This is a genomic window from Burkholderia sp. MSMB1072, assembly GCF_001524725.1.
GTDB lineage: Bacteria > Pseudomonadota > Gammaproteobacteria > Burkholderiales > Burkholderiaceae > Burkholderia.
This window is the reverse complement of the sequence record NZ_LOYC01000004.1, coordinates 56,461-167,311: the sequence shown is the minus strand read 5'-3', so window position 1 is coordinate 167,311 and position 110,851 is coordinate 56,461. Positions and strand designations below refer to the sequence as shown.

The 110,851-nt window shown below is 61.9% G+C and carries 136 protein-coding genes and 2 pseudogenes (1 of these 138 cut by a window edge); 117 read left to right on the top strand and 21 right to left on the bottom strand.

The window, feature by feature from the left end:
- The 3 genes from WS89_RS31520 to WS89_RS01240 all read right to left on the bottom strand — a co-directional run.
- On the bottom strand, positions 1-98 hold a 98-nt coding region (locus WS89_RS31520; RefSeq protein WP_156440494.1), incomplete at its 3' end, for a hypothetical protein.
- A 24-nt stretch (positions 99-122) separates the two neighbouring features.
- On the bottom strand, positions 123-971 hold the full coding sequence (locus WS89_RS01245) for a F0F1 ATP synthase subunit gamma (RefSeq protein WP_059789237.1): 849 nt from the start codon (positions 969-971) through the stop codon (positions 123-125).
- A gap of 690 nt (positions 972-1,661) precedes the next feature.
- Positions 1,662-2,036 (bottom strand): Rap1a/Tai family immunity protein, encoded by a 375-nt coding sequence (locus WS89_RS01240; protein WP_059789236.1) that lies wholly within the window; start codon positions 2,034-2,036, stop codon positions 1,662-1,664.
- A gap of 72 nt (positions 2,037-2,108) precedes the next feature.
- Between WS89_RS01240 and WS89_RS33535 the strand changes: the two genes are divergently transcribed.
- The 5 genes from WS89_RS33535 (at position 2,109) to WS89_RS01225 (ending at position 5,016) form a co-directional block, all read left to right on the top strand.
- On the top strand, positions 2,109-2,291 hold the full coding sequence (locus tag WS89_RS33535) for a hypothetical protein (protein WP_156440493.1): 183 nt from the start codon (positions 2,109-2,111) through the stop codon (positions 2,289-2,291).
- A gap of 13 nt (positions 2,292-2,304) precedes the next feature.
- Positions 2,305-2,484, top strand: a complete 180-nt coding sequence (locus WS89_RS01235; protein WP_059789235.1) for a hypothetical protein — start codon at positions 2,305-2,307, stop codon at positions 2,482-2,484.
- A gap of 354 nt (positions 2,485-2,838) precedes the next feature.
- Positions 2,839-3,207, top strand: coding sequence for a hypothetical protein (locus WS89_RS01230; protein ID WP_156440492.1), 369 nt, complete (start codon positions 2,839-2,841; stop codon positions 3,205-3,207).
- Between the two features lie 428 nt (positions 3,208-3,635).
- Complete coding sequence (locus tag WS89_RS33530) at positions 3,636-3,809, top strand: hypothetical protein (RefSeq protein WP_155753740.1); 174 nt, start codon at positions 3,636-3,638, stop codon at positions 3,807-3,809.
- A gap of 538 nt (positions 3,810-4,347) precedes the next feature.
- Positions 4,348-5,016, top strand: a complete 669-nt coding sequence (locus tag WS89_RS01225) for a hypothetical protein (protein WP_059789233.1) — start codon at positions 4,348-4,350, stop codon at positions 5,014-5,016.
- A 444-nt stretch (positions 5,017-5,460) separates the two neighbouring features.
- Here the strand turns inward: WS89_RS01225 and WS89_RS01220 are convergent, their stop codons facing one another.
- The 5 genes from WS89_RS01220 to WS89_RS01200 form a co-directional block, all read right to left on the bottom strand.
- Positions 5,461-5,901 carry a hypothetical protein gene (locus WS89_RS01220; protein WP_059789232.1) on the bottom strand — a complete coding sequence of 147 codons (441 nt, stop codon included), beginning with the start codon at positions 5,899-5,901 and terminating at the stop codon, positions 5,461-5,463.
- Positions 5,898-6,233, bottom strand: a complete 336-nt coding sequence (locus WS89_RS01215; protein WP_156440491.1) for a hypothetical protein — start codon at positions 6,231-6,233, stop codon at positions 5,898-5,900. Before WS89_RS01215 ends, WS89_RS01220 begins: the two co-directional genes overlap by 4 nt.
- A 15-nt stretch (positions 6,234-6,248) precedes the next feature.
- Positions 6,249-6,719, bottom strand: a complete 471-nt coding sequence (locus tag WS89_RS01210) for a hypothetical protein (protein WP_156440490.1) — start codon at positions 6,717-6,719, stop codon at positions 6,249-6,251.
- 107 nt (positions 6,720-6,826) lie between these two features.
- Positions 6,827-7,009 carry a hypothetical protein gene (locus tag WS89_RS01205; RefSeq protein WP_059789229.1) on the bottom strand — a complete coding sequence of 61 codons (183 nt, stop codon included), beginning with the start codon at positions 7,007-7,009 and terminating at the stop codon, positions 6,827-6,829.
- The gene (locus tag WS89_RS01200; RefSeq protein ID WP_218921288.1) at positions 7,009-8,754 is read right to left on the bottom strand and encodes a DEAD/DEAH box helicase; all 1,746 of its coding nucleotides are present in this window, start codon (positions 8,752-8,754) and stop codon (positions 7,009-7,011) included. The genes WS89_RS01205 and WS89_RS01200 overlap by 1 nt, the downstream gene beginning before the upstream one ends.
- A gap of 39 nt (positions 8,755-8,793) precedes the next feature.
- On the opposite strand from WS89_RS01200, the gene WS89_RS01195 reads away from it, so the two are divergent.
- The 50 genes from WS89_RS01195 to WS89_RS33520 all read left to right on the top strand — a co-directional run bounded on the left by WS89_RS01195 (position 8,794) and on the right by WS89_RS33520 (position 52,757).
- A complete protein-coding gene (locus tag WS89_RS01195; protein WP_059789227.1) occupies positions 8,794-9,447 on the top strand; it encodes a ParB/RepB/Spo0J family partition protein in 654 nt (217 codons plus the stop codon).
- The gene (locus WS89_RS01190) at positions 9,444-9,923 is read left to right on the top strand and encodes a DUF2829 domain-containing protein (RefSeq protein WP_059789226.1); all 480 of its coding nucleotides are present in this window, start codon (positions 9,444-9,446) and stop codon (positions 9,921-9,923) included. Before WS89_RS01195 ends, WS89_RS01190 begins: the two co-directional genes overlap by 4 nt.
- Positions 9,920-10,123, top strand: coding sequence for a hypothetical protein (locus WS89_RS01185; RefSeq protein ID WP_059789225.1), 204 nt, complete (start codon positions 9,920-9,922; stop codon positions 10,121-10,123). The genes WS89_RS01190 and WS89_RS01185 overlap by 4 nt, the downstream gene beginning before the upstream one ends.
- A complete protein-coding gene (locus WS89_RS01180; protein WP_059789224.1) occupies positions 10,120-10,776 on the top strand; it encodes a ParB/Srx family N-terminal domain-containing protein in 657 nt (218 codons plus the stop codon). Before WS89_RS01185 ends, WS89_RS01180 begins: the two co-directional genes overlap by 4 nt.
- 16 nt (positions 10,777-10,792) lie before the next feature.
- Complete coding sequence (locus tag WS89_RS01175; protein ID WP_082741744.1) at positions 10,793-11,509, top strand: ATP-binding cassette domain-containing protein; 717 nt, start codon at positions 10,793-10,795, stop codon at positions 11,507-11,509.
- Complete coding sequence (locus WS89_RS01170; RefSeq protein WP_179949829.1) at positions 11,509-11,838, top strand: thioredoxin family protein; 330 nt, start codon at positions 11,509-11,511, stop codon at positions 11,836-11,838. Before WS89_RS01175 ends, WS89_RS01170 begins: the two co-directional genes overlap by 1 nt.
- On the top strand, positions 11,835-12,815 hold the full coding sequence (locus tag WS89_RS01165) for a hypothetical protein (RefSeq protein ID WP_059789222.1): 981 nt from the start codon (positions 11,835-11,837) through the stop codon (positions 12,813-12,815). Before WS89_RS01170 ends, WS89_RS01165 begins: the two co-directional genes overlap by 4 nt.
- 229 nt (positions 12,816-13,044) lie before the next feature.
- Entirely contained in the window at positions 13,045-13,464 is a 420-nt protein-coding gene (locus tag WS89_RS01160) for a hypothetical protein (RefSeq protein WP_156440489.1), read from the top strand.
- A 544-nt stretch (positions 13,465-14,008) separates the two neighbouring features.
- Positions 14,009-14,647, top strand: a complete 639-nt coding sequence (locus tag WS89_RS01155) for a hypothetical protein (protein ID WP_059789220.1) — start codon at positions 14,009-14,011, stop codon at positions 14,645-14,647.
- Complete coding sequence (locus WS89_RS01150; RefSeq protein WP_218921287.1) at positions 14,634-15,929, top strand: phage terminase large subunit family protein; 1,296 nt, start codon at positions 14,634-14,636, stop codon at positions 15,927-15,929. The genes WS89_RS01155 and WS89_RS01150 overlap by 14 nt, the downstream gene beginning before the upstream one ends.
- Positions 15,930-15,984: 55 nt before the next feature.
- The gene (locus tag WS89_RS01145) at positions 15,985-17,541 is read left to right on the top strand and encodes a hypothetical protein (RefSeq protein WP_059789219.1); all 1,557 of its coding nucleotides are present in this window, start codon (positions 15,985-15,987) and stop codon (positions 17,539-17,541) included.
- A gap of 100 nt (positions 17,542-17,641) precedes the next feature.
- Complete coding sequence (locus tag WS89_RS01140; RefSeq protein WP_059789218.1) at positions 17,642-18,529, top strand: DUF6651 domain-containing protein; 888 nt, start codon at positions 17,642-17,644, stop codon at positions 18,527-18,529.
- Between the two features lie 86 nt (positions 18,530-18,615).
- Entirely contained in the window at positions 18,616-19,518 is a 903-nt protein-coding gene (locus WS89_RS01135) for a major capsid protein (protein WP_059789217.1), read from the top strand.
- A 98-nt stretch (positions 19,519-19,616) separates the two neighbouring features.
- Positions 19,617-20,126, top strand: coding sequence for a hypothetical protein (locus WS89_RS01130; protein ID WP_059789216.1), 510 nt, complete (start codon positions 19,617-19,619; stop codon positions 20,124-20,126).
- 3 nt (positions 20,127-20,129) lie between these two features.
- Complete coding sequence (locus WS89_RS01125; protein WP_059789215.1) at positions 20,130-20,915, top strand: hypothetical protein; 786 nt, start codon at positions 20,130-20,132, stop codon at positions 20,913-20,915.
- Positions 20,912-21,676, top strand: coding sequence for a hypothetical protein (locus WS89_RS01120; protein WP_059789214.1), 765 nt, complete (start codon positions 20,912-20,914; stop codon positions 21,674-21,676). Before WS89_RS01125 ends, WS89_RS01120 begins: the two co-directional genes overlap by 4 nt.
- Positions 21,651-22,004, top strand: coding sequence for a hypothetical protein (locus WS89_RS01115; protein ID WP_059789213.1), 354 nt, complete (start codon positions 21,651-21,653; stop codon positions 22,002-22,004). Before WS89_RS01120 ends, WS89_RS01115 begins: the two co-directional genes overlap by 26 nt.
- Positions 21,995-22,456: an HK97 gp10 family phage protein gene (locus WS89_RS01110; protein ID WP_059789212.1), complete on the top strand. Its 462-nt coding sequence runs from the start codon at positions 21,995-21,997 to the stop codon at positions 22,454-22,456. The genes WS89_RS01115 and WS89_RS01110 overlap by 10 nt, the downstream gene beginning before the upstream one ends.
- Positions 22,453-22,836, top strand: a complete 384-nt coding sequence (locus WS89_RS01105; RefSeq protein ID WP_059789211.1) for a phage tail terminator protein — start codon at positions 22,453-22,455, stop codon at positions 22,834-22,836. Before WS89_RS01110 ends, WS89_RS01105 begins: the two co-directional genes overlap by 4 nt.
- A gap of 53 nt (positions 22,837-22,889) precedes the next feature.
- Complete coding sequence (locus WS89_RS34395) at positions 22,890-23,735, top strand: hypothetical protein (protein ID WP_218921286.1); 846 nt, start codon at positions 22,890-22,892, stop codon at positions 23,733-23,735.
- Between the two features lie 81 nt (positions 23,736-23,816).
- Entirely contained in the window at positions 23,817-24,197 is a 381-nt protein-coding gene (locus tag WS89_RS01095; protein WP_059608975.1) for a hypothetical protein, read from the top strand.
- A 74-nt stretch (positions 24,198-24,271) separates the two neighbouring features.
- A complete protein-coding gene (locus WS89_RS01090; RefSeq protein WP_156440488.1) occupies positions 24,272-24,538 on the top strand; it encodes a hypothetical protein in 267 nt (88 codons plus the stop codon).
- Positions 24,539-24,545: 7 nt separating this feature from the next.
- A complete protein-coding gene (locus tag WS89_RS01085; RefSeq protein ID WP_082741743.1) occupies positions 24,546-28,952 on the top strand; it encodes a tape measure protein in 4,407 nt (1,468 codons plus the stop codon).
- Positions 28,949-29,314: a hypothetical protein gene (locus WS89_RS01080; RefSeq protein WP_059789208.1), complete on the top strand. Its 366-nt coding sequence runs from the start codon at positions 28,949-28,951 to the stop codon at positions 29,312-29,314. Before WS89_RS01085 ends, WS89_RS01080 begins: the two co-directional genes overlap by 4 nt.
- Positions 29,314-29,949, top strand: a complete 636-nt coding sequence (locus WS89_RS01075; protein ID WP_059789207.1) for a hypothetical protein — start codon at positions 29,314-29,316, stop codon at positions 29,947-29,949. The genes WS89_RS01080 and WS89_RS01075 overlap by 1 nt, the downstream gene beginning before the upstream one ends.
- Positions 29,950-29,961: 12 nt before the next feature.
- Positions 29,962-30,348, top strand: a complete 387-nt coding sequence (locus tag WS89_RS01070; RefSeq protein ID WP_059789206.1) for a C40 family peptidase — start codon at positions 29,962-29,964, stop codon at positions 30,346-30,348.
- Positions 30,338-36,370, top strand: a complete 6,033-nt coding sequence (locus WS89_RS01065) for an interleukin-like EMT inducer domain-containing protein (RefSeq protein WP_059789205.1) — start codon at positions 30,338-30,340, stop codon at positions 36,368-36,370. The genes WS89_RS01070 and WS89_RS01065 overlap by 11 nt, the downstream gene beginning before the upstream one ends.
- Positions 36,371-36,379: 9 nt before the next feature.
- Positions 36,380-36,739 carry a hypothetical protein gene (locus WS89_RS01060; protein ID WP_059789204.1) on the top strand — a complete coding sequence of 120 codons (360 nt, stop codon included), beginning with the start codon at positions 36,380-36,382 and terminating at the stop codon, positions 36,737-36,739.
- Positions 36,736-36,924, top strand: coding sequence for a hypothetical protein (locus WS89_RS01055; RefSeq protein WP_059789203.1), 189 nt, complete (start codon positions 36,736-36,738; stop codon positions 36,922-36,924). Before WS89_RS01060 ends, WS89_RS01055 begins: the two co-directional genes overlap by 4 nt.
- An 82-nt stretch (positions 36,925-37,006) precedes the next feature.
- The gene (locus WS89_RS33525) at positions 37,007-41,524 is read left to right on the top strand and encodes a beta strand repeat-containing protein (protein ID WP_156440487.1); all 4,518 of its coding nucleotides are present in this window, start codon (positions 37,007-37,009) and stop codon (positions 41,522-41,524) included.
- Between the two features lie 11 nt (positions 41,525-41,535).
- Complete coding sequence (locus WS89_RS34390) at positions 41,536-41,937, top strand: XkdW family protein (protein WP_218921285.1); 402 nt, start codon at positions 41,536-41,538, stop codon at positions 41,935-41,937.
- Positions 41,938-41,979: 42 nt separating this feature from the next.
- Entirely contained in the window at positions 41,980-42,312 is a 333-nt protein-coding gene (locus WS89_RS01030; RefSeq protein ID WP_059789199.1) for a hypothetical protein, read from the top strand.
- Between the two features lie 114 nt (positions 42,313-42,426).
- Complete coding sequence (locus WS89_RS01025; RefSeq protein WP_059789198.1) at positions 42,427-42,795, top strand: hypothetical protein; 369 nt, start codon at positions 42,427-42,429, stop codon at positions 42,793-42,795.
- A gap of 10 nt (positions 42,796-42,805) precedes the next feature.
- Entirely contained in the window at positions 42,806-43,348 is a 543-nt protein-coding gene (locus WS89_RS01020) for a lysozyme (RefSeq protein ID WP_059789197.1), read from the top strand.
- Positions 43,345-43,614, top strand: a complete 270-nt coding sequence (locus WS89_RS01015; protein WP_059608990.1) for a hypothetical protein — start codon at positions 43,345-43,347, stop codon at positions 43,612-43,614. The genes WS89_RS01020 and WS89_RS01015 overlap by 4 nt, the downstream gene beginning before the upstream one ends.
- Complete coding sequence (locus tag WS89_RS01010) at positions 43,614-44,198, top strand: hypothetical protein (RefSeq protein ID WP_156440486.1); 585 nt, start codon at positions 43,614-43,616, stop codon at positions 44,196-44,198. The genes WS89_RS01015 and WS89_RS01010 overlap by 1 nt, the downstream gene beginning before the upstream one ends.
- 154 nt (positions 44,199-44,352) lie before the next feature.
- Entirely contained in the window at positions 44,353-45,039 is a 687-nt protein-coding gene (locus WS89_RS01005; RefSeq protein WP_156440485.1) for a hypothetical protein, read from the top strand.
- A 65-nt stretch (positions 45,040-45,104) separates the two neighbouring features.
- The gene (locus WS89_RS01000) at positions 45,105-45,488 is read left to right on the top strand and encodes an RNA chaperone Hfq (RefSeq protein ID WP_081068192.1); all 384 of its coding nucleotides are present in this window, start codon (positions 45,105-45,107) and stop codon (positions 45,486-45,488) included.
- Positions 45,488-46,885, top strand: coding sequence for a DnaB-like helicase C-terminal domain-containing protein (locus WS89_RS00995; RefSeq protein WP_156440484.1), 1,398 nt, complete (start codon positions 45,488-45,490; stop codon positions 46,883-46,885). The genes WS89_RS01000 and WS89_RS00995 overlap by 1 nt, the downstream gene beginning before the upstream one ends.
- Positions 46,886-46,894: 9 nt before the next feature.
- Positions 46,895-47,998 (top strand): DNA primase, encoded by a 1,104-nt coding sequence (locus WS89_RS00990; protein WP_156440483.1) that lies wholly within the window; start codon positions 46,895-46,897, stop codon positions 47,996-47,998.
- 41 nt (positions 47,999-48,039) lie between these two features.
- Positions 48,040-48,513: a hypothetical protein gene (locus tag WS89_RS00985; RefSeq protein ID WP_059789192.1), complete on the top strand. Its 474-nt coding sequence runs from the start codon at positions 48,040-48,042 to the stop codon at positions 48,511-48,513.
- Positions 48,514-48,522: 9 nt separating this feature from the next.
- Positions 48,523-49,176, top strand: a complete 654-nt coding sequence (locus WS89_RS00980) for a hypothetical protein (RefSeq protein ID WP_059789191.1) — start codon at positions 48,523-48,525, stop codon at positions 49,174-49,176.
- Complete coding sequence (locus tag WS89_RS00975) at positions 49,173-49,475, top strand: hypothetical protein (protein ID WP_059789190.1); 303 nt, start codon at positions 49,173-49,175, stop codon at positions 49,473-49,475. Before WS89_RS00980 ends, WS89_RS00975 begins: the two co-directional genes overlap by 4 nt.
- Positions 49,476-49,602: 127 nt before the next feature.
- Positions 49,603-50,883: an ATP-dependent DNA ligase gene (locus WS89_RS00970; RefSeq protein WP_218921284.1), complete on the top strand. Its 1,281-nt coding sequence runs from the start codon at positions 49,603-49,605 to the stop codon at positions 50,881-50,883.
- Positions 50,880-51,086 carry a hypothetical protein gene (locus WS89_RS00965; protein WP_059789188.1) on the top strand — a complete coding sequence of 69 codons (207 nt, stop codon included), beginning with the start codon at positions 50,880-50,882 and terminating at the stop codon, positions 51,084-51,086. Before WS89_RS00970 ends, WS89_RS00965 begins: the two co-directional genes overlap by 4 nt.
- 9 nt (positions 51,087-51,095) lie before the next feature.
- Positions 51,096-51,302 (top strand): hypothetical protein, encoded by a 207-nt coding sequence (locus WS89_RS00960; protein WP_059789187.1) that lies wholly within the window; start codon positions 51,096-51,098, stop codon positions 51,300-51,302.
- A complete protein-coding gene (locus WS89_RS00955) occupies positions 51,299-51,640 on the top strand; it encodes a hypothetical protein (protein WP_059789186.1) in 342 nt (113 codons plus the stop codon). The genes WS89_RS00960 and WS89_RS00955 overlap by 4 nt, the downstream gene beginning before the upstream one ends.
- A gap of 107 nt (positions 51,641-51,747) precedes the next feature.
- The gene (locus tag WS89_RS00950) at positions 51,748-52,143 is read left to right on the top strand and encodes a hypothetical protein (protein WP_059789185.1); all 396 of its coding nucleotides are present in this window, start codon (positions 51,748-51,750) and stop codon (positions 52,141-52,143) included.
- Positions 52,140-52,598: a hypothetical protein gene (locus WS89_RS00945; protein ID WP_059789184.1), complete on the top strand. Its 459-nt coding sequence runs from the start codon at positions 52,140-52,142 to the stop codon at positions 52,596-52,598. The genes WS89_RS00950 and WS89_RS00945 overlap by 4 nt, the downstream gene beginning before the upstream one ends.
- A 9-nt stretch (positions 52,599-52,607) precedes the next feature.
- Positions 52,608-52,757 (top strand): hypothetical protein, encoded by a 150-nt coding sequence (locus WS89_RS33520; RefSeq protein WP_156440482.1) that lies wholly within the window; start codon positions 52,608-52,610, stop codon positions 52,755-52,757.
- Positions 52,758-52,887: 130 nt separating this feature from the next.
- On the opposite strand, the gene WS89_RS00940 is transcribed toward WS89_RS33520, so the two are convergent.
- Positions 52,888-53,382, bottom strand: coding sequence for a hypothetical protein (locus tag WS89_RS00940; protein ID WP_059789183.1), 495 nt, complete (start codon positions 53,380-53,382; stop codon positions 52,888-52,890).
- Positions 53,383-53,637: 255 nt separating this feature from the next.
- On the opposite strand from WS89_RS00940, the gene WS89_RS00935 reads away from it, so the two are divergent.
- The 53 genes and pseudogenes from WS89_RS00935 (at position 53,638) to WS89_RS00695 (ending at position 91,727) form a co-directional block, all read left to right on the top strand.
- Positions 53,638-53,865, top strand: a complete 228-nt coding sequence (locus WS89_RS00935) for a hypothetical protein (RefSeq protein ID WP_059789182.1) — start codon at positions 53,638-53,640, stop codon at positions 53,863-53,865.
- A 190-nt stretch (positions 53,866-54,055) separates the two neighbouring features.
- Positions 54,056-56,170, top strand: coding sequence for a cobaltochelatase CobT-related protein (locus WS89_RS00930; protein ID WP_373558375.1), 2,115 nt, complete (start codon positions 54,056-54,058; stop codon positions 56,168-56,170).
- A gap of 115 nt (positions 56,171-56,285) precedes the next feature.
- Positions 56,286-57,476 carry an AAA family ATPase gene (locus WS89_RS00925; protein WP_059609008.1) on the top strand — a complete coding sequence of 397 codons (1,191 nt, stop codon included), beginning with the start codon at positions 56,286-56,288 and terminating at the stop codon, positions 57,474-57,476.
- Positions 57,477-57,485: 9 nt separating this feature from the next.
- Entirely contained in the window at positions 57,486-58,142 is a 657-nt protein-coding gene (locus WS89_RS00920) for a sigma factor (RefSeq protein ID WP_059789180.1), read from the top strand.
- A 110-nt stretch (positions 58,143-58,252) separates the two neighbouring features.
- A complete protein-coding gene (locus WS89_RS00915) occupies positions 58,253-58,765 on the top strand; it encodes a hypothetical protein (protein ID WP_155753751.1) in 513 nt (170 codons plus the stop codon).
- 15 nt (positions 58,766-58,780) lie between these two features.
- Positions 58,781-62,140: a DNA polymerase III subunit alpha gene (gene dnaE / locus WS89_RS00910; RefSeq protein WP_082741739.1), complete on the top strand. Its 3,360-nt coding sequence runs from the start codon at positions 58,781-58,783 to the stop codon at positions 62,138-62,140.
- A 14-nt stretch (positions 62,141-62,154) separates the two neighbouring features.
- Entirely contained in the window at positions 62,155-62,796 is a 642-nt protein-coding gene (locus WS89_RS00905) for a hypothetical protein (protein WP_156440481.1), read from the top strand.
- Between the two features lie 144 nt (positions 62,797-62,940).
- Positions 62,941-64,065, top strand: coding sequence for a hypothetical protein (locus WS89_RS00900; protein ID WP_059789178.1), 1,125 nt, complete (start codon positions 62,941-62,943; stop codon positions 64,063-64,065).
- Between the two features lie 65 nt (positions 64,066-64,130).
- Complete coding sequence (locus WS89_RS00895) at positions 64,131-65,177, top strand: hypothetical protein (protein ID WP_059789177.1); 1,047 nt, start codon at positions 64,131-64,133, stop codon at positions 65,175-65,177.
- A 13-nt stretch (positions 65,178-65,190) separates the two neighbouring features.
- Positions 65,191-65,430 carry a hypothetical protein gene (locus tag WS89_RS33515; protein ID WP_179949828.1) on the top strand — a complete coding sequence of 80 codons (240 nt, stop codon included), beginning with the start codon at positions 65,191-65,193 and terminating at the stop codon, positions 65,428-65,430.
- Positions 65,431-65,433: 3 nt separating this feature from the next.
- Positions 65,434-66,501 (top strand): hypothetical protein, encoded by a 1,068-nt coding sequence (locus WS89_RS00885; RefSeq protein ID WP_082741738.1) that lies wholly within the window; start codon positions 65,434-65,436, stop codon positions 66,499-66,501.
- A gap of 56 nt (positions 66,502-66,557) precedes the next feature.
- The gene (locus WS89_RS00880) at positions 66,558-66,947 is read left to right on the top strand and encodes a hypothetical protein (RefSeq protein WP_059789174.1); all 390 of its coding nucleotides are present in this window, start codon (positions 66,558-66,560) and stop codon (positions 66,945-66,947) included.
- Positions 66,916-67,212, top strand: a complete 297-nt coding sequence (locus WS89_RS00875) for a hypothetical protein (RefSeq protein ID WP_059789173.1) — start codon at positions 66,916-66,918, stop codon at positions 67,210-67,212. The genes WS89_RS00880 and WS89_RS00875 overlap by 32 nt, the downstream gene beginning before the upstream one ends.
- Positions 67,202-67,648 (top strand): hypothetical protein, encoded by a 447-nt coding sequence (locus WS89_RS00870; protein WP_059789172.1) that lies wholly within the window; start codon positions 67,202-67,204, stop codon positions 67,646-67,648. The genes WS89_RS00875 and WS89_RS00870 overlap by 11 nt, the downstream gene beginning before the upstream one ends.
- A 61-nt stretch (positions 67,649-67,709) precedes the next feature.
- On the top strand, positions 67,710-68,117 hold the full coding sequence (locus WS89_RS00865; RefSeq protein WP_082741746.1) for a cell wall hydrolase: 408 nt from the start codon (positions 67,710-67,712) through the stop codon (positions 68,115-68,117).
- Positions 68,118-68,181: 64 nt separating this feature from the next.
- Positions 68,182-68,730 carry a hypothetical protein gene (locus WS89_RS00860; protein ID WP_156440479.1) on the top strand — a complete coding sequence of 183 codons (549 nt, stop codon included), beginning with the start codon at positions 68,182-68,184 and terminating at the stop codon, positions 68,728-68,730.
- 70 nt (positions 68,731-68,800) lie between these two features.
- Positions 68,801-69,886: a metallophosphoesterase gene (locus WS89_RS00855; RefSeq protein WP_082741737.1), complete on the top strand. Its 1,086-nt coding sequence runs from the start codon at positions 68,801-68,803 to the stop codon at positions 69,884-69,886.
- Positions 69,887-70,081, top strand: a complete 195-nt coding sequence (locus tag WS89_RS33510) for a hypothetical protein (RefSeq protein WP_156440478.1) — start codon at positions 69,887-69,889, stop codon at positions 70,079-70,081.
- A complete protein-coding gene (locus WS89_RS00850) occupies positions 70,081-72,045 on the top strand; it encodes an AAA family ATPase (RefSeq protein ID WP_059789168.1) in 1,965 nt (654 codons plus the stop codon). The genes WS89_RS33510 and WS89_RS00850 overlap by 1 nt, the downstream gene beginning before the upstream one ends.
- A gap of 140 nt (positions 72,046-72,185) precedes the next feature.
- Positions 72,186-72,614: a hypothetical protein gene (locus tag WS89_RS00845; RefSeq protein WP_156440477.1), complete on the top strand. Its 429-nt coding sequence runs from the start codon at positions 72,186-72,188 to the stop codon at positions 72,612-72,614.
- 20 nt (positions 72,615-72,634) lie between these two features.
- On the top strand, positions 72,635-73,216 hold the full coding sequence (locus WS89_RS00840) for a hypothetical protein (protein ID WP_059789166.1): 582 nt from the start codon (positions 72,635-72,637) through the stop codon (positions 73,214-73,216).
- Between the two features lie 121 nt (positions 73,217-73,337).
- The gene (locus WS89_RS00835) at positions 73,338-75,599 is read left to right on the top strand and encodes a ribonucleoside-diphosphate reductase subunit alpha (RefSeq protein ID WP_059789165.1); all 2,262 of its coding nucleotides are present in this window, start codon (positions 73,338-73,340) and stop codon (positions 75,597-75,599) included.
- 36 nt (positions 75,600-75,635) lie between these two features.
- Complete coding sequence (locus WS89_RS00830; protein ID WP_059789164.1) at positions 75,636-75,845, top strand: hypothetical protein; 210 nt, start codon at positions 75,636-75,638, stop codon at positions 75,843-75,845.
- A 14-nt stretch (positions 75,846-75,859) separates the two neighbouring features.
- On the top strand, positions 75,860-76,852 hold the full coding sequence (locus tag WS89_RS00825; RefSeq protein ID WP_059789163.1) for a ribonucleotide-diphosphate reductase subunit beta: 993 nt from the start codon (positions 75,860-75,862) through the stop codon (positions 76,850-76,852).
- 235 nt (positions 76,853-77,087) lie between these two features.
- Positions 77,088-77,273, top strand: a complete 186-nt coding sequence (locus WS89_RS00820; protein WP_059789162.1) for a hypothetical protein — start codon at positions 77,088-77,090, stop codon at positions 77,271-77,273.
- Between the two features lie 9 nt (positions 77,274-77,282).
- Positions 77,283-78,236, top strand: coding sequence for an FAD-dependent thymidylate synthase (locus tag WS89_RS00815; protein WP_059789161.1), 954 nt, complete (start codon positions 77,283-77,285; stop codon positions 78,234-78,236).
- Entirely contained in the window at positions 78,233-78,553 is a 321-nt protein-coding gene (locus WS89_RS00810) for a hypothetical protein (protein WP_059789160.1), read from the top strand. Before WS89_RS00815 ends, WS89_RS00810 begins: the two co-directional genes overlap by 4 nt.
- 42 nt (positions 78,554-78,595) lie before the next feature.
- The gene (locus tag WS89_RS00805; RefSeq protein ID WP_059789159.1) at positions 78,596-79,234 is read left to right on the top strand and encodes a hypothetical protein; all 639 of its coding nucleotides are present in this window, start codon (positions 78,596-78,598) and stop codon (positions 79,232-79,234) included.
- Positions 79,231-79,416, top strand: a complete 186-nt coding sequence (locus tag WS89_RS00800) for a hypothetical protein (protein WP_059789158.1) — start codon at positions 79,231-79,233, stop codon at positions 79,414-79,416. Before WS89_RS00805 ends, WS89_RS00800 begins: the two co-directional genes overlap by 4 nt.
- Positions 79,413-80,039 (top strand): AAA family ATPase, encoded by a 627-nt coding sequence (locus tag WS89_RS00795; RefSeq protein WP_059789157.1) that lies wholly within the window; start codon positions 79,413-79,415, stop codon positions 80,037-80,039. Before WS89_RS00800 ends, WS89_RS00795 begins: the two co-directional genes overlap by 4 nt.
- Before the next feature lie 93 nt (positions 80,040-80,132).
- On the top strand, positions 80,133-80,756 hold the full coding sequence (locus tag WS89_RS00790; RefSeq protein ID WP_059789156.1) for an Nmad5 family putative nucleotide modification protein: 624 nt from the start codon (positions 80,133-80,135) through the stop codon (positions 80,754-80,756).
- Positions 80,753-81,169 carry a hypothetical protein gene (locus WS89_RS00785; RefSeq protein WP_059789155.1) on the top strand — a complete coding sequence of 139 codons (417 nt, stop codon included), beginning with the start codon at positions 80,753-80,755 and terminating at the stop codon, positions 81,167-81,169. The genes WS89_RS00790 and WS89_RS00785 overlap by 4 nt, the downstream gene beginning before the upstream one ends.
- Entirely contained in the window at positions 81,166-81,393 is a 228-nt protein-coding gene (locus WS89_RS00780; protein WP_059789154.1) for a hypothetical protein, read from the top strand. Before WS89_RS00785 ends, WS89_RS00780 begins: the two co-directional genes overlap by 4 nt.
- A gap of 63 nt (positions 81,394-81,456) precedes the next feature.
- Positions 81,457-81,921 carry a hypothetical protein gene (locus tag WS89_RS00775; RefSeq protein ID WP_059789153.1) on the top strand — a complete coding sequence of 155 codons (465 nt, stop codon included), beginning with the start codon at positions 81,457-81,459 and terminating at the stop codon, positions 81,919-81,921.
- A gap of 75 nt (positions 81,922-81,996) precedes the next feature.
- A complete protein-coding gene (locus tag WS89_RS00770; protein WP_059789152.1) occupies positions 81,997-82,473 on the top strand; it encodes a hypothetical protein in 477 nt (158 codons plus the stop codon).
- A 58-nt stretch (positions 82,474-82,531) separates the two neighbouring features.
- Positions 82,532-83,674, top strand: a complete 1,143-nt coding sequence (locus WS89_RS00765) for an RNA ligase (ATP) (RefSeq protein ID WP_059789151.1) — start codon at positions 82,532-82,534, stop codon at positions 83,672-83,674.
- A 145-nt stretch (positions 83,675-83,819) separates the two neighbouring features.
- Positions 83,820-84,221, top strand: coding sequence for a hypothetical protein (locus WS89_RS00760; protein WP_059789150.1), 402 nt, complete (start codon positions 83,820-83,822; stop codon positions 84,219-84,221).
- Positions 84,208-84,657 carry a hypothetical protein gene (locus tag WS89_RS00755; protein WP_059789149.1) on the top strand — a complete coding sequence of 150 codons (450 nt, stop codon included), beginning with the start codon at positions 84,208-84,210 and terminating at the stop codon, positions 84,655-84,657. Before WS89_RS00760 ends, WS89_RS00755 begins: the two co-directional genes overlap by 14 nt.
- A 1-nt stretch (position 84,658) precedes the next feature.
- Positions 84,659-85,144 carry a hypothetical protein gene (locus WS89_RS00750; protein WP_059789148.1) on the top strand — a complete coding sequence of 162 codons (486 nt, stop codon included), beginning with the start codon at positions 84,659-84,661 and terminating at the stop codon, positions 85,142-85,144.
- A pseudogene (locus WS89_RS00745) lies at positions 85,101-85,391 on the top strand (RtcB family protein); the annotation flags it as partial. The gene WS89_RS00750 and the pseudogene WS89_RS00745, both read left to right, overlap by 44 nt.
- Before the next feature lie 74 nt (positions 85,392-85,465).
- Positions 85,466-86,026: a 3'-5' exonuclease gene (locus WS89_RS00740; protein ID WP_059789146.1), complete on the top strand. Its 561-nt coding sequence runs from the start codon at positions 85,466-85,468 to the stop codon at positions 86,024-86,026.
- Positions 86,027-86,053: 27 nt separating this feature from the next.
- Positions 86,054-86,374, top strand: coding sequence for a hypothetical protein (locus tag WS89_RS00735; protein ID WP_059789145.1), 321 nt, complete (start codon positions 86,054-86,056; stop codon positions 86,372-86,374).
- Positions 86,374-86,553, top strand: a complete 180-nt coding sequence (locus tag WS89_RS34120) for a hypothetical protein (RefSeq protein ID WP_179949827.1) — start codon at positions 86,374-86,376, stop codon at positions 86,551-86,553. The genes WS89_RS00735 and WS89_RS34120 overlap by 1 nt, the downstream gene beginning before the upstream one ends.
- The gene (locus WS89_RS00730) at positions 86,544-87,248 is read left to right on the top strand and encodes a ribonuclease HI (RefSeq protein WP_059789144.1); all 705 of its coding nucleotides are present in this window, start codon (positions 86,544-86,546) and stop codon (positions 87,246-87,248) included. Before WS89_RS34120 ends, WS89_RS00730 begins: the two co-directional genes overlap by 10 nt.
- Positions 87,223-87,426, top strand: coding sequence for a hypothetical protein (locus WS89_RS33505; protein WP_179949826.1), 204 nt, complete (start codon positions 87,223-87,225; stop codon positions 87,424-87,426). The genes WS89_RS00730 and WS89_RS33505 overlap by 26 nt, the downstream gene beginning before the upstream one ends.
- Before the next feature lie 38 nt (positions 87,427-87,464).
- Positions 87,465-87,659: a hypothetical protein gene (locus WS89_RS34385; protein ID WP_218921282.1), complete on the top strand. Its 195-nt coding sequence runs from the start codon at positions 87,465-87,467 to the stop codon at positions 87,657-87,659.
- 42 nt (positions 87,660-87,701) lie between these two features.
- Entirely contained in the window at positions 87,702-88,115 is a 414-nt protein-coding gene (locus WS89_RS00725; protein WP_059789143.1) for a phage protein NinX family protein, read from the top strand.
- The gene (locus tag WS89_RS00720) at positions 88,115-88,423 is read left to right on the top strand and encodes a hypothetical protein (RefSeq protein WP_156440475.1); all 309 of its coding nucleotides are present in this window, start codon (positions 88,115-88,117) and stop codon (positions 88,421-88,423) included. The genes WS89_RS00725 and WS89_RS00720 overlap by 1 nt, the downstream gene beginning before the upstream one ends.
- Positions 88,420-88,614: a hypothetical protein gene (locus WS89_RS00715; protein WP_059789141.1), complete on the top strand. Its 195-nt coding sequence runs from the start codon at positions 88,420-88,422 to the stop codon at positions 88,612-88,614. Before WS89_RS00720 ends, WS89_RS00715 begins: the two co-directional genes overlap by 4 nt.
- Positions 88,611-89,045 (top strand): hypothetical protein, encoded by a 435-nt coding sequence (locus WS89_RS00710; protein ID WP_179949825.1) that lies wholly within the window; start codon positions 88,611-88,613, stop codon positions 89,043-89,045. The genes WS89_RS00715 and WS89_RS00710 overlap by 4 nt, the downstream gene beginning before the upstream one ends.
- Entirely contained in the window at positions 89,042-89,761 is a 720-nt protein-coding gene (locus WS89_RS00705; RefSeq protein WP_156440474.1) for a hypothetical protein, read from the top strand. Before WS89_RS00710 ends, WS89_RS00705 begins: the two co-directional genes overlap by 4 nt.
- Positions 89,758-91,152: a hypothetical protein gene (locus WS89_RS34455; RefSeq protein WP_059789139.1), complete on the top strand. Its 1,395-nt coding sequence runs from the start codon at positions 89,758-89,760 to the stop codon at positions 91,150-91,152. Before WS89_RS00705 ends, WS89_RS34455 begins: the two co-directional genes overlap by 4 nt.
- 221 nt (positions 91,153-91,373) lie before the next feature.
- The gene (locus WS89_RS00695) at positions 91,374-91,727 is read left to right on the top strand and encodes a DUF2493 domain-containing protein (protein ID WP_059789138.1); all 354 of its coding nucleotides are present in this window, start codon (positions 91,374-91,376) and stop codon (positions 91,725-91,727) included.
- 20 nt (positions 91,728-91,747) lie between these two features.
- On the opposite strand, the gene WS89_RS00690 is transcribed toward WS89_RS00695, so the two are convergent.
- From WS89_RS00690 to WS89_RS00670, 5 genes are all read right to left on the bottom strand, one after another.
- Positions 91,748-91,987 carry a hypothetical protein gene (locus WS89_RS00690; RefSeq protein WP_059789137.1) on the bottom strand — a complete coding sequence of 80 codons (240 nt, stop codon included), beginning with the start codon at positions 91,985-91,987 and terminating at the stop codon, positions 91,748-91,750.
- Positions 91,988-92,039: 52 nt separating this feature from the next.
- Positions 92,040-93,314, bottom strand: a complete 1,275-nt coding sequence (locus WS89_RS00685) for a tyrosine-type recombinase/integrase (RefSeq protein WP_156440473.1) — start codon at positions 93,312-93,314, stop codon at positions 92,040-92,042.
- Positions 93,315-93,425: 111 nt separating this feature from the next.
- A complete protein-coding gene (locus WS89_RS00680) occupies positions 93,426-94,109 on the bottom strand; it encodes a Fe2+-dependent dioxygenase (protein WP_059789135.1) in 684 nt (227 codons plus the stop codon).
- On the bottom strand, positions 94,106-94,861 hold the full coding sequence (locus WS89_RS00675) for a tetratricopeptide repeat protein (RefSeq protein ID WP_059502664.1): 756 nt from the start codon (positions 94,859-94,861) through the stop codon (positions 94,106-94,108). Before WS89_RS00675 ends, WS89_RS00680 begins: the two co-directional genes overlap by 4 nt.
- 3 nt (positions 94,862-94,864) lie before the next feature.
- On the bottom strand, positions 94,865-97,108 hold the full coding sequence (locus tag WS89_RS00670) for a TonB-dependent receptor (RefSeq protein ID WP_059502666.1): 2,244 nt from the start codon (positions 97,106-97,108) through the stop codon (positions 94,865-94,867).
- Positions 97,109-97,304: 196 nt separating this feature from the next.
- On the opposite strand from WS89_RS00670, the pseudogene WS89_RS34815 reads away from it, so the two are divergent.
- Positions 97,305-97,394, top strand: a pseudogene (locus WS89_RS34815) (VapC toxin family PIN domain ribonuclease); the annotation flags it as partial.
- A 133-nt stretch (positions 97,395-97,527) separates the two neighbouring features.
- Here the strand turns inward: WS89_RS34815 and WS89_RS00665 are convergent.
- Positions 97,528-98,823, bottom strand: coding sequence for an aspartate carbamoyltransferase (locus WS89_RS00665; RefSeq protein ID WP_059502668.1), 1,296 nt, complete (start codon positions 98,821-98,823; stop codon positions 97,528-97,530).
- Positions 98,824-99,050: 227 nt separating this feature from the next.
- Here WS89_RS00665 and WS89_RS00660 point away from each other — a divergent pair, with 227 nt between their 5' ends.
- Complete coding sequence (locus tag WS89_RS00660) at positions 99,051-99,185, top strand: entericidin A/B family lipoprotein (RefSeq protein WP_034204471.1); 135 nt, start codon at positions 99,051-99,053, stop codon at positions 99,183-99,185.
- Positions 99,186-99,279: 94 nt separating this feature from the next.
- Here WS89_RS00660 and WS89_RS00655 read toward each other — a convergent pair whose 3' ends face one another.
- The 3 genes from WS89_RS00655 to WS89_RS00645 all read right to left on the bottom strand — a co-directional run bounded on the left by WS89_RS00655 (position 99,280) and on the right by WS89_RS00645 (position 101,935).
- Positions 99,280-99,828, bottom strand: coding sequence for a hypothetical protein (locus WS89_RS00655; protein ID WP_059502670.1), 549 nt, complete (start codon positions 99,826-99,828; stop codon positions 99,280-99,282).
- A 198-nt stretch (positions 99,829-100,026) separates the two neighbouring features.
- Entirely contained in the window at positions 100,027-100,959 is a 933-nt protein-coding gene (locus WS89_RS00650) for a DMT family transporter (protein ID WP_059789241.1), read from the bottom strand.
- 181 nt (positions 100,960-101,140) lie between these two features.
- Positions 101,141-101,935, bottom strand: a complete 795-nt coding sequence (locus WS89_RS00645) for an AraC family transcriptional regulator (RefSeq protein WP_059502672.1) — start codon at positions 101,933-101,935, stop codon at positions 101,141-101,143.
- Between the two features lie 170 nt (positions 101,936-102,105).
- On the opposite strand from WS89_RS00645, the gene WS89_RS00640 reads away from it, so the two are divergent.
- Together WS89_RS00640 and WS89_RS00635 are read left to right on the top strand one after the other, a co-directional pair.
- Positions 102,106-102,939, top strand: a complete 834-nt coding sequence (locus WS89_RS00640; protein WP_059502809.1) for a molybdenum cofactor biosynthesis F family protein — start codon at positions 102,106-102,108, stop codon at positions 102,937-102,939.
- On the top strand, positions 102,936-103,745 hold the full coding sequence (locus WS89_RS00635; protein ID WP_059789134.1) for an SDR family oxidoreductase: 810 nt from the start codon (positions 102,936-102,938) through the stop codon (positions 103,743-103,745). The genes WS89_RS00640 and WS89_RS00635 overlap by 4 nt, the downstream gene beginning before the upstream one ends.
- A 55-nt stretch (positions 103,746-103,800) precedes the next feature.
- Here WS89_RS00635 and WS89_RS00630 read toward each other — a convergent pair whose 3' ends face one another.
- Entirely contained in the window at positions 103,801-104,478 is a 678-nt protein-coding gene (locus tag WS89_RS00630) for a dihydrodipicolinate reductase C-terminal domain-containing protein (RefSeq protein ID WP_059789133.1), read from the bottom strand.
- Between the two features lie 326 nt (positions 104,479-104,804).
- Between WS89_RS00630 and WS89_RS00625 the strand changes: the two genes are divergently transcribed.
- From WS89_RS00625 to creD, 4 genes are all read left to right on the top strand, one after another.
- Positions 104,805-105,518 carry an SDR family NAD(P)-dependent oxidoreductase gene (locus tag WS89_RS00625; protein WP_059502678.1) on the top strand — a complete coding sequence of 238 codons (714 nt, stop codon included), beginning with the start codon at positions 104,805-104,807 and terminating at the stop codon, positions 105,516-105,518.
- Positions 105,519-105,593: 75 nt separating this feature from the next.
- Complete coding sequence (gene creB, locus WS89_RS00620; RefSeq protein ID WP_059502679.1) at positions 105,594-106,307, top strand: two-component system response regulator CreB; 714 nt, start codon at positions 105,594-105,596, stop codon at positions 106,305-106,307.
- 14 nt (positions 106,308-106,321) lie between these two features.
- Complete coding sequence (gene creC / locus WS89_RS00615) at positions 106,322-107,782, top strand: two-component system sensor histidine kinase CreC (protein ID WP_059789132.1); 1,461 nt, start codon at positions 106,322-106,324, stop codon at positions 107,780-107,782.
- Positions 107,783-107,887: 105 nt separating this feature from the next.
- A complete protein-coding gene (creD, locus tag WS89_RS00610) occupies positions 107,888-109,276 on the top strand; it encodes a cell envelope integrity protein CreD (RefSeq protein WP_059789131.1) in 1,389 nt (462 codons plus the stop codon).
- 78 nt (positions 109,277-109,354) lie between these two features.
- Here the strand turns inward: creD and WS89_RS00605 are convergent, their stop codons facing one another.
- A complete protein-coding gene (locus tag WS89_RS00605; protein ID WP_059789130.1) occupies positions 109,355-109,777 on the bottom strand; it encodes a RidA family protein in 423 nt (140 codons plus the stop codon).
- 161 nt (positions 109,778-109,938) lie between these two features.
- Here WS89_RS00605 and WS89_RS00600 point away from each other — a divergent pair, with 161 nt between their 5' ends.
- Complete coding sequence (locus WS89_RS00600; RefSeq protein WP_059502687.1) at positions 109,939-110,136, top strand: oxidoreductase-like domain-containing protein; 198 nt, start codon at positions 109,939-109,941, stop codon at positions 110,134-110,136.
- Between the two features lie 94 nt (positions 110,137-110,230).
- On the opposite strand, the gene WS89_RS00595 is transcribed toward WS89_RS00600, so the two are convergent.
- A protein-coding gene (locus tag WS89_RS00595; RefSeq protein ID WP_059789129.1) for an MFS transporter crosses the window boundary here: on the bottom strand, positions 110,231-110,851 show its 3' portion. 837 nt of this gene lie beyond the right edge of the window; only the last 621 of its 1,458 coding nucleotides appear in the window; the start codon falls outside the window, past its right edge; its stop codon occupies positions 110,231-110,233.

The following is a 110,851-nucleotide window of genomic DNA, read 5'->3' as shown; positions in this document are numbered from 1 at the left end:
TCGAGAATGAGCGCGTCGTAGATCTTCGGCATGCTGTCGCGCGGGAATTCCACGTCGATAACGGCGCCGATGCACTGAACAATCTTACCTTCCACCATCGTTTAAATCTCCAAAGACGTAACTCAATCACCAGCTGCCAATACAGCCTGCAGCGTAATGGTTTCGCACACGGACCGAAGCACAACTGCCTCGATATAGCGACGCACAATGTCGGGCGCTAGCGCCTCGTCTGCTCCGTCATGCGCAACGGAATCGGGATCAAGCGGTAATACGCGATCCACCACAATGCCGCTGTTCGCAGACTCGATAAACCCTGCATGGACGAGGTAGATCGCGCGCAGACGCCCTGCGACATAACCTTCGGCATGACTGTTGAGCGCACCGATCAACCCTTCGAGCTTCGACCCGGACCGGATCTTCTCGATCGACGACTTGATCGGCAGTCCGGCCCCCGCGACGAAGTCACCCGCGAGTTGGCCGATCGCGGTGAGCTCCACGCCGAGCCCTTCAGTCTCTAGGTCGTGGATCTTCCGCGAGAGAGCGCCCAGAATCCGAGCCGCGTATCGACCGTGCGCGCCGCGGTCAGGCGTAACGACTACGATCCCGACTCGTTTCCCCTTCCTGCGAGCGCCACGTTCGCCTACGAGAGGGGATAGCCGACGCACATACGCGTCAGCAGCCTGGTAAGCCTGGAACGACACCATTGCGCCCGAATCGTCGAAGTCGCCGGCTGCCGCGGATTTCCGGTCCAGCCAATCGCCGATATTCACCAGCACGTAGCGGGTTCCTGATCCAGAACCGACACGATCCAGACGCCCAGAATCCACCAGCGCGTTCAAATACCTGCCGATTGTTGTCCTGCTTTCACCCAGCCGAGACGCCACTTCCATCGAAGAAACTCGCTCGATTCCCTCCGCATTGAGCTGCTGGATGACCGAGACAATGTTCCGTTCGAGGTAGCGCTTCGTCATGGCAATCAGGGTGAGAACGCACGCACTTTAGAGGAAAGAATCCCTGTTCATTTTCTGGTGAGAGGGCCGCGAACAGCGTGAAAACTTGGACGTTTTCTGCCTCGAAACAGAGGGTAGTGAAATGTGCGCAATAAGTCCTTGATTCTGAACCGTAATCGCAAGAATCCGAGGGCGCAATGCTTCCGTGCGGCTTCAGGGAGACTTCATGACGTCAGGGATAGGCAGCGCTGGCCCAGAACAGTAGAGAAAAACAGAAGAATGATCGATGGCTCGAACGATGAGAAGAGCACGGAAGAGGACAACAACACCGACTCGTGCCATCCCAATACCGGCGCGGATAGGAGAGTGCACGCATCGTATATGGATCATCCACACATTCCCATATATACCCCATCCTCACGCACTCACCGCGTTGTGCGCCGTATAAGAAAGTGAGGCTGGCGGGCCGCATCGTCATGTTAAAAACGTGCTCCCTGGAAATTTTCTTATACCGCCCGGCACCCCGCCAAGGAAGGCCAATTGTCCTGTCTGCCAAGCTGGACGGGGCTTCCTAGGAATCGACCATGCCGAAAATATCCAAGATCAGCGCCGGTATGGAGCTCCTTGGACAGCCGCGGCCCTATAAGAGTCACATATAAGGTTGGCATGTCGCCCTATAAGTTTCCAAGGCGCGCCGTATAAGGTTTCGATTCAGTTGATGGGTATCCCCACCTTCTTGCAAGATTGAGCCATGGCGAACAGCACCAGTTCGCCCATGCTGTATTCCCACCGCTCCGGGTTTGCCTGCATGTAGTTGCTGACGATCGTATAGAGTTGCTTGCCGTGGAGGTCCATGGCTTTGCTGCACTTATAGATGGCTAGGCGCATGGGCGAATCCTGGTCGTTATATAGATCTGGCGCTGTATCGAAACCGTCGATCACGCCTTGCAGATACCCCATCTGTTCACTCGGCGTCAGCCGCAAAAAATTAGAGCCCTTATAGAAGGTCCGGGAGGGCGGACTAGCCTGTGCATTGGCACAAGCCACCGCCGTCAGCAATGTGACGCCGAAGATGATTCGCTTCATGGCTATCCCCGATTCGGAATTGTAGTGCGTCGATTGTAGCGTCCTGCGGTGCTCCAGAGCCCGATCTCGAGAATGAAAGCTCTTCAACACAACCGGGCTTTCACCATGCAACACCACCTCTGCCTTCCCGTTCTCGCACGCCGCTTCGGTTTTCTCTACAAGGTGTATGACGGCCAGCCTGGTCTGTTCACGACCGACGATCAGGGCAATCTGGTCAAAGTGGATCCGTTCCGCGTCACGCCGTCGCTCGCATAAGGGGGAGGGCGACATGCTCGAACAGTTCGAATGGTTCTGTGCCGTCTTGCTGGTCATCGGTGCCGCGGTGCTCATCGGTGCGGTGTGCTGGTGGGTGATCGATCTCCTCATGGGTGGCCCGATTCACGCGGCCCGTGAGCGACGCTGCGCGATGCCGAAGCGTATCAAGTCGGTCAATGGAGGTGCACGATGAGTGTGACAACGCATGAGGCAGCGAATCGTCTGCGGACGTTCATCGAGCGAAATGTCTACCTCGGCGCCCGGTCTGCCGGGGCGTGTCCACGAAGTGCATATCTGATGGCCCGGCAGACACAGCGCACGGAAGAGCGTCGCTTCGCATCGGCCCCCTGCCATCGCTGGTATTGAGCATCGGACGGCCCGGAAGTGGCCGTTCACCGATATGAACAACAATTCCTTGGATAATTTTTATATGTGAAACGATTCGGGGTGAGAATAAATTTATTGTGACTTATTGTTATAACCTGTTACGTGTTGTAACATCGCCTGCTTCGAGAATAGGGGCACTGCCGGGGATGCTATGAGAATCGTGAAATTTGACTGCCTTGACGCGAATCAAAACTTTCATGTGGTGAGGCTGGAGACGCCTTTTCCGCGTGACGAGGTCAAGCAAAAACGATGGTTCGAGCAGATCGCCGCGGCGTATCGTGACGCCGGTATCGAGGTGCTGTCGTTCAGCCGTGTTGAAGAGATCACGATCGATATCGCCCCGACAGAAGGGGTGGCTCAGCGCGCGCCGCGGCCTGCCAAGACAAATGCGCTGCTGCAACGACTGACGACGGTGTTCGGCGCAGCGACGGGTTTTGCGGCCCTTTGCATGTCAGTGATCGGCTTCGACGACGGCTTCTCGATGGTGAACCTCGTCAGGCACCTGCATATGATTTCGCATCTGGGGTAAGGGCGGATTCCTAGATTTTTCAGAATCCACCCGAATCCAAAATCCACTGAGTCCAGCCATCGAGGGGAGCAACAAGACTCCTCGAACCGCTCGATACCATTTCAGATGTAGAAATTGGGAGTGCGGAATTATGTTGAGATCTGGAATGATTGCGGCTATCGTCGGCTGGATTTCAGCGATGGTGATCGTCGCGGTATCAGCAATTGCATTGAGCCGGGCAGCGGATTGGCTCAATGCAATTGCACCACGTCGATGGAAAGGGCGCCGGTAAAATTTAGGGCGCGGGACGATAAGCTCCCGCTTACAATGACCGCCTTGGCGCAGGAATAGCGCCACCCATCTATCCAACCGTGCGCCAAGCATAGATCTGCAGAATTCATGTCATCGCAGCGATGACGCTGTAACGAATTCAAAAGAGAGGTCACCCTATGCTTGCACACCGCGTCTATGTCGAATCCGCCCTCTGCCGTGACGATGAAGATCGTGGCATGACCGACATGGAGCGTATGCAAGAGCATGAGGAGCTGCGCGAACTGCGCACCCGCACCGAGCACCGCCAGATGCGTGCCGGGCGCTCCCAATCGATGACCTGGACGCACTGACCGCGCGACATCGGCACTGTTTTACCTGAGTGAGCCTATCCCCGTAGCGGTGAAGCTTTTTGGCCGAGTTTGAGCGCATCCGTGCTCGCTCGGCTGCTTTTTGTCAGCCCACCTGGCACGCCGCGGAAGAGGGCGTCACCATTCCAACCTTGCTCTGCCGATTTCGGATCCAAAACGCGGCCCGGTATGGCGCTTCTTGGACGAAAACGGCGCTTTCGTATTGCGCATCTACTTGGCCGACCTGAGCTTGTCGCCGAGCCCGCCCAATCCATCGATCATCAGATCCACGAAGCATCGCGCTTCGCACTACCTCCGCCAGCGGGGCACCCGTTAACGTCACCTATAGCAAGAGTGCGCGCACGCGCGATTACTACGGGTGTGCTGGCAGCTCAAATAGATTGCCTCTAACGCTCCTGCGATCCTCGATTAATAAGTCCTTAGTGACTTATGCGAATGGTTCAATTACCATACAAACACTGCGTTACACAAAGCGACGCAGCGAACAATAGATAAATTTCACTCTTAATAGGTAATCAAAATGAACGCACAAGAAAACGTCTTCACCCTCGAAAACGTCATGATCGCAATCAACCGGGCTAACGATCGTTGGTCCAAGAAAGAAGGGCGCGCGGGCGAGTGCGAAGACCTGAAAACCGCACGCAAGTATTGGGACGACAAGCTTTGCGTTTTCGCTGCGGGCATGCTCAAGCGCGCAAAGATCTCCGATATCGAATTCCTGTCGACCATCGCCGACAATATGGGCGTGAAAGCAGTAAAGCGCGTGTCTGAGTTCCTCGCATGCTTGCATGCGAAAGACTACACCATGCTTGATGGTGTTACCGCTCTGTCGCTTCTGAGCGCGATTCATGCGGGCGCGGTTTCCCGTAGTGCACTGGTCTATGCGACGACGGGCAAGGGCGACGATTCGACGTCTGACGTGGTGCGCGATGTATCTCTGGTCAATAAGCTTCGTCGCGTCATTGGCGGGGTGGGTATCACGACGGAGGGCACGCAGAATTCCCGCTCGTTTGGTTCTAACGGGTTCTGCAAGTATCTGGGCATGGGTAAGATGGTTCGCGTAAAGGGCAAAGAAGCAACCCTGGAAGTGAACGAAAAATCCCCGTTCATCGCTGCAATCGCAAAGATGGTTGAGACTGCAAGCGATGACACCCTTTCGCTCGTTAAAGGGGCGAAGAAAGATAAGTAAATGGTGATTTAGTGGGCGCGATATGCGCCCACTAAGCCCGCCCTAAGCTAACTCACATTGCACCATGACGACCGCATTTAACGCCCCCTGCAAAGTCTCACGCGCCCGCGAACATGCCCGCGCTGATATGCTCGACACGATCGAACGCTCAGAGCTTGACCCGTGCGCGCACGACGCCCGGATACTCGATCAATGGGACACTGACAACACGCGTTTCGATTGTCTTTCTTTTCGTGTTGATTGGACGCTCTGACGAACGGAGCCCGGTAGTGCATAGCGAGGAAGGTGCACTACCGGACACGGAAATTTGTAGTCGTCAAGCGCTTTCGGACAGACGTGGGTAGTCTTAGGCAGGCACGCACTTAGTGTGGGGCTTCGTCGGAAATTTTTTGGCGGAAGCGACCCGTCCTTATACAGCCAGGCGCCGGGTGGAAAGTCGCTTCCTTATACAGCCGATTTCCGGAGCGCCGCGACCTGCTTCGTTATTGCCTCGATGGCCGGCTTGTCCAAGATAACAAATTGCTGAGCCCCGTTGGGATGCCGGTAGTGCACCGGCTTAATGAGCTTCAGAACCTTCTCAAGCACCCACGCGTGCGACCATCGCTTTGGCACCTCCGGGAAAGGACCTTCGCTCAGTTGGCTGATTAGATGATGACCTTCAATGCGATGCCGTGATGCGTTGGCGAAGAGGTCGGCATCCGAGAGCGGCCCGAGCGAATCAGCAATTTCTGCGACACCGACGACAGTGCCAGTTCCCTTCGCAATAAGTGCGATTGGGCCACGTGAGTGAACATGGCGAGTCCGCATCTCCCAAGTTTTCTCGCCGGATAGAATCTTCTCGATATGGGGAGATGCGACGATCAGCGCTCTGGTGATGTCGCTCATTCTGCCGCACCGTCCGCTTTCATCTGGCGAAGGGCGCTATCGATGTGGTCCCAACAGTAGGAGTAGGCAAACTTCCACGCTGACTCCTCGTTATATGAAGCCGTGTTGCCGAAGATCTCGCTCTCGATCGTCTGCCGAATAGGTTCGGTGTATTTGCTCATGTGAACGGTCGGCGTTTTCCCCTGCTCCGCCATCCGATAGTAGAGCGCCCCGACGTTGCCGAACTTTTTGCACGTCTCGACCTGATTGTTGAATTCGACCATGTTCCCCGGCGGCAGCGCGAAGGCCGAACTCGATGCAGCGAGCAAGGCGACGACGATCATTTTTCTCATAGACAGCTCCATCAATTACCACGCAGACCATTCTGAATTACCGAGCGCCGCGTCTGCGAGCAGCGCATCGGCCACCTTCTCCACGTCATCTTGTTCCTGAATCGGCAGTTGCCAGCGAGCCGCATCGTCGGTCAGCTGCGCAGCCGGGAACCGCTGGGACTCGGGCATGTTCGAGTCGCCATGCTTTGCGCGCCACTCCAACACCTGCTCGATGTCCTTGAGCGCAGGATCGGTCAAATCGAGCGCAAACTTGCGATACGTCCGTATCCGCTGGTCGGGCTTCATCGCCAGCAGGCTACGTTCGCTCAGTCTATCGAGCCACACTTGGCGCGACTCGGGCAATACGTGGCTGTGAGGCCGATAGTTTACCCGCGACAGCAAAGTTGCGAGCGCACCTACGCCATCACGATCAATTTCGATGTCAGCGGTGATTTCAGGCAGCAGCGCCTTGGCACGCTGCATGAGGGTGACAATCGGTCGTGGCAAGGTGTTTCTCCGCAAATGAGAAAGGGCTCCGAAGAGCCCTTAGATCGTTGTCTACACGGATAAGTATAGTCAGCGCATGGACGATTACGGCTTGGGCAGTCGCTCCCTCACCCGATCTCCTTCGTGGTCAGCACGACGATGCCCCAGAGGAACTGCGCAGCAGCGGCGCCATCTGCCGCCCCGACGCCAGTTGCGACCCCGACGCCAGTTGCGACCCCGGCCGCACTGCCGGCCAGCGTGGTCAGCAGCAGGGACAGGTAGGTGAGCAGGAAAATTTTGCAGTTGCGCATTATGCCGCCTTCTTGAAAGCTGAGTAGTCGAAGTCCGCCACGATGTTCTCCCCGAACCCCGGCGTGTTCTTGATGATCGCGATCCGCTCGTTCTGGTGGTCGCGAAGGGTCTGGTTGTTCGCCTCGACGAAGTCCACGACGAATGCGACGTTCGGGCCGAGCTTCTTCGCGCGCAGCCCGCGGCCGATCCGCTGCCGGGTCTGCACCTCTGCCTTGCCACCGCCGGCAAGCACGATCAGACCGACGGCCGGCACGTCGACGCCCACGTCGAGGATTGTCGAGCCGATCACGCAATCGATGCGATCGTCGCGCAGCGCGTTCAGCGCGGCCTGTCGCTCCGTCTGGTCGTGCTCACCGAAGATGAAGTTGCAGCGCACGCCGGCGGCCGTCAGCAGCTCGGTGAGGCGTTTGCCGTGCTCCTTGCGGCCGACAAGCACCATTGCTCGCAGACCGTGCTTCGCCGCGCGCGCGACCTCGTAGACGATCGCGTGGTTGCGCTCGTCGTTGTTGACGATGCCGACCTCGTAGCACTTGGGCCAGGGCGTCGAGCGAAACAGCCGGTGCGTGAACACTTTGCCCTTCACCTCGGTCTGGTATTGCGGTGCGTGGTTCTGGAGCGGGATAAACTTGAAATAGGGCGTCGCGAGCACGCCAAGGTCGATCAACTGCTTCTCTGTCACCGTGATCGCGACCGGCCCGCTGCATGCCTCGAGACGCAGGTTCGCTTCAGGGCTGTCCTTCATGAACGGTGTTGCGGTCAGCGCGAGCCGGTAGTGCGCGTTCGTGCACTGGCGCATCAACTGGTAGAAGCCCTCGCCCGACACCTCATGAGCTTCCTCGAGAATGACGAACTCGATCGTCTTCAGCCACTCGATGACCTCATCGCGCCGCTTGTTGTGGTCGCGCACCTTCGCCTGAATGTCGGCGACCACCTGCGCGTCTGAGGGCCGCTGCGCCTCGAGCGTCTTGCGCAGCGTGGCGGTGGCGGCGCTGACCTCAGCCGCCTTCAACCCTTGCTTCTTCAGCCGCGTTGCCTGTTTCTCGACCTCGCGGTCCTCTGCCGCGTCGCGGTTTTTCAGGTAGGCGAGCATTTCGCCTTCCTCAGTCCAGAGTTCGACCGCCTGTGCGAGCGTCTGCACCATGCCGGCCGTGAACTGGCGCGAACCGTCCCACTTGCTGTCGCCGATGATGCCGGCCGTCTCCTTTAGGTTCGACTCGACCGCGTCGGCCATCTGGTAGAGCAGGATCCCGCGCGTCGTCAGGAACAGCGTCTTGCGGGCGATGCGTTTGTAGCAGATGCGCGCGATACGGGACTTGCCACCCCCGGTGGCGACGCGGGCAATGATCTGCCGGTGCTTGACCAGTTTGTCAGCGACCTCGGGCTGGTAGCTGTAGCGCGGGTCATAGCCGAACTCGTCGACCTCCGGGCGCTCCGGACCGAGCGGCGCCGGCGCGGGGTTGCGCACCACGTTCACCCGGTAGCCGGCCTTCAGCAGCTTCGCCTGCACCTTGTAGAGGAAGCCCGCCGGGAACGTCCCGCTGTTGAAGTCGAAGAAGCTCGAGCGGCCATCCCAGCTCGTGCCCTTGAATGCCTGCGAATACTGTGCGCCGTCGACGAGGTAGGACAGCGTATCGCGCACGAGCAGCTTCGCTTCTCGACTGGCGCCGATCAGTTTGGCATTCACCGCGCTCGCGGCGAGCGTGATCCCGATTGTCGTCATATGCCTTGCCTTAGAGGAGGTCAAAAAGTATAGTAAGCAGTGATTTAACTTACGCTCACCATTATGGCAGGTTCAGCTACCCACATCCAGGTATCACAGGCGACCGTCCCGATCGACATGCTGCGACCCAACCCCTGGAACACAAACCACATGAGCCCGGAGAACGAAGCGAAGCTTGACGCGTCGCTGAGGCGCTTTGGTGGGCTCTACAAACCTGTCGTCGTTCGAACTATCGACGACGGCGCGTTCGAAATCCTGGGTGGCGAGCACCGCTGGGAGAGCGCGAAGCGGATCGGGCTCACGGAAGTTCCGATCATCAACGTCGGCCGCATCAGCGACAAAGCGGCGAAGGAGATTGGCCTCGTCGACAACGGTCGCTACGGCGAAGACGACACGCTCGCGCTGTCACGCCTGCTCAAGGAGCTCGGCAACGACGTCGCCGAATTCCTGCCCTACACCGACGGCGAGCTCACCGACATTCTCATGGCTTCGAGTATAGATCTCGACGAGCTGGATTCTGACGCTGAACCGCAGATGCCTGAGCTGCCGAGCGCAGGTGCCACCCATCAGGTGATGCGCTTCAAGGTGCCTGTCGAGGATGTCGCGTGGATCACGTCCGCGATCGATCGAGCCTCACGTGAACAGGGCTTCACGCAGGAAGACTCTATGACGAACGCCGGCAACGCCTTCGTCCATCTGATGAAGGCATACAAGTGAAGCGATACCTCGGAACCAAGATCGTCAACGCCGAACCGATGACGCGCGGCGCCTACAACACGTTGCGTGGCTGGACGGTGCCGGCCGACGAGAACCCGGCCGACGAGGGCTATCTCGTCGAATACGCAGACGGCGGGGCAGCCAACACGGCGCTCTATGCCGGCTACGTCAGCTGGTCGCCGAAGGCGGTGTTCGAGCGTGCATATCGGCAGGTCGAAGGCATGACCTTTGGCGATGCAATCGAAGCACTGAAGGCAGGCAAGCGAGTCGCTCGGGCAGGATGGAATGGGAAGGGCATGTGGCTCGCGCTCGTGTTCGGCTACGACTACAACCCCGATTCGCGCGCGGGTTCCGTGCACGCTCTCGGCTGCGAGAAGTTGCCCTGGATCGGCATGAAGACAGCCGACGAGAAGTTCGTGCCGTGGCTCGCGTCGCAGACCGACGTGCTCGCTGAAGACTGGACGTTGATCGCATGAAGCCGACCGGTTTTGCCCGCATCCCGCGCGCTGAGTTCCTCTACCCGGAGTGCCAGCGCTGCTACTTCCACAACCGCGAGCCGGCCATTTGCGAAGCGTGCGATAGCGCTTCGCAATTCGAGCCGGAGGACACCACGGAACACCTCTCCGCGCGTCGCTCCGCGATCGTGCAGTTCTACCGAAACAAAGAGGCCGCATGAGCCGAAATCATCCCCGAGTTACCCGTCGCGAGGACGTCTGGAAGGTCGCCGCGCTGGTCCCGTATGCAAAGAACGTCAAGAAGCACGACGACGCGCAAGTGAACAAGATCGTCGAGTCGATCGAGCAGTTCGGCTGGACCCAGCCGATCGTCATCGATGACCACGGCGAGATCATCGCCGGCCATGGCCGGCGGCTGGCGGCCATCAAGCGCGGCATGGAAGAAGTGCCCGTCGTGATCCTGTCGGGCCTGACCGACGAAGAGAAACGCGCGCTGCGTCTCGCCGACAACCGCACGAACGAAGGCGGCATCGACACGCTCATGTTCCGCGAGGAAGTGGCCGGCCTCGAATCGCTGCTGGTGGGCATCTTCGACACGAAGGAACTCGAGTTCTCCGCGGCCGACCTCGGCGAGCTCAATGTCGACGCGTTCGTGCCGGACGTCGCGGTAGCAGTCGAGCAGCAGGAGGAAGAGGCACACGCGAAAGCGGACGCGGTCAGTGCGCGCCGCGTGCCGCTCGCGAAGGTGTTTGGGTTCAAGGACATCGCTGGCGTCGACGAGATCCACGTATCCCGCTTCATGGCGCGCGTGCAGGCAGAAACGGGCCTGGCCGGCGCAGACGCGCTGATCGCTTTTATTCGGCGCCAACAGTAAATCACGAATGATTTAAATGACAACCTATCTCATTGACAAGCGGTTCCACACCCGCGTCGCGCGATCGCAGCGCGTCGTCGAGGTGGCAGAGGCATTCGGCCTCGGCCTGGACGACAAGGAGTTCGTGATCTTCGACGAGCTGAATCTGGACGTGGAGCAGGGCGACGTCGTCTACATCACCGGCCAGTCGGGCGCGGGCAAGTCGCTGCTGCTGCGCGAGCTTTCCGACCAGATGGACGCGGCCGGCAAGAAGGTCGCGAACCTCGACCACGTCCACCTCGAGCCCGACGTTCCCTTGATCGACCAGATCGGCACCTCGACCAACGACGCGATCCGGCTGCTGTCCATCGCCGGGCTGAACGACGCCTACCTGTTCATCCGAAAGCCCGGCGAGCTGTCCGACGGCCAGCGCTACCGCTTCCGCTTGGCGAAGGCGATCGAAAGCCAGGCCGACGTCTGGGTGGCCGACGAGTTCATGGCGGTGCTCGACCGCACCGCGGCGAAGGTGATCGCGTATGCGGTGCAGAAGACCGCGCGCAAGGTTGGGGCGACGGTGATCGTTGCGACGACCCACCTCGACCTCGTGGAAGACCTCCAGCCGTCGCTCTACATCGAGAAGCGCTATCGCGAAAAGCTGCGCGTCGAGACGTTCAAAGAGCTGAATGCGGCCGCTGCCGGCGAGCGTGTGATGACGCGCGACGAGGCATTCGAACTCCTGAAACGGATGGCATGATGAAACAGATCTACGACAAGCTCCTTTCCGGCTCGAGCACGGCGCCCGAAGTCGTCATCTTCACTGCGCCGTGGTGCGGCCCGTGCAAGATGCTCAAGCCTGCGCTGCAGGCGCTCAAGGCCGACTACGGTTTCAACTGCACCGAGATCAATGCAGCCGACATCAGCCCAGAAGATCTAGAGACGCTCGGCGTGCGTGGCGTGCCGAACTTGCGAGTGCTCCAGGACGGCGTCGTCAAGGCGCAGTTCTCCGGCGCGCGCACCAGGGCACAGGTTGAGGACTGGCTGACCTCGTTCGGTGTCATCGCGCGGGGGCTGAGCTTCGAATGAGCACGCCGGCCACCGCATTGAACCTTGCCGGGCCGATCACGGCGTCAGACGACCGGGATAGCCCGATCCTGGCGTGGCGCGATCCGGCAGCCGGCACGCGGCCGCTGTCGCTCGTCAAGCACATGTATGTGGAGCGGGGCACGCTGGAAGACTGGCAACTGCTCCACGAGCTCCACTACAAGGCATCGAACAACGGTATCGGCCCGCGCTACATGCGCCTGGTGGTCGACGACGGCGTCGCGCCGGCCCAGACGATCGGCGTGATGGTGTTCACGGTGCCGAAGCCGCTCGACTCGGGCCGAAATCAGGTGTTCCCGCATCTGCGTCCGAACCAGAACGGCCGCGACACGAAGCTGATGAACGTGCAGCGCATGGCATGGATCAACAAGAACCTGATCCTGTCGTCGCGCACGGTGCTGGACACGATGTATCGCGGTGGCGGCATTGCCTACCGGTTCAAGAATCTGGCATACCGCCTGATGGGCTTTCGCTACGTTGAGTCGCGCAGCTCCATGAGCCGCTACAACCCGTTCTCGGCGAAGGCCGGCATGCGGTTCGTGAAGCCGAAATCGGCGCCGGCGTTCGAGTCGGGCCTCGCATTCTTCGCGCGACACTTCAAAAGCCCGGCCTACGACTACGTCGCGATCAAGGCAGAGATCGAGGGCATGCCCGACTACCTGCGCGAGCACACGCTGAAGGAGCTTCGCGCCTTCTACTACCGCAACAGCTCGATGGAGAAGTCGGGCGACAACCGGCTGAACGGCACGTCACGCGTTGAGCAGATGGAGCTCGGTTACCTCCTGAAGCAGACGCAGCAGCTGGTGTTCGGCGCGACGGTGTATGCCGCGTGGGTGAACCCGGATTGGGATGCGGCAACCGGCGCCATGCGCGCGCTGCCGGCACGTCTGCCGCTGTCCGCGTTCGACATGCAGGGAGTGGACGAACCGTTGCGACTCGATCTCTTGGAGGGGGCATGAGTGCACGCCGGTTGCGTGATCGACCTGAGCTTCTTGCAATCGCCAGTAGTTCGTTCTGCGATGGCCGGTGCAGGGTTGACACACGCGTTTTCAACATTGACGGTTTTAGAGGATGTTCTTTCGACGAGATTAGCTGGCTTCGCATGCCATCAAGAGAAGAGCTGACCACTGCGCAAATTTCACTTTTGGCTCGAAATGGCCGGATGGAATGGCTGTGCAAGGAGCGGCAATGAATCTGACCGTTAAGCAGATCGAGATCATGAAAGTCGTGGTGGCGGGCAACGCCGCGGCCGCTGGATGGTCGCCGGCGGACATCGACCAGATCCTCGATCGGCTGCCGTATCGCACCACGAAGGAGAGCCTGCAGTTTTCGCTGCGCGCACTCGAGAAGCACGGCCTCATCGACCGGGGTGCCACGGAACACCGCCGAGGGCGCGTCAGGCGGCTCGTGGCGCCCACGCCGACGGGTAGTGCCGTCATTGCCGGGACGCCGCGACCGGAACCCGCCAGCGCGCCCACCGTGCGCCCGTCGGCCCCGGTCGTGAACGAGGTAAGCGGTGAGTTATCTGAGTCGGTGATTCCGGAGCTCGTGACGGTCGAGGAATTTGATGTCGAACCGGGCTTCGTCGAGGAGGTGCTGATGGACTGAGGCACGCTATCTTACTGAATGCTTTCGAATGGAGACCCCTGCGCCGGAGTCTCCAGCGAACCACCCAAAGAACCGAGGAATTATTACGAAATGCTTTACTTGTCACTTTTCAGGCATTCCCGTTCCGCGGGTCTCTGGAAGACGAAATATCGTTTGTATTCATAAGGATACTGATTACTTGTCACTTTTTTGGTATTTCCGTGGCTTGCTGTAAGAAAAGTAATGGCCTCTCCCGCGGCCTTTCAATTTTCTTCCAACTTGTCACTTTTTGGGTGTTCCCTATATATAAGAACCCTTTTTAAAACCTTTACTGTATTTACATTGATTGACTGAAGGGTTTTAGAAAGGTGTTCCGACAGGCATGACGGGAGGGTGAGAACGATGTGCGGGACGGGGACGGCGCTGCCGAATTGCGTCGCAAAAAATAAGTCGTCAGTGATTTACAATAACGGCCGGATTGGGGTATGCTTCGCTTTCAGGTTTACGCATATCTCCAAGGGGCACACCGATCACGGGTGCCCCTATTTTTTTGTCGGGAGCATTGATGGCTGAGCAGAAGACGCCCGGTGCGAAGAAGGGCACGAAAGCTCTGACCGAGAAGCAGCGCGCGGAGGTGATTGCCCTGTGGCAGTCGGGGGATGCGACGCTCGAAGAGCTCGGTGAGCGGTTCGGGCGCACGCCTCGAGCGCTGATGATGATGTTCTCGAAGGCGGGGGTGAAGAAGGGCGAGAAGCGCGCCGAAGTGCATGCAGCGGTGCAGCAGAAGGTTGCAGAGCAGATTGCGGGCGACGCGACGGTCATCGCCGGCAAGATTCGCGAGACGAAAGACAGCCACTACAGCGCGGCGAAGGTCATTGCGCAGCTGATCCAGAACCAACTCGTAAAGGCGCAGCGCGACGGGCAGGCATTCGCCACCGTTCAGAACGAGATCAAGACGCTCAAGCTCGCGGCCGAGGCGCTATCGATCTGCCGCGCCGAGCGCTTCGAAGTGCTGGGCATCGCGAACGGCGAGAAGGACGAGATTGGCGATCTGCCTGAGCTGCCGATCCACGAAATGACCGCGGATCAGATCCTCGAAATGCAGCAGCGGCAGGAGGACGGCGGTATCGACGTAGCGGCCGATGACGCCATGACGGTCGACTTCGACGAAGTGCCGGCGGGGGTGGCTAATGAAGCTGCGTGAGCCCGGCCTGCCGACCGCGAAGGCGGCAACACCGATTCAGTCCGAGGTCGAGGCGATCTTCCTCCATCCGAAGCAGATGGAGGTGTTCCAGTCGCCGCACCGCTTCCGCGTGGTTGTCGCAGGCCGGCGCTGGGGCAAGACCCAGCTTGCCAAGGTGTCGCTCATCAAATACGCCAAGGTCGCGCGCCGGCTGATCTGGTATGTCGCGCCGTCCTATCGGATGGCGAAGCAGATCATGTGGCCGGACCTGATCGCAGCACTGCCGCGGCGGTGGGTCAAGAAGATCAACGAGACGACGATGTCGATCTTGCTGGTCAACGGCACGCGGATCGAGCTGAAGGGCGCCGATAACCCTGACTCGCTGCGCGGCGTGGGCGTCCACTTTCTCGTCATGGACGAGGTGCAGGACATCAACCCGGAAGCCTGGTCGAAGGTATTGCGGCCGACGCTGGCGTCGACGGGTGGGCACGCACTGTTCATCGGGACGCCGAAGTCCTACAACTTCCTCTACGACCTCTACGCGCTCGGCCAGAACCTCGAGAACCAGATGCTCGGACGTTGGAAGAGCTGGCAGTTCCCGACCATCACGTCGCCCTTTATTCCGAAGTCCGAAATTGAGGCTGCCAAGGCCGACATGGGCGAGAAGGAGTTCGCGCAGGAGTTTGAGGCGAGCTTCGAGACGATGAGCGGCCGGGTCTACTATCCGTTCGACCGAAAGACGCACGTCGGCGACTACCCGTTCAACCCGTCGCTGCCGATCTGGGTGGGGCAGGACTTCAACATCGATCCGATGTCGAGCTGCATTTTGCAGCCGCAGGAGAACGGCGAGGTCTGGATCGTCAACGAGCTGAGCCTGAAGAGCTCGAACACGGAGGAGGTGTGCGACGAGCTCGAGCGCCTCTACTGGAAGCTCATGGGCAACGTCACGATCTTCCCCGACCCGGCCGGCGGCTACCGGCAGCACGCGCGCGGTGAGTCCGACCTGGACATCTTCGTGCAGAAGGGGTTTAAGAGGATCCGCTACCACAAGAAGCACCCGCCGGTCGCCGATCGCGTGAACGCGGTGAACCGGATGCTACGCACTGCTGACGGCAAGATCCGGCTGCGCGTGGACAAGCGTTGCAAGGAGGTCATCCGATCGCTCGAGCAGACGATCTACAAGGAAGGCGGGCGCGAGGTCGACAAGGATTCGGGCTTCGACCACATGGCCGACGCGGTGGGCTACCCGGTCCAATACATGTTCCCGGTTCGTGAGGTTCAAGTGATGGGCGTTTCGCTGTAATTGACATGATAAGTCAGCAGTGATTTAATCGCCGCTGGCCCGAAAGGTAAGGCACATGAGTTACTCGCAAAAGACGCTTCAACAGTTCATCGCTCGGCGGCACCCGCTGTATGAAGCGATGAAGGCGCATTGGGACTTCCTCGAGGAAACCTACGAGGGTGGCCGCGCCTGGTTCGTCGCGAACTTGCATCGCTACATCAAAGAGGGCGAGAAGGAATACGAGGATCGGTTGGCGCGAGCGTATCGGTTCAACCATTCGCGCGAGGTCGTCGACCTGCTCGACAAATACGTGTTCAAGATGGAGATCCAGCGCAATGAGGATGCGCCGGATTACGTGCAGCGGTTCTGGAAGCGCGCGACGCTATCGGACCTACCGATCACGGAATTCATGAAGCGCGTGTCGAACCGGACGTCGACCTTCGGCCGTGTGTGGATCGTGGTTGACTCGACGAAGTCCGATGAAGTGCAGACGATCGCTGACGAGAAGGCGACGGACTCCCGCGTCTACGCCTACATCATCAAGCCGCAGCACGCGCTGGACATGAGCTTCGACCAGTTCGGCAAGCTTAACTGGATCCTGTTCTACGAGACGGAGCGCGACGACGGGAACCCGATCACCTCGTCGGGCAACGTCATGGAGCGTTACCGCCTCTGGACCCGCGACAGCTCGCAGTTGTTCCGCGTCGAATACAAGCGCGGCAAGCCGATCATCATAGAAGACGCTCCCGTGAAGCACGGGCTCGGTGTCGTCCCGGTGTTCTGGGCCGACAACATGATCTCGGACGACGTCTACACGTCCCCGGCGCTGATCGCCGATGTCGCCTACCTCGACCGTGCGGTCGCGAACTACCTGTCGAACCTCGACGCGGTGATTCAGGACCAGACGTTCAGCCAGCTCACGATCCCGTCTCAAGCGATCGAGTCGGGCACGGAAGGCTACGACAAGCTGGTGGAAATGGGCACGAAGCGGATCTTCGCCTACGACGGTTCGGGCGGTGGCAAGCCTGAATTCATTTCGCCGGACGTGAAGCAGGCCGAGCTGATCCTGCAGGTGGTTTCCAAGATCATCAACGAGATCTACCACTCGGTCGGCCTAGCCGGCGAGCGCACAAAGCAGGACAACAGCCAAGGCATCGACAACAGCTCGGGTGTGGCGAAGGCATACGACTTCGAGCGCGTGAACTCGCTGCTCGCGGCGAAGGCCGACGCGCTCGAAGCGGCAGAACGCAAGCTCTGCGAGCTCGCCGCGCGCTGGAACGGCGAAGAGATCGACATCGCGCCGAATGCCGCACTGGTCGAAGAGCGCCAGATGGTTTCTTACCCGAAGGACTTCGACGTCCGCGGGCTCTACGACGAGTTCGACATCGCGGCACGCCTCTCGCTCATCGAGGCGCCGGACAGCGTGCGTCGTCAGCAGATGGAAGCGGTCATTCGCAAGCTGTTCCCGATGATTAAGCAGGATCTCATCGGCGCGATGAAGGCTGATTTGAAGAACTGGCCGCCGGTGGACGCGCTGGCGGCGCCTGGAGCAGGCGCGACCCCGATGGGAAAGGGCGAGCTCCAGAAGACGGCGGGCCGGATCGTTTCGAACCAACTGGTCAAGTCGTCCTGAGCAGTAAAGCGGGCCAAGCGATAGGCCCATCACACAACCCGACCGAGAGAACGGTCAACGAAAGGTAGGCAAGAACATGAGTTGGTTTCTGAAGCAGTTGATGGTGCGCGGCGGCTACATGGACGCAGCGGCGGGTGACGGCGGTGACGGCGGCAAGGGCGGCGGCGGTGGTCCGGCTGGCAGCGGTGGCGCACCGGAAGGCGGCGAAGGTGGCGGCGCGGGCGATGGCGGCGGCAAGAACAAGGGCGGTCAGGGTGGTGAGGGCGGCCAAGGCGACCCGGCCGGGTCGCGCTCGGGCAAGCCGTCGGATGCGGAAGCCGCACTGCTTCGTGAAGTGATGGACAAAAAGGCCAAGCTGAAGGAGACGTCCGAGGAGCTCGCGCGAGTGAACGCGCGCCTCGCGGAATTCGACGGCCTGGACGCGAAGGAGCTGCGCGAGCTGGTGAAGCAGCGCAAGGACGCTGAGACGGCCCAGTTGGAGGCGAAGGGCGCGTGGGATGCGCTCAAGTCGCAGATGGTCGAGCAGCACAGCGCCGAGCTGCGCGAGCGCGATGAAAAGCTGACCGCCGCCGAGCAGCGTTCGCGCGATCTCGAGGCTCAGATCGCGGAGCTGTCCGTCGGCAATGCGTTCGGCAATTCGAAGTTCATCAACGAAGAGCTGACCCTGTCGCCGGCCAAGGCGCGGCGTGTCTACGGCGCGCACTTCGAGTTCCAGGACGGCGCGGTCGTGGCATTCGACAAGCCGGCCGGCGCGAAGGACCGCGCGGTGCTCGTCGACTCGAAGGGCGAGCCGCTGAGCTTCGAAGCCGCGATCGCCAAGCTCGTCGATATCGACCCGGACAAGGATTCGCTGCGCAAGTCGAAGCTGCGCACCGGTGTCGGTTCTTCGACGGGGGGCAAACAGACGCCGCATGCAGAACCCGAAGCGTCGAAAGTGAGCACGGGTCGTTCGAAGATCGCGGCGGGCTTGGCGGCACGCAACAAGTGAGATCCGCCTGGATCTTGTAAACCCGGTGGCTTCCTGATAAAGTAAGTCACCGATGAGTTATCATCGCTATTTTCGAAAGGAAAACTATGCCTCTGTTGCAAGCAGAAGCCGAGAAGCTGTCGAACAATCAGCTTGTCGCCGGCGTGATCGAGGAAATCATCGAACGCGATGAGCTCTTCGCGCTGATCCCCTTCATCGGCATCAACGGGAAGGCTTACGTCTACGACCGCGAGAACACGCTGCCGACGGCTGACTTCCTGTCGCCGAACGACACCGTGAACGAGGACGCAGGCACGTTCGACGAGGTCGTGTCGAAGCTGCGCATCCTCGCGGGCGACGTGGACGTCGACAAGTTCCTGCAGGAAACCGATTCGGATACGAACGACCAGCGCGCGACGCAGATCGCGATGAAGGCCAAGGCGGTCGGCCGTATCTTCAAGAAGACGATCGCGCAGGGCAACGCGGCGAAGAACCCGAAGGAATTCGACGGCCTGCCGCAGTTGGTCACCTCGGCGATGACGCTGGACGCTGACGCGAACGGTGCGTCGCTGACGCTGTCGATGATGGACGAGCTGGCCGACGCGGTCATCAACGGCGCCGACGCGTTCGTGATGCGTCCGGGCACGATCCGCGCATACCGCGCGCTGCTCTACGCGACCGGCGGCATCCAGCCGGCGATGGTCGAGATCCCGAATTTCGGCCAGGCGGTGCTCGCTCACAACGGCATCCCGATCCTGCGTAACGACTGGCTCGCGAACGACGAGACGATGGGCACGAACGCCAAGACGTGTTCGATCTATGCCGTCCGTCTGAACGAGCTCGACGGCATGCACGGCCTCTGGGGCGGCAAGGACGCGGGCATTCGCGTCGAAGACGTCGGCACGGTGCAGAACAAGGACGCCGACCGCATCCGCGTGAAGTGGTATTGCGGCACGGCTCTGAAGTCGACCCGTTCGCTGGCTCGTCTGCGCGGCGTCACCAACATTTAAGCCTGACGGTAAGTCACTAGTGATTTAAGAGGGTAGAATGCGGGGCATGGGCATGTAGTCCATGCCCCTTTTCCGTTTTGGACAGGGAGTTCCACCACATGAAGATCCGCATGGTTCAGGCCGGCTACGAGAGTTTCACCGGCTCGTTTGGCGGCGTTGACTTCGTCGACGGCGAGTCGGCGTTTGACGTCGACCACCGCACCGCCGGGCGCCTCGCCAACATCGTGAAGATCAAGCGCGAAGACGGCTCGAACCCGAGCACGGCGCAACTCGTGCTCGATTCGCAGACCCGGCCGATGGCCGTCATTCCGACCATCGCGCCGGCAGCAGCACATGTCGAGTATTCGCAGGAATACCTCGAAGGTGTCGCATCGGATCGCGGGATCAAAGGGCTGCGGGAAATCGGCGACACGCTGGGCGTGAAGGCGACCGGTATCGGCGAGCTGATCCGTCTCATCCTCGAGAAGCAAGGCGTGAAGGTTGACGTCAATCCGATCCCGCCGGTTGATGCGCCGGAAGGCCCGGAGGTTGCGACAAAGGTGACAAAGGCAACGACCGCGGCAGAAGCCGTAGCGCCGGCCGAAGCGAGCGTCGCCGAGGCGGTGTAACCCATGAACGTGTATCTCGCCGCGTCGGACGTCACCCTGACGATTCCGTTCGTTGACAGCCTGGGCAACCCGGTTACGCCAACCGCGGTGAGTTACCGCGTGCTGGATGAAGAGGGCGCTGTCTTGCTCGATGAGACGTCGATCGCGTTTGGCTCCATCGTCGAATCGGTGACGGTCACCGTGCCGGCTGCCATCAACGCGCTGCCCGCCGGGAAGGTGCGCGCGCTGCGCCAGATCGAGCTGCTCATGGACACGGCTGCCGGCCGTGTCCTCACGGATGCGCGATATCTGCTCGAGGGCACGGAGCTGCTGATTCCCGGCACCAACTCGTTCCAGACGCTCAACAAGGCCGAGCTCGTCGCGCTCGACATTCCGGGTCTGACCGGCTGGGTGCAGGCATCGCGATCCGAGCGCGTCGCTGCCATGATTCAGGCGCGCAACAACCTCGGCCAGATGCAATACCGCTACCGCTGGTCGGAGAACTGGCAGAACTTCATCTTCCCGGAGTTCGGGATCTATTCGATCGTCCAGTTTTCGCAGGAGCAATACATGTCCCTGCCGATCGACTTCCGTGTCGCGTGCGAGCGCGCTCAGGTCATGGAGGCCGACGATCTGCTGGGCGGCGATCCTGTCCTCGCCAAGCGACTGCAGGGCATTGTCTCCGAGACGATCGGGGATGCATCGACAACATTTTCGGCTGTTCGACCAAACCGCCGGCTGATCTGCGACCGCGCCATGAAGGAGCTGTCGCGCTACGTCGTCAAACGCACACGCCTTTCCCGCTCATGAAGAACCACATCATCGATACGCTGGGCCTGAACGTGGCTCGGCACACCACGGGCTTCAACATGGGCCTGACCGGGCTCGCCGCGTCCGTCGTGTATGGTGCCGCGCCGACCGCGCCTAGCACGCTCTCGCAATACACGCGCGAGTGCCTCAGCGCGCAGGCTGGCTATCTGACCGCGCTGGCGGCAGTGATCGATCTGGCGCTGCGCGACGTTGTGGCGGCTGCTGCCGAGCACGCCGGCGCCAGCCCGGACGTGGGCACGATCATCAGCAGCGAGTTCGTTCGCCAGGAGCGTGCCGAGCTGCTGGGTGCGCTGTCCGCTCTCGCGCAGAAGAACGCCGCGACGGCTGCGCGCCGCGTGCGCGACTTCGTGACGCGTGTCGACCTGGCTGTCATGGCCGGCACGAACACGATGTCGGGTGCGCTGGTGGCGGCGCGCATCGTCGAAGCCCAGGCGCCGGTGTCGTTTCGCGTGCTCGATACGCTGGGGCGCAAATGGAAGACAACCGACTACGCTGCCGCGCTCGTCAAAGGGGCGATGCAGGGCATCTACGCCAACACGTTCGCGACGATTGCGGCCTCGGCCGGCGTCGATTTGGTCGAGGTGACCTACCCGGACGAGATTCACGACAACCACGGCCTGCTGGTGTCGCTCTCTGGCGCCAAGGGCCGGTTGGGTTTCATGTCGGTGCGCGACGAGATCTTCCATCCGAACTCGGACGCGCAGCTGCGTCCGTATGGAGGTGACGATGTTCCGGCCTAACGCAGTCTGCTCGATCTTTCCGCTGCTCGAGCACACCCTCTATGGCGAGTCGATTGCCGGCAAGCCAGTTCAGGAGGGGTGCAACATCGTGCGCTCGCAGTCGAGCGTGAAACCCACCAACTCGCGCGCGATGATCTCGGGCTCGGGCGAGCACGCAGAAGACGCCGCGGTCGTCGCGCGCATTCTGGTTGACCGTCGCACGTCGGCAGCGATTGGCGCGAAGCTCACGGCGCGCGACATCACGATTCGCATCACGTCGATCGAGCCAAAATATGACACGTTCGGCCGGCTCGATCACCACGTCATCGAGGGCACGCCGTGGGTCTAGTCAAAAGCAACTTCAGCACTGAGCTGCTTGCCGCTCAACTGGCACAGCTGGGCGAGCGCTCGAGCCGCAAGATCCTGACCGTCATGCGTGACGAGGCGCAGACGATCGCGCGCCTAGCGAGGGAGAACGCGCCGCACAAGGACGGCGATCTGGAGGAAGCCATCCACGTTGTCGAGGACCGCGGTGGGATGAACAACCGCACACAGGTCACGATTGAGGTAGACCCAGCAGCCGTCGACGCCCACGGGAAGCGGGTCGCCGAATACGCCGCGATCATGCACGAGGGGCTGGCGCCCTACGGCACGGGCGCGTTCAAGCTCGACGACGGCTCGATCGCGAAGGACGCCGGCTCGGGCAAGGTGGGCGGCAAGTTCATGGAACGCGCGGTGCGTTCGCGGCTCGGCCCGATGGGCAAGAAGGTCAAGGCCATCATCAACGAGGAGGGGCAGTGAATCTGGAAATGTTCGTGCCGAAGCTCGTCGCGGCGGACCTCGGCAAGCCGGGCGTCAGCATCTTCATCAACGAGATGCGCGCGGGCTGCGACGGGATCATGCTCAAGGAGAGCTACAAGGGCACGGCAATCGATCCGAACCTTCCCAAGTTCTATCGGGGCGAGTTCGCAATTGTCGTGCGCAAGAACGGCTACACCGCCGCGCGCGCGCTGGCCTACGACGCGATGAACACGCTGGCATCGATGCTCGAGGAAACGCTCGACGATGGCACGCAGATCAAATACGTGATTCCGCGCCATCTGCCAATCGGTTATCCGATCCCACAATCGGGACTGCAGGAGTTCGTGGTCAACATTGACTGCGCCTACGTTGTCCGATAGAGTAATAAGTCAGCGGTGACGTATCATCGCATCCTTTGCAAAGGAGTTTTTGAGTGGCAAGTGATACCAAAAACGTAAAGCTGGGCATCTGCACCATTTTCTACAAGGGGCAGGATCTTGGCTATACGCAAGGCGGCGTGACGGTCACGGTCCAGACGAACACCCACAAGGTCAACGTCGACCAGTTCGGCCAGAGCGCCATCAACGAAAACATCATGTCGCGCGATGTCACGGTCAAGGCGCCGCTGGCGGAAACGACGCTGGACAACCTCGTCGCCACGATGCCGGGCGCCACACTGACCACGACGGGCGGCGCGAAGGCGACGGGCTCGCTGACGGTCACGGCGCTGCCGGCGGCCAACGATACGATCTCCGTCAACGGCACTGTCTTCACGTTCAAGGCGAACGCAGCGTCGGCGACCGATATCGCGATCGCTGCTTCGACGGCAGCGCAGGCAACTGCGATTGCGACCGCCCTGGCCGCCTCGACCGATTCGAAGGTCAAGAGCGCCAGCTATGCGGCCGCAGGCTCGGTGGTGACGGCGACCGCACAGGCGCAGGATGCCACCGGCAACGCATTCACGCTGGCGAGCGATGGCGCCGGCGTGACGGTGTCGGGCGCTACGCTCACCGGCGGGGCGGATCCGCAGAAGAGCGTGGTCGTGACGGATGGCGTCGGTCTGGACCTGCTGAGCCTGGCGGGCGAGCTCCGTCTGCACCCGCAGGCGAAGCCGGCAAACGACTACTCCGAGGACTTCGTTATTCCGCTGGCTGCAACGGCAGGCGGCATGAACTACGCGTATCAGGTGGACAAGGAACGCGTGTTCGACACGACGTTCACTGGCTTCCCGGACCCGCTGTCACGGAAGGTGTTCTCGATCGGCACCGCACCCGTGTAAAAATACGCACCTTTAGATAAGTCAGCGGCGACTTAATGGGCCGGCGCAAGCCGGCTCACCCACATCAAGAAGCGAAAGAGCATGAGCAAAAACTCCGCAGTCAAGATTCTCGATCTCGACAACCTGCCGACGAGCCAGCCCCAGCGCCAGATCACTCTGGGCGGCAAGAGCTACGCAGTGCAGGACATGACGGTCGAAATGTTTATCGACGCGCAACAGGCCGCCAAGCGCCTCGAAGGCGAGACGGACATCCTCAAGCAGCTGGACGAGACGATCGTCGCGATCATGCGCGCGGTGCCGGACGTGCCCGAAGCTGAGCTGCGCAAGCTGACGTTCGAGAAGCTGTCGGTGGTCGGCGCGTTCATTCGCGGCATGTTCGACCCGGACCAAGCCGACGTCGAGGCGGCGGTCGCTGCTGCCGCGGCAGAGAGCGGCGAGGGGGCCGGCGACGCAAAAAAGTAACTGCCGCTGATGCCGACGGGGAGGTCGAAATCGAGTTCCCCTTCCTGTTTTCGCGCGTCATGCGGCACTACAGCATGACCTATTGGGAAGTCATGGGTCTTCCCATTCGTGCTTTCTGGATGCTCAACCGCAACATCAACCGGCTGCTCGCGGAAGAAGATCTCCGCGCGTTCATGTTGCATGTATCCCGCCAGGCCGCAGAGCCCGCGCAGGAATACGAAACCAAGCTCCGAACCGAGATTTTCCCCGATCAGGTGAACGCGACGAACTCGCGCCTGAACGAGAAGCGTGATGACGCCGGTTTCGCAGAACTAAAGATGATGGCGTCGCAACAATGGTAGGAAGGGCATGAACGGTCTGGGCGACATTGGTTACAACCTCATTCTGGATGACAGTGGTTTTCGCGTAACCGCGAGGGCCACGCATGCGCAGCTCCAGGCGCTCGAGCGCCAGTTCGCATCGACAGGGCAGGCCGTAGAGGCATTGCAGGGCAGTTTGTCGAAGGCGGGCGGTTCGTTCCACAGCTTCGTGGCAACCGTTGGCGCGGTGAAGTTCGCCATGCTCGACGTCCATGGGATCTTTCTCGCGCTTCCGGCCGGCATCATGGAGACGTCCGGCCAGATCGAGCGGCTGACGAAGGTGCTGGAGGGGCTGTCGACCGCCAGCACGGATGCGAAGCGCCAGCTCGATGCGCTGCGCGGTGTCGACTTCATTCTGGGCCTTGAGCAGCGAGTGCCGTTCAGCATGCAGTCGCTCACCGACATGTTCGTCAAGCTCAAGACGGTCGGCATCGATCCCGCGAGGGGTGCCGCTGAAGCACTGACGAACGAGGTTGCAAAGTTCGGTGGTGGGTCGCTGCAGCTGAAGGAAGCATCGCTCGCGATCCAGCAGATGCTCGGTAAGGGCAGCGTGTCGCTGCAAGAGCTTCGCATGCAGCTGTCGCAGGCAGTCCCGAACGCGGCGCAGAAGATGGCCGACGCGATGGGCCTGTCGATGGATCAGCTCATCGGCAAGATCAAGAAGGGCTCAGTCGAGGCATCGTCCGCTGTGGGCAAGATGCTCGCTGCGTTCAATTTGGACTCGCTGGGCGCCGGCGCCGCCCAGATGGAGACATGGCTTGGTCTTCAGGAAAAGCTCGGCACGCAGTGGGAGCTTTGGAAGAAGTCCGTCGGCGACGCCGGGTTCTTCGATGCGGCGAAGAAGTCGTTGTCGGAAATGGTGGACGTCTTCCATACGTCCGAAGCGAAGCAGTGGGCTCATGACCTGAGCGATGGCTTGGTCGGCGCGATCAAGGCTGGCAATTCGCTCGTCAGCACGGTTGTCGAATACAAGGACCAGCTGAAGCTTGCCGCGGAGGCTGCCGCTGCGCTCGGTGCCGTAATGGCGACGAAGTGGGTGCTGGGCGGTGTCGCGGGCGCGGCTGGAAGCTTCGTCGGTTCGTTCCGGCAGTTCGCGACTGACTCGCTCGCGACCGAGAATCTGGTCGCGCAAAAGCGCATTTCCCTGTCTGAGCAGATTCGGGCCGAGGATGCAAAGCGTATCGCGATGATTCGGGAGGAGAGCGTAGCGCGTCAAGAGGCGCTCGCCGCGGAAATCGCGGGCAACCAACGCCTCATCGTCGAGAACGACAAGCGTTACGCCGCGATCGACGCGCGCCGTCAAGCCGAGATCGCCGGCGAGATCGCCGCCAACGAGCAGATTCTCGCGGCGAAGGTCACGTTGCTCGCCGAGCTCGAAGCGCGCGAGGTCGCGGCAACTGCGTTCGTGGCGGCCGAGCAGGACAAGCGTCTCGCGATGTCGATGGCATCCAATTCTGCAACGGCTGCGCAGTATGCGGCGCAAGCGAAGTTCACCCAGGAAGTAGAAGGGCGGCTCGCGTCGATGCGTGCTGAGATTGCGCTCCTGACCGAGGAAGAAGCGCTCCTGCGTCAGCGCATTGCCACGCTTAACGCTGTGTCGGCGGCCGAGCGCGAAACAGCGGTTGCACAAGGGCAGCTCAACGCAGCGACCAGCGCTGAAAACGCGATCCTCGTCGAGAAGAACGCACTCCTTGCAGCAACCATTGCCGAAGAGCGTGTAGCGCTGACGGCAGTTCAGCAGATGACGACTGCACAAGTTGCGTGGAAGGAGGCGACGCTTGGGCTGCAGTTCGCGTTCAACGCGCTCGGTGGCTGGCTCACGGTGCTCGCTGGCGCCATTATTGGCGGTATCGCGCTCTGGAACAGCTTCGCCGAAGCGGCGAAGCGCGCGGCAAATGCCGCGATCGACGCTGCCAATATCAAGCGCTCGATCGCGCAAGGTGCCGTTGCTCAGAGCGATCTGGACCGTCAAGACGGGCACATCGCGGATCAGAAGAACAAGATCGCCGACCTGAATAACCAGCTTGCTATCGCTCAGAAGGGGCAGCGCGTCGATTCTGGTTGGCAAGCGCCCGATCCAGAGCGCGTGAAACAGCTCAAGTCGCAGATCACTCAAGAGCAGGCTGCGCTTCAGGAGCTCGTCAGCCAGCGCGCTGCGGCGAAGAAGGTTCTAGACGCGTCCGACCTGGACGCCAACACCTACAAGTATCAGACTGCGTATCAGCGGGAAACTGACGCCAAGGTTGCGGCAATCGCGAAGTCCGGCCAGAACGAAGTCTCGGCGATCAAGGACAAATACGACGCGATTAAGAAGGCGTCAGGCAAGGGGTTGTCCGAAGAGCAGCAACAGGCGCAAGGGACCGAAGTTGCAGCGGCGATCAAGAAGGGCACTGAGGCGATTGCCAAGGCATACGAGGCGCGCGACGCCGAGCTACGCCAGAGGATCAAATCGGTCACCGGGCCGGACGCGGAAATGCAGCGCGCGGCGCTGCAGAAGGAACTCGAGCGAGTTCGCCAAGAGGGCGAGAACCAGCGTTCCACGTTCGTTGCGGCGATGAACTCGCCCAACGTATGGCTGGAAGCGAACAAGAAGAAGGGCGGCGCAGCGCGACCGCCGACCGACAAGCTCGCGAATCGGCTGGGCGACCTGAACGTCCAGATCGCTGACGCCAAGGCCAAGCTCGCTCAAGTCGTTGAGGGAGCAACCGAGTATGACCAGCTCCGCGCCCAAGCGCAGGAGAAGGTGTCGGCGATGATCGACGCCGGTCAGCTCAACTTCGTTACGCACGGAAAGGGCGGCACGAGCACGAAGGCCGACATCAACAGTGAAATGGCCCAGAAGCTCGTCGACCAGATGACGCTGCTTGAGATCCTGAAGAACGGCCGGCAGCAGATGCAGCAGCTCAACGCGCGGATCGCGCCGCTGAAGGCCGAATACGCGCAGGGCATGGATCAGATTGCGCAGGGGGATTTCACGACGCCGACCGGGAAGAACGACAACTCGATGTTGTCGTTCCTCGAGAAGCTGTCGACCCGATCGTTGGAAGCTGCGAAGGATCTCGCGCCTCTCATCGACAAGATGAAGGAGGCGCAGCGTGTGGCCGACCAGGTCGACCTGATGAACTTCACCCGCAACGTCGGCAAGCAGATGCAAACCGACCAGCTGTCGTTGATCGATGGGCGCGCTGAGAAGCTCCAGGCGCAATGGGCAATCGAGGACGCGGCATGGCGACGCGAGGCAGCAGACCGCCTGAACAAGGTGGCGAAGCAGGGGCAGGACGTATCCGAAGAGCAGTCGATTATCGACGCTGCCGATTTGGTGCGCGCGAAAAAGCATGCTCGGGATCTTGAGACGCCGATGCAGCAACTCGTTACCAAGTGGCAGCAGGCGACCGACACGATGCAGCAGGCGTCGGTGAACTGGTCGAACAACACGATCGACGCGTTCGTGAATGCCGCCAAGACCGGCCGGTTCGAGTGGCAAAACCTGATGGAGGGCATCGTCGCAGACACCCTGAAGGCGTCGCTCCAGAAGAAGATCGGCTCGTCCCTTCAGGTCGGCTACGACTGGCTGGCGAACGGGATTGGCAAGCTGCTGGGCGGCAACGCTACGCCGGCTCCAATTACGACCCAGGGTTCGGCAGGTGCGGGTCTGGGCATGGCTGGCGGCCTCGAGCTTCAAACGAGCGTGTCGACCCTGGCCCGCGGCTTCACCAATCTCGCGATGAGCTCTGACAAGTGGGGATTCTCGCTTGCTGACAACGTGAAGGGCATGTTGACAGGTCAGACCGCACAGGTGACCGCCAACAACTCGCTGATGACGCTGGCAAACGCGGCTCAGATTGCCTCGTCGGCACTCGCCCAGATCGCGGGTGGCAGCGGTGGTGGCAGCGGGATCGGCGGGCTGTTCGGCGCGCTGGGGTCGGCGTTCGGTCTTGGCGGCTCGTCCGGCGCTTCGACTGCGGCTGCCAGCTCGGCGAGCGGCTGGGGCGTGGGATCGAACAGCTTCGGCTTCACGGTGCCGGCGTTCGCGAACGGCGGGGTGATGACGCAGTTCGGCGTGATGAACCTCCGGAAGTATGCGAATGGCGGTATCGCCAATTCCCCGCAGATGGCGATCTACGGGGAGGGCAGCACGCCGGAAGCGTTCGTCCCGCTGCCTGACGGTCACTCTATCCCGGTGACGATGCGCATCGCGGGGCAACAGCAAAGCAGCAGCCAAAGTGGCGGCGCGCCGGCGGTCACCGTCAACGTCATTAACCAGACGGGCCAGCAGGTGCAGGCGCAGCAGGGCAACACCCGCTTCGACGGCAAGCAGATGATTCTCGACGTGGTGTTGTCCGCATCGACCACGCCGGGTGCGTTCCGTGACCAGATGCGGGGAGCACTGAAGTGACCTACAAGACCATGCCGTTTTGCGATCAGCAGGACTCGTCCAAGTTTCAGCCTGGCAAAGAGAACCCGGCGATCGGATCGAAGATGGATGGGGGCTACGTGGTGACGCGCCCCCGTCACACGCGCCGGCCGCGCCGCAAGTTCACGACCGGCTTCACCAACATGACCGAAGCCGATCGGAAGTCGTTCGACGACTTCTTCGATTCGGTAAGCGGCGGGTCGGTGATTTTCACGTATATCCACCCCACGACGAAAGAGCAAATTCTGGTGCGGTTCACGACCGACACCGAGCTCAACTGGAAGTATTCGGGCGCCGGCACGAACTTCCGATGGGACGTGGAATTCAAGCTTGAGGAGGCTTAATGGGTAACCGTCTCTCAGTCGCCAGCGTCATCGAGAAGAACAAGCTCGGCAGCGACGTTCCGTATCTGGCATTCCTCGAGATCGGCGTGCTCGATCGCACGACAGGCGCGATCGTAGAGACGCTGCGCTTCGTGAACAACACCGAGGACATCGCGCGCAACGGTGCGAACTACACCGCGGCGCAGTTCTCGCTTGAGCTCAAGGCGGAAACCGGCACGCAGCCGCAGATCATGCTGTCGGTCCTGGACTACGCGCGCGTGCTCCTGCAGAAGATGCAGGACTACAGCGGCGGCACGGGTTTCCCGGTGATCGTGATCGTGTGCTCGGCCGACAACCTGGACGGCACTCCGGAGGTGCAGGAGTATTTCGAGGTCGTCAACGCGTCGGCGACCAACTACACAGTGTCGTGGACGCTTGGAGCGGAGAACGGCCTGCAGAAGATGTTCCCGAAGCGGATCCAGCGGCGTGACTTTTGCCAGTGGATCTATCGCGACGGAAGCACCTGCCGATACAACGGTCCGATGCAGGTTTGCGATCGAACAATGGAGGGGAAGCTCGGCTGCCGCGCTCACGGCAACGTCATCAACTTTGGCGGATATCCGAACCTTGTTTCCTCGAATTCTGTTACCCGGTAGAATAAGTCACAAATGACTTATCATGATCTTCTCGGCGTCCCCTTTGAGCTCGGCGGTCGCGGGCCTGATTCGTTCGACTGCTACGGGCTGGTGATGCACCTCACGGAGCAGGCCACGGGCAAGCGGCCGCCGGACTACGGGGTGTCTGGGGATGCCGCGCGCATCGGGGCAATGATGGCGTGCGCCCGTGTCTTCTGGAAAAAGCTCGACGGGCCGAAGCCCGGCTGCTGCGTGCTTTTCCGGATGGGGCGCCACATCAACCACTGCGGCTATGTCATCGACGCAAGCCGCTTTATCCACGCATGGGACAAGACCGGCGGCGTGACGATCGAGCGGCTTTCAGATTGGGAAAAGAGCAAGAGGGTTTTCGGGTTCTATGAGTATCAGCATGCAGAGTAGCGAACTGGCGCAGGTCATCAACGTCCGGCGCATCGTCAACCCGCTGGATCCGCTCTACGAGATTGAGACGGAGCATTGGGCATACCGGCCGGGCGCCACGCTTGCAGATTACTTGCCTCTGGTGCTGGCTGAAGAAGTGGTGGTGTCGCGCAACGGCGGCATCGTCGAGAGTAAGGACTTCGGGCTCGTATACCCGCAGCCTGACGACTTCATCGTGCTCTGCCCGATCCCGCGCGGTGGCGGCGGATTCAAGGGCATCTTCCGCATGATTGCGATGGTCGCTGTCGCGATTGTCGCGCCGGAACTGGCAGGCGCGCTTGTTTCGCTCGGTGGCATTGGCCTGGCAGCCGCTGTCGGCTCGGCCGGCCTGACCGCGATCACCGCGGCAGTGACGGTCGGCATCACGGTCGCCGGCTCGCTGCTGATCAACGCGATCATGCCGCCGCCCACGCCGACGAACAGCTCGAACAACAGCTTGGCCTCGAGCTCGACATACGGGGCAGACGGGGCGAAGAACACCAGTGCCGAGGGGCTGCCGGTGCCGGTGTGCTACGGCTCGTTCCAGATGGCCGGCAACATCATCGGCGCCTACACCGAGAACGTCGACAACAGCCAGATCCTCTACATGCTGATCAACGCCGGGGAAGGCCCGATCGCGTCGATCTCGAATATCCGCCTCAATGACCGGGACATCAGCGAGTTCAAGGAAGTCGCGGTGCAGACGCGTATGGGTGATCCGACGCAAGGAGTGATCGACTGGTTCTCCAAGGTCATCGTCCCGCACAGCAAGAACCAGATTCTCCCGCATGACAGCAGCTACCTGCAGTTTTCGACGTCGGATTCAGTAGAGCAGATTCGTCTGGACTTCACGTTCCCCGCCGGCCTGTTTGCGCTCGATCGTAACTCGGGCGACATGCAGAGCAATACGTGCGTCATCGAGGCAGATTATCGCCTCGTGGGGGCGACTGACTGGACGCCCTTCAGCGCGACCCGGCCGTCCTACGCGAACGTCAAGATTCGACCGAAGGTCTACCGTGGCGGTTTCCTCGGCAATGATTATCCGATTGATCCCGACGACAAGATCACCGACTTCGCGGTCGTTTATTCCGACTCGAATACCGATGTCGACAGTTCGCTCGTCACCGCGCTGAAGAACCAATACTGGAACTACGTCGGACGGCCTTACTCGACGTGGATCAGCGCCTTCGGCGGAATGTGGATCTCCACGTCGATCTCAATCCCCGGACGCGGCGGCGCGCTGATCGTGACGGAGAAGATGCGTTCGACGGTGCGTCGATCTTACTTCACACCGCAGCTGTCGCTAGGGAAGTATGAGGTTCGCGTTCGGCGCAACGAGAACTACACCGACTGGAGCAGCGGCAACCCGCGCGTTATCCGCGGCCAGCCCATCACCGGCGACACGTCACAATCCGAGTGCTATATCACGGACCTGAACGAAATCGTCTACGAGGGTGTCGCCTATAACCACACTGCGCTCGTAGCTCTGCGTGTTCAGATGGACAGTCAGCTGTCGGGCATCCCGTCGGTCACGTTCACGAATGGCGGCCGACTCATTGCGACGATGACGCGTGACAAAGGCGTCATCCAGACCGCGCAGTCGGCAAACGCGAACCCGGCGTGGGTCTACTACGACATGGCGACGAACGGTCGCTATGGACCCGGTTTCAGCCCGGATCGGCTCGACATGGATTCGCTGTTCGAGTGGGCCGAATTCTGCGATGCCAACGGCCTGACGTTCAATGCGGTTCTTGACCAGACGATGAACTTCTGGGATGCCTCCGCTTATGTGCTGCGCGTCGGTCACGCTCAGGTTATCACGGTAGGCACGCGCTACTACATCGCGATCGAGCGCGCATCCGATCCCGTGATGATGTTCGGTATGGGCAACATCATGCAGGACACGTTCAAGCAGACGTGGCTGGGCACCGTCGATCGCGCGACGGAAGTCGATGTGACCTACTTCGACCGGACGGACGGCTACAGGGAAAAGACCGTTAAGGTCACCAACCCGGATTCAGTGCTCGAAGGGCAAAATCAGAACGCGAGCGCGATCACCCTGTATGGCGTGGTCGACATCAAGCGTGCCTATATGGAGGGCGCGTTCCAGCTCAATCTGAACCGCTACCTGCAACTGACGTGCGAGTGGCAGTCTCCGGTCGAATCCATCGCCTGCGCGCCGGGCGACGTGGTGCTGGTGCAGCACGACATGCCCGCATGGAGCGAGTCGGGCCGCACCGCCGTTGGCTCGAGCAACAGCATCATCAAGCTCGACAAGCTCGTCAAGATGGAGGCCGGCGGTCGCTACCGCCTGCTGGTCCTGAGCAACACGGTCACGCGCGGGACGTCCGTGATTCAGGCTATCACCGGAACGTTCGTGCAGGTCGCCAACGGCACGCCGTCGGGACGGCTGATGCGCATGACGAATGGGTCGGGGACCGACGTCGGCATCACCAACGTGCTGCCGGATGGGGTATATGTCGAATCCACTGCGGGACTCTCGGTCGGCCAGCCGGTCACTTTCATCGATACTGATGTGGTGGAGGAGCATGACGTCGTCTTGGCGCCGGGGCAAACCGACACCATCCAACTGGTATCGCCGATGTCGTATGCGCCGGGTCCGTTCATCAACTACATGTTCGGGAAGACGGAGAAGGTCAAGAAGCCGTTCCGCATCAAGGGCGTGACGCTCGGCTCGACTGATTTCCATCGCACGATCACGGCGATCGAGTATCGGCCGGAAGTCTACGACCTGACCCAATACGAAGAGGTCTACGGCTCACTTGAGGTGCCGTCCATTGATCCTTCTCAGGGCGTGATCAGTGCTGTCCAGAACCTCACGATCTACGAGGAGACGTTCGTCTCCGGGACGCAGATCCTCACGAACGTGCGTGCTGCATGGGCGAACCCGGTGGTTGGGGCGTATGCGGGCGCTGACATTCACCTTTCGATCAACGGGGCGGCGCCCGTGCTTGCCGACACGGTGCGCGGTGACACGAGCTACCTCGTCAAGGGACTGAACAAGGGCGATACGGTAACTGTTCGAGCGGTGGCCTATGACGTTTGGGGCAAACGCGCGAGCTACGATCAGTCGCCCACGGTGACCTACAAGGTGGTCGGCTCCGTATCGAACCTAGCTGTCGCTGATGTGACCGGGGTGAACTTCATCTGGGCTGGGAAGGATCTGAAGCTGTTCTGGAACTACAACTCGACCACGCAATCGTTCGAGTTTGGTTCCGAGCCTAACGGCGCGGACAGCGGCTCGCTGGATCCGCACTTCCTCGACTACGAGGTGCGCATCTACGACCACAGCCACAAGCTGCTGCGCGTAGAGCACACGCGCGATAACAACTACATCTACACTTACGAGAAGAACGTCGCGGATGGCACGCATCGCCGCGTGACCGTTGAAATCGCTGTTCGCGATGTGTTCAACAACGTCGGCCGGCCGGCGGTCATGGATGCCTACAACCCACCCCCGACGGTGGTATCGGCGAACCAGAGCGCCGACTACGATCGCGTGACGATCTCCTACACGCACTCGGACGATACGGATTTCGCGGGCGCGGCGATCTATCTGAGCGATGATCCGAACTTCGTCGCGGACTCGACAACGCTGGTCTACCAAGGGCCAGACAGCTCGGTGCTGCTGCCGAACCTGATGTTCAACCACGACTACTACTACGTGCTCGTGCCGTTTGATGCATTCGGGATGGACGAGACGATTCCCACGCCGAAGTTCAAGTTCCACACGCCGTTCATGGACGTTAATGCGATTGCGGACGGTGTGCTGAATGGATCGAAGCTCATCCCCGAACTTCAACAGCGGATCGACCTCGTTGACGGCAACGGCCTCGGCTCGGTGAACCAGCGTGTGCAGGAGGCGCTCGACGCCGCGAACAAGGCGATCGCGGCGGCGAGCGCTACATCTGCGGCAGCGACCAAGGACGCGCTCGATGCGGAAGCGGCAGCCCGCAAGGTCGCAGAGGGCGCACTGACCGCGGCCATCACGACCGAGCAGCAGACGCGCCAAGCGGCTGACGATTCGCTCTCGAGCCAGGTCCAGTCGGTGACGGCGCGGGTCGATCAGAACGCGGCGGCTATCCAGACCGAACAGACTGCCCGTGCGAACGCTGATAGCTCCTTGTCGACCCGAATCGATACGGTTGTCGCCACGACGAACAACAACACTGCGGCCATTACCAGTGAGCAGAAAGCGCGCACCGATGCTGACTCGGCGCTGTCGACCCGAATCGACACCGTGACTGCATCGGTTGCGAGCGCCAACGCTGCAATCGTGAACGAACAGACCGCGCGCGCAAATGCCGACAGTGCAAACGCGTCGAGCATCAGCTCAGTGCAAGCGCAGCTTGGCAACGCGCTCCTGTTCCGTGTCTCGAGCAACGGTGCATTGGCAGTGGGTGCCGCCGCCACCGGCCTCTACAACGCCGTGTCCGGCGTGAAGCTGCAGGGCGGCGCACGCAGCTACAACGTCGCGACGATCGACGCAACCGGCGCCGTGACGACGCGCGGGTCATTCGACGTTTTCAGCAGCACGGCGGCGCGCGACAATCTGGTGACGCTGTTGAACGGCCTGCCGAACACGGTGACGGTGGTTGTGTGGACGTTCGACGAGCCACAAGGGAACCTCGCCGGCGCGCTTCAGACTGCGCTGGTGCGCTGCGGCGCGACCAATGCAGTTCTGTCGCAGATTAAATATCGCTCCGCCTACATTCTCGTGGGCGTGCCGGGCAGCAACGAGGGCTCGGGCACCGAGCTATACGCCGGTGCGATCGACAGCGACGCGAAGGCGTTCCTGACATACACCTTCCAGGTGCTCAACGGGAGGCCCGTGGCGACGGCCGGCGGCCAGCTCCCGATGGTGATTCAGGCGAGCGTGACATCCGAGACGAATGCACGCGTAGCAGCAGACGGCGCGCTGGGGTCGCGAATCGACGCGGTTGTGGCAAGCGCGGCCGGCAACACCGCGGCCATCACGTCCGAACAGACCGCCCGTGCGAGCGCCGACTCCGCGTTGTCGACCCGCATCGACACGCTGTCGTCGACGGTTGGCAGCAACACAGCCGCGATCACGACCGAGCAGAAGACGCGCTCGGACGCTGATAGCGCGCTGTCGAGCCGAATCGACACACTCGCGAGCTCGGTGAGCTCGAACACCGCAGCGATTACGAGCGAGCAGACGGCACGCGCGAACGGGGACAGTGCGAACGCGGCGTCGATCACGAACCTGACGACGACAGTCAACGGCCACACGACCACGATTCAACAGCAGGCAAGCTCGATCAACGGCTTGAACGCGCAATACACCGTCAAGATCGACAACAACGGGTATGTGGCGGGCTTCGGCCTGGCATCTACGACGGTGAACGGCGTGCCGACAAGCGAGTTCGCAGTTCGCACCGACACGTTCTCTGTGAACCTGCCTGGTTACGCGGGCGTGCATCCGTTCACGATCGGTGCGGTCTATGGACAGCCGAAGGTCATCATCAGCAGTGCGCTGATTGGCGATGCGTCGATCGACAACGCCAAGATCGGCGACTTGCAGGTGAATACGGCGAAGATCTCCGACGGCGCGATCACAAGCGCGAAGATACAGTATGCGGCGATCCAGGCCGCACACATCGGCGAAGCGCAGATCGATACATTGCGGATCGGCCTGAACGCAGTGACGACAGGCGTTTATTGGGAAACCACGAGTGGGTCCAACTACGGATCAGGATTCACTTACCGATCAACGGGCAATCCGGTGCTGTTTATCTTTTGTGGTTTGTCGACGAGCGCCTTTGGCGGCGTTCTCAGCGTTGATGGAAAGCAGCTTGGTGCATACATTGGTGGGCGAACCAACGCGCAAAACAATGTCTCCGGCGGCCTTGCTTTGCCGACCTATGGATGCTGTTCGGCCAACCTTCCGCCTGGCGATCACTCCGTCTCGATTACTGGTGACATCCATTACGTCATCTACGCAATCGAGTTCAAACGATAAGGAAACATCATGCAGGACTATTTGATTCATGACAGCAATGGCAGGATCACGACGCGTGCCCGGATGCCGGACATAATGATCGACATTCAAGTCGTGCCAGAGGGAGGCACGCTGTTGCGTGCCTCGTGTGACATTGCTCTGGACTGGGTAGAGGGAGGTGAAGTCAAGCGTCGCCCGGCTAATCCGGCCACCATTGACGGGATGTCGCTCAAGAACCTGCCGGCGCCATGCACGATCGTCGTTAATGGCGAAGCGCATGAGTGCGTCGACAATAGCGCAACCCTGTCATTCAGCCAGCCTGGCACCTATCCGGTGATCGTGAAGGCGTGGCCGATGCTCGATGCAATTTTCGAGGTGACACAAGCATGAAGATCCATCACGAGGTCGACCCGATCCCACTGCGGCAGGCCGACTACCAGGACATCGGTGAGCAGCTCGACGCCATCATGAAAGGGTTCGACGCGCTGGCTCGGCAGGGTATCCAGTTGCCGGACGAGACGCTCGAGTGGATCCGGCACTGCAGCGAGGTGAAGGAGCGCTACAAGAAGGACTGAGCAGAATATGTGAGTGCCTTGTTGATAAGTCAGCAATGACTTATACTCGTAACAACTAGAAAGTCGGCAAGGGCACTCACGGATGGCACAACTCAAGGTCAAATGTTCGATCGACAACGGCGGTCAGACCGTTACGTTGCCCGGTCAGAACGTGGCATACCGCATTCGGGCGAACAATATTTTCCTGATCGTTGGGGAGTATGTGCCCTATGTGGTTGCCGCCGACGCGACCTTCGATGGCACGAGCACGAAGTTCACGCTCGCCGGTGTCTATCAAGGGCAGGGTGGTATCGGTCTTGATTGCGCTGTTGCAACGGACTTCACCGTGCCGGACAACCTTCCGACGCTTTCGCAGGGCGATGTCGGCACCGCCGCGATCTTCACGAAGGCGATGTATCAGATCCAGGACATGATCAAGGAGGTCAGCCCTGAAGGTTTCGCCGCGTCGATCAGTGAAATCCACGCCAGTCTGAACGGCGCGCAGCAGGCAGAGGCCGCTGCGGCCGCAGCGGCCGGCGCGGCCGCGGACAGTGCGGCGAATGCAGCCGGCAGCGCGACTGCAGCGGCAGGCAGTTCAAGTGCGGCTGCGGCGAGCAAGTCTGCTGCTGCAACGAGCGCGGCCAACGCAATGACAAGTGAGACGAACGCGGCTGCGTCGGCGACCGCGGCTGCGAACTCCGCCACGTCGTCCGCGAACAGCGCTTCGAACGCGGGTTCTTCTGCTTCTGCATCTGCAGCAAGCTCTATCAGCGCAGCAAACAGCGCGACAAATGCTGCAAGCTCGGCGAGCGCCGCAGCAGCGTCCGCAACGAACGCCAAGGCATCGGAGTCAAATTCCAAGACGTCTGAGACGAACGCGAAGACCAGCGAGACGAATGCAAAGGCGTCGGAAACGAGCGCCGCGTCGTCGAAGACCGCTGCGGCCACGAGCGCAACCAATGCTGCGAACTCGGAAACCGCTGCTGCCGGTTCGGCCACGGCCGCTGCTGGCTCGGCGAGCGCGGCGAGCGCATCGGCATCGAGCGCGAGTAGCGTGCTCACGCAGGTTCAGGGCATCCTGACCACAATGAACGCCCTGTATCTGGGCAAGCAGTCTGCCGACCCGACCAAGGACAACAACGGCAACCCGCTCGTCGTGGGCTGCGAGTATTTCAACACCACGACTAACCAGATGCGGGTCTACACCAGCACTGGCTGGCAAGACCAAGACGCGACCGCCGAAGCGATGGCGGCAAACGCAACCGCGAGCGCATCCCAGGCTGCCGGATCGGCCACTGCCGCGGACAACAGCGCTGCTGCCGCAGCGAGCAGCGCATCGTCGGCCAACTCGTCGAAGACCGCCGCTGCAACGAGTGCTACCAATGCGGCGAATTCAGCCAGTGCTGCGGCCGCCTCGCAAAGCAGCGCGGCGACGAGCGCAACGAATGCAGCGAACAGTGCATCAGCAGCGGCCAATAGTGCTGCACAGGCCCAGACGGCAGTAAGCGGTTACGCCAAGCTCGATGGTAGCTCGCCGTTCACCGGGCCGGTCGTCATCGATGCGGTCACGACTGACACGACGGCGCACCTGGAAGCTCGCGGATCATCTGGTGCACTCAATCGCGAAGGGAAAATTCGGCTCGGTGGCACGTTTGGCGGCACCACGTCCGATACGGGCAATCGACTCGTTGCTTCGCTCCGTGCGGGGTTCAATGGCGGGACGTGGGGGACCGAATACCTCGACTTCTGCCTCAACAACGCCGGCAATGATGGGCGCTACGACTCGAAGCAAGGTCGTGTGATGCGCATGACGTTTGGTGGGCGGGTGCTCGTCGGCACGGGGATGACCGATGACGGCTCGACAACGCTGCAAGTCAATAACAGTCTGCTGGTTTCGCGCTTCGGGTCGGCCCAGAAGATCGTGCTCGGGGCATCCGTCTTGAACACCATCAACTCGTATTCGGTCGCGTCGAATGCGAGCCCTCTGACCATCAACGCAACGACCGATGCAAACAATAGCGCGGTAACCGGCGGCAACGTTGGTCTGAATTTCCAAATCCTGGGCGCTACTAAACTGGCGATCAGTCAGGGCGGCAATGTTCTGGTAGGCCCGACCGTTGATGATGGAGTCAACTCGCTTCAGGTAAGCGGCGGTGTCCGTGCTGGCAACTACTTCATCAACAGCCAGGCTACGGGGGACTCAGGTCTGTTCGGGTTCAACAATTCCAACGGCCCCAATATCGCGTTCTACGGCTCTGGAACGATCGGTGCCGGATCGCTGGTATTCAGCACGGCATTTGCCGAGCGTGCGCGCTTCGTCGCTTCTGGTCGCATGCTGATCGGCATGACGACTGATGACGGGGCGAACGCGGTTCAGGTCTACAGCGCTGGAGGGAATGGAACCGGTCTTCTCGCTGTAGCCGGCGGCAACACAACTGGCATGGGCGGCGCGGTATCGTTCGCCGCAAACGTCGGTTCTGCACCGATGTCGCAGGTGAAGGGGGTGTTGGACAATAAATACAGCGGCGGCAGCTATGACCAAGGCGGGTTGGCATTCCTGACGCGTCCGGCCGGCAACGGTGCGGCCGGCGCACTGACCGAACGCATGCGCGTTACGAATTCTGGTCGTGTCCTTATCGGGACCGCTTCCGATGATGGCTCAAGCCTGCTGCAGGTTGCTGGCAACACATATTTCTACGGCGTCTCATACTTCGGTCAGACCTCCGCAAAAGCGTGGATCAACGCCGATGCGAACGCGTATTACGTGTATGGGCAAGGCAATGCGCTTGTAGGCTCGGCGGGGGCGTCCGGCTACGTTGGCCTCGTATCTGCCAATGCCGAGCGACTTCGGGTGACCGCATCCGGCCGGATTTTGATCGGGACAACAGCCGACAACGGCGGTGACTTGCTCCAGGTTGCTGGCACGGTAAGGGGCATGAATAGCATCGGCGCTCTCATTGCCTCGAACGGCGGGGGCACGGGCCAAACGTCAGTAATCCTCTCGCGGGATGGTGCACCGGCCGACCAGAAGAAGTGGGAGTTGATGCAGGGTGGCGATGGCGCGTTCTCCATTCGAGCCACTAACGATGCATATTCCGCTGCGCAGAACGCGCTCTGTATCACGCGCGGCTCCGGATCTAACGTCGGCAACATGATGCTGATGCAGAATGGCGGACACGTCCTTGTCGGAACGTTGACTGACGACGGCGCCAACCTGCTGCAAGTAGCTGGGTCGGGCATGTTTGCGAACGCCGTCTCGACCTACTACGGCGCAAACGACACGCAGGTCACGCTATCCACGTCGAACTGGTCCGGTGGTGCGACGCTTGAGGTATTCAATAAGGCTAACACGACCAAAAAGAATATCGCCTTTGCACCTTGGGGTGGACGCGTTCTGATCGGGACTGCGACCGACGATGGCTCCACGCTGCTGCAAGTCTCCGGCAAGGGCCGATTCACGGGGGACGTGCGAACATCGGATTCGAATGGCTTCCGGGTTGTGTTTGGCAATTACGGGGCCTTTTTCCGAAACGACGGAGCTAACGTCTATTTCCTGCAGACGGCGAGCGGGGACCAATCTGGGTTGTGGAATGGCTATCGGCCGTTTGCATGGAATCTCTCAACCGGCTATGTCTCGATCGACAGCACGGGCGCGGGGACTACGCTCGGAGGGGACGTTGGTGTATCGGGGGTGCTGACGGTTAGCAAGGACGCTCGTGTTGCGACCGCAGGCGGCAACCTGATGGTGGGTGGCGTCTCATACGCGAGCGGCACCAACGCCACAATTGCACCAGATGGAAACGTCTGGGGAACGCAGTGGGGCAGTCAGTGGCTTCGCACGTTCCTGGACAACACTTTCGTCCACAAGTCAGGCGACACCCTCACGAGCGATCTGCGCGTGCGTGCGCCGAACAATTCGACGGCTGCCGGCGCAGTGTTCGCTCGCCCGGATAACACCGCGCTCGCATGGCTCCACGGCTCGATGAGCACCGGCGGCGCATACGGTTACTCCTCCTGGGCGACGATGAACCCGGATGGCTCTTGGCGTGCCAACGTCATCACGGTAAATGGCACGGACAACTCCGCGACCATCATGAACTTGCGCGCCAACGGGGTGACGTATTTCAGCGATCGAATCACTCTCGATCGCGCCGGCTGGCAGGCCGACATTGGGCTGCACAACAACCGACCAGGCTACGACTCGTGGACATACCTGCGTGCACGTGACGGCGGTGGCCTCGAAGTCATCAACAGCGCCTACAACGGCGTGCCGTGGAACGTTAGCAACGATGGCGAGACGTGGCAGGGCGGAAACCTGCACGTCGGCGGGGCGACGCTACAGACTGACGGGAACCTCTGGCAAGGCTATCGCGGCCGCTGGCTGTCCGACGACATGGGAAAGCTCGATGACGCATGGAACAAAGCGAATGACGCGCAGTTGAACCGCGCCGACCGTGGCGCGCAGTGCCCGATTGTGGCACTCGAAGAAGTTGGCCCCTACGATATGACCCAAGGCACGCAATTTTGGATTCGTCGAGATAGCCCGTGGATCATGAATGGTATCGGCTTTGCAGGCGGTAACCGTTGCTGGGTCCGTTTTGCATGGCTCCGCAACAACTAAAGAGAACACCCATGACTGAAGAATTTGTGACACTGGATGAATTGCTGTTTGCCATTCAGCAAGAATATCCGGATTTGGTCGGAGGCAAGGACTACTTGCTGGCTCGGGCGCTCAATCCGGACGGCACCCCAAAGGAGCATGCGCGAGTCGATATGTGGCCTGCCGGTATCGACCGGCCGGACACCGACTGGATTCAGACGCATGTGGCTATGCACAGGCAAGCGTTCCAAGAAGCCCCCGTGCGGCTCAAACGTGATCAGCTGTTGGCGCAGACCGATTGGACCCAGGCAGCAGATGTGCCGGCGACAACTGCTGCACGTTATGCGGCCTACAGGCAGGCATTACGAGATCTACCGGAGCAGGCCGGCTGGCCGCTCGATGTTCAGTGGCCCACGCCACCGAATCGCACTTGACACCGGGCTAGGCCCGATCACTTTCAACCACAGGAGCCAAACATGGCGATCAAGCAAGCAGTCGTTCTCGAGTCCACCGGCGCCACTGCCGAATATCACGTTGTCACTCAGGTGATGATCGACACGCTCAGCAAGATGACGAGCGCGACGATTATGAGTTACGTCTCGGCAGACACGCACACGTCGGGGAAGCAGCCGATTCAGGGCGCGACGACCATTTACATGCAAGGTATCCCGGATGCCAACGAGGGCGCAATTTCCTTCGCTGAAAAGCTGCTCATTGTCAGCAAGCCGGCAGACGGCGATCAGACCGCGGGAATGCTGCCGTATGGCGCGAACCGTTACATGCTCGCGGGAGGCACGATCGTCGAGTAATAGCTCGTTCGTGTAGTTTATATAGTAAGTAAGCAATGACTATACATCGCCGATGTTTCCGGATAACATCGGCGATGTTTTGTATCCGCTGAGCGAGAGACTGCGAAGGGACTTATGACCGCTGAAAAGGACAACGACGTGTCGGAGCTCGCTGCGCTGGGTAGCCAGATCAGGGACGTGCAGGGGCACGTTCAGGAAATCAAGACCGGAATGGGCCAAGTTGCGGACGCAATCGTCCGCCTGGCAGTGATCGAAGAGCGACATCTGGCGACGCGTGCACGCGTCGAGAAGCTCGAGGATCGCATGGTCGATGTATCGGGCCGGACGACGGAGCTCGAGAAGTCGCAGATCAAGTATGAAGCGCGGTTCGCCGGCGCGACGTGGACGGCAAAAGCTGTCTGGGCGCTTGTCGGGGGTGCTGCTCTCACCATTGCCGGGAAGCTGCTGATGATGGCGATGGCGGCCCCGACCGCCACTCACTAAGGGCCGCGCCATGAACATGACCTATTCCAAGACCGGACTGCAGTTGACGGAGAACTTCGAAGGCTGCGTGCTTCACGCCTACCCGGATCCGAAGTCTCCGCTGGGGGTAGAGCTCCAGCGCCGCGGGCTCTGGAAGAAAACGCTCGCCGGTGCGCCGATCGCTGCCGACCTACTCAACAAGTTGAGCGCGCGGCCGTGGACGATCGGCTACGGCCATACCGGGCCGGAAGTGCGTTACGGGCTGGTATGGACGCAAGCACAAGCGGAGGCGGCACTGATGAAGGACGTGCAGGCTGCGGTCGACGCAGTCAACCGTCTCGTGAAGGTGCCGCTGAGCCAGTGCCAATTCGATGCGCTCGTTGATTTTGTCTTCAACCTCGGCGAAACGCGATTTGCGGGCTCCACCATGCTGCGCCTGCTGAATGCCGGTCAGTATGAGGCCGCCGCCAACGAATTCCAAAAGTGGGATATGGCAGGCGGCGTTCACGTTGCGGGCCTGCTGCGGCGCCGGCAAGCCGAAGCGCGGGAATTCCGCTGCGAGGAGCCGGCATGAGCCTGCTCAAGCTGAAGATCTTCTTCCACCACTTGTTCACGGAAGTCGATAACGCGACGCCGGACCTGGCGAAATACATGGCCGCGATCACGTCGCTGGACTTTGTGTTCACGCAGACGTGGGACACCGTCGTCAACAAGGTTCCGTTCAATGCTACGGCATTCGGCACAGGCGGCGCGGCTTTGTTCGCCGGCATCGGTGTGTGGATGGCTGTGAAGAAGGACTCCCCGATGAAGACCGACGATGAGACGAAGGAGGCAGGCTGATGAATCCGCTCGCGAAGATTGGTGTGCTTGCGCTTGCCTGCGCCATCGCCTTCGGCGCAGGCGCCTACGTCGACCGCCAGTTCGTGCTGGCATCGCGGGCAAAGCAGGAGGTGAAGGCTGTTGCGGGTGTAGCGACCGGCGTCGCAGTGGCGCAGACGAAGAGCAAGACGGTCGAGGCGGCAGTGACAGTCACTGCCGACAACATCGATCAGAACAAGGTCGCTATCCGTCATCGGGTTGCGGCGCAGATCAAGCGGGCCGTCGCGCCCGCGCCCACTCCCAGTGAGGAAGCACATGAAACGATGCGCGCTGCTTGCGGCGGCTTTTATCTTGATGTCGGCACTGTCCGCATGCTCAACGCAAGCCGCGCCGGAGTCGCTTTTCATTCCACCGCAAGCGGCGATGAAGCGGGCGACGCCGCTCCGGCCCTTTGCTTTACCGACTTCGTCGACGCCGACCAAGAACTGACGAAGCTCTACTTGGACCTGGCGCAGCGCCACGACGCGCTCGTCGATTCGGTGGAACAGTTTCAGAAGGAGCAGCGCGCGCGACTCGGTGTCGATGACACGCCGCTCGGCAAGTAGGAAGCCTCCCCGAGCCGCATCTTCTCGGGGAGGATCAAGGATTGCTTGGGGCCAGGACCGCGCTCCCTCAATTTCTAACCTTTCTAAATTCCATGAACCTATACCTATAATTAATCTGAAACTTATCAATAATGGAAATGAGAGGAAGCCCCAAGTGCTCCATGAATTTTTCGGCCAGTCGTTGACACCGGCGGATTGCGAAATGCTTGCGTTGTCTCGTATCGCGCCGTCGTCGCGGGCGGTGGAGGCGCTGCTATTTCTGCGTAAGTGGTTCGACTACCGCCATCTGCATCCCGTGCAAGCGACGTATCTATTCGCTCACGAGTATCACGATGCAATCAAGCGGGCATACGCACGGCAGAAGGACATCCGCACTGTCGAGAAGGTCAAACCGATCGACGTAGCGGGGTTGTTCGATAGTCGGGAGCTGGCCGCCGTATGGCGAGCGAGGCAGGCGTTCGACGCGGTCGGATGCCGGTATGAGTTCGGCCTCGACTTCGTCGTGCGCCGGGCCTGCGATCGCGGTTGGCGGATGTTTCCCCGGCCCAACCAGCTCTATGCGGAAGAGGTGGCGCTGGATCTGCGCGACGCATGGATTGCCGAATGCAAGAAGTCAATCCAGCTGGCGCGTGACGGGCGCTTTCTGATCGAGAACTACCACGGCCACCCTGACCAAATTGCATACCAAGCGTGGCAGATCGATCAGATCAAGAGCCGCGGTGGTAACCGGGCAATGCTGCTTTCGCGGCTGCTGAGCGAGCGGGCCGTCTCTGAATCGGTGGCACGCGCGGCGTTCGGCGAGGTGACACTGCAGCAAGCGAAGCGTTTTTTTCTCAATTAGAGTAAGTAAGCAATGACTATAATTAAGTCATCGCTAATTTTTCATCAACTCACTGGAGTTCCAGCATGACCCCCGAGCAAGCTCGCCAAGAACAGATCAACGCCGGCCGCCGAATGATTACGCTCGAGCATCGCACGCTCGAAAGCCGCACGGGCAGTGTCGCTCGTCCGCAGTATGGGGAACAGCGCCCGCGTGCCACCGCACGCCCGCCGAAGGGTCACGATGCCATCCTCAAGGCGATGCAGGAAGAACGTCAGCTCGCCACGATCATCACTACGGGTGACGTCACGTTCGAAGGGCTGGTGACAGGCCGCGACAAATATACGATCACGCTGCTGACCAAGCATCCGAAGGACTCGACGCGTCTGATTCGTCGCGTGTTCTACAAGCATGCGATCGAACAGTTCTTCGGCGTGCCCCAGGACAGCGATACGTCGGCGGTGCAGTGATGAGCGTGGTGGCATTGTCAGCAGTGCCGTCGACGACGCCGGCCGCAGAAGCGGCCGAGCCGCCGATGAGCAAGTTCCAGTTCGACGGTGACTTTCAGTCGCGTATTGCGGCCCTTACCCTGCGTGACACGTCCTTCAACCAGATGGTTGATGGGCTGGTCGAGCCGGGGCATTTCGAGTCTGAGATCGAGTCCTATCTTGTCAGCGTCGCGCTGCGCTACTGGAGCAAGTATCGCAAGGCACCGGCAAACATCGGCATCTACGCAATGCTATTGCGGGAAGACCTGGACGCCAAAGTGCTGCCGAAAGCGCTCGGCGTTGCGGCGATCGCTCACCTGAAGAATCTGTTCGAGACGGACATTTCCGACCGCGACTTCGTGGTCGATCAGGTTGCGACGTTCGCTCGGCATCAGGCCATGCAGGCTGCGATGTTCAAGGCGATCCCGAAGCTCGACCGCAACGATTTCGACGGCATTTCGAAGCTCATGCAGACGGCGCTGAACGTCGGCGCGAACGCAGAGGGGGACACCTACGATTTTGCGGCGTCGATTGACAACCGCACCGGCATCCGTCTGGAGCGCGCGTCGGGCAAGCTGCCGCCGCAAGGCATCACGACCGGCTACCGGGTGATCGACGATCTGCTCTATCACCGCGGCTGGGGCCGCAAAGAGCTGTCGGTGCTACTGGGCGCTGCGAAGGCGGGCAAGACGACCGCGCTGATCGACTTCGGCATCGGTGCTTGGGCCGCCGGCCACAACGTCTACTACGCGTCGTGTGAAGTCTCGCGGGAGGTGATCTCCGACCGGATGGACGCCAACATCGCCGAGCAGGCAATGATGGAGCTCGGGGCGCACACGCACGAAGTCCGCGACAAGGTTCGCCTGTTCGCAGACCGCGCGCGGCGCGCCGACGGCACGAACGCGAAGTTCATGATCGACGAGTTCCCGACCGGCTCGCTGAAGGTGTCGGAGCTTCGTCGGCGTATCGAGCGGTTCAAGCAGCAGGGCATCGTTTTCGATCTGGTCATCGTCGACTACGCCGACATCATGTCGCCGGAGCGTGTCACTGACTCCGCGATCGAGAATTCCAAGTCGGTCTACGTTGACCTGCGCGGGTTGGCGATCCGAGAAGGGCTCGCGGTGCTGACCGCAACGCAGTCGAACCGGATTGGTGCGAACGCGAACGTCATCAAGGCCGAGCACGTCGCTGAAGACTTCAACAAGGTCCGTATCGCAGACATCATCATTTCGATCAACCGCACCGAAGAAGAGCGCGCAGCGGGCCGGGCTCGGTTGTATTTCGCGGCGTCGCGAAACCAAGGCGGGGAATTCACGATTGAGATCGAGCAGGCGATGGACCGGATGAAGTTCATTACCAAGGTGCTCGGCTTCGCATAAGGAGCAACAATGGCGACTGACGATCTGTCAGAGCTGCTGGATACCATCGATATGCCCTCGTGGATGGATCGCGAGGGCATTTCTTATCGGCTCACGCATGGCCGATCGGGCCAGCAAATCAACGTGCGGGAATGCCCGACGTGCGGCAACTCCGACTGGAAGGTCTACGTCAACGCCGACACCGGCGTCGGCAACTGCTTCGCCGGCTCGCACCCGGTCGAAGAGCGGATCTTCACCAAATACCGGTTCATTCGCGACCATCTGGGTCGGCCGCACGGTTCGAAAGTCATCGAGCACATCAGGGCATACGCGCGCGAACAGGGCTGGCGGCCGGCACGACGTCAATCTGTCGAGGTCGAGAAGCATGTCGGCTGGGAGCTACCGCAGCACATCGACTTGCCTCATGAGGGGCGCAACCTCGCCTATCTGGAGAACCGTGGCATCACTGCGGACCTGTCTGCGTATTTTCACCTCGCCTACTGCCCGCGCGGTGCGCACTTCCGGTATCCGACCGAGCGTGGTTGGGCCTACCAGGACTACAGCGCACGCGTGCTAATCCCGGTGTTCGACATGGACGGGAAGCTCGCGACGTTTCAGGGGCGCGACGTGACCGGCCATGCTGAGAAGAAGTATCTCTTCCCGCCGGGTATCGACGGTTCGGGCGTGCATTTGTTCAACGGGCTCAACGTCCACGACACGAAGCGCATCGCGGTAGGCGAGGGCGCGTTCGACGTCGCGGCGATCAAGATCGCGCTCGATGCGGACCCGCAGCTGCGCGATGTGGTGCCGGTGGGAACGTTCGGCAAACACCTGTCGTCGGGCAGCGATAACAGCCAGCTCGCGAAATTCATGTTGCTCAGGGAGCGCGGCGTTGAGGAAGTGACCTTCATGTGGGACGGGGAAATCCAGGCGACCGACGACGCGGTCGAGGCCGGCTTGATGCTGCGCCAGCACGGGTTTCGCGTGCGTATCGCGATGCTGCCGCCCGAGAAAGACCCGAACGAGGTGCCAGCCGAGGTGGTGCGGCGCGCGTTCTATGGGGCGACGCTGCTGAACGGGGTGTCAGCGATGCAGCTCCGAATGGGTCGTCGCATTATGAACGAAAGTAAGTAATCGGTGACTATAATGTGCGTATCAGCAATTTCGGAGGCGTCATGAAGCTACGGCGCAGCTTTTCCCATCACGAGCGTGGCACGAAGGCATATCAGGTAATCGAGGTAGAAATCGGCGACCAGTGTGCAGTCATTTTTCAATACGGCAAGTTCCGCGCGGGTATCGATTCGATTGAAGGGTGGAGCGCTCAGGTCGATCTGAGTGGTCCGTATTCGTTGGCTCGATCGCGTGAGCTCCATGACAGGAAGGTCAAGGAGAAGACGCGGCGCGACTACAAGCGGTGGGATACGACCGAAATGTCGTTTCGCTCCGAGCGCGAGCTGCTCGACGCTTTGAAGCGTCTCATCGGGCCATTCAAGTCTGAGGCAGTAAGACAGCTGCTTGTTGGCGGACCTCCCATCGCTGCATCCGAAGACGAGCCACAGGGCGGTCTCGAAAATGACCCCAAGGGCAGCAGCAAGAAAGCGCCCGCACCGCGAACCGAAGAATCGATGCCCGAATGGGCCACTTGGTAGGAGAATGTAATGACCGAACAAGCAACGGCGCCTGCAGTCATGCCGCCGGCCACCTCTGCTGACGGCAAGCGCAATGCGTTCTACACGGACTGTCTGAGCCTCAAGGTGAAGAAGCCGTATGCGGCGTGTCAGCACATCGCGGACCACGCGAATGACGCGTCGATTCAGGCCATCTACGGCGACTGCCTGACCGAGATCCGCCAGTGCCGCTGCACTGCACTCGACATGCGTCAGAAGGAGCAGCTGGAGGGGCGCGCGATCTACTTCATTGAGCGAGTGAAGGGCGAAGCGATCGTCGCGCATCAGCAGCAGGCATGGGTGTCGCCGCTGTCGACGAAGCGCTCCCGCACGCAGCGAAGCGCTGCGCCGGCGCCCGTATCGAAGCCCGCTGACATCCTGGCTCAGCCGGCGATCGGCGTCGACATTCACGCGGCCGTGCTCAACCGAATGGTTGCGCAGCGCTCGCAGCCGACCGTCGAAACCGCAAACGCGACTAACGGTCAGGTTTCGCTGAACCATACGCTCGCCGCTGTCGCGGCGGCCGAAACCCCTGCCGCCACGAACGGGGCGCTCCCCAAGCTCGTTATCCGAGCAGGTGAGTCGCCGTTCGAGGCGATCCAGCGCATGAAGCGCGAGCGTCAAAACCAACAGGCACACGCATGAGCGAACCCATCTACAAGCCTTTCAAGCTGCTCGCGCCCGGCGAGCAGTTCATCGACCTGGATACAGGCGCACGGTTTATGAGGATCACCTGCACCGACGAAGACGACCGGAAGAATATCCCCGTCGCTGCATGCTGGGGTGCCCTCAATCGCCATGCGCTGAATGCGGTGTCGCTCGAGCCGTTCACGACGAAAGGCCGCGGTATGCAGCTCGGCGCCGGCGAAATGTCGTTCTTCCGCGAAAACGAAGCGGTGCAGCTCATCACGCCGCAAGAACCCGAACATCACACACAAGGATAAGTCACTAATGACTCACATGAACTCCGACCAGGCTTTCGCGGCGATCGAGAGCATCGCGGCTACCTCCAGCAAGAACGACAAGCAGGCGATGGTGAAACAGTTCCTCGCGTTCGACACGTTCAAGCGCGTGCTCGTCGCGGCGCTCGACCCGCTGACCACCTACGGCATAACGCAAGTTCCCGGCCCCATCGAGAATGCGGCACCGGGCGCGAACACGTTCGAGAACGCGCCGGTCTGGGACTGCCTGGACAAGATGGCGAAGCGCGAGCTCACTGGCAACGCGGCTCGCGACGAGGTGCAGCGCCTTATGACGTTCCTGACGCCCAGCTCGGCAGAACTGTTCAAGCGGATCATTCGCAAGGATCTGCGTGCCGGCTTCTCCGAGTCGACGGTCAACAAGGCATGGAAGGGGCTGATTCTCGAATTCCCCTATATGCGTTGCGCGCTGCTGAAGGACGCGAAGCTCGATGCGTGGACATGGGGCGACGGCGTTATCTCGCAGGAGAAGGCCGACGGCATGTTCATGAATGTCGATCACGAGACGGGCGGGGTAGTTCGCATCACCAGTCGTCAGGGCTCGCCGTTTCCTCTCGAGGCATTCGGTGGTTTCGTTGACCACGTTCGCGCCTTGTTCCCGGCCGGCACGCAGACGCACGGCGAAATGCTGGTGCTCGTCGACGGCACGATCGCCCCGCGCGAAATCAGCAACGGCATCCTGAACCGCATCGCCGCGGGCGGCGAGTTCGAAGCCAACGAGGTGCCCCGGTTCTTCGCATGGGACCAAATCCCGCTGAGCGTCGTCGCGCCGAAGGGCAAATACGAAGTCGGCTACCGCGAACGCATCAAGGCTCTGCTGCTCGGGCTGGCGGCCGGCGCACGCGCGCTGCCGGGAATCGACCCGATGATTCAGCATATCCCGACTCGCATCGTGCATTCGCTCGAGGAGGCGCTCGCTCACTACCGCGAGCTCCTGACTCAAGGCAAGGAAGGAACGATCATCAAGAACGGCAATGCGATCTGGAAGGACGGCACGAGCAAGGAGCAGATCAAGCTCAAGCTGGAGGTGGACGTCGACCTGAAATGCGTCGCGATCGTGGACGGCCGCGCCGGCACGAAGAACGAAGGCCGAGCTGGCTCGTTGACCTGCACGTCGTCCTGCGGTCAGCTTCAGGTCGACGTGACTGTGAAGAACGAGGCGCTGCGCGATTCGATCGATGCGAACCCGAGCGACTTCATCGGCCGTATCTTTGCGGTGCGCGCGAACTCGATCATGAAGCCGTCCGAGAACAACACGTTGCACTCGCTGTTCCTGCCGCGCATGGTCGAAGCCAGCTATCGCACCGACAAGACCGAAGCCGACGACCTGGCCCGCGTCGAGCATCAGTTTGCATCGGCGGTGGCGGCATGAGCGCGCAACTCACCGGAAAACTGTTGACCACCGTCGCCGAGCTCAAGGAAGCGATCAAGGACTTGCCCGGCGACATGCAGGTCGCGACAGTGATGTCGTCCGGCATCATTATCCCGATCGGGCTTTCGATCACTCGGCGAGGGAAGAGCAACAAGAACTACACCGTGACGCGCGGTGGCGTCGAAATCCTCTGCATCCGGTAAAGGCCCGACATGAAAACCATCACGCTCAACGAGATCCGCGCGGCGTCGCCATTCCCGTGGGTGACGCAGGTCAACTTCAACGGTATGGGTGGCGTTCGCATGCTCGATGCGACAGGCAAGGAAGTCCCGCTGCTGAACATCACTGCGCTGGCCGGTATCCTGACCACGACGCTCGCGGCTGCGCCGGCGACCGCTCAGGCGGAGGGCACTTCATGAGGAGGATCGAACAGGGGTTTGTGCGGCTCGGGCTGATCGATCCAACGGTCAAAGCGCTTGCCGATCTCATGCGCGACGATCCCGACACGTTTACCCAGCACTGCGCTCCTGACTGGCGCGCGACTTGGCTGCTTCACACGTCGCGCGTGTTCTCGGTGGTCTGCTACAAGACACGCGTGGTGAGTATGGTGCCGCGGTTTCGAGTGATCGACAGGGAAGGGACGAGCCTCATTTCCCTTCGCTGCTTTGATCGCTTGTTGCTCGCGATATCTTGGCCGCATCACTTGCGACCTAAGCGACGACAGCCGGATGCGTGGTATTGCAGCCTGTTTGCATAACGCTCCTTACACGACATAACAAGCCCGCATCTGCGGGCTTTTTCGCGTAGGAGATCGACATCGGGTAAACCACGCCCGTATCATGTGCGGAATTTCTGGAGAAGCACATGAACAACAAACCCTTCACACTCGGCGATCTACGCATCATGCTCGCCCCGCTTAGCATCGCGCGTCGCAATGCTGTTCTTTTCGCGCTCGATACCGGCACCTCGATCGAAGAAGCCGTCCTGCTTGGCTGGAAGGAAGCACTCCGCGGCGAATACAGCGACTTCGCTAAGGAAATTGTGCGCGCGCAGCCGCGCCATCTTCACCTGGACTACGTGTTCTGGGAATACCTCGACAATGGTGTCGCAGCGCCGTTATTTGGGCTCGAAGATAGTGTCAAGTCGGTATCGCTCGGTCGAGACTTTGCTGAGCTACAGGCGCTCTACGATCGCATGGTATGGGTCGATACGCGCGCTGAAGCCGATGACTTCAACCGAGTCCTGAGTGAGGTGATGTGAGCGAGAGTTTCGTTTTCTGGATCGATTGGGGAGGGTGGCTTTTATCGAACGTAGTCGTCGGTGCTTTTGCGCCGCTGCTCCTTCTCTGGGTCATCAAGTTCGGCCGCGCCATCGTGCATTCGACAACACCGACCGATACCTTCGCGCCGTTCCGCGATGGTCAGTTGGGATTCGTTGCGCTGGGCTGGGCTGCCGGCGCGGAAGCCGAGATCTTCAAGTGGGCGGCGAGTGGACACCTGGCCTTCTGGGAGTTGTGGGTTGGCCTGTTGATCTTGATTCCCGCAGGAGTCGGCGCGCTCGTCGCTGGCCTGGGTTCGATCGCCACACCACATACGCCCGCGCCGGCGGCATCGATCTGGGCCTGGATGCGCACTTACCTGGCATTCACTGCTTCGGTGATAGCGTGCGTGGTAGTATTGGTCATGGCTGCCGCGGTGCACTACGCCGCGAATTGAGGAGGGAACATGCAATTCCTGCACCAACAACACCGTCTTGACGATCTGAATACGCTTCAGGCAAACCAAGAGCTGCTGCGTAAGGTCGCGAAGTTCGGCATTGCCGGCTCACTGCTCGCCATGTTCGCAGCGGTAGCAATCGTCCTGTTTGCGCGTTGACAGTTTAAGCCGTAACGTCGTATCAAAAGAAGCCCGCCACTGTGCGGGCTTTTTTGTTTTCGTTAGGCGCTGGCGGATGGGAAGCGCAGAGCACAAAAGAATCCCCGCGCTCGGCGGGGCTCACTGGGGCTTACGAAGTCGGCTTCTGCGTCGAGCCCGAAACCTTCTTCGGGGCGGGGCCGCGTTTGACTTCTTTGCTCGCTAGATCAAGGCGTTCCTTGTTGCGTTCCGCGAACGAGCGAAACGCCTTACCAAGATCATCGATAAGTTCTTGGTCAGCGAAATCAAGGTTCATCACGCCCAGTTCCGAGCGAGCATACTCAACAAGGGCAAATTCCGAACGCGTGATCGTCGAATTCCTGCCGATGATGTCTTCCAGGATGTCCCAGACTTCCGGAGTCTTTTCAATCATCACCATGCGGAGCAGGTGGACGGGATCGATGCCCAACGACTTTGCAAGCAGCTTGACCTTGTTGAGCGGAACCTGCGTGCGGCCCTGCTTCAGCATCGTGATCATGTTCGGGTTTTCGTAACCGATCTCCGCCGCGATCTGTCGCTGCGGTTTGCCCGACAGTCCGATCACGCCAGAAATGTAGTCGGCGACTGAAATTTGTTTGGTTGCCATTGATGAGCCTCCCCAAAAATTCTTGAATGTTCGGTGATTCTAGCACCGAAGAAATTAGTTACAGATGACTTTATTATAGTGGGTCTAGTAGCGCCCAACGAAGGAACTATCGGCAGTCGTTTCGATGCCCTGGCTTCCCATGTATCTGGAGCGTCACAAAACTTGTCTGATCCTGACTGTATCGGTCTATAATATAAGTAACCGCTTATCAACATGCGGACGATACGAAGAACTCAATCATTCAAGGAACGCTTCATGTTGGAGAACCTCACCCTTATCCGTGCACCGTATTCGGCCATGATCGACCTCAAGGTCGACTTGCGTTTGATTGCAAGCATGGACGCGGGTTCCACGCAAACGGAGATCGGCGAGCACCCGGACTTCGGACAGCTGATTCTGATCGATTCGTCGATGGGCGACTCCACAATCGCGGTTGCCAGCAATGGCGCAGAAAAGCTCAACAACTGGTTATCCGCAAGGTGATGTGCTGACTTGCCATAAGTGGGTGGTGATAATTGAAATTCGATGAGTTGATAGCCCAAATTGTGGGCCTGAGGGAAGCCTGATGCGCGTAAACAACAACGTTCTGATACTGCGGGAAGCGATCACCAAGATCGTTCCGATGTTAACTCAGCGTTCAGTGAAGGTTACACAACAGGGGACGCGTGCTTACGTGGCATACAGCCGCAAGACACACGCGATCGAGCGCGTGAACCTTCCCTATATTCCTGACGACGCGGACGATCAGTTGCTCGCGGCGACGCAGGGCTTTCTCGACCACGAAGTCGGGCACATTCTCTTTACGGACCAGAAGGCGGTCGTGAAGGCAGAGAAGCTCGGGATCCACTGGCTGCACAACTTGGTCGAGGACACCTACGTTGAGCGCAAGATGGGTGAGCGTTTTCCGGGCTCCGGCGGTCACCTTGGCCGGATGCACGGCTTCTTCCTGCGTGAATACATCGACAGCCAACTCCGGGAGGCGCCGGAGCAGGCAAAGAACATCCTGTTGGTCCCGGCATTCCGTGCGCTGGCCGGGCAGCCGGCGTTCATCGATTACATGGACGACAAGTGGGATCAGGTCGCCGACGTCGTCGATAAGCTCGGCAAGGACTTCGCGAAGCTGCTGAAGGGCGTCAACAGTTCGTGGGACAGCCTGAAGGTTGCGGAGGAGGCGAAGAAGCGCCTGTCGACCCCGACGCCGAAACCCAAAGTGCCGCCGCCACCGTCACCGCCCGCTGCACCGCTCGAGCCGCCACCTGAAGACGCGTCGTCTGAGCCGCCGGAGCCCGGTATGACGGGCGACGAGAGTGATCCGGATGAGGCGGTCGCGGGCGATCCGAGCGGCGGCAGCGAGCCGCTGCCAGAAGCGGAGCCGCTGCCAGAAGCGGAGCCGGTGGAAGAGCAAGACCTGGAGTCGACGGCCGAGTCCGAGAGTGGGCCGAGCGGCGCCCCCGAAGGTGAGGATGTTCGGGATGAGTCCGCGCCGGAAGATAACGGCGAACAGGGCGACACTGACGCAAGCGCAGAGGCGGGAGAGGGTGCCGACTCGGCGACCGACGAAGACCAGGACGACCCGAGCGACGAGCAGGGCGACGAGCAGGGCGACGGCATGCTGGGTGGCGATGCCGCTCAGGGCGATCAGCCGTCCGAAGACGGCGAAGAGCAGGAGCAAACCGAGAATAGCTCTGGCGAGACGGGCGCGTCTGGTGCAGAAGGCGAAGACGAGGGCGATGCCGGCGAGCATGGCACGATGCCAGCTGGTGGCGCCCCTGCAGAGAACGAAGAGCCGACGACGTCGCTGTTCGATGAGTTGAGCGAGTCGCCGGCGCCTGACTTCGACGAGGCAGCTGCAGAGGCGCTGTCGAAGAATGCGCGCACCGCCACGAAGGGTTCGCAGTATTCCCTGTTCTCGCGAGACTATGACGACGTGTCGCTTCTGGAGGTCGAGGAAGGTTTCAACCAGGATCTCGTGACTCGCATGCAGAAGGAAGTCGATCACATGATCGGGCCGCTCCAGAAGACGCTCGAGCGTGCAGTTGCTGCGCGTTCGGCCGCGGTATGGACTGGCGGTCACAAGACGGGCCGGCTGCATGGGCCGTCGCTCGCGCGGATCAGCGTCGGACGCTCGGACGTGTTTCGACGCAAGCAGACCAACAAGACGAAGGACGTCGCGGTCGAGCTGCTCGTGGACTGCTCTGGGTCGATGTGGTCGCATCGCAAGATGGTTATCGCTGCATACTCAGCTTATGCACTGTCGTCGGTGCTGGATCAGTTGGGTATTCCGAACGAGGTGCTCGCGTTCACGACGAAGGACTATCCGCGCGATGCGCTCGAGCAGCTAGTCCGGGAAGAGGAGGAAGGTGGATTCCGCTACACGCGTCGCTCAGCACTTCGGCTCGCCATCGTGAAGGGTTTCAACGAGCGCATGACGCCCGACATTCGGCGCCGCTTCGCGCAGTTGGCGCACTGCGACGACATGATGGCTGAGAACGTCGATGGTGAATCGGTGCAGATCGCCGCCCGTCGCTTGATGCAGCAGCGCGCGGAGCGGAAGATCCTCAAGGTGCTGTCGGACGGCATGCCGGCGTGCAACGGGATGAGCGCGGCGCTGAACGAGCATTTGAAGGAGGTCGTTCGCAAGGTGGAGGCATCCGGTGTCGACGTCATCGGCTTGGGGATCGTCTCGGATGCGGTGGAGGCGTTCTACCGCTCGCACGTCGTGCTGAACGACGTCAAGGATCTGCCGACCACCGTCATGAAGGAGTTGCACCGACTCCTCTTGAAGTGATTTTTTACGCCCGAAAGGATAAGTAAAAAGTGACTTTACAAATCCAAGTGGGCACCTCTATTATTCACCAATCGCTTAATTTCTTGAATTTTTCGTGTTGAACACGGGGGAACGAATGAACGAGTCCAACGGCAAGATCGCTTGCGCCATCTGCGGCGCGATGATCCATTCGGTTGAGCTGCACCTGAAGGACAAGCATGAAGACATGACGCTTCACCAGTATCAGGCTCAGTATCCGAATGCGCCGGTTCTGTCTGAGGTCGCGAAGTCTGCGATCGCAAAGCGCCTGGCAGAGCAGGGCAGCGCCGCGCCGGCGGTCGCTATGGCCGGCAGCGCAATGCCGGCGAATGTCACCGCGCTCAATCCGAACGGGGAGACGACAGGCGCTCTGCATGAAGTCTTTGGGCTCGGTGACGCGCCGGCCGGCAAGAATGGACGCGGTCAGCCGATCCCCGTGACGGTCTTTGCCAACCCGTCGAATCCCGAATTTGTGCCCGCTGTCGACAGCGGCTTCATCTTCGACGTGGACAACCTCAAGAACGCCTTGATGGCGATCGAACTCGGAAAGAACCTGTTTGTCTGGGGCCACGCTGGGACGGGCAAGACGACGCTCGTCGAGCAGATCGCGGCACGCACCGGGCGACCCGTCGTTCGCATCCAGCACTCGATCGGCACCGAAGAAGCGCATGTGCTCGGCCAGTGGGTCGTGCGTAACGGTGAAACCGTCTTCGAGCCCGGCCTGCTGCCGCTCGCGATGCGTCATGGCTGGATCTATCTCGCCGACGAATACGACTTCGGGTTGCCGGCCGTCCTCGCTGTGTATCAGCCTATTCTCGAATACGGTAAGTCACTAATTATTAAAGATGCGTCGCCGGAGTGGCGCGTCGTGAAGCCACACCCGAACTTCCGATTCGTTGCGACGGGCAACACGAACGGCTCCGGTGACGACACGGGCCTGTATCAGGGCACGCAGATTCAGAACGCTGCGAACTTCGACCGGTTTGGCATGGTCATTGAGGCGACCTACATGAAGCCTGAGCTCGAGCAATTGATCCTCGTGAACCGGTCGAAGATCAAGTCGGACCAGGCACAAAAACTGGTGCAGTTCGCGAACATGGTGCGCGATTCGTATCGGTCGAAGGAAATCAGCAACACGATCTCGCCGCGCTGCCTGATCGATGCAGCCGATATCGGGCTGCGCAAGGGCAGCTGGCGCGCCGGCCTGACGCTCGCCTTCATCAACAAACTTTCGCCCGTTGATCGTCAAGTCGTCGACGGCGTCGCATCGCGCATCTTCACCAGCTAAGGACCGGCCATGCTTGCCCACGCAGAAACGAGGGCGGCTACGGCCGCCCGCAGTGCCTACTACACCGACAACATCGGTCTTCTCCATAAGTTCGCGAAGAAGGGGTTCGGCCGACTCGCGGAAGCAGGTGTCTCGGTTGATTACGAGGACGTCTATCAGCAGATGACCGAAAGCCTCGTCCGCTGTATCTCCACCTTTGATCCGACCAAGGGCTGGAAATTCTCTGCCTACTTCGGTCAGTCGTGCTGGAACAACTTCAACAAGTGGGCCGAGCGCATGATCGAAGAGCGAACGAGACTCGGTCTGGTGAGCACCGAGGCGCTGGCAGGCGACGGGCTCGACGAGGGCGGTAGCGGCGACAGCTACGAGTTCCTCTCGTCCCAGGATGAAGAGGAAGACGCAGACACGCCCGAGAGCCTGCTCGAGCGTCGCCAGTCGCGGTTGGCAAACATTGCGATGCTCACCCCGAATGCGAAGCGCGTTGTGGCGTTGCTGCTGCACCAGACGCCCGAATTCATGGCGTTCTTCGAAGAGACGTGCGAGCGCATGGTGCTGCCGCCGAAGGACATCACGCTGCGCATGATCTTTCGGTTCCTGAGCCTGAAGAAGTCGGAGTGCGATCGCGTCAGGGCCGAGCTCGAGCGTGTCTATGGGGTTGCGCTGTAATGGCTTCGCCGAGCTGCTACGGTTTGCCGTCGGTTTTCGTCGCCGAATCCAAGACGTGTTCCGCATGCGGTGAGAAGGGCGGTTGCGTATCCGCTTGTCACGGGATGCTCATGTCCCTGGCGAAGAAGATGGACGTCACGACGAACCTCGCATACCTGGAACGCACGGCAAAAGTCGTAACTGCTCAGTCGACACCCGCATCGAACCCGATGACAACGATCGCGGCGCCCGCGATGGCGTCGCTCAAAGTCAATCTCACGATGGGTGCACGGGAAGAAGCTCTGCTCGCCTCTGTCCCGGTGCGCGTCGCCAAGGTGTTGAAGCCGATGCTCAAGCGCGGCTTGGACGCGCGGGCGCGCTACCGGGTCGCGAATGGCGAGAACCCCTTCGGCAATGGGAGCGCACCGTGGCTGCGGCTCGCGGGCGACATGCTGCTCGCCGGCGGGTTCACCAAAGCAAAGCTGCGCGCGGAGTATGTCCGCGTTTATGGTTGGTCCGAGGGCACCGCGTTTTCGCGCGTGTCGATTGTGGTGGCGCTTTTCCCTGCGCTCGGTATCGCGCGACTGGCGGGTGACCGCATCGTGTGCGCGCCGGGCGCGGTCGGGAAAACTGCTGTTTGTTAACCGGGAACCCTTTATATGAGTGTATCAACGAGTCTGCAACGGCACTTTCTGAATGCGCGATCCGACTTCTCGATGGGGCAGTCGATCCTGCAGGTCGACAAGATGGTGGATCGCGCAAAGGAGCTGGGCTACGCCTCGCTCGCGCTGGTCGACACCATGACCGTTTCCAACATGGTCACCTTCGCCGGCAAGGCGCAGAAAGCGGGGGTCAAGCCGATCATCGGCTGCACGCTGCGCGTCTACGAGGATCCGACCTACCGCAAGCCCGCGAAGTCGAGCGGTGAGGCTGAAAAGCCCAACCCGTTCTTCATGGTGAAAGCCTATGTGAAGAACGACAACGGCATGCGCAGCCTCATGAAGCTGCTGTCGAAGGCCAACAGCGCGGAATACTTCTACTACCACTCGCGTATCGGCTTGCAGGAGCTCTACGAGCTCGAGGACTGCATAATTTCGACTGGCGACTTCTACGGGCTGTTCCATTACACGAAATACGAGGAAGTGTTGGTCGACCTGTTTCGCCGCATGCCGGTGTTCGTGGAGCTCGTGCCGCTCAACACGCCGCTGTATCGCACGATCAACCAGCGCGCGACGGAAATGATCAACAAGCACGGGATGAGTGCGATTCTGTCTTGGCCCGCGCTCTACCCGAACGAAGAGCACGCCGACACGCTCGATGTTATGCGAGTCATCATCGAGGCGCGGGACGTCAAGATGGGCGATCGCCGCGTCATGCGACCGCATGCCCGTGACTTCTGCATGAAGCCGATGACGGATATCGTCGTTGCCGCGCGGGATCTGGACCTTCCGGTGATGCACGCGATGAAGGGCAACCAGGAGCTCGCCGATGCCTGCACATACGAGTTCAAGAAGCTGGATCCGTGTCTGCCCAAGATGGCCGACGACGAGTTCAAGGCGCTGATGGAGGCATGCGCGGTGGGCTGGCGGCAGCGGTTCTCTGCGCCGGTGCTGGGCCACAAGCCCGACGCGTCCGAGCTGCCGGCATACAAGCAACGGCTTGCGTATGAGCTCGATACCTTGCGCAAGCTGGGTTTTTCCGGCTACTTCCTGCTGACGCAGCATATCGTCCAGTGGGCGAAGCAGGCCGGCATCATCGTCGGGCCAGGCCGCGGTTCGGTGGGCGGCTCGCTCGTCGCGTATCTGATGGGTATCACCGACGTCGATCCTATTCGGTTCGATCTGCTGTTCGAGCGCTTTATCAACCCGGAGCGTCTCGATTTGCCCGACGCCGACCTGGACTTCATGTCGAAGCGCCGTCACGAGGTCATCGAATATATCGTGGAGCACTTCGGGCGGGAGAATGTCGCAGGCATTTCCAACTACAACACGCTGGGCGCAGCGTCCTCGCTTCGTGATTGCGGGCGCGTCCATGACCTGTCTCCGTTCGACTATGCCTGTTCGAAGCAGATGGAAAGCACGCATGGAGTGTCCGCGTCGCTCGAAGAGTCGGCCGCGGTGGTCCCCGAGATCGACAAATTCCGAAACAAGTTCCCCGATGTCTGGAAGCATGCCGTAAACCTTGAGGGCGCCGCGCGCGGCCTCGGTCAGCACGCAGCGGGCGTCGTTGTGGCCGGTGAGCCGATCGTGAACCGCGCGGTTGTCGAAACCCGAACGGGCGGCCCGGTGTGCAATTGGGACAAGCGGTCGGTCGAGGATTGGGGGCTCATCAAGATGGACATCTTGGGTCTGACGAACCTCGATGTCCTGAAGCTTGCCTCCGACTACATCAAGGAGCGTCACGGCAAGACCATCGACCTGTTGAAGCTGCCGCTTAACGACGCCAAGGTGATGAAGGCGTTCGGGCAGGGTGACACGACGGGTGTGTTCCAGTTTGAATCGCCTGGTATGCGTCGCATTTTGCGCGAAATGGCGCTCGCTGGCGATGTCACGTTCGATGACTTGGTCGCTGCGGTCGCGCTGTATCGTCCGGGACCGCTTGATGCCGGGCTGTGCGACGACTACATCGCCATCAAGCAGGGGAAGAAGCATCCGTATTACGAGCATCCGAATATGGCGCCTGCGTTGAAAGACACGTTCGGTGTGATCGTGTATCAGGAACAGGTGATGCAAGTTGCCCGCGACGTTGCTGGCTTCACGCTTGCCCAAGCAGACCACCTGCGGAAAGCAATGGGCAAGAAGGACAAGGAGAAGATGGCCGAAATGCGCGAGAAGTTCGTATCTGGCTGCGTCTCTGTATCCGGTATGGACGAGCGCGCCGCAGGCATGCTCTGGGACAAGATCGAGGTGTTCGCTGGTTACGCCTTCAACAAATCGCACTCAGTCGAGTATGCGGTGATCTCGTTCTGGACGATGTGGCTCAAGGTCTACTTCCCGGCGGAGTTCTTCGCCGCGTCGCTGACGGAGCTCGACAAGGAAGAGAAGCGCGAGTTGCTGGTGACCGAGGCGCGCCGGATGAACATTCAAGTCCTGCCACCGGACATCAACCATTCGAGCGCCCGTGTCGAAATCGTCGGCGAAGACAAGCTGTATGCGCCGTTCCAGGCGCTCAAGGGCATGTCGGAGAACGCAGCAGGCTATGTCGTCGACGCGCGCGCAAAGTGGGGGCGGCCATTCGCGAACCGCACCGACTTTGATGCGGCGCTGAAGTCTGCCGGCTATACCGGCCGGCACATCAACTCCGCGGTGAAGGAGAAGCTCGCGCGCATCGGTGCGTTCGCTGAGTGCGAAGGCGATCGCGTAACGGCTATGCACCCTGACCGGCAGAAAGACCGAATTGAGCTCTTGCCGGGTTTTGCGGTCGAAACTGTGAAAGCTGACCGCGCGCTGAACGCCGAGAAGCTCGCCCTGCTGCAAATCGTGCGGCTCGCTGAGGAAACACGCAGCTGCGATAAATGCTCGCTGTCGGGTGGTTGCCACCCGATGCCGCGCGTGGGTAAGACGCCGAAGTTCATGGTGGTCGCCGACAACCCGAACTGGCAGGAGGAAAAGGCGGGCAAGTTGCTCGAGGGCGACAACGCGGCGATGCTCATCAACGCACTGAAGGAGGCAGGGCTGTCGCCGCAGGACGGCTACTTCACGGCGCTGGTGAAGAGCGGCAAGCCGAAGGACCAGAAGACGCTCAAGAACGAGCAGATCAATGCCTGCAGTGAATTCCTGCAGCGTGAGCTCGACATCCTGAAACCGCCCGTTATCGTGACGCTCGGGAGCAATTCAGCGCGATTCTTCGCGCCGAGCGTGAAGGGGGCAACCGCCGAGCTCGCAGGGAAGGTCGTGTATGACCCGAAGCGCGATGCGTCGATCGTGTTCGGCATCAACCCGGCGCAGATCTATCACGATCCGGGCAAGTATTCCGTATTGCAGACCGTGGCGGCGAAAACCGCCGAACTTATCTCGTAACAGAAGGAACGATCATGACTCAGACCGCCGCAATGACCGTCAATCAGATGGCGCAGATGGTGGGCAATATCGACAAGCCGGCCGTCGAAGGTGCTGTCGAACAACTGGCTCCGGCTGCGCCCGTGCCGGCAGACCAACCGAACGAACATGGACTGCGCGTGTTCGTCGACGCGGCGCAGCTCAAGCACGATCTACAGGTCAATCCGAACGATCTCGACGAAGCCGTCATCAGCCAGGCGCCGATGTTCGTGCATTACGCACAGCAGGCAGCGTTGGCGAGGCGTCAGTGGGAGAAGTGCAAGCTGGCCGCTGACGTGATGGAGTCGACGCTCGATTCCGCATGGCGCAAGAAGTTCGTTCTGGACGGCCTGAAGGCGACCGAGAAGATGGTCGAGAACGCGGTGAAGTCCGATCCGCGCATGATTGCGGCCCAAACCAAGGTGATCGAGGCCCGCGCGCTCTACGACATCGCGAACGATGCTCGCGAAGCCTACATGCAGCGCAAGGACATGATCGTGCAGGTATCGGTGGATCGCCGGCGCGAGCGCGAGGGTCAACTGCGGATCATGCAGGCGCGTGAAGCCGACAACGCGACGACCAGCGCTCGCGACCGTGCGCTCGCCGCAGAGCAGGCGCGGATGCAGCAAGCATCCTAGCGGATGCCTTCGTTTTAATCTATAAAGTAAGTCACGACTGACTATAATTATGATGTGAGACGGGCAGACTAGCACTCCGCCCGTCAATCAAACTGTTCGTAACTTCCGACTTAACTGTCACTGAAACTGTTCAAGGAAACTTACATGAGCACCGCAGCACTGATGGAACTCCTCCAAAAGCGTAAGGCCGAGACGGGTGGTCAAAAGACCATCAAGCCGAAGGCCGGTCGCAACCGTTACCGCATCCTGCCCGGTTGGCGCGGGAACGGTGATCCGCTCTTCTATCACGACTTCGGTCAGCACTTCATCAAGGATGCTGCGGGCCAGGTGAAGGCGGTTTACATCTGCACGGATCGCACGTTCGGTCGCCCGTGCGAGGTGTGCGATGCAGTCGCGACCGCGATGGCGTCGACGACGGACGACGTGACGAAGAAACGCATCGAAGAATCGAAGGCAAGCGGCCGCGTGCTGCTGAACGTCCTCGAACTCGACGGCACGAACGCCGGCGTGCCGCAGATCCTCGAAATCCCGCCGACCGTATTCAACGGCAACAAGGGCGTGGGCGGCATCATCAGCCTGTTCGACGAATGGCCGAACCTGCTGGATCCGAACACGGGCTGCGACATCATCATCGAGAAGTCGGGCGCCGGTAAGGACACCCGCTACGGTGTGCAGGTCGCGGGCGGGTCGAAGCCGGTTCCGGCGGATGCGCTGACGAAGCTGAACAACCTGGACGACTTCGTGAAGCAGGAAAGCGAAGCGGCCGCACAGCGCGCACTGACGCAGGTTCGTGCGATCGCGGGTCTGCCGGCCCCGACGGGTGCGGCGCTTGGCTACTCGTCGGCCGCCATCGCGGCGAATCCGTATGCGGCACAGCCGGCACCGGCAGCGTGGGAAGTCGACGAGACGCAACTGATCGGCGGTGTGGGCGCGGCGGCAGCTCCTCCGGTGGTCGCGGCAGCGGCAGCGGCAGCGGCAGTTGCACAGCCGGCGGTTGCGGTTGAAGCGGCAGCGGTCGTTCAGCCTGCGGTTGCTCAACCGGCTGTCGCAGCCGTTGCGCAGCCCGCAGTCGCAGCAGCGGTTGCTCAACCGGCAGTCGCCCAACCGGCTGCAGCGGTTGCCCAACCGGCTGCAGCGGTTGCTCAACCGGCAGTCGCGCCGGCGCCGCCGGCGCCGCCGGCGGCGCCGGCGGCACCGGCGGCACCGGCTGTTGCGGGCGCCTCGACGGGCGATGCCGAGCTGGACGCACTTCTCGCCGGCCTGCAGTAAGCGGTAGGCAGGTCGAAACTTGCGGCGGGTCACAAGCCCGCCGCTTTTTCATTCAGGGGTGAGAAGTGGCGAACACTGTTCTAATCGACGCCAACTCGATCGGTCGTGCTGCGCATGCAGCGACCAAGCTGACAGTCGGGCGGTTTCAGACCCAGGCGATTTACAACTTCCTGCGCACGATGTCGGCAGTGGGGCGTGAATACCGCGGCTGGAACTTGCTGGTTCTGTGGGACGGTCGCGCCGACCATCGATACGCGATCTATCCCGACTACAAGGGCAAGCGCAAGGACGCCCTTGCCGACCCCGAGAAAGCAGCAGACCGCGCTGCCTATGAGGCGCAAGGCCCGTTCATTAAGAAGTCGCTGGAGTATCTGGCGATCCCCCAAATGACGAATTCTGCGCTCGAGGCCGACGACCTGGCCGGCTACTTCGTGCCGCGCCTCACCGCACGTGGGCACGTCCAGCTCATCACGGGTGACTCGGACTGGCTTCAACTGGTAAACGAACGCTGCGCCTGGTTCGATCCGCGCAACGATGGAAAACGCGTGACGCACCAGGACTTCTTCCAGCAAACGGGGTTCTTCAGCCCGCGCGAATACCTCGAAGGCAAGGCGCTGATCGGGGATACGAGCGACAGCATCACGCCCGCCGGTGGCATCGGCGAGAAGGGAGCACCGGAATTCATGGCGCAGTTCAGGTCGATGGCCGAGTTCTGGCGTCAATGCGACGCGGGCGAGTTCGTTCCCCGCTTGAAGGCTCATAAGCGGCTCTGGCAAGGCACCAGCCCGTATACGAAGGAAGAGTGGGAAGCACAGTTCCAGGCCGACCCTGAATGGGATGAGAAGGCACTAAAGAGGGCGCAGAAGAAGCACACGGATGCGTGGCCCGGCCAAGCTCGGGCGAACTGGATGCGGAACATGCGTCTCATGAACCTGCTTGAGCAGCCGCATCCCGACCCGACGAAGACAACGATCACACCGGGGGCGCTGAACGAAGAGGCGTTCCAGGCCCTGTGCGACAGGCTGGTGTTCGCGTCGATTCGACGTGAATACGGGCATTTCATTGAACCGTTCCGAGAACGCTGGGCAGCACGACAGCAGCGGGCGGCGTAAAGAGGTTTCTACAGTGGAAGAGATTGTGATTCGAAAGGATGTTCCGATACCGCCGCGACAGGTGGTGTGGTCGAACTATCTGAAGCTGCTCGACGTGGGGCACTCGTTCCTGATACCGGCCGACGTTGACCTCGAGAAGGCGAGGAGCGCGATCCGCGTAGCAGCACACCGTGTGGGTATCCGGGTGTCAATCCGAAAAGACGAAGAAGGCCGCACCGGTGTGTGGCGTGTTAAAGACGACAGCAAGGAGTAAGGCATGAGTTTGGCAGACGATCTGGCGAAGGCAATTTTGGGCGCTGTTGGCGAGAACGACGAAGAGCTGGAGGTTCCCGGCTACATCGACACCGGCTATGAGCCTCTGAACGAAATCCTCTCGGGCAACCCGAAGGACGGCGGTATTCCGATGGGTCGTATCATCGAGATTTTCGGGCCGTCGAGCTCGGGCAAGACCTGGCTTGCCACGCAGATCATGCGCCGATCGCAGGAAATGGGCGGTGTCGCACTGTTCATGGATCACGAGCTCACGTTCCAGGTTCCGTTCGCGGTGCGCAGCGGCCTGAACGATCAGTTCCCGTTCTTCATCTACAAGCGCCCGGATACGTGGGAAGCTTCGAATACGATGGCGCTGCAAGCTGCTGAAGCGATCCGCAAGAGCAAGAAGCTCGATCCGCTCGCGCCGATCGTCGTTGTGTTCGATTCGGTCGCCGCGATGATCCCGCAGTCCGTGTTCGAGAAGGGCATCACGGACTACAACATGAACGACACGACTGCGCTCGCCCGCGTGTCGTCCACGACGCTGAAGGCAATCAACCAGCAGGCGGCGAAGCTGAACATCACGATCATCTACCTGAACCAGATCCGCACGACGCCGGGTGTGGTGTATGGCGATCCGACGCGCACGCCGGGCGGTTCGGCATTCGAGTTCTACGCGACGCACCGCCTCGCGCTCGGGAAGAAGTTCATCTATCAAAAGGTGGGCGGCAAGAACGAGATCGTCGGACAGTTGATGGGCATCGAAACCAAGAAGAACAAGCTGGCGCGCCCGCGTCAGGAAGTCGATCTTCGCCTGCAGTTCGAGGACGACGGCATGACGACGGTGAACCTGACGCTTTCCCTGATCGAGCACGCAATCGCGGTCGGAAAGCTCAAGAAGCTCACCACCGGTCGCGTCGAATGGGTCAACGGGAATAGCTACCCGCCGAAGCAGCTCGCCGAAATTGTCGATACGGGCGGCCTGAAGCCGGTTCTGCTGCACATGCTGTATCCGAGCCACTACCCGGCGCCGACCGCAGCACCGGCAGTTCCTGCACCGGCAGCAGCGTAAAACGCGGAGCGCCTCACTACATTCAGGGTATCTCGAACCTGAATGAGTGAGGCGATATGAACCATCACGTAATCGAATTTGCGCCGCCGGCCGAAGGGCTCGACGGCGTTTTGCCGTTCAACACATTTCGCATAGGCAAGGTGTGGGCGGGCCGCGTGAAGGACGGTGACACCGTCTACCTGATGGACAAAAAGAAGATGCTGATCTTCGGACGCGCCACGGTGGGAGCTGTCTTCACGGGCAAGCTGCGCGAGCTCGCCGAGACGCACGCGGTATTCAACCACAACCAGATAGACAACCCTGACGTGGAGAGCGCGCCCGCACGTCTGATCGCGAACATGCAGAAGCGCTACGGGCCGCACATCGCTCACGACAATAAGCTCACCACCGTTATTTACTTGAGACGAATTCCCGATGAAACCGAACATTCCGATCACACTCCCTGAAGACTGGACCGTTGAGCCGTATGGGGTCGAGGACGCAGTGACCATCGTCGCGCCGGGCCGCAGTGGCTTCGTCACCGTGGCAGAAAAGCGGCGCAACTTCATGCTCGGCACGGGCCTGCCGCGCCGTAGCGCCCTCGGGTCCATCAATTACAGCGGGCGTGGCTGGCGGGCAAAACTGTTCACAGCGGCGGTCGAGTCGCTCCAGCGTGCGATCGCCGGCACTGGCGAGAACGACGAGACGCGCCGAGCGCTGTATGGCAGGTGAAACGAAGGTCAAGGATTACGTGCCGTCGCCCTGCGGCACGTATCAGGCCGCGAAGGTGAAAAAGGGCAGGGCGCTCTTCGGCGAGATCCGCAAGTATCCGAACGGAATGACGATCTATTGGGCCTTCCGAAAGCCCGACGAGGTCTTCCTCGAGCTCGACGCGTGGGCGATCGATACCGAGACGGTGCGCGTCATCAAATCGAAGGGCTGCACGCATATCGGAGTCCTGGTCACGAACGGGGATCGATACCTGACCACCATCGAGCGCATGACCGACAAAGACGCGGGCGCCATCGTCCTCAACTATAGCAACCACGTAGGGCGACAGGGCAAGGTCGGGGCGCGGCAGTGGTATTTGCCGCGCTCGCAGTTCGTCCAGTCGCTCGCGCCTGCTGAGGCGACGATCGACCTTATGCGGATTCGCGGGCGACAATAATAAGTCGCAAGTGATCTATTTGATACAATTCAACATTGTCAACCAACACAAGGGAAGGCGAATGGTTTTAGCGTCCGCGCTTTTGTGCCTGGCACTCAATGTGTATTACGAGAGCCGCTCTGAACCCATCCTGGGGCAATACGCCGTTGCTGCGGTTACGATGAACCGCGCGGATGGCGACAAGAACAAGGTATGTGAAGTCGTCACGAAGCCGCATCAGTTCAGTTGGACGAAGCGCCGCGTGCGTCGCAACGGTGACAGCTACACGCTGGTCAAGTCTGCCGCTCCGAAGGACGAAGAAGCATGGGAGGTCGCGAAGAAGGTTGCGTGGCAGACCCTGCACGGCCACAAGGTTGATGTGACGCACGGGGCGACGTTCTATCACGCCAACTATGTGCGCCCGGCATGGAGCAAAGAGTTCAAGCGCTCGGCCGTGATCGGGAAGCACATTTTTTACACTCAAACATAAGTCAGCACTGACTATAATAAATGTGTAGCACCTATTTTTAACCACTCAACACACCAGGAACACCATGAAGGCAACTTCGTTTCTTTCCTTTCTCTTCTGCATCGTGATGCTGCTCGCGATCCCGTTTGCTCCGCTGGCCGGAGTCCATCACGCGAGCGCCGAGAGCTTCGCTGCGTATCTCTGCGGCTGCGTCGCGGTTCTGTCGATCGTCCGTATGTTCGCCCGCGGCGGCGTCAAGGCGGTCGAGGTTCCCGCACCGGGCTTCCGACGATACCTCTTGGTCCTGTATCGGATGTTCGATGCAAGCCTGTTCCTGACGCTCGCCTATCACGGGCACTTCATCGTTGCCTCGCTCGTCGGAATGGTCTTGGCGATGCAGCTTGGCGCGTTGTCCGCCGTGCTGAGCACCGAGGCGGATCTCGAGGACAGTCTTCGCAAGGCAGCCGGTAACGGCGAGGGTGCGCCGAAGGAACCGATCGACGTATCCGAATTGTCCGCCCGTGTCGATTCGTTGGCTGCGTCGGCAGCGAACAACACTGCCGCGATTCACGCGGAGCAGGTTTCGCGGATGACAACCGATGCGCGGATGGAACCGCAAGCGCAGCCCGCCTGATTCAAAGCTGTGAAGACCGGGGCCGAGTGCCCCGGTTTTGCATCCAGTGATCGAAATTCAGAATGCCCGTATGGGCACAATCAACGAGGTAAAAATGAAGCCATACGGCGTCATCAGCGACACCCACAACCATAACTGGAACGCCTTCTCGCACGTCGGCGAGGATCTGGTGAACAACCGCCTGAAGATGATCCTGGACGACACCGAGCGGTGCGCTCGTGAAGTGGTTGCTGCGGGTGGTGACACGGTTTACCACGGAGGCGATCTGTTTCACGTTCGCGGCTCGATCGAGCCGAGCGTGCTGAACCCGACGCGCGATCGCTACGAGCACATTTACCGCACATACGGCGTGAAATTCAAGCTGCTCCCCGGCAATCACGATCTTGAGCATCGCCATTCGAACCGCGTCGGGAACGCAGTCGAAGCGATGCGCAGCGGGTGGATCGACGTCGAGGACGACTGGTTCGAATACGCCGAGAATCGCGTAGTCATGGTGCCCTGGATCGAGCGGGTCGAAGACCTGAAGGAGAAGCTGAAGGGCATCGCGGAAGTCATGGGCGACAACGGCGCCATCGACAGCTACGACCTCATCATCCACGCGCCGATCGACGGCGTCATCGCGGGGCTGCCGGATCACGGGCTGACGGGCGAATGGCTCGCGGACCTGGGATTCAAGCGCGTGTTCTCCGGCCACTATCACAACCACAAGGAAATCGTGCCGGGCAAGGTCTGGTCGATCGGCGCGCTGACGCACCAGACATGGGGTGACGTTGGCTCGAAGGCCGGCTTCCTCATCGTGACGGAAAACGAGGTGAAGTGGCACAGCACCAATGCACCGGAGTTCGTCGACATCGAAGCGGGCATGGACCCGGTCGAGGTGCAACTGCGGTGCGACGGCAACTACGTCCGCGTGAAGGTCGTCGATGCAAAGCCGTCCGAGGTGTCGGCAATCCGCGATGCGCTCATGAAAGCGGGCGCGCTGGGAGTGCAGGTCAACGTCGTGAAGTCCGCTTGCACGACTCGCGCTACGGCAAGCACCGTGAAAGCGGGCGCGTCGGTCGAGGTGTCGGTGACGAGCTACATCAAGAGTGGCAGCTTCGAGCATGCCGATCTGGTGGCTCAGGAAGCGATCAAAGTTCTGGCGGAGGCAGTCTAAATGAGCGTTCGAGCAACATTCTGGATGCGGGACTTCGACGCGAATCCGCTCGTTATCACCGCCGGCCAGTGCGTGCCGCACCACTCCGGCGCTGAGAATCGACTGGTGCGTGTGGACGTCAACGATCCCGAGCCGGTGAAGGCAATCTACGTCAACGCATCTGACGTTGTCGCATACAAGATCGAGGAGCTGTAATGGATTTTCTGAAACTGCGCGCGGTCAACTTCCTGACGCTGGGCGACACGGGCGACATGCCGCTCAAGGATCGCGGCCTGATCGCGATCATGGGCGAGAACAAGGACGACTCGTCGGCGAAATCGAACGGGTCGGGCAAATCCTCGATCGCTGACGCATTGTGCTGGGCGCTTTTCGGGTCGACAGCTCGTGGCGAGTCGGGCGACTCGATCATCAACCGGAAGGCGAAGAAGAACACATACGCCGCAGTGACCGTGCAGGATGGCGAGTCGATCTATGAGATCCGTCGGCACCGCAAGGACAAGCAGTTCAAGAACGGGACGACCATCACGGTCTGGAACCCGGCCGATCACTACTTCAACAGCGGTGCCGGCGAGCGGATCGAGAAGGGCACCGAGAAGGAGATCCAGTCTCAGATCAACGAAATCGTCGGCTGCACCTATGAGGTGTTCAAGGCGGCGATCTACGCGGGGCAGGAAGACATGCCCGACCTGCCGAAGATGACAGACAAGCCGCTCAAGATGCTTATCGAGAAGGCTGCCGGCATCGAACGTCTCGAGAAAGCCTATGAGATTGCGGGCAAGAAGCGGGACGCCGCGGTGGCGGCTATCGAGTCGTCGAAGAAGCAGATCGAGAATGCCGAAGCCCACATCATCAACTGGAAGGTGTCGCTTCAGCAGGCGGAACAGCAGCACGCTCAGTTCGAGGCCGCGCGGCCGGACGTGCAGAAGGGGTGGGTCGAGCGTCAGGATGCGATCGCAGATGCGATGCGCAAGAACTTTACGACCTATCAGAACATGAAGGAGCCGGAGCTGATAGCGGAGCGTGATTCGCTCCAAGCGCAGCTGGCCGACCACAACAAGCTCCTTCAGCAGCGTGACGCACTGATCCGCGACGAGAACAACGCACGTCATGCGCTCACGGTGGCACAGACTGAGCTCGGTTCGATCCGAACACGGGTTGTTGCGCTGACAGAGGCGATCAAGAACGCGCCGGAAGCTATGTCGAAGCCGTGCGGGGAATGTGGAAAGCCTCACACGCCGGACGAACTGGACACCTTCATTACGCATCAGAAGACGAAGGCAGCCGAGGTCGCGACCGAATACCAGGCAAAGCGCGCTGAGGTCGAGACGCTGGAAGCAAAAGTTACCGCGGCTGGTAAGGCGGTGGCGGACTACGCGGCGACGATTCCCGACGTCTCCGCGGTGTCGGCGCGCGTCGCCGAGCTCAACACCCACATCAGCTCGGCGCAACATCTGAAGAACGTCCTGCAACAGCAGAAGAACGAGCACGACCGATGCGCGACGCAAGCTGCGGCTGCGCTGACGGCGGTCAATCCCCACCAGTCGGCCGTCGACATGGGCAAGCAGCAGATCGAAGCGCTCGAGAAGCAGGTGGCAGACGTCAAGGCGGCGCAGGAACCGCTTCTGCAGGCCGCCGAAGTCGCGGAGAGCGTCGTGAAGGTATTCGGGCCGGCGGGCGTGCGCGCTCAGATCCTCGATACGGTGACTCCGTTCCTAAACGACCGCACGTCCGACTACCTGTCGGCTCTGTCGGACGGGAACATCAGCGCAGTCTGGTCGACGCTGGCGAACACGACAAAGGGCGAGGCCCGAGAGAAGTTCCACATCGACGTGGAGAATGCCGAGGGCGCAGACAACTTCGGCGGGCTGTCGGGCGGCGAGAAGCGCAAGGTGCGACTCGCGACCATGCTCGCGCTGCAAGACCTCGTGGCGTCGCGAGCAGCCAAGCCCATTTCTTTGTGGGTCGGTGACGAAATCGACGATGCGCTCGACAACTCGGGCCTCGAGCGTCTCATGACCGTGCTGGAGCAGAAGGCGCGGGAGAAGGGCACCGTTCTGATTATCAGCCACGAATCGCTGTCCGACTGGTGCGACCAGACTGCGACGGTGACGAAAAGTGGAGGCGTGTCGACGGTATCGGGGGCGCTGTGTCACGCGTGATCCCATTCGGTGTGTCGGCCCCGAACGCGTCCACCCACACAACGAAGGCTCCGACGCTCGACGGGATTCTCGCGGCGATGGAGAAGCTGAACGCCACTATGCCCGGAGGCGTTCAGCTCGCAGCTAAGGAGGAGCAACAGATGGAAGACAAGCAAGCACAAGCGGTGAAGTTGGCCGCGATGTTCTGTGACGAGGCTCGGCGGGTATTTCAGCCCGCAGACGGTTTCAAGCTGTCCGGGCCGGCAACGCTGACGATCAAGACGCGTCAGGGGCAATACAAGAAGAAGGCATTCATTGGCGACGAGGCGTTCTCGTTCTCGTCGGCATACGCAGGCAAACGGGGCGATGTGATCGGGGTGTTCAAGTCCCGTGTGCCGGTCGACTGGTCGTTCATGGAAATGCCGCTCAACGAGGCGTGTGACGGCCTGAATGGCTTCAAGGCGTTCGCCGACTCGTGTGCCGGCGGCAGCATCGGCGAGGCAATCGAAAACATGGACGCAGCGGTCGTCGCCGCGAAGGCAGCTGAGCGCAGTGCTCAGATGGCTGACCCTGCGTTCGCAAGCTGGTAACCCACTCAGAAGGAATCACCATGAGCAGCATCATCAAGGTGGCGGGACTGGACCCGTCGATGAGCAACTTCGGGATCGCACTCGCGGACCTGGACATCGACAACATGGAACTCAAGGTCACTGACCTGATCCTGGTCGAAACGGAGCCCGATTCGACCAAGCAGGTGAAGAAGGTGTCGGACGATCTCCGACGCGCCTATGAGGTGCGCGAGGGCATGCTCAAAGCACTGCAAGGGCGCGCTCATGTCGCGTTCTCCGAAATCCCGCTGGGGAACGCCGCCAAATACAACAACGCGATCTTCAACGCCGGCTTCGTCGTCGGCGTGCTTGCGAGCTGTCCGATCCCGATCATCGAGGTCTTCCCGATGGACGTGAAGATGGCAGCAGTGGGGCACCGGCAAGCCGCGAAGGAGGAAATGATCGAGTGGGCCGTGACGAAGTATCCGGCCGCGCCCTGGAAGACCCGCACCCTGCGCGGTAAGCCCGTGCTCACGAAGAGCAACGAGCACTTGGCGGACGCGGTTGCCGCGATTCATGCGGGCATCGAGACACGCGACTTCGAACAGATGATCGCGATGCGCCGGTCGCTGCTCGCAGCGTAAAGCAGCCCCGCCAAACTACACTGAAATCAAGGGTCGCTCAGCGACTTTTTATTTGGTCTGGAAGATAAGTTAACGCTGACTTATACTCCCAGACCCTCCTTCTCCAACGAATAGATACAGCATGCAAGAAGTCGTAAAGCGTGATGGCTCCCGCGAGCCGCTCCAGATCGAGAAGATCCAAAAAGCAACTGCTTGGGCCTGCGCCGGCCTGAACGTCTCGCAGTCGGAGCTGGAAACCAGCATCGGCCAAATGTTCTTCGACGGTATCTCGACCGCCGACATTCACCGCGCGACGATCCTCGCCGCGGCTGGCCTCATCAGCACGGAAGCCCCGGACTACACGTTCGTAGCGGCCCGCCTCCTGAAGCAGCAGATCTTCAAGGAATCGCACAACTCGATTCACTATCCGCGCCTCGCGGGATATCTTGCTTCGGCCGTGCGTGCGCAGAAGCTCTCCCCGGATCTGATCGACGGCCGTTTTGACTTGGAGGCGCTCGACGCGGCAATTTGCCCGGACCGTGATGACCTGTTCGACTATCTGGGTTTGCAGACCCTCGCGGATCGCTACTTCATCCGCGAGACGCCTGACGGCCGCATTCTCGAAATGCCGCAGCATTTCTGGATGCGTGTCGCGATGGGCCTCGCATTGCGCGAAGACGATCCGACCGAGCGCGCGATCGAGTTCTATCACGTGCTGTCGCAGTTCTACTTCGTGTCGTCGACGCCGACGCTGTTCAACTCCGCCACGCTGCATCAGCAAATGTCGTCTTGCTACGGCAACAAGGTGGGCGACTCGATCGTCGCCGACGAGGGCGAGCACGAGTTCAATTCGATCTATGGCGCGATCACGGAATGCGCGCTGTTGTCGAAGTATGCCGGCGGCATCGGCACGGACTGGACCCCGGTTCGCGGCGCCGGCGCCCACATAAAGGGCACGAATGGAAAAAGCTCGGGCGTCGTCCCCTATCTGAAGGTCTACAACGACACCGCGGTCGCCGTGAATCAGGGCGGTAAGCGCAAGGGCAGCTTCGCGCCGTATTTGGAAACCTGGCACCCGGACCTGCCGAAGTTCCTACTGCTGCGCAAGAACACGGGCGACGAGCACGAGCGTGCCCACGATATCTTCCCGGCCAACTGGATCCCCGACCTGTTCATGGAGCGAGTCGAAGCCCGCGGCATGTGGCGCTTCTTCGATCCGTCGCAGCACCCGGACCTGCATGAGCTCTATGGCGATGCGTTCAAGGCGCGCTACGAGGAGCTGGAGGCGGCCGGCGCATACGTTGGCGAGGTTGAAGCGATCAAGCTCTGGCGCGACATGCTGACGGCGTTGTTCGAGACGGGTAACCCGTGGATGACGTGGAAGGACGAGTGCAATCGTCGGAATCCGCAGTCACACGTTGGTGTGGTCCACAACTCGAATCTCTGCACCGAGATCGTTCTGAACAACTCGGAAGACGAGACGTTCGTGTGCAACCTCGGTTCGGTTAACGTCGGCCGCGTCAACCCGTTCGACCACCCGAGGCTGTTTCACCGCGTCATCAAGACCGGCATGCGGATGCTCGACAACGTGATCGATATCAACTTCTACCCGAGCGACCGGGCGAGGGCAGCCAACATGCGGCACCGCCCGGTGGGCCTGGGGCTGATGGGTTTGTCCGACCTGATGGCGCAGAAGGGCATCGATTGGGAGTCGGATGCCTGCCTCGATCTAAACGACGAGCTGTTGGAGCGGCTGTCGTATGAAGCAATCAGCGCGTCGTGTGACCTGGCTGTCGAGCGCGGCGCATACAGCACGTTCGAGGGTTCGAAGTGGTCGCAGGGCATTCTTCCGATCCACACGGCGCGTGACCAGTCGATGACGATGCCCGGAAAGTGGGTCGAGCTCCGCAACCGCGTCATGTCGTATGGGATGCGCAACAGCAACACGATGGCGATTGCGCCGACCGCGACGATCAGCAACATCGTGGGCGCATCACCCTGTATCGAGCCGAACTTCGAGCGCTTCTCGTCCAAGAAGAACATGGGCGGCAAGTTCCTCGTGATCGCGCCGTCGCTGCGCTTCTCGGACACGATCAAGACCGCGTTCGAAATTGACCCTACGTGGATCGTGAAGGCTGCGGCCCGCCGGCAGAAATGGATCGATCAAGCGCAATCCACGAACATCTGGATTAAGGCCGGCACGAAGGGCAAGGATCTGTCGGCCCTCTACATGCTCGCGTGGAAGCTGGGCCTGAAGACGACCTACTACCTCCGCACGCAGAGCGCAGAGCAAGCGAAGACGGTCGATGCGCCGGCTGAAGCGCCCGCTCAGGACATGATGGAAGCGGAAGTGGGGGCTGGGCTCTGCTCGGTGACGAACCCCGACTGCACGTCCTGCCAGTAACCTGAATACGGGCCGGGAAACCGGCCCTTCCTTTCCATGAGCAACGTCATTCAGTTCCCGCAGCGCAAGAGCGCACCCGAACCCGTCGAAAAGTCCCAAGCGGCGCAGGAGAAGCCAACTCTCGCACAGGTGGGGTTCGCGCACTCTTTGGTAGGACAAGCGCTGCTGTTCTATGCAAATCAAGGGTTTGACCACGGAAGGCGCGCGCAAAAGGCGCTTGCGGCTATGAACGGTGCCCTTTCGTAACCAAGGAAGTCTCCATGAGCAACCACGCACAAATCATCAATGATCGCCGACTTGCGTTCGGCCCGAAGTCCGACCTGATGGCGATCTCGCCCGCGAAGCACAAGTGGGCGCGCGACCTCTGGCGAAAGATGAAAGCCAACAATTGGGATTTGCACGAGACGGATCTCACGGACGATGGCCCGTGCTATCGCAATCGCCTGACCGAGGGCGAGCGGTTCGCCTACGACAGTGCATTGTCGTTCGCGTCGAATCTCGACGGCATTCAACTGCACAACCTCGCGAACATCGAGGCGTGCATCACCAGCCCCGAAGTCGAAATGTGCATCAAGCGCCAGATGTATGAGGAGGCGCTGCACGTCGACGCATACAGCGAAATGGTGGAGACGGTGTCGGCTGACCCGATGTCGGTCTACATGCGTTTCGAGCGTGACGGGATGCTGGCGGCGAAGAACGAGCACATTCTGCGCCAAGCTCGCATCCTCGCCGGCGAGAGGACGCCCGTGCAGTTCGCCCGATCGATCGTCGCCAACGTCGCGCTCGAGGGCATCTACTTCTACAGCGCGTTCCTCGTCTTCTACGCACTCGCCCGCAACGGGAAGATGATCGGCTCGGCCGATAGCGTGAAGCTGATCCATCGCGACGAGCGGACGCACCTGGACCTGTTCGCGAAGATGCACGAAACGATGAAGCAGGAGCGCCCGGAGCTCTACGACGCCGAGTTCTACCGCGATGCCGAACTGCTGCTGCGCGACGCGGTGGAGCTCGAGTCGAAGTGGGGCGCCTACATCACGAGCAAGGGCGTGCTGGGCCTCACCGCGCCGATCGTGACCGGCTTTCTGCAGGACCGTGCGAACGAGTGCGCGAAGCTCATCGGCATGCCGGAACTGTATCCGGGCGTGAAGACGCCGGTGCCGTGGTTCGTGCCGTTCTCTCAGGGTGAGGAGGTCAACTTCTTCGAGGGGAAGGTGGCCGACTACGCCGTGGGGACGCTGACGGATTGGGACTGAGCCCCTCATTTTCTCGGTGAAAGTAAGTAATCGATGACTATAATTGATTGCATAGATCTCGCCCTAGCAGCGGGATTCGTCGCCGATAGTTGGTCCATCGACGCGAATTGAGAATCAAGGTCGGGCGCTATGCCCGACCTAACCTGAAGTCATTGAAACCGTTTCGATATCGAGTAGCGCACCGGCGCCTGTCTCCGGTAGCGGCCTCAATGCCTTCACCACACAGGAGAAACACATGCCGAAGGGGCGCATCACCGTCACGTTCGACTACGACATCGACCCGAAGAACTATCCGAGCTGCACGACCACGCAGGAAATGGTCGCATTCGACGCCCTCAGCTATCACGAGGATCTCGATCATCTGATCGCGGCTTTGTTCGACAGCGAGCCGACCATTACCGGCACGGTCATCGAAGACTAAGGAAAAGCAATGATCGAATTGAACGGAAAGGGCTGTCGCGTGCGCGTGATCGCGGACAGCGTCGCGAACACGATGAACAACGACGCACGCATCACGACGCTGGAGCTGCGCTACTGGCGAGCGATCCACGCCGAATTCATGACGCACCGCGTGTTCAGCCGGAACGCCGGTTCGTCGCGAGCGATCCCCATCGCAAAGATCATCGAGCAAGTGTGCACCGACCCGGCCGGCCCGATTCATTGGGGCGCAAACCAGCGCGGCATGCAGGCGGGCGCCGAGATCGACTCTCCGGTTCTGGTTGGCGTCTACGACGAATTCGACAACCCGTCGGACGAGCCGCTGTTTCGTTTCGGCACGACCGAAGCCTCCCCGCAGGAAGCGTGGCGTCTTGCGGCTCTCGACGCCGCAGCAAATGCGGAAGCCTTCGCGAAGGCGGGATATCACAAGCAGCTGGTGAACCGCCTGCTCGAGCCGTTCCAATATATCAACGTCCTGGTTACCGCGACCGACTGGCACAACTTCTTCGAGCTGCGCGACCACGCGGACGCGCAACCGGAGATTCAAGACCTCGCTCGCACGATGAAGGCGGCGATGGATCAGTCGACTCCCATCGTTCGCAAGGGCAACGCGGGCGACCCCGATGCGTGGCACCTGCCGTATGTGCTCGATTCCGAGCGTGAGCTGATCCGACTCGACGTGCTGAAGAAAATCTCGACCGCGCGCTGCGCCCGCGTTTCCTACGAGCCTTTCGACGGCAACGCGGCACCCGAGAAGGAGCTGGAGCGTTACAACCTGCTCGTCGGCAGCAAGCCACTGCATGCGAGCCCGACCGAGCACCAGGCATCCCCGCTCTTGAAAGGCATGGAGCGTAGTCGAAATTTCCGGGGCTGGAAGCAGTATCGCGAGGACGTGGAGGTCCACGTTGCTCGTGAAGAGATCCAGGCATTGACGCGCACGGTATGAATACCTTCCTGGAGTGGATCAAGGGCTCGCGGTGGCGAATGTCGCTGTCCCACTGCTTCGAGGGACTGCTGATCCAGGCACCGGTCACGCTGTTGACCGGCAACGAATGGTTCGGCGCCTTCGGCGTGGTCATCTGGTATTGGTCGCGCAAAAAACTGGAGGCTGAAACGAGCATCGAAAAGGCTGGGCAGACGCACGTCGATACGTGGGCAGCCGGCTGGTTCCCGTGGCAGTGGGACGCCTACATGGTGCTGGACGTTGTGCTGCCCGCGCTGACTTCCTTCCTGATCGCTTACCTGATCGCGATCTGGGCCTGACTACAAAGAAGTAACACCCTTCACTGACACAAGGAGCATTACATGGACAACTCGACCTACCGCAACCGCGTCCTCGAAACCGAATCGAAGCCGGGCGCGCTCAACTTCGGCCCGGCGACGCTGCTGGTCGCCCTGAACATGGCCGTCGCGGCGACGATGGTGCTGGATCAGGTCAAACGCGCGATCTACTACGGCAAGGAAATGGACCCGAACAAGGCGCTCGATTCGCTCGGCGTCATGCAGAGCGCGGGGGAGTCGCTGAAGTTCACGATCGGCACCGGCCGCTACCGTGACCCGATGGACGTCCATTTCTTCATGGACAAGCTGCCGAAGGAGGTCGTCCAGCAGATCAATCCGCAGAACGTCGACATGCGCCTGCTTCACGCTGCGCTGGGCGGCTTCACCGAGTCGGGCGAGTTCATCGAGGCGCTGCTGCCGACGCTGCTGGGCAAACCGGTCGACCGAGTGAACGTCGCGGAAGAGCTGGGCGACGCAAACTGGTATGGCGAAATCGCGCTCGACGCGCTGGGCCTGACCCGCGAAGAGGTCAACGCAGCTAACATCAAGAAGCTGCAGGACAAGAAGGCGGGCCGCTACAAGGCCGGCACGTTCCTCTCGGACGACGCGGTCAACCGCGACACGGGCGCCGAACGCGCGGTGCTGGAGGAAGCGGTTGCATGAAACGTAAGACCCTGTTCGACATAGCTTTCTATGTCGTCATGGTCTTGGCGCTCCTGGTCGCTCTTGCGGCTGGGAGCGTTTTTGTTGGTGTCGTCGTGAAGTGGTGGAAAACCGGCTTCCCGACTAACGGCACCTACACCGTGACGATCCAGCACTACAGCAACAACAAGGAGGTGGAATGATCAGTTTGCTCGGCGCGCAACGAACCGGAAAGACCACACTGGCGAAAGCATACGCTGACGCAGCCGGTATCAAGTTCGTGCCCACCAGTGCCTCGGCGACGTTCGATCGGCTCGGTTACAGCCCGAAAGCCGACTATCCATTTGAGACGCGACTCATGATCCAGCGGGAGATCCTCCGTGACGTGAATCGCCTCTACGAGCGCAGCGGCGTCAAGTTCATCACAGACCGCTCACCCATCGATCTGCTCGGCTACACGCTCGCCGACGTGCAGCGCAACAACGTTCCCTACGAGCTCGCTGCGGAGGTCGCGCGGTATGCGAACGACTGCTACGAGTGCGCCAATCGACACTTCACTGCGCTGATTCTGGTGCAACCGGGCATCCGTCCGGTGGAAGCCGAAGGGAAGGCACCCGCTAACCCGTCCTATATGGAGCACCTGAATGCGCTGATGCTCGGGCTGCTGACTGACGACCGGCTACAGACCGATCACTTCCTGATCCCGCGCCGCTACACGAGCGTCGAGAAGCGGATCGAAGCGATTACGTATGCGCTAGGGAAGTCGACGGAGCGGCACCTGGCGAAGATGGATTCGATGCTAGACAGCGGGATGATGATTCACTAGAAAGTAAGTAAATAGTGACCCAAATCCGAGAGGTGAGCACTATACTTCACTGCATAGAGGTTCACTTCTCAATCAACCAATTTGGGGATCGCAATGTCGACCAACGTCAAGCTGAGCAACCACGTCCGTGACCAGATCATCGCGAACGCGATGAAGGGCGCTTTCGAGAAAGAAAAGAAGGCTGTGGCGAAGCAACTTCAGGATCTCGCGATGGCGTGCTATCGCTCGCAGGTGAGCGAGGAAGAAGAGACAGCGGCGCGCCGTGCTCCCGTCGAGTTCCTGACGATGTCGAACGCGGTCACGCTGAATTTTCGTGACGAAAACGGCAGCCGCATCGCGTATTACAGCAACGTCGACCTGCCGAAAATCGTTCCTTTCAAGCGCGGTGGCGGAACCTTTTTGAATATCTCGAACAAGTCGCTCGTCGCAAAGAGGGACGCGTATCAGCGGGCACATGATGAGCTCGAAGCCAAGTTCGACGAGCTCCGGACTTCGATCCGCGGGATGGTCTATTCGGCAACCACGGTCAAAAAGCTGCTTGATATCTGGCCGGAGTCGGTGAACTTCCTCCCGCACAATCTGGAGAAGCCTGCACCGGCTCTCCCGGCAGTCATCGCCACCGACCTGAACAACGCGCTGAAGAAAGCGGGAGTGAAGGTCGGTGTCATCAAGCGCGCGGCACAACCGAAGGGCGGCCTCGTCGCCGTTGCGGCATGAGCGCTCCGAGCGAGTTTCCGACGATCCGCGACGAGCTGGAGCGCAAGGTCACTGATGAGGTTGAGCGCCTGGTCCTGGCCGTGCAGCAGGGCAAGCTGAGCGCGTATGGCTACCAGATGGCCCTGGAAGGGCTCTGGGGCGGTGTCGCCGGCATCGTGAGCAAGGAATCGATGGAACTGCTGTCTGCCGCGAAGCAAAGCTACCAAGGCACGCACATGATGGTCCGTGTGTTCCGGCGCGGTGAACGCAACGTCAAGCTGACATGGACGTTCGGGGAGCCCAGCTTCACGATCAGCGGCTTGTCGCCCGACAAGATGATTCGCCACGCTGCGGACGGGATGGCAAGCACGTCGATGCGCGAGTTCTCTGCATTCGCGGCGGGGATGCTGAAACAGGGATGGGAGGCGGTGTGAACGAAACCAAAGCGGGAAAGGTGGTGGTCGACTACCACCCGGCGATCGAGTTTCGCGACGGCGGGCTCAACGAGGTGATTCTGAAGGTCACTGATAGCGGCGAGTTCCAGTGGCACAAGGATGCTGATCGGATGATCGAGGAATCGGACTGCGGATTGATCTCGTCCATGAAGCACATCCTCAAGCGTCTGCGTGCATACGAAAAGGTGTCGCAAACGGGCTGAAGTCCAAAGATTTTCTGTGACTATATCGATAAGTCACAAACGACTTATCTAAAGGAAAAAACAATGCAAGGAAACGAAGTGATCCGCGCCGACGTTCAGGCGCTGCTGAATCGCACCGACGAGATTCGTATCAAGAGCGACGAGGACAAGCTCTACACGATCCTCGGTGAAATCGAGAACCTGTCGGACGCGGAGAAGGCGCCGTTCTTCGCGCAGTCGCGAAAAGGTGGTGGCGTGTTCCTGTTCGAAAGCCGCCACTTCCCCGGCCACATCGTCGAATACATCCCCGGCGTGATGGTGAACGACTCGATCTCCTGCATGTTCGAGCCGCATGCCGTGCTCGCCAGCCCGTCGACGCTGCTGAAGCTGCGCGAGGAACTGGTCGCGGAGATCGAGCGCATCCACCACGCGATTCCCGGCGCGCTTCACAAGGCGGATCCGGCACGTCACCGCCCGGTGATGCTGATCGAAATGTCCACGCTGCAGCTCGCCGACACCCTGCGCGAAACCGCTCGCGTGAAGCTGTAACGAATCCAGCGGGGCGCCGTAGGGCGCTCTGCACACTGTCTGTCACACCAACATCACTACTGAAAGGAACACACCATGACGAACCTCAAGCGCATCGCTGCATACCAGACCACCGATGGCCGCACGTTCGACGACAAGCTCGACGCGAAGAAGCACCAGATCGAGCTGGACCGTCGCGAAAAGGTCGAAAGCCTGGTTAAGGCGAAGTTCGCCGAGCTCGGAACGCCCGCCGATTCGTCCACCTATCTGGACGAAGTCACGGTCGGCGACATCGCATTGTTCATTCTGAATAACGCCGATGCGCTGCGCGAGATCCTGCCGAAGAAGGCAAAGGCAGTGAAGGCACAAGAGCCGGCGCAACCGGTCGCTGAACAGGGCGCGGCAACCAACGCCGCGGTCGAGCCGCCGGCGATCGACACGTGCGAGCAGCGTCCCGCTGCCGACTCGGTCGCGTCGGCAGCAGAGCAGGCGAAGCTGTCGCCGGCGGCGGAGTTCGCATGGCCGGCCGGCCTGTCGGCTGCGCTCAACACGACGCAAGCCGCCGTCAACTAAGCGCACCGCGCACGCCCCTGGCCGGCGACAGGGGCGCCATACCAATCGTGGAGAATTCATGAGCACATTCGAAGTTCCTGTCGTGCGCGTTCGTGTCGAACCGCACCCCAACGCTGATGCCATCGAAATCGCCCGTGTCGGCGATTTTCAATCGATCGTCCGAAAGGGGCAGTTCAAGGATGGCGCGCTCGCTGCATATCTTCCGGAGGCAGCGCTGCTGCCCGAGTGGATTTTGAAGCAACTCGGCATGTGGGACGAGGTGAGCGGAAAGGGGAAGCTGCATGGCTCGTCCGGCAATCGCATCAAGGCGATCAAGCTTCGAGGCGTGCTGTCGCAGGGCATCTGCCTGTCGCTCGGTGGCGAGGAAGGCAATGTGTTGCACTACCCCGAGCGTGAAGACGGCGCAGTTGCCCACCTCTGCTTCGAAGGCGAAGACGTCGCCGAACTCTTGGGCGTGACGAAATACGAACCGGTTGTTCCGGCGCACATGGCAGGGAAAGCGCTCGGTGCGAATCTGGACATTACGCACAAATACGACTTCGACAACCTGAAGAAGACGCCGAACCTGTTCGAAGATGGGGAGCCGGTCGTCATTACCGAGAAGATTCACGGAACGCTGCTCCAGGTGGCGGTCGTGCCGTCGTCGATGTCGGACGAGAAGTTCTACAAAGGACGCGTGGTCATCACCAGCAAGGGCTTGGGCGGCCGTGGTGTCATCCTCGACCACAACGACGAAGCGAACGTTTACGCGCAAGCCGTAAAGAAGCACTCGCTGCTCGACAAGGCCCTTGAAGTTCTCGGTCCCGTTGCTGACGATGGCAATGTTCCGGTTCTCATGTTCGGTGAAGTTTTCGGCACGGGCATTCAGGATCTCGGCTACGGGAGCACGCTCGAGTTCCGGGCCTTCGACATCTGCATGGGTGTGCGCGAGAAGGCAGTGTTTGCGGACGCAGAGAGCTTCGAGAACTTCTGCGAGACGATGGATGTGATGTCGGTTCCTGTGCTCTACATCGGTCCGTATAGCCGCGAAGTTGTGTTGAAGCATACCGACGGCAACACGACGATCGGTGGCGCGCACATTCGCGAAGGTGTTGTGGTCAAAAGTCAGACCGAAGCGCGCCACCGGCGCTATGGCCGCAAGATCGCCAAGAGCGTCAGCGAAGCCTACCTCTTGCGCAAGAACGCGACCGAGTTCGCGTAATCGACATTGCTCGAAGGCCCGGTTGCTGTCGTGTAACCGGGCTTTTTCTTGGCCGCCTGGATCGCTGTTGGATGCGCAACGCATCCGAGTGAGCGCCACGTTGCGGTCGGGAAAATGACGACATCACAACAGAGAAGCAAAGACCATGAAACCGAACTTCGAATTGCTGAAAGACGCCTACGAAATCATCGACGGCATTCCTCCCAGGAACTTCAACTTGGACACCTGGCGGAAGCATGACGACGGGGCGACCTGCGGGACTATTGCGTGCGCGGCCGGCTGGCTGACACTTCACCCGAAGTTTCAGAATCTTGGACTCAAGGTATCGAACGAGAGTAGCCCGGTTTTCAATGACAAGGAGAGCATGAGCGCGCTCGCTGATCTGTTCAGAATCGATTGGGACAACGCATTCCAGTTGTTCCGCGAAAAGCGCGTCTCCGAACTCGGGACACATAAACAGGTCTTCCTCCGGCGCCTGCGTGCATTTCTCAAGGAGCACGGCCAATTGAAGGAGCAACTCGCGGAGGCAAACCATGCAGCGGCCTAACTTCGAATTGCTCCGCGACGCGTTCGCGGTCATCGACGGGATTCCCGACAACGCGATTGACCTCTGGACCTGGCGTCTGAGGGGGCTCGAGGCCGCATGCGGGACGATTGCATGCGCTGCCGGGTGGCTCGCTATGCACCCCTCCATGAACGAGCGTGGTCTGCGCGCCCGCAGCTCGTTTGACGGCACGCCTGAGACTGAATCGACTAGTGGCTTCTCCGCATTACGCGAGTTCTTCGGGCTCAACTTCGATTCCCAAAACATCTTCGAAGCGAAAGGCTTCGGATACAAGGATCGCGAGCTCGGTGGCCGTATTGACGATCTGAGCGAAAAACAGCTTTGGAAGCGCCGCGTGCTCCGTCTGTTCCAGGAATACAACGAGCCGTTCGACCCCAAGGCCGCAGAGGGACTACACCTCGACGCGAGGAGACACTGAAATGCCGCAACTTCACATTCCGCGTCTGGGCGCAGACCTTGTCCTCTCGAGCGACTGGTCGTTCCGTCTGTTTCATGAGCACCGCAACTCCGGCCTGCAATCGGCGATCGGGCTGGCAAACCCATTCAGCGGCATTCAGGACTTCTGGGGCGCGAAGCCGGCGGAACGATTCGCCGCGCTCGAGAAGTCGCAGTGGCGCGAAGCTGACGGGGCGCTGAGCACGGTGAAGGAGCGCTACTTCAATGGCGAGCTCCAGCACCCTCTGACGATCCCGGCAGGCGCACTCCTTACGGTCGATCGCATCTTCATTCGTAGGGGCGCCGCTGATTACGACAGCGTGACGTTCTGGCTGAAGGCGTCGAAGGTTCCGGTCACGATCAACGGTCGACAGGTGAAAAAGAGCGTGCGCTTCTGGGCGAAGCTGGACGACGTCAACACCATCGAGTTCGATGGGCCAGCGCAGCTACATCGTGCGCGGGAAGGGTAACCCGCAGTCCTACTGCTCGTGCTCGCACGGTGCCGGCCGCGTAATGAGCCGCGCCAAAGCGAAACGGATGTTCAATCTGGACGACCTTGCGGCTCAGACTGAGGGCGTGGAGTGCAGGAAGGACGCAGATGTGCTGGACGAGATTCCGGGCGCCTACAAGAACCTGGACGTCGTCATGGGTAACCAGCCAGATCTGGTCGAAGTCGTCCACACGCTGAAAGCGATCATGTGCGTGAAGGGCGCATAGCAGATCGATAGCGCACGGGATCCAAGTCACGTGCACTGTAATAAGTAAATAGTGAACTATATAGGGAGCGCGTAATGCGAATCATCGCCGGGTTCGACCTGGAAACGACGGGGCTCGACTGGAACGACGGGCATCGGATCATCGAAGTCGCTGCAGTCCTCTACGACCTCGACGTAGGCACGCGCCTGGGCCAATACGTGCAGCGGGTCAATCCGCAACGCCCGATCGACGAGAAGGCGCAGGCCGTCCACAAGATCACCTTCGACATGCTCACCGCCGAGCCGACGTGGGAACAGGTCGCGCCGAACGTTTCGGCGATCCTGTCGCGCACCAACTACGTCGTGGCACACAACGGCTTCGGATTCGACTTTCCCTTCGTCACGCATGAACTGCAGCGCGTCGGCGTCGCCGTCCCGGAGATCACCGGGATCGACACGATGCTGGAGGCGCGGTGGGCGACGCCGTTCGGGAAGCTGCCCAACCTCGGCGAGCTCTGCTTCGCCTGCGGTGTCAACTACGACCCGTCGCAGGCTCACGCGGCGCTGTATGACGTCGAGCGAATGATGGAAGCGTATTTCGCGGCGCGAAAGATGGGCAACTTCTTCGGCCCGCGCGACATCCAGACGGCAGCTTAAATTTGCGTTTGTTGGGGTAAGTAAGCAATGACCAAACACACTGAGGGACAACTCGAGCTTGGCAGGTTCGGCGTTGTCAGGGGCGGCCCGGTCCATCACTACACGAACGGTAGCGGACGGTCGCAACTGTTCCTGGCGACCGCCGGCCAGGACATGAGTCACGAGGAGATCTACGCGAACGCCGCCCGTCTCGTGAAGTGCTGGAACCTCCACGACGAGCTCGTAGCGGCCTTGAAAGCGCTGCGCGGCGAGGCCGTCTATTCGGAAGAGTTTGGGAACTCGACCGAGGCTGAGTTTCGCGCCATCTGCGCGCGTGCCGATGCAGTGCTTGAGCAAGCGGAGGCGTAATGACTTGGCTCAAGAACCATTACCGCTGCGTTGATTGCGGGACCGAATGGCACGACGAGTGGGACTGCGCGTGCGAGGACGACTGCCCGAAATGCGGAACAACGATGACGCCGCACGACAGCGAAGAGATCGAGGGTGGCCCCGATCCTCGCGAGGACAAGGACAGCCAATGCTCGTGACGATCATCGCCGACGCGTCATGGGATCCAGAGACGGGCGCCGGCGGCTACGGCTACTGGTCCGTCTCGCAACGCGGGCGACATTCGGCAGGCGGTGCGCTCAAGTCGCTCGCGCGGAACAACAACGTCGCAGAAATGATGGCGGTCGTGAACGGCGTGCACATGGCGTTCGCGCACCAGATCGCGATGCCCGGCGATTCGCTGCTCGCGCAGACGGATTGTCAGGCGGCAATTCTCGCATTCGAGGGCAAGCGTCTCCTGAGCGTCGACGAAAGAATGATCGTCGAAGGGTTGAACCGACTGATCGACGCGAATCGGGCTGACATCCGGTTCAAGCACGTCAAGGGCCACACGCGGGGCGACGTTCCCCGGTTGTGGGTGAACAACCACTGCGACGGGCTGGCGAAGACCGGTATGCGTCAGGCACGCGCCCGTGTGAAAAGCGGTGCGCCCCTTGTGGTGATCGAGACGCCGCAGCCCACGAAAGAGACGCCGGAGCAAGGCGTGGCGAAGCAGCGAAAGCGGGCCGCCGCCAACCTCCGGAACAAGACGAACCTGCGCAAATTTGCGTTCGAAGAAACAGGAAATACGAACGATGTGGACTCCCGCGTTTTACCAATACCGCCTTGGGAAGAACAGCAACTACCTGAACAGTCTGTGGCTGGGGACGGTGTGGGCATTCCTGTCGCTGCCTGAGCTGCTGCTCTTCATGTGGCTGTTACCCATCTGCGATCGGCCGAGCACGTTCTGCGGCCGGACGTGGGTGACGCTGCTTCTGATCCTCAAGCTGCCCATTCTTGGGCTGCTGGGTGGCGTGACCACCGAGGACGTGTCCGTCGAGGAAGTGCTGCGTCGTCTGCAGTCTGTCCAGTGACGGGTTCTTAGACTGAAACCTTAGAAGGGAAGTGACGCATGGCTGCTTTCACATGTGACTGCGGTGAAGAAATGGACGAGGGCGCGGTTTCGTGCAGCGCGATCATCCCGCCGGCGACCGACGAACCGGGTGAAGTGCCTGCCGGGCACTCGCTCGTTATCACCGCGACGTGTCCCAAGTGCGGCGTCCAGCGCGCAGGCGTGTTCTCCGCAAACGAGCTGACTGCCATCTGAAGCAACGGGCCGGTTCGCCGGCCTACAACCACACTGACGACCATGAAACGAGAATTCCAAACTGAAGAACTGACGGGCGCCGAGCTCGACTACTTCGTCGCTGTCGCGGCCGGCATCACGCATGAGAAGCCGCTGGGCGAAATGCGGCCCGGTCGCACGTTGATTCGTGAGGAGGGCCAAGACGCCGAAGGTCCGATCTCTTACTTCCGCGCATTTCAGCCGTCCTCCAACCCGACCGATGGTCACCCGCTGATCCAGGGCGAGCGGATCAATCTGAACGCGCCCGGCCCGATGGGTGTCGACGATCCGAAGAAGCTCTGGTTTGCGTTCATCGACACTGGTTCGTTCGCAGGCTCGAAGGCGTGGTTCGGCGCTACGCCGCTCGAGGCGGCCTGCCGCGCGTATGTCGCTCTGAAGCTGGGCGAGACGGTCGTTTACGAGCCGAAGGAAAAGTGATGAGCGACCACCGTAGACAGCCGGAATTGAAGATGCTGGACAGACTCCAGCTCGGTGATCGGGTCGAGGACTATCAGGAGATCGATGCTGGAAATCACGGCGCGATCGCGGAGGTCGTCGTTCGAATGAAGGATGAGAAAGAAGATTATGCGCCCGGCATCGAGCTCGCCAAGCGTATCGTCGCGCTGCCGAAGCTGATCGGCGCGCTGCAGCGTATCGGTGATGCCTTCGAAGAAGGCAGCGCCAGCATTTACGACGCCATGACCATTGCGCGGGAAGCACTCGCGGCTGCGGGGATCAAGCGATGACACCCGAACACCGTGAACAACTGGAACTGGTCGTCCGCTGCGATCCGTCGTTGCTGATCTATTACATCAAGAAGTCCACCGGATTCGATCCGAAATTGGTCGAGCGTGTGTTCGAGCTCGCGAAGGATCAGGCGCGGACGCTCCTTTCCGCGAGCCAGAGCGAAGTCAACCACAAGGAAAACGCATCATGATGTCCGTAGTTCAACACTGCCTCACGAAGATCGCTGAGGAGGCAAGCGAGGTCGCGAAGATCGCCCTGAAGGCGCAGCAGTTCGGGCTTAGCGAGGTCCAGCCTGGTCGCGAAGAGTCGAACGCGCAGCGCATGTATGCGGAGCTCAACGATCTGCTGGCGATGGTGAACCGGCTTCGAAGTGTATCGGGCGGTGAATTCCATTTCGTTCCCGACGAAGAGGCGATGGACCGGAAGCGCTCGAAGGTTGCCAACTATCTCGACTATTCGCAGCGGCTCGGTCTGGTAGCCGCAGGCGGAGCACCGACACTGAGTGCGGACGTGCGGGTCACGCTCGAAATGTTCATGTCGATCTACCGCTGCAAGGGCTGGGAAGGCGACGTCGCGTATCAGCGTGCACAAGCAATCCTCGACGGGGAGGGCAAGTCGTGAAAGCTGAAGACATCATGGCACGCGTCCACGCGTATGTGAGTCTTGATCGGCAGGTTCACTCACGCGCCGGCGAAGGTGCTCCGATCGCTGCCCGCGGTGAGGCATACAACCTGATGCGCGAGGCGATCGAGGCGACCTGCAAGGAACGCGACCACTGGAAGGCGAACCATGACGCACAGGTGCAGCGCGCACGTGTGCTGGTCGACCGCCCGGACATGCCGCTCGAGCGCGTGCAGGCATACCAGCAGATCGGCGAGCTCCACCGCAAGGTCGAAGTGCAGCGGATGCTGCTCGAGGCGTTCTCCGGGCAACTGAAATGCCCCGATGGCGAAGATCCGATGGCGGACGGCCAGCGCAGCCTGGCGCAGTCGTTCGAGCGGTTGACCGCCGCGTATGTTCGACAGCAACCGCTGCCGGTTCCCGACCAGATGGCGCTCGTATGGCGTGCCGACATTGGCCGGGTGCGAAACGACTTAGTCCACAAGAGCGCTTGCTTCGATGAGCACGTTCCTACACTGCGCGCGATCAGACAGGCGATTGCGGACTACCACTACGCGCTCGACAACCAACAGCATGGCGGCGTCGCAATGGGCAATGCGTTCGACGCGATCTGCAAAGCGATGGGCATGCAGTGGGAGCGGGGCAAAGAAGCCGTGCGTCGTTCCGAAGCTAAGTCGCGAGAATTGAACCAGACGAACAACGGGGGCACCCCATGAGCAAGACCAATGCGAGCAGCGCCGGCGCGCTGACGAAAGAAGTGGTAATGCGGGAGGCGCAGGAGCGCGTCTATCAAGACTCGGACGACGACCGAACCGCTGCGCTTCCGGCCGCACCCATGCGACCCGAATACGACGCCGACGCCGTGCGGTTCGGCACATGCGAGCATTGCGACAAGCGAGCCAATCTGCATCCGCACGACGGTGCGTGGATTTGCGGCGCGTGCGCAGACGCCGACTATCTCTCGGCATGGATCGACTACGCTGAACGGCTTCGCGCCATCCTCGCCGAATCCCCCGCTTCGCAGCCCGCAGCAGCGCCGATCCCTGCCAATGAGACAGGTGCGGAAGGGGCGAAGCCGGTCGCATGGTTCATCGACTGGCCCAACGAGCCAGAACTCGGGCATTACTTCGCAGAAGAACCTTGCGATCCCACGTATGGGCGCAGCCGCGCGCTCGGCTTCATCGAGTCCCGCTCCCCCGCTATGGCGGCAGCAGCGCCGGCCGACGAGCGGGCGGCGTTTGAGGCGTGGGGCAACGAGACGTTCAACTACGGATTTCGTCCCGAAACGTGGTGTGATGGGACCGCGGTAATTGAGCCGCAATACCAGCACGAAGGCACTCAGATGGCATGGGAAGGCTGGCAAGCCCGCGCGGCAGCATCGCCCGCTGCGGAGGCGGTGGCAAGCGAACCGGACTGCTGGGCGATCCTTACGCCAAATGGTTCGAAGCTTGTGTCACCCGACGAGGCGAAGGGGCGAAAGGATGCTTACCCGCTTTATCGTGCTGCGCAACCCGCGCAGGCCGACGCATCGGCCGATGCGACTCCGATCGCCTACGACGGACTGACCGAGGAATTCACGGACGAGGTAGCCCGTCTCGCGAACGATGCGCCCGGCATTCGGGAAGCCGTCGCGGGTGCTCTGGAGAGTTGCGGCGCGATCATCGTGCCGGCCGACGCACCGGCAGAGGCGCGCCCGACCGATGACGAGCTTTGGGACCAGACGCTCCGGGAGCGCGACCAGTATCACGACATGGCGGACAAGCTGGCCCGAGCTATCGCCACCCACCTGCAGATCGACATCGGCGAACATTCGAACCTGAATTGCCCATGGGAAGAAGCGCTTGAGGCAATCGAGAACACTACGCCTGTCCGCGCCGCCGATGCGACGGTGGCGAACCTGACGGACGAGCGGCGCGAACTTGTGTGCGAAGCAGTCGCTGAAGCGCTCGGGGACGCATACGATTGCACGCGCGTTTGGTCGGCGTGGGGCGTGGGAACGATGGGGCCGAACGACTTCCACCACGTGGCCGACGACCCGGAGCGAGTTGGGGAGATCGCGGATGCGGCGATAAATGCCTTGCGTGCGGAGGTGTCGAATGCATCGTAACGCGATCAGGTTCAAGGACACGTGCGCCGCGCCCGGTAGCCAACTGCATGCGGCACTTGAGGGCAAGGACTTCGAGCTTGCGCGGAAGATCTACGACCAGTGTGAGGCGGATAACCGAAAGCTGCTTGAGAAAGTCGGACAGGAGTCGGCGTGAAAGCGGCCAGCACCACTGTTTCGTTGATCGGCGGAGTAGTCGTTCTGCTGATGCTGGCTGGCGTCATATGAAAGTGCTGATCTGCGGCGGACGCGAATTCAGGAACGCGCTGCTGGCATTCATGTGGCTCGACAAGTTGCATGCTGAGGTTGGCGTTACGGTAGCCGTTCATGGGGACGCGCCCGGTGCCGATACTCTTTCGGGAGAATGGGCTAGGTCGCGCGGGATCGCGGTTGACGTATATCCCGCGGACTGGACGCTTCTCGGTAATGCAGCAGGGAGCGCGCGTAACACGAAGATGCTGCGCGAGGCGAAGCCCGACATGGTGTTCGCACTGCCGGGCGGGCGAGGCACGCTCGACATGGTTTCACAAGCAAAGGCGGCCGGCATCCCGGTCCGGTTTGCGACGATGATGCGATAGTGACGGCCGCGGGAGATCGATTACTCTCCGCGAGCCCATCCCTCAACATCGGGATCGAACCGTTCGCCGGCCTCCATCTGCTCGCGAAACCAAGCTTTCTCAGCTTCTTCCTCTTCTTCGATCGTAGGCCGACCCTCGGCCTTGCGCATTGCATTCATACGATCGATGTCTGCTTGAAGATCTGAAGCGAGCGCGGCGACATGAGTGGCCGCCCCATAGCCGATCGCGTCGGCCAATTCCTTATCGAAAAATTTTGTCATGACCGGTTTACGGCGTGTCGCTGGGAATGTTTAGGGGCGGTCAAGATCCAGATTATGCAGCGGCCTTCATTTCCGTTTCCTCAGCGATCTCCGCGGATGCGGCAGCCAACTGCTCAAGATGCGCGTCGAGCTTGATGATCCAGTGTCGCCGCTCCTTATCGTAGGTATGGCGGTTGTAGGCGCCCTCGACGCCACCCAGGACGTGTCCCAGCATCACCTCGCCCACGTCCCGAGGGCAGCCGAGCGACGCCAAGATCGTGCGAACGGTGCGCCGCAAATCATGCGGTGACCAGTGCGTTACGGTCAGTCTAGGGTGAAATCCTCTGCTCTTGCTGTAGGGTTGCCAGTGATAGACGGCGGTTTGAACAATCAACTGGCTGGTTGCCTCGCCTTTCTTGTTGGGGAAGAGGTAGCCGTCCCCGAAGCGCCGCATGCGGGACTGGATGATCTGCTGGGCGCGGCCCACTAGCGGAACTCGCATGTCGGTGGCGCCGTCGACGTTGTGATTCTTTGTCTTCGCTTTGGGAATGGTCCACCACCAACCGTCCGATTCTTCCGAGATCTCTGAGCCCTCCATCGAGCAGATTTCGCCGCCGCGGGTTCCCGTCCAGAGGTAGAGAATCAAGGCGTCGTGGAGCAGGGAAGAGCAACGTGGGAACCACCGGAAGAGCTCGACGAGCTCCGACGAGGAAAGGACGCGCTTTTCTTTCCGGAGAGTGCCCCCTTGTCGCTTGCCTTTGGTCCGCAGCTTGCCCCGCAGGATGTTCTGCCACCAGTTCGGCGTTGTTTCTGGAATGCGGCCGGCATCCATCGCATGGACCCATGCCAAGTTCAGTTCGCACCGCAACTTGCTTGCCATCGCTGGGATGTGCGCAAGGGACTGGAGTAGGTCGAAGCACTCGGCGCGCTTCAGGTTCTTGATCTCGATGTTCTCGATAGGTGCTAGATACTGGTCGAACATATATTCGACGAGGTCGGCGCCCTTAGTCTTCCGTGCCTTGAGGATGTGCTCTTTGTAGTAGTCGTTGCACGCCATCCTAACGGTGTATGGCGGTCTTGATGCTTCCAGCTGTTGTTCGAGCAGGCGTTGCCGTTCCAGCTTCCGGTTTAGGGCGACGTCGAGCCCAGAGCTACGAATTCGACGTTGTTCTTCCCATGCTGCGATAGCCGCGGCAAAGGGCAAGGCCGGCCACTCCCCGAGCTTGATCTGCTTCATCTTGCCGTCGAGAGGAGACTTGTATCGGTAGATCCAAGTCCTTCGTTTGAGGGTCGCAGCGATCCGAAGTCCGACGAAGCCATCGAGCGCTTCGTCAGTTCCCGGAGCCATTTTTCTTATCTCATTCGCGTCAAATTTCAATTTTCCACTCCAAAAAACCTACGCTAAAACCTACGCCGAGGTTTTGGCTTGGAGGGGAATTCAGTTGCTTACCGGCTCGCGCTACGCATCCGCCCACTTCCTCAACAGGTTGTGATAAATCCCGGTCAATGAAATGACCACCGGATCCTTCGCCCCTTTTTCGGCGGAAAGCGCCTGAATCTGCGTATCGAGCTGAAACAGCAGCGTGCGGTCGCCATCGTCGCGCACCATGCTCTGGATCCAGAAGAACGACGCGACGCGTTCACCTCGCGTCACCGGCGTCACGTGATGCAGGCTCGACGCCGGATACAGCACGAGATCGCCCGCCGGCAGCTTCGCGCGATGCACGCCGTACGTGTCTTCCACGCACAGCTCGCCGCCGTCGTACGCTTCGGGCTCCTCGAGAAACAGCGTCGCCGACAGGTCGCTGCGCACGCGGAAATCCGTGCCGCGCAGCAGCCGGATCGCGTTGTCCACGTGCGTGCCGAACGCTTCGCCGCCTTCATAGCGATTGAACAGCGGCGGAAACACCTTGAGCGGCAGCGCCGCCGAAAAGAACAGCGGATGGCGCGCGAGCGCGTCCTGGATCGCGTCGCCCACCGCGCGCGCGGCCGGCGAGCCTTCCGGCAATTGCCGGTTGCGTTTCGCGAGCGCCGACTGCGCGCCGGACGTCGCGTTGCCGTCGACCCATTCGGCGGCATCGAGCAGGTCGCGGCATTGCGCGACTTGCGCTCGAGTCAGTACGCCGGGGATGTGAAGCATCATGGTGCGGATTCCATTGCGTGCGGCGCCAGTTGCACGGCCGCCGCCCGAAAAGCGTCGACCGGCGACGAAACGAGATACGCACGCATCTTCGCGATGAACGCGGGTGTCGCGGTGGCTGGCACGCGCGCGAGCCAGACGAGCGCTTCGTCGACGCGCCCGCGCTCGGCGAGCAGCCGCGCATAGTTGAACTGGCCGCGGAAGTCGCCGGCGACGGCGGCGCGGCGATAGTGGTCGAACGCGGCGTCGGTGTCGACGGGTACGACCCAGCCGTCTTCGTAGAAGCCGCCGATCAGGTTGATCGATTTCGCATGGCCGAGCGCGGCCGCGCGGCGGAACCAGTCGAGTGCGTCGGCGCGGTTCTCGTCGACGCCGTTGCCGAGCGCAAGGGCAGTCGCGTAGTTGTACATGCCCCAGTCGAGGCCCGCGTGCGCGGCGAGCCGGTACCAGTACACGGCGACCGGCGCGCACGCGGCCGTGCCCCAGCCGAACTCGTAGCAGCGCCCGAGCATGTTCATCGCCATCGGGTGGCCGGCTCGCGCCGCGTGCCGGAACCAGCTGAATGCGGCGGCCGGATCGCGTGCGACGCCGTGCCCGTCGAGCAGGTATTGCCCGTAGACGGCCTGCGCGTCGACGATGCCGTGGTCGGCCGCTGCCGCGACCCACGCGGCGGCGCGCTCGGGCGGACCGGCCAGGATGTCGGCGAACGCGCGCGGCGATACCGACGCGAGCGCCTTCAGCGATACGGCTTGCATCGATCAGTAGCGCGCGTTCAGCGTGACGAACGCCGAGCGGCCCGGGGCGATCGACGCATAGTGCGCCGGATACGCCTGATCGAAGTAGGTGCGGTTGAACAGGTTGTTCACGTTCAGTTGCAGGTCGAGCTTCTTGTTGATCCGGTACTGCGCCATCGCGTCGAAGCGCCAGTACGACGGCACGGCGCGCAGGTTCGCGGGATCGCCGAACACTTCCGACATGTAGAACGCGCCGCCGCCGACCGTGAACTTCGGCGTGACGTCGTAGTTCGACCACATCGTGAGGCTGTGCTTCGGCGTGTTCGGGAAGCGGTTGCCGTTGTTCGCGGCGTCCTTGCCGTTGTCGCGCAGCGCGCTCTTCATGTACGTATAGCCGCCGAACACCTGCCACTGCTTCGTGATCTGGCCGGCGAGGCCGAGCTCGAGGCCCTGCACGCGCTTGTTGCCGACCATCGCGTACTGATTGTTCGGCAGCGTCACGCGTGCGTTCGTCGTATCGATCTGGAACAGCGCGGCCGTCAGCGACAGCTTGTCGTTCAGCACGTTCCACTTCGTGCCGAGCTCGATGCTGCGGTTCTTCTCGGGCGCCATCTGGTCGGCGTTCGGCCCGACGCCGCCGCGGCCCGGCGTGAGCGACTGCGTTTCGCTGCCTTCGCCGAGCAGCATGCCGGCGGGCGTCGACGACGTCGCATACGACGCGTAGATACTGCCGTTCCGCGCCGGCTTGAATACGAGGCCGGCCTGCCAGTTGAACAGCGTGTCGTCGCGCGTATAGGTCTTGCCGCCGTTGGCCTTGGTATCGGTGAAGCGGGTCGAGTAGTCGTCGACGCGTACGCCGGCGTTCACCTGCCAGCGCGGCGTGAGCTCGATCGTGTCGAAGCCGTAGATCGACTTCGTCGTCGTGCGCGCATGCGCGTAGTCGTTGTTGCGCGTGATCGAACCGGCCCACGGGTCGTTCGGATTCGGCGACCAGAGGCTCGTGCAGTTGTAGCCCGACGGTGCGCCGATGCCTTTCTGGCAGATCGTGCCCTTGTCGGTCGCGACCGTGTACGAATCGCGCTTGCCCCATTCGCGCGACAGCTCGATACCCGTCGTGAAGCTGTGCTTGAACGGGCCCGTACGGAATTCGCCGAACAGCTCGGTCAGGTTCGCGAGGCTGTTGATCGAGCTGTTGCGGTTGTTGTTGCGGCGCCAGACCTTGCCGTTCACCACGTTGCCCTGGCTGTCGTCCGGCTGCGTCCAGATGTAGTCCTGCGTCGATTCCGTGTAGCGCGTGGTGTTGCGCACCGTGAGGTTCGGCGTGATGTCGTGCTCGATCTTGATCGTGCTGATGTCCGACGTGGTCTTGCGGAAGTCGCGGTCGACCAGGCCGTAGAAGTTGTGGCGATCGACCGGCGCCGGATAGATAGTGCCGACGTTCGCGGGCTTGTTCGACGTCGTGTAGAAGTACGGGATCCCGCCGTCGGGCATGTCGTCCGTCTGCAGGTGGTAGTAGCTCGCGGTCACGCGCGTCGGCGTGCCGAGGCCGAACGCGATCGACGGCGCGACACCCCAGCGCTCGTTGTTGACGGCGTCGCGGCCGGCGACGTCGTTGTTGTGGCTCATCAGATTCAGGCGGAACGCGGCGTGATCGGCGAACTGCCAGTTGCCGTCGGCGGTGAAGCGGCGATAGCGGTCGGTGCCGAGGCCCGCGCTCGCGGCGGCCGTCGTGCCGAGATGCGGGGCCTTCGTGATCAGGTTGATGCTGCCGCCGGCGCCGCCGCGGCCGCCGTATGCGCCATCGGAACCCTTGGTGATCTCGACGCGCTCGGTGTTGAAGATCTCGCGCGTGGTGGCGCCCGTGTCGCGCATGCCGTCGACGAACATGCTGCCCTGCGTGTCGTAGCCACGGATGAACGGACGGTCGCCGAGCGGGTTGCCGCCTTCGCCGGCGCCGAACGTGATGCCCGGCACCGTGCGCAGCGCTTCGGTCAGCGTTGCCGCGCCGCTGCTCTGGATCAGTTCCTGCGGGATCACGGTGACGGATTTCGGCGTGTCGACGAGCGGCGCGGTGAATTTCGCGGAAGCGGAAAAGTCGGCCTTGTAGCTGTGCTCGGTCTTGCCCTGGATCTCGATCGGCGCGAGGTGGCCTTCGGTGCTGGCGGGCGCCGCGGGCGGCGTGCCGTCGGCAAACGCGGGGCTCGCGGCGAGCACGCTGCACAGGGTGGTGAATTTACCGAGCTTCAGCTCGTCGGGACGGGACTTCATGGTGCGCTTCGACCTCGCGGTGTGGCCCCGGCACTGCGGAAATGTGCATGCCGCCGGGAATTATTACGATTTGTTTTCAGGCGGCATTCTATGTAATTTTTGTTTGAATGAGAAGCGTTCTTGTTATCGTTTGTAAGGGAATGGTTGGCGAATGTTGCGGAGGGATGGCGGCGGTTGGCCGGCGGGAAACGATCGATCAGCCCACGCGAACGGCCCGATCGTCGCCACGCGAGACGTCGCGCCGTTCGCCGCGGCGGGGCTTCGAGCGATCGATCCGGGGGTGCGGCAGCGTCCGGTTGCAGCCTCCATAAATCGCGCCGAAATGAAAAACGCGCCGTGCAATGCGGCGCGTGTCGAATCGGGCAAGCGTGCCCGCTGCCCCAGGCAATGGCAGGCGGGCGCGGCACTCCGGTGCGGCGTCAGTCGATTCCGTGAAACACCGCATCCTCCGGCCCGAGGTATGCCGGCGGGCGCCACGTCGCGTCGCGCATCGAATGCTGGACGAGATTCTCGACGCCGAGCAATACCGCGAAGATCGCCATTCGCACCGGAATGCCGTTGTCGGTCTGCCGGAAGATCGCGAGACGCGGGTCGCGGTTCAGGTCGACCGACAGGTCGTTCGCGCCCGGCCGGCTGTCGCGCGGCAGCGGGTGCATGATCAGCGTGTCGGGCTTGCACACCGAGTCGACGAGCGCCTGGTTGATCTGGAAATCCGGCGTGTAGCCTTCGAACGACTCGTCGGTGAAGCGCTCCTTCTGGATCCGCGTCGCATAGACGACATCCGCGCCGCGCAGGCCGGCCGCGAGGTCGGTCGTCTGCTCGACCACATGGCCATTCGTCGAAATCTGGTCGACGATGTACGCCGGCATTTCGAGCGTCGGCGGCGACACGAGCGTGAACTTCAACCCGCGGTACAGCGCGAGCAACTTGACGAGCGAGTGCACGGTGCGGCCGTACTTCAGGTCGCCGACCAGCGCGATGTGCGCGCCGTCGACGATCTTGCCGAGCCGCGAAAACTCGCGCTGGATCGTATAGAGGTCGAGCAGCGCCTGGCTCGGGTGCTCGCCGGGGCCGTCGCCGCCGTTGATCACCGGCAGGTTGGTCGCACGCGCGAATTCGGCCACCGAGCCTTTTTCCGGATGGCGGATCACGAGCGCGTCGACGTAGCCGGCCATCACGCGGCTCGTGTCGTAGATCGATTCGCCCTTGGCCATCGACGAGAACGTGAAGCCCGTCGTATCGCACACCGAGCCGCCGAGCCGGCAGAAGGCCGCGCCGAACGACACGCGCGTGCGCGTGCTGGCTTCGAAGAACAGGTTGCCGAGCACGGCGCCTTCGAGCACCCGCGAAATCTTGTGGCGTCGCGCGATGGGCTGCATGACATCGGCCACGCGGAACAGCGCCTCGACCGAATCCCGCGAGAACTGGTCGACCGAGATCAATTGCGGCTTGCCTTCGAACAGGAATTGCTTCGCGAGCCCTTGCTTGTCTACGCTTTGCGTATAGTTCTCGCCGTCGGGCGCCGAGCGTTCGACGATTTCCGACACGAAACGCTCGACGATCTCCGGCATGCCGCGCGATTCCTGCGAATCGTCCGGAAGCAGCCAGGTATCCAGTGCGCGCCGGCTGACGCCGATGCGATTCGCGAATGCCTCGCGGGTCATGTTGAGGCGGCGCATCGCGTCGCGGAGGAAGGCTTGCTGGGGAACGGTCATCGGCGGCTCCTGGCGGAAAATATACGCGATGCGTATATTAGTTGGTGCCACGATGAAGTCAAGAAAAATCTGCGAGCGCGCGTGGTGTGGCGCGCAGGACACTCGGCGAGGCCGCACCGGCGCGCGTCTCCGTATAATCAGGTCAGGCCCCGTGTCCGGCAGCGTGCCGGGCGCCACGCCACAAACGATTCGCCCGGTCGGGCTTGTTGATTCGAAGGAGAATGAGAATGACGCGTACGATTGCTGCAATGCTGCTGGTGGTGACCGCCGCGCTCGCCGGTTGCAACACGGTCGCAGGCATGGGCCAGGACATTTCGAAGGGTGGCCAGGCGATCAGCGATTCGGCTGAAAAGGCGAAGTAAGCCGATCGGTTCCGGAATGCAGAAGGCGCCGGGTCTTTCCGCGATGGCGGGAAGGCCCGGCGCCTTTTTTGCGCCCGACGCGACGTCGGTGGCGTCAGGCGCGTTCCACGAACGCGTAGCGGCCTTCGACCTTGCGCGGCGTGAACCAGCCGTAGTCGGGGAACAGCCGGTTGCGGACGAACCACACGTAACCGACGAGCACGACCGTGATCGCGAGGCTCGGCAGCGCGGACGCCGGATCGCGCCCGAGATCGGCAACGGTCTTCGGCATCTGCAGCAGCGACAGCAGGATGAACGCGTGATACGCGCCGACACGATGGGTCGCAAATCCCCAGATGAACAGCAACGACAGCGGCACGGTCAACGCAAGGAAGACGGTGACGAGCACGCCGCCGGCGCCGGACGCGAAGAAGTAGTACGCAAGCATCAGGCTGATGACCAACTGGGCGACGCCGAGGCCGATCAGGATCCGGATGTGCACCTTGTTCTTGCGGCAGCGTTCGGGATCCGGGCGCGACGCGATCAGGTGCGCGAGCACGCGATCCTTGAGCCCCTGTCCGGACAGTTCGGCCAGCGCGTCGGCCTTCCTCGTTCCCGCGGATAGCAGCACCGCGATTCTTGTTTTGGCTTCCTTCCTGTTCATTGCGTGGGGATTGTCGTTCGAGGGTTGTCAAAGGGTCGGGCCACGCGAATATTGCATCTTGCGCAGTCGCGCGCAACGGTTTTGCGGTGCGCGGACACATTCCTACAGCGCCGGTTACGTCGCGGGAAGGCGGGAATCGGCGGGCGATGCGGCGGAGGAGGCCGCCGCCGTTTCCGCGGGACGCGCGATGAACGCGAGTCAGTCGGTGGCGGTCTGCGCTGCGAGCGTCCCGCGTGATTCGACGGGCGGCCTGCGCCGTCGCGTCGCGCCGACGAGCATGCCGGCGACGACGAGCGCGATGCCGGCGACACGCGTGCCGGTCAGCGTTTCGCCGAACAGCGCGACCGCGAACAGCACGGCCGAAACCGGCGCGACCGCCGTGAACAGGGCCGCCTCGGTGCCGCTCGTGCGCGCCGAGCCCGCATACCAGCACAGGTAGCCGAGCACGGTCGGAATCAACGCGTAGTACGCGATCGCCGACACGGCGCCGACGGTCCAACCGCTCGCCAGCGCATGCCATTCGAACGCGGCCGGCACGAGTGCGAGCACGAAGCCGAGGCCCGACATCGCGGTGGAAAGCGCGAGCGGCGGCAACGGCGCGGCAAGCCGCCGGTTGAGCAGGATGAAGACTGCTTCGCATGCGACGGCCGCCAGCACCAGCGCATCGCCGGCAAGCGTCTGGAGCGACGGCATCGCGTGGCCCGGCGCGAACGTGACGAACAGCACGCCGGCCGTGGCGAGCGCGGCGGCCAGCCAGTCGCGCGGCGTCTGCCGCTCGCGCAGCACGACGGCCGCGATCAGCGTCGACATGGCCGGCAGCGTGCCGAGCATCACGCCCGCATCGAGCGGCGACGACAGCTTCGTGCCGCTGATCAGCAGCACCGTATAGCCGACGCCGCCCGCCGCGGCCTGGATCACGAGCAGCACGGCGTCGCGTGCGCAAATGCGCGGCCAGTGCAAGCGCTGCGCGTGCATCAGCGCGAACAGCAGCGGGGTCGCGATCAGGAAGCGCAGCGCGGTGGCCGCGAACGGCGGCAGGCCGCCGGCCGCGAGACGGCTCGCGACGACGGTGCTGCCGACGCCGGCCATCGCGGCGGCGAGATAGAGATAGCCGATCAGTCGTGTCTTCATGTGCCGCATCGTCGCGCCCCGCGCAGGGTGCGTCTTGAACGAAATTGCAGCACGGAGAGGTGTCGATGCGGTGTGCCGTCGATGTGGACGGGCGCAATGGGGCGCGGCTGCCGTCGACGCGGCAATCGCCTGCGAATGCAGTGCGCCCGGCGGCCTCGAACTGCGCGGGCGACAGCGTGGCTCAACCCGCCTGCATGAACCGCCCCGGCGTGATCCCGAACTGGCGCGCGAACGCGCGCGTCAGGTGGCTCTGATCGGCGAAGCCGGCCTCGGCTGCGGCATCGGCGATCGGCAGGCCGCCGGCCAGCAGCGCACGCGCGAGCCGCGTGCGCTGCTGAACCAGGTATGCATGTGGCGTGATGCCGAGCTCGCGCGCGAAGCCGCGCAACAGCTGGAAGCGGCTGACGCCGCTCAGGTCGGCCAGCTCGGCGAGCGACACGGGGGCGCCCGGCGCTGCGTCGAGCCGCTCGCGGGCGACGCGGACCGCCGGTGCGACGCCCGCCGCCGGCAGCGTGCGGTTGGCGTGCCGGGCGAGCAAACCGGCGACGAGCATCACGAGCGCTTCGTCGCGGGCCAGCGGCTGGGTTTCGCCTGCGACGATGCGCGCATGCAGCCGGCCGACCGCGGCCGCGAGCCGCGCGTCGCGCACGGCCGGGTGCGCGAGCTCGACGCCGCCGAGGCCTTCTTCCGCCGCGACGCCCGCGACCAGCGCAGGGGCGAGGTACAGCATCCGCCAGCGCCGGCCGGTGCCGGCCTCGAGCGGCAAGCCGTCGTGCATCTCGCCGGGGTTGACCATGATCGCGTCGCCGGCCAGCGCGTCGACTTGCCCGCGGCCGCTCCACGACCGGTGCGCACCGCTGACGATCACGCCGACCCCGAATTCGTCGTGCGCGTGGCGCGGAAACGCGCGATCGGATTCGAGGCTGATTGCCTCGATGCCTTCGTCGCTGCGTCGGTAATGGATGACACGGTGCATGTGCGCTCCTCGCGCCGGTCGCGGCGCGGATCACGTGCACTTTAGCGCGTTCCGGCGCCGCGCGCCCTTCATCCTTTTGGCGGATACCGCGCGGCGCGCGCAGCCCGCACCATGTGCGCATGAGCAGCGTACACGGCCCGCCGGGCCTGAAGCTGCGCGGGAGACGGCAGGTGGAACGACAGGATCCGGTATTCATTCAGGTGGGTGCGCTCGCGGACGGCTTCGCGCCGGAAGCGAACGTCCTCGCACCCGTCGACGCGCTCGTCGGGCGGACGCTGGCGCTCGGCGACGCATCGGGCGTGTGGCGCGTCCATACGTTCGAGCCGGGCGCGCTGCAGTGGCGCGATGCGGCGACCGATACCGGCGGCCGCGCACCGTGCCGCGTGACGCGGCTGCGCGACGGCCTGTACTTCGTCGACTACATCGATGCCACCGCACGCGCGACATCGGTGAGCCTCGTGATCGATCTCGACGCCGGCGTGTGGACGTCGGTCGTCGGTACGCTGCCCACGGAAGCCGACACGCGCATCGATGCGTTTACGCGCGTCGCGCGCGGGCTGCCGCTGACGGCCGTCGATGCGCAATTCCGGCACGGCACGCTCGGCGGCCACGCCCGGCCGGGGCCGCTGCATGCACCCACGCGCGAGCTGATCGGCAAGCGGACGATGTACCGCTACAGCCCGACCGAATGCTACGAGCACATCTACCTGAACGAGAATTTCTACGCGTGGCAGTGCCTGCAGGGTGTCGAAGGCGGGCTGGCCGACGTCGACCGCTGTCATTACTTCAGGATCGCGGACGAGCTGTATCTGTTCGTGTGGCGCGAAAAGGTGGTGCCGACGCTCGGCGTCGTGCTGATCGATCTCGCGCAGCGCAAGACCGACGGCAAGATCTTCGGCTATCAGGGCGGTGATTTCGGCACGCTGTCGAATTTCCCGATCGGCGCTTACGCGCAGGTACTGAACGAAACCGTGCACCCGCTCGGCGGCGAGGGGCAGCGATGACAGCCATGCTGGGCAGCGGCCGCGTGCGTGCGGACTTCAGCGGGCGTGTCGTGCTCGTCACGGGCGCCGCGCAAGGGATCGGCGCGGCGATCGCCCGCCGTTTCGCGGAATCCGACGCGTTCGTCGCGCTCGCCGATCTGAACGGCGACGCGGCAGGCGCGCAGGCCGACGCGCTGGTCAGCGCGGGCGGCGACGCACGCGCGTATCGGGTCGATGCCGCGAGCCGGGACGAGCTGGGTGCGCTCGTTGCGGCAGTCGAGCGCGACGGCGGCCGGCTCGATGTCGTCGTCCACAATGCCGCGTATTTTCCGTTGACGCCGTTTGCGCGGATCGACGAACCGACGCTCGAGCGCACGCTGTCGGTCAACCTGTCGGCGCTGTTCTGGCTCGCGCAGGCCGCGTTGCCGGCGTTCGAGCGCGCGGGGGCCGGGCGGCTGCTCGTCACGTCGTCGGTGACGGGGCCGCGCGTCGCCTATCCGGGGCTTGCGCATTACGCGGCGTCGAAGGCCGGCGTGAACGGTTTCATTCGGGCGGCGGCACTGGAGCTGGCGCGCCGCAACGTGACGGTCAACGGCGTCGAACCGGGGATGATCCGCACGCCGGCGGCCGGCAATCTCGGCGATGCGTCGGTCGCGGCGCAAATCGCGCGCGACATTCCGCTGGCACGGATGGGCGAGCCGGAGGACGTCGCGAACGCGATGCTGTTTCTCGCATCGGCCGACGCGGCGTACATCACCGGGCAGACGATCGTCGTGGACGGCGGGGCGACCTTGCCGGAGAGCGGGGCGGTGCTGGGGGACGGGTAGCGGTGGGCCAGCGAGGGCGGCGGTTGTGGCGAGGCCGTGCCCGCCGCCGCCGCGACTACAGCCAGCCGTTGCGGATGAATTCGACGATCGAATAGCGACGTTGCTCGAGATCGTGTTGCCGGACGGCCTTGACGATGCGCGATACGCCGTCCGCATAGGGCGTCGCACCGGATACGCGCGATTCGAACTGCAGGCTGCATGCGCCGTCGTCGATGCGTATCCGGTGAACGGCATGGCGGCCGAGCTGATCGTCGGGAATGCCGAATTCGCTGCGCTGCACGGCCGGGTCGCGCACGGAGCGGATGGCTGCCGGCTGCACGCCGAGTGACTGGGCGATGCCGACGGCCGTGCCGGGCACGGACGTCTTGCCGGCCTGATGCGATTCGGTCACGCTGATTGCGCAGTCGCGAAACAGGTGGCCGCTGGTTTCCAGCATGCTCATGAACTTGAGCATCAGGATGTTCGTGTTCGGACACAGCACGACCGGAAAGCCGTACGTCCCGGTTTCGAGGTCGGAGCCGGTCGACAACTCGACGAGCGGCGACGCGGTGGCCTGGCAGAACGCGATCGCCGCGGCGAGTTCGCGGCCGGAGCCGGCATGGACGACGATCGACCGGGCGTCGGTTCGCGTGCCGTCCGACCACGGCATCACGCGGCAGGTGGCCGGGTCGAGCTTGTGCGAGCCGAGCAGCTCGTGGGCGAGCTTGCCGGTTCCGATGACGAGTACTTGCATGGGATTGACGGGTTGAGGTTCGGGATGCGGGTCGGCGGCGACACGGGCCGCCGGGCCGGGCGGCCCGGCGGCCGTGCCGCGCGCCGCGCGTGGCGGGCATCGCGCATTATGCCCGGCCGTCCGGCTGCGCGCTCGTCGGGCTTCGCCGGCGGTGCATGGACTGGATCCGTCTCGCGATGCCGCCGCCGCGCCGGCGCCCGACAATCACGGCGAAACGACGGGCGAACCGCATCTCCGCACCCTCGTCGCCGTGCGCACGAACGCGTGAACGGCGCTACGCTGTCGGCATTTCATCCAATCACCCCTCGATCCAGGAGAACACATCGATGGAACACGACCTGAAAGGCAAGGCAGTCGCGATCACCGGCGGCTTCGGTCATCTGGGCGTCGCGACGGCCGCGTGGCTCGGCGAGCGCGGCGCACGCGTCGCGCTGATTGGCCGCGGCGCGGCCCCGGCGGCGCAGGCGCTGCCCGGCGTGCCGGCCGATGCGCTGCGCATCGGCGGCATCGATCTCGTCGATCCGCAGGCCGCCGCGCAGGCGCTCGAAACGGTCAACCGCGAATTCGGCCGGGTCGACGCGCTGCTGAACATCGCCGGTGCATTCGCGTGGCAGACGATCGCCGACGGCGACGCCGCTACGTGGGACCGCATGTACGAACTGAACGTGAAGACGGCGCTGAACGCGTCGAAGGCCGCGCTGCCGTACCTGGTGGCGAGCCGGGCCGGCCGCATCGTCAACATCGGCGCGGGCGCGGCATTCAAGGCCGGCGCGGGGATGGGCGCGTATGCGGCCGCGAAGGCGGGTGTCGCGCGGCTCACCGAGGCGCTGGCGGCGGAACTGCTCGATCGCGGCGTGACCGTGAACGCGCTGCTGCCGAGCATCATCGACACGCCGCCGAACCGCAAGGACATGCCCGACGCCGACTTCTCGCGCTGGGTGCGGCCGGAACAGCTCGCGGCGACGATCGGATTCCTGCTGTCGGACGACGCGCAGGCGATCACCGGTGCGTCGATTCCGGTGAGCGGGCGCGTCGCATAGCGCGCCGGGCAAGGGCTCGCCGAGGCAGCCGTGCGTACAATGTCGCACCGGATTGCGCGACCCGAACCCGAGACCATGACTCAGCCCACCATCCTGATCGTCGAAGACGAACAGGCGATCGCGGACACGATCGTCTACGCCCTCGGCACCGACGGCATGCAGACCGTCCACTGCACGCTCGGGCAGGCGGCGCTCGACCGCCTGCGCGACACGCGTGTCGATCTCGTGGTGCTCGACGTCGGCCTGCCGGACCTCAGCGGCTTCGAGGTATGCCGGCGTCTGCGCACGTTCACCGATATTCCGGTGATTTTCCTGACCGCGCGGCACGACGAGATCGACCGCATCGTCGGGCTCGAGATCGGCGCCGACGATTACGTCGTCAAGCCGTTTTCGCCGCGCGAGCTGGCCGCGCGGGTGCGCGTGATCCTGCGCCGCTTCCATCGGGCGGCCACGCCGGAACCGGCGCCCGCATCCGCGCCGGCGGACGCGTCTGCACCGGTCGCCCCCGGCTTCGCGCTCGACGCCGACGGTGCACGCGTGTCGTGGCTCGGTCACGCGCTGGATCTCACGCGCTACGAATTCGGGCTGCTGGCGCTGCTGGTCCGGCATCCGGGGCGCATCTATTCGCGCGAACAACTGATGGATCTCGTGTGGCACGAGGCGCTCGATTCGACCGATCGCACGGTCGACACGCACATCAAGACGCTGCGCGCGAAGCTGCGTGCGATCGATCCCGAGCGCGACCCGATCCGCACGCACCGCGGGATGGGTTATTCGCTGCAACCGTAACGACCGGCACCGCCATGCATATCGGCCTGCGCATCTTCTTCGGCTTTTTCCTGATCGTCGGTCTGGCCGCGCTGATCACGCTGCGCGTGTTCGTGCAGGAGGTGAAGCCCGGCGTGCGCGAAGCGATGGAGGACACGCTCGTCGATACCGCGCAGGTGCTGGCGACGCTGGCCGCCGACGACATGGCGAACGGGCATATCGCCGACGGCGCGTTCGCACGGCAGCTCGGGAAACTGCACGAGCGCCCGGTCAGCGCGAACGTGTGGGGCATCCAGAAGAACGCGATCGGCTACCGTCTCTACATCACCGACGCGCACGGCATCGTGCGCTACGATTCGGCCGGCAGCGCGGTCGGACAGGACTATTCGCGCTGGAACGACGTGTACCGGACGCTGCGCGGCGAATACGGCGCACGCAGCACGCGCAGCGATCCGAACGACGACGGCAGCACCGTGATGCACGTGGCGGCGCCGATCCGGCGCGGCAGCGAGATCATCGGCGTGCTGACGATCGCGAAGCCGAACCAGACGGTCGCGCCGTTCATCGCGCGCAGCCAGCGCAAGATCATGCTGTACGGCGCGTTGCTGATGGGCGGCGCGATCCTGATCGGCGCCGCGTGCACGTGGTGGCTGGTGCTCGGGTTGCGGCGCCTGCAGCGCTATGCGCGCGCGATCGCGGCCGGCGAGCGCGCGTCGATGCCGCTGCAGGGCGCGAACGAGCTGGCCGAGCTCGGACGCGCGGTGGAAAGCATGCATCAGCGGTTGGAAGACCGGCAGTACGTCGAAACCTACATCCATACGCTCACGCACGAGATGAAAAGCCCGCTGGCCGCGATCAGCGGCGCGGCCGAGCTGCTGCAGGAAGACATGCCGGTCGCGAACCGCCGGCGTTTCACCGAGAACATCCGCCGTCAGGCCGGCCGCCTCGAACAGATGATCCGCAAGCTGCTCGCGCTGGCCGAGGTCGAGCAGAAGCAGCGCCTGTCGGTGCACGAGCCGGTCGCGCTGCGGCCGGTGCTCGAACAGCTCGTCGACGATATCGAGCCGCGCGCGCGGCAGCGCGGCGTGAGCCTGCACATCGATGCGAACGATGCGGCCGACGGGGGCGGTGCGGCGGTCGTCGACGGCGATCCGTTCCTGCTGCGGCAGGCGCTCGGCAACCTGCTCGACAACGCGCTGGATTTCGCGCCGCAGGGCAGCACGATCCGGATCGCGCTCGAGCGGCGGCCGGCGGGCAGGGCGCACGTCGCGGTCGTGCGCGTTGCGGACGACGGCCCCGGTGTGCCCGACTATGCGCTGTCGCGCGTGTTCGAACGTTTCTATTCGCTGCCGCGCCCCGATGGGCAGGATCGCAGCACGGGCCTCGGGCTGTGTTTCGTGCGCGAAGTCGCGATGCTGCACCGTGGCCAGGTCGCGCTCGCGAACCGTGCGGAAGGCGGCGCATGCGCGACGCTCACGTTGCCGTCGGCGGGCTGACCGCGCGCTTCACACCCGCCACACATTCACTTCACGCCGGCTTCAATCGCCCTTCACCGGGGCCGCTCATGCTGACCGTACCTTCCACTCCGGTACCTGCCAGCAATGAATCGAGTCCTGTTGTTCAAGTCCATGATCACCGCGCTTCTCGCGCTGGCGATCCTGATCCCGCTGCAGATGGTCCAGAGCATCGTGCGGGAACGCGCCGACTATCGGCAAAGCGCGCTGCAGAGCATCTGGGCGAGCTACGCGGGGCCGCAGACGGTGACGGGGCCGGTGCTCGTCGTCCGTTACACGGAAGTCACGCGCGTGAGCGAAGACGTACGCGCCGGCGGCAAGGCGAAAACCACCCTGAAAAGCGAGGCGAAGCGGCTGCTCGTGTTCCCGAAGACGCTGAAGGTCGACGGCACGCTGTCGGTCAGCGTGCGCTATCGCGGCATTCACAAGGCGCTCGTGTACGGGCTCGACAGCCGGATGACGGGCACGCTGCCGCTGCCGGACCTGAAGAAGCTGCCGCAAGCCGACGGCCACGTGAGCTTCAAGGTCGACGACGCCTATGTCGCGCTCGGCATCGGCGACCTTCGCGGGCTGAAGGCGCAGCCCGATCTGCGCATCGGCGGCAAGCGGATCGACGTGGAGCAGGGTACGCGGCTCGACGGCCTGCGCCAGGGCGTGCATGCGAACGTCGATCTCGCGGCGCTGGCGGACGCAAACGCCGGGGCGACGGTCGTGCCGTTCAGCATCGGCCTGCCGCTCGCGGGCGCGGAATCGGTCGCGTTCGCGCCGGTGGGCGACCAGAACGACTTTTCGCTGAAATCGACGTGGCCGCATCCGAGCTTCGGCGGCGAATTCCTGCCGGCGGAGCGCATGATCGACGCGCGCGGCTTCGTCAGTAACTGGCACGTGACGTCGTTCAACACGAAGGCGCGCGAGCAGGTGGCGTCCGGCAACGGCGACGGCGGGATCGAGATGGCGTCGGTATCGGTGATCGAACCCGTGAACGTCTATCTGCAGGCCGAACGCGCGACGAAGTACGGCGCGCTGTTCGTGATGCTCACGTTCGCGAGCTTCTTCATGTACGAGCTCGTGAAGCGGCTGCGCATTCACCCGATCCAGTACACGCTGGTCGGCCTGTCGCTCGCGCTGTTCTTCCTGCTGCTGCTGAGCCTGTCCGAGCACATTGCGTTCGGCTATGCGTATCTCGCGGCGAGCGGCGCATGCATCGGGCTGCTCGGCTTCTACCTGTCGTTCGTGCTGCACAGCGTGAAGCGCGGCGCGACGTTCACCGCGCTGCTGGCGATGCTGTACGCGGCGCTCTACGGGCTGCTGCTGTCGGAGGACAATGCGCTGATGCTCGGTTCGCTGCTGCTGTTCGCGATCCTCGCCGGCATCATGACGCTCACGCGCCGCGTCGACTGGTATTCGCTCGGCGCTGCGTGGCAGCCGCTGGCCGACAAGCCGGCGGCGCTGAAGCCGGGCGCGCCCGCGAAGTAGGCTAGCGGGGTGCAAGCAAGCGCGCGCCGGTCGGCAAAGCCTCGACCGGCGAGCGTTTTCACGCGAGCCCGATGCTCTTCACGCATGCGACAGCGGACGACGAATCCGCGCCAGCGGAATTTCGGCGATGGCCGCGATCTCGATCAACAGGTCGGGATGGTAGAGCCGCTCGACCTGGACGGTCGTCGTCACCGGATAGGGTTCGGCGAAGTAGGTGTTGCGGATGTCGCCCGCCTGCATGAATGCGTCGATGTCGGTGGCGTAATGGACGAGCGAGATCACGTCGCGCATTTGCCCGCCCAGTGCGGCCAGCACGTCGCGGATGTTCTCGAGCGTCTGGCGAGCCTGGGCGCGCATGTCGCCGGCACCGACGACCTGCCCGTCGCGGTCGAGCGCGATCTGTCCCTTCAGATGCACGATCCGGCCGTCGCCCTGGATCACGGCCATCGAGAACGCGCCGAACGGCGCCCAGACTTCCGGTGGATTCACGGCTTCGGCCATCGCGCAGCTCCTGTGGGGCGGAATGAGGCGACCGCAGCGGCGTGCCGCACCCGGCGATCGCGCCATGGCGGACGCGTTCATCGTCGATCCGCCCGGCCCGCCGAACGCGGCGGCGGCCCGGATCGCCCTATACTGACCACTTCACATTACCGGAACACGCCGTGCCGAACCAAGTTTCCGGAGATTCGTCCGTCGACGATCCCCGTCCGACCCCACCCGTGCAACCCGAACTGGAAGACTGCTGCAACAGCGGCTGCTCGCCGTGCGTCTTCGACCTGTATGACGAAGCGCTCGCACGCTATCGCGTCGAGCTGGCCGAATGGGAGGCGCGGCACGCGCAGCGCGAGCCTCACCGATGAACCGGAGGCCGGCGAGGTGCCGCGCCGCACCTGTCTCGCGCCTGTTGTCCGATCCGCGTCGGGCTGACGATGCCGTTTCGTCGCGTGCTCCGTGTCACGCATCCGCATGCAGCCGCCGATGCAGCGGCTCCAGCGCCATCGACAGCGCAATGCAGACCAGCAACACGACCGTCAGCGTGAACATCGACGCCCTGAACCCCTGCACGTAATCGAGCGCGGCCGGATGCACGCCGAGCCGCGCGAAGAACACGCCGCCGATCGTCGCGGCGCCGACCGCCGCGCCGATCTGCAGCATCGCGCTGACCATTCCCGACGCGACACCGGCGCGGGCCGCATCGACTTCCGCGAGCACGATCCGCACGACCGACGGCAGCACGAGCCCTTGCCCGATGCCGATCGCCGCGATGCCCGCATAGAAGCCGGGCCCCGGCGCGCCGTCGCGGGCGAGCGCGGCGGCGCTCGCGACGCCGGCCGCGAGCATCGCGAAGCCGAGCGTGAGCACGCGATACCCGCCGAAGCGGGCGACGAGGCGCGGCATCAGCAGCGGGCTCGCGAGGAAGCCGAGCCCGAGCGGCAGGATCGCGAACCCGGACGCGAGCGGCGACCAGTTCAGGCAACCCTGCAGATAGATCCCGTAGCTCAGGAAGAACGCGCTCAGCATGTAGAACAGGAACGCGAGCAGCAGCCCGAGCGCGACGACCGGGTTGCGGAACAG

Bases quoted from the DNA above. Each gene is read 5' to 3' on its own strand.
- WS89_RS00995 (WP_156440484.1), top strand. From the start codon at position 45,488: ATGAGCGTGGTGGCATTGTCAGCAGTGCCGTCGACGACGCCGGCCGCA.
- WS89_RS01170 (WP_179949829.1), top strand. From the start codon at position 11,509: ATGAAACAGATCTACGACAAGCTCCTTTCCGGCTCGAGCACGGCGCCC.
- WS89_RS01180 (WP_059789224.1), top strand. From the start codon at position 10,120: ATGAGCCGAAATCATCCCCGAGTTACCCGTCGCGAGGACGTCTGGAAG.
- WS89_RS01145 (WP_059789219.1), top strand. From the start codon at position 15,985: ATGAGTTACTCGCAAAAGACGCTTCAACAGTTCATCGCTCGGCGGCAC.
- WS89_RS01130 (WP_059789216.1), top strand. From the start codon at position 19,617: ATGAAGATCCGCATGGTTCAGGCCGGCTACGAGAGTTTCACCGGCTCG.
- WS89_RS00840 (WP_059789166.1), top strand. From the start codon at position 72,635: ATGAGCAGCATCATCAAGGTGGCGGGACTGGACCCGTCGATGAGCAAC.
- WS89_RS33525 (WP_156440487.1), top strand. From the start codon at position 37,007: ATGGCACAACTCAAGGTCAAATGTTCGATCGACAACGGCGGTCAGACC.
- WS89_RS01010 (WP_156440486.1), top strand. From the start codon at position 43,614: ATGAATCCGCTCGCGAAGATTGGTGTGCTTGCGCTTGCCTGCGCCATC.
- WS89_RS33535 (WP_156440493.1), top strand. From the start codon at position 2,109: ATGAAAGCTCTTCAACACAACCGGGCTTTCACCATGCAACACCACCTC.
- WS89_RS00785 (WP_059789155.1), top strand. From the start codon at position 80,753: ATGAGCGCTCCGAGCGAGTTTCCGACGATCCGCGACGAGCTGGAGCGC.
- WS89_RS00790 (WP_059789156.1), top strand. From the start codon at position 80,133: ATGTCGACCAACGTCAAGCTGAGCAACCACGTCCGTGACCAGATCATC.
- WS89_RS00770 (WP_059789152.1), top strand. From the start codon at position 81,997: ATGACGAACCTCAAGCGCATCGCTGCATACCAGACCACCGATGGCCGC.
- WS89_RS00645 (WP_059502672.1), bottom strand. From the start codon at position 101,935: ATGCACCGTGTCATCCATTACCGACGCAGCGACGAAGGCATCGAGGCA.
- WS89_RS01165 (WP_059789222.1), top strand. From the start codon at position 11,835: ATGAGCACGCCGGCCACCGCATTGAACCTTGCCGGGCCGATCACGGCG.
- WS89_RS33530 (WP_155753740.1), top strand. From the start codon at position 3,636: ATGCTTGCACACCGCGTCTATGTCGAATCCGCCCTCTGCCGTGACGAT.
- WS89_RS00905 (WP_156440481.1), top strand. From the start codon at position 62,155: ATGACTCAGACCGCCGCAATGACCGTCAATCAGATGGCGCAGATGGTG.
- WS89_RS33510 (WP_156440478.1), top strand. From the start codon at position 69,887: ATGAGCGTTCGAGCAACATTCTGGATGCGGGACTTCGACGCGAATCCG.
- WS89_RS00955 (WP_059789186.1), top strand. From the start codon at position 51,299: ATGAGGAGGATCGAACAGGGGTTTGTGCGGCTCGGGCTGATCGATCCA.
- WS89_RS01120 (WP_059789214.1), top strand. From the start codon at position 20,912: ATGAAGAACCACATCATCGATACGCTGGGCCTGAACGTGGCTCGGCAC.
- WS89_RS01175 (WP_082741744.1), top strand. From the start codon at position 10,793: ATGACAACCTATCTCATTGACAAGCGGTTCCACACCCGCGTCGCGCGA.
- WS89_RS00650 (WP_059789241.1), bottom strand. From the start codon at position 100,959: ATGAAGACACGACTGATCGGCTATCTCTATCTCGCCGCCGCGATGGCC.
- WS89_RS00765 (WP_059789151.1), top strand. From the start codon at position 82,532: ATGAGCACATTCGAAGTTCCTGTCGTGCGCGTTCGTGTCGAACCGCAC.
- WS89_RS01140 (WP_059789218.1), top strand. From the start codon at position 17,642: ATGGTGCGCGGCGGCTACATGGACGCAGCGGCGGGTGACGGCGGTGAC.
- WS89_RS01240 (WP_059789236.1), bottom strand. From the start codon at position 2,036: ATGAAGCGAATCATCTTCGGCGTCACATTGCTGACGGCGGTGGCTTGT.
- WS89_RS01150 (WP_218921287.1), top strand. From the start codon at position 14,634: ATGAAGCTGCGTGAGCCCGGCCTGCCGACCGCGAAGGCGGCAACACCG.
- WS89_RS00960 (WP_059789187.1), top strand. From the start codon at position 51,096: ATGAAAACCATCACGCTCAACGAGATCCGCGCGGCGTCGCCATTCCCG.
- WS89_RS00830 (WP_059789164.1), top strand. From the start codon at position 75,636: ATGAGCAACGTCATTCAGTTCCCGCAGCGCAAGAGCGCACCCGAACCC.
- WS89_RS00735 (WP_059789145.1), top strand. From the start codon at position 86,054: ATGACCAAACACACTGAGGGACAACTCGAGCTTGGCAGGTTCGGCGTT.
- WS89_RS00625 (WP_059502678.1), top strand. From the start codon at position 104,805: ATGGAACACGACCTGAAAGGCAAGGCAGTCGCGATCACCGGCGGCTTC.
- WS89_RS01030 (WP_059789199.1), top strand. From the start codon at position 41,980: ATGGCGATCAAGCAAGCAGTCGTTCTCGAGTCCACCGGCGCCACTGCC.
- WS89_RS00885 (WP_082741738.1), top strand. From the start codon at position 65,434: ATGAGTTTGGCAGACGATCTGGCGAAGGCAATTTTGGGCGCTGTTGGC.
- WS89_RS01125 (WP_059789215.1), top strand. From the start codon at position 20,130: ATGAACGTGTATCTCGCCGCGTCGGACGTCACCCTGACGATTCCGTTC.
- WS89_RS01075 (WP_059789207.1), top strand. From the start codon at position 29,314: ATGGGTAACCGTCTCTCAGTCGCCAGCGTCATCGAGAAGAACAAGCTC.
- creB (WP_059502679.1), top strand. From the start codon at position 105,594: ATGACTCAGCCCACCATCCTGATCGTCGAAGACGAACAGGCGATCGCG.
- WS89_RS00685 (WP_156440473.1), bottom strand. From the start codon at position 93,314: ATGGCTCCGGGAACTGACGAAGCGCTCGATGGCTTCGTCGGACTTCGG.
- WS89_RS00815 (WP_059789161.1), top strand. From the start codon at position 77,283: ATGATCGAATTGAACGGAAAGGGCTGTCGCGTGCGCGTGATCGCGGAC.
- WS89_RS00775 (WP_059789153.1), top strand. From the start codon at position 81,457: ATGCAAGGAAACGAAGTGATCCGCGCCGACGTTCAGGCGCTGCTGAAT.
- dnaE (WP_082741739.1), top strand. From the start codon at position 58,781: ATGAGTGTATCAACGAGTCTGCAACGGCACTTTCTGAATGCGCGATCC.
- WS89_RS00835 (WP_059789165.1), top strand. From the start codon at position 73,338: ATGCAAGAAGTCGTAAAGCGTGATGGCTCCCGCGAGCCGCTCCAGATC.
- WS89_RS01055 (WP_059789203.1), top strand. From the start codon at position 36,736: ATGAAGATCCATCACGAGGTCGACCCGATCCCACTGCGGCAGGCCGAC.
- WS89_RS00730 (WP_059789144.1), top strand. From the start codon at position 86,544: ATGCTCGTGACGATCATCGCCGACGCGTCATGGGATCCAGAGACGGGC.
- WS89_RS00635 (WP_059789134.1), top strand. From the start codon at position 102,936: ATGACAGCCATGCTGGGCAGCGGCCGCGTGCGTGCGGACTTCAGCGGG.
- WS89_RS01155 (WP_059789220.1), top strand. From the start codon at position 14,009: ATGGCTGAGCAGAAGACGCCCGGTGCGAAGAAGGGCACGAAAGCTCTG.
- WS89_RS00720 (WP_156440475.1), top strand. From the start codon at position 88,115: ATGAGCGACCACCGTAGACAGCCGGAATTGAAGATGCTGGACAGACTC.
- WS89_RS00690 (WP_059789137.1), bottom strand. From the start codon at position 91,987: ATGACAAAATTTTTCGATAAGGAATTGGCCGACGCGATCGGCTATGGG.
- WS89_RS01160 (WP_156440489.1), top strand. From the start codon at position 13,045: ATGAATCTGACCGTTAAGCAGATCGAGATCATGAAAGTCGTGGTGGCG.
- WS89_RS00725 (WP_059789143.1), top strand. From the start codon at position 87,702: ATGAAACGAGAATTCCAAACTGAAGAACTGACGGGCGCCGAGCTCGAC.
- WS89_RS00900 (WP_059789178.1), top strand. From the start codon at position 62,941: ATGAGCACCGCAGCACTGATGGAACTCCTCCAAAAGCGTAAGGCCGAG.
- WS89_RS01090 (WP_156440488.1), top strand. From the start codon at position 24,272: ATGACCTATTGGGAAGTCATGGGTCTTCCCATTCGTGCTTTCTGGATG.
- WS89_RS01135 (WP_059789217.1), top strand. From the start codon at position 18,616: ATGCCTCTGTTGCAAGCAGAAGCCGAGAAGCTGTCGAACAATCAGCTT.
- WS89_RS00865 (WP_082741746.1), top strand. From the start codon at position 67,710: ATGGTTTTAGCGTCCGCGCTTTTGTGCCTGGCACTCAATGTGTATTAC.
- WS89_RS00985 (WP_059789192.1), top strand. From the start codon at position 48,040: ATGAAGCTACGGCGCAGCTTTTCCCATCACGAGCGTGGCACGAAGGCA.
- WS89_RS00845 (WP_156440477.1), top strand. From the start codon at position 72,186: ATGGAAGACAAGCAAGCACAAGCGGTGAAGTTGGCCGCGATGTTCTGT.
- WS89_RS00855 (WP_082741737.1), top strand. From the start codon at position 68,801: ATGGGCACAATCAACGAGGTAAAAATGAAGCCATACGGCGTCATCAGC.
- WS89_RS00805 (WP_059789159.1), top strand. From the start codon at position 78,596: ATGGACAACTCGACCTACCGCAACCGCGTCCTCGAAACCGAATCGAAG.
- WS89_RS00740 (WP_059789146.1), top strand. From the start codon at position 85,466: ATGCGAATCATCGCCGGGTTCGACCTGGAAACGACGGGGCTCGACTGG.
- WS89_RS00880 (WP_059789174.1), top strand. From the start codon at position 66,558: ATGAACCATCACGTAATCGAATTTGCGCCGCCGGCCGAAGGGCTCGAC.
- WS89_RS00860 (WP_156440479.1), top strand. From the start codon at position 68,182: ATGAAGGCAACTTCGTTTCTTTCCTTTCTCTTCTGCATCGTGATGCTG.
- WS89_RS01205 (WP_059789229.1), bottom strand. From the start codon at position 7,009: ATGCGCAACTGCAAAATTTTCCTGCTCACCTACCTGTCCCTGCTGCTG.
- WS89_RS01235 (WP_059789235.1), top strand. From the start codon at position 2,305: ATGCTCGAACAGTTCGAATGGTTCTGTGCCGTCTTGCTGGTCATCGGT.
- WS89_RS01000 (WP_081068192.1), top strand. From the start codon at position 45,105: ATGACCCCCGAGCAAGCTCGCCAAGAACAGATCAACGCCGGCCGCCGA.
- WS89_RS01085 (WP_082741743.1), top strand. From the start codon at position 24,546: ATGAACGGTCTGGGCGACATTGGTTACAACCTCATTCTGGATGACAGT.
- WS89_RS00665 (WP_059502668.1), bottom strand. From the start codon at position 98,823: ATGACCGTTCCCCAGCAAGCCTTCCTCCGCGACGCGATGCGCCGCCTC.
- WS89_RS00670 (WP_059502666.1), bottom strand. From the start codon at position 97,108: ATGAAGTCCCGTCCCGACGAGCTGAAGCTCGGTAAATTCACCACCCTG.
- WS89_RS33520 (WP_156440482.1), top strand. From the start codon at position 52,608: ATGCAATTCCTGCACCAACAACACCGTCTTGACGATCTGAATACGCTT.
- WS89_RS00925 (WP_059609008.1), top strand. From the start codon at position 56,286: ATGAACGAGTCCAACGGCAAGATCGCTTGCGCCATCTGCGGCGCGATG.
- WS89_RS00710 (WP_179949825.1), top strand. From the start codon at position 88,611: ATGATGTCCGTAGTTCAACACTGCCTCACGAAGATCGCTGAGGAGGCA.
- WS89_RS00810 (WP_059789160.1), top strand. From the start codon at position 78,233: ATGAATACCTTCCTGGAGTGGATCAAGGGCTCGCGGTGGCGAATGTCG.
- WS89_RS00940 (WP_059789183.1), bottom strand. From the start codon at position 53,382: ATGGCAACCAAACAAATTTCAGTCGCCGACTACATTTCTGGCGTGATC.
- WS89_RS00915 (WP_155753751.1), top strand. From the start codon at position 58,253: ATGTCCCTGGCGAAGAAGATGGACGTCACGACGAACCTCGCATACCTG.
- WS89_RS34120 (WP_179949827.1), top strand. From the start codon at position 86,374: ATGACTTGGCTCAAGAACCATTACCGCTGCGTTGATTGCGGGACCGAA.
- creD (WP_059789131.1), top strand. From the start codon at position 107,888: ATGAATCGAGTCCTGTTGTTCAAGTCCATGATCACCGCGCTTCTCGCG.
- WS89_RS00695 (WP_059789138.1), top strand. From the start codon at position 91,374: ATGAAAGTGCTGATCTGCGGCGGACGCGAATTCAGGAACGCGCTGCTG.
- WS89_RS01065 (WP_059789205.1), top strand. From the start codon at position 30,338: ATGCAGAGTAGCGAACTGGCGCAGGTCATCAACGTCCGGCGCATCGTC.
- WS89_RS00975 (WP_059789190.1), top strand. From the start codon at position 49,173: ATGAGCGAACCCATCTACAAGCCTTTCAAGCTGCTCGCGCCCGGCGAG.
- WS89_RS00870 (WP_059789172.1), top strand. From the start codon at position 67,202: ATGGCAGGTGAAACGAAGGTCAAGGATTACGTGCCGTCGCCCTGCGGC.
- WS89_RS00605 (WP_059789130.1), bottom strand. From the start codon at position 109,777: ATGGCCGAAGCCGTGAATCCACCGGAAGTCTGGGCGCCGTTCGGCGCG.
- WS89_RS34385 (WP_218921282.1), top strand. From the start codon at position 87,465: ATGGCTGCTTTCACATGTGACTGCGGTGAAGAAATGGACGAGGGCGCG.
- WS89_RS01225 (WP_059789233.1), top strand. From the start codon at position 4,348: ATGAACGCACAAGAAAACGTCTTCACCCTCGAAAACGTCATGATCGCA.
- WS89_RS00965 (WP_059789188.1), top strand. From the start codon at position 50,880: ATGAGCGCGCAACTCACCGGAAAACTGTTGACCACCGTCGCCGAGCTC.
- WS89_RS00660 (WP_034204471.1), top strand. From the start codon at position 99,051: ATGACGCGTACGATTGCTGCAATGCTGCTGGTGGTGACCGCCGCGCTC.
- WS89_RS00675 (WP_059502664.1), bottom strand. From the start codon at position 94,861: ATGCAAGCCGTATCGCTGAAGGCGCTCGCGTCGGTATCGCCGCGCGCG.
- WS89_RS00950 (WP_059789185.1), top strand. From the start codon at position 51,748: ATGAACAACAAACCCTTCACACTCGGCGATCTACGCATCATGCTCGCC.
- WS89_RS01020 (WP_059789197.1), top strand. From the start codon at position 42,806: ATGAACATGACCTATTCCAAGACCGGACTGCAGTTGACGGAGAACTTC.
- WS89_RS01220 (WP_059789232.1), bottom strand. From the start codon at position 5,901: ATGAGCGACATCACCAGAGCGCTGATCGTCGCATCTCCCCATATCGAG.
- WS89_RS01215 (WP_156440491.1), bottom strand. From the start codon at position 6,233: ATGAGAAAAATGATCGTCGTCGCCTTGCTCGCTGCATCGAGTTCGGCC.
- WS89_RS01245 (WP_059789237.1), bottom strand. From the start codon at position 971: ATGACGAAGCGCTACCTCGAACGGAACATTGTCTCGGTCATCCAGCAG.
- WS89_RS00800 (WP_059789158.1), top strand. From the start codon at position 79,231: ATGAAACGTAAGACCCTGTTCGACATAGCTTTCTATGTCGTCATGGTC.
- WS89_RS00920 (WP_059789180.1), top strand. From the start codon at position 57,486: ATGCTTGCCCACGCAGAAACGAGGGCGGCTACGGCCGCCCGCAGTGCC.
- WS89_RS00750 (WP_059789148.1), top strand. From the start codon at position 84,659: ATGCCGCAACTTCACATTCCGCGTCTGGGCGCAGACCTTGTCCTCTCG.
- WS89_RS00875 (WP_059789173.1), top strand. From the start codon at position 66,916: ATGAAACCGAACATTCCGATCACACTCCCTGAAGACTGGACCGTTGAG.
- WS89_RS34455 (WP_059789139.1), top strand. From the start codon at position 89,758: ATGAGCAAGACCAATGCGAGCAGCGCCGGCGCGCTGACGAAAGAAGTG.
- WS89_RS00825 (WP_059789163.1), top strand. From the start codon at position 75,860: ATGAGCAACCACGCACAAATCATCAATGATCGCCGACTTGCGTTCGGC.
- creC (WP_059789132.1), top strand. From the start codon at position 106,322: ATGCATATCGGCCTGCGCATCTTCTTCGGCTTTTTCCTGATCGTCGGT.
- WS89_RS01185 (WP_059789225.1), top strand. From the start codon at position 9,920: ATGAAGCCGACCGGTTTTGCCCGCATCCCGCGCGCTGAGTTCCTCTAC.
- WS89_RS00850 (WP_059789168.1), top strand. From the start codon at position 70,081: ATGGATTTTCTGAAACTGCGCGCGGTCAACTTCCTGACGCTGGGCGAC.
- WS89_RS00715 (WP_059789141.1), top strand. From the start codon at position 88,420: ATGACACCCGAACACCGTGAACAACTGGAACTGGTCGTCCGCTGCGAT.
- WS89_RS01115 (WP_059789213.1), top strand. From the start codon at position 21,651: ATGGAGGTGACGATGTTCCGGCCTAACGCAGTCTGCTCGATCTTTCCG.
- WS89_RS00755 (WP_059789149.1), top strand. From the start codon at position 84,208: ATGCAGCGGCCTAACTTCGAATTGCTCCGCGACGCGTTCGCGGTCATC.
- WS89_RS00795 (WP_059789157.1), top strand. From the start codon at position 79,413: ATGATCAGTTTGCTCGGCGCGCAACGAACCGGAAAGACCACACTGGCG.
- WS89_RS01195 (WP_059789227.1), top strand. From the start codon at position 8,794: ATGGCAGGTTCAGCTACCCACATCCAGGTATCACAGGCGACCGTCCCG.
- WS89_RS01095 (WP_059608975.1), top strand. From the start codon at position 23,817: ATGAGCAAAAACTCCGCAGTCAAGATTCTCGATCTCGACAACCTGCCG.
- WS89_RS01015 (WP_059608990.1), top strand. From the start codon at position 43,345: ATGAGCCTGCTCAAGCTGAAGATCTTCTTCCACCACTTGTTCACGGAA.
- WS89_RS00935 (WP_059789182.1), top strand. From the start codon at position 53,638: ATGTTGGAGAACCTCACCCTTATCCGTGCACCGTATTCGGCCATGATC.
- WS89_RS01025 (WP_059789198.1), top strand. From the start codon at position 42,427: ATGACCGCTGAAAAGGACAACGACGTGTCGGAGCTCGCTGCGCTGGGT.
- WS89_RS00630 (WP_059789133.1), bottom strand. From the start codon at position 104,478: ATGCAAGTACTCGTCATCGGAACCGGCAAGCTCGCCCACGAGCTGCTC.
- WS89_RS00760 (WP_059789150.1), top strand. From the start codon at position 83,820: ATGAAACCGAACTTCGAATTGCTGAAAGACGCCTACGAAATCATCGAC.
- WS89_RS00980 (WP_059789191.1), top strand. From the start codon at position 48,523: ATGACCGAACAAGCAACGGCGCCTGCAGTCATGCCGCCGGCCACCTCT.
- WS89_RS01070 (WP_059789206.1), top strand. From the start codon at position 29,962: ATGACTTATCATGATCTTCTCGGCGTCCCCTTTGAGCTCGGCGGTCGC.
- WS89_RS01060 (WP_059789204.1), top strand. From the start codon at position 36,380: ATGCAGGACTATTTGATTCATGACAGCAATGGCAGGATCACGACGCGT.
- WS89_RS00820 (WP_059789162.1), top strand. From the start codon at position 77,088: ATGCCGAAGGGGCGCATCACCGTCACGTTCGACTACGACATCGACCCG.
- WS89_RS34390 (WP_218921285.1), top strand. From the start codon at position 41,536: ATGACTGAAGAATTTGTGACACTGGATGAATTGCTGTTTGCCATTCAG.
- WS89_RS00680 (WP_059789135.1), bottom strand. From the start codon at position 94,109: ATGATGCTTCACATCCCCGGCGTACTGACTCGAGCGCAAGTCGCGCAA.
- WS89_RS00990 (WP_156440483.1), top strand. From the start codon at position 46,895: ATGGCGACTGACGATCTGTCAGAGCTGCTGGATACCATCGATATGCCC.
- WS89_RS00655 (WP_059502670.1), bottom strand. From the start codon at position 99,828: ATGAACAGGAAGGAAGCCAAAACAAGAATCGCGGTGCTGCTATCCGCG.